124 protein-coding genes and 7 pseudogenes (1 of these 131 running past the window's edge) are annotated in these 115,343 nt (G+C 30.3%); 6 read left to right on the top strand and 125 right to left on the bottom strand.

The genetic code is table 11. The annotated features are described in order from the left end of the window. The 8 genes from CIW83_RS05145 to CIW83_RS05110 all read right to left on the bottom strand — a co-directional run. Positions 1–814: the 5' portion of an alpha/beta fold hydrolase gene (locus tag CIW83_RS05145; RefSeq protein ID WP_094899798.1), read on the bottom strand. Its footprint begins 233 nt before the window's first position; only the first 814 of its 1,047 coding nucleotides appear in the window; it begins with the start codon at positions 812–814; its stop codon lies off the left edge, out of view. Positions 815–892: 78 nt separating this feature from the next. After that, a complete protein-coding gene (locus CIW83_RS05140; RefSeq protein WP_094899797.1) occupies positions 893–1,303 on the bottom strand; it encodes a VOC family protein in 411 nt (136 codons plus the stop codon). Between the two features lie 49 nt (positions 1,304–1,352). Then, on the bottom strand, positions 1,353–1,859 hold the full coding sequence (locus CIW83_RS05135) for an HAD-IIIA family hydrolase (protein ID WP_094899796.1): 507 nt from the start codon (positions 1,857–1,859) through the stop codon (positions 1,353–1,355). Positions 1,860–1,921: 62 nt separating this feature from the next. Further along, on the bottom strand, positions 1,922–2,473 hold the full coding sequence (locus CIW83_RS05130) for a GNAT family N-acetyltransferase (RefSeq protein WP_094899795.1): 552 nt from the start codon (positions 2,471–2,473) through the stop codon (positions 1,922–1,924). Positions 2,474–2,591: 118 nt separating this feature from the next. Beyond that, positions 2,592–3,179 (bottom strand): serine hydrolase, encoded by a 588-nt coding sequence (locus CIW83_RS05125; protein WP_094899794.1) that lies wholly within the window; start codon positions 3,177–3,179, stop codon positions 2,592–2,594. Beyond that, complete coding sequence (locus CIW83_RS24215) at positions 3,176–3,631, bottom strand: serine hydrolase (RefSeq protein ID WP_094899793.1); 456 nt, start codon at positions 3,629–3,631, stop codon at positions 3,176–3,178. Before CIW83_RS24215 ends, CIW83_RS05125 begins: the two co-directional genes overlap by 4 nt. 26 nt (positions 3,632–3,657) lie before the next feature. Next, positions 3,658–4,200 carry a GNAT family N-acetyltransferase gene (locus CIW83_RS05115; protein ID WP_094899792.1) on the bottom strand — a complete coding sequence of 181 codons (543 nt, stop codon included), beginning with the start codon at positions 4,198–4,200 and terminating at the stop codon, positions 3,658–3,660. Between the two features lie 193 nt (positions 4,201–4,393). After that, positions 4,394–5,017: a CPBP family intramembrane glutamic endopeptidase gene (locus CIW83_RS05110; protein WP_158220023.1), complete on the bottom strand. Its 624-nt coding sequence runs from the start codon at positions 5,015–5,017 to the stop codon at positions 4,394–4,396. Positions 5,018–5,288: 271 nt separating this feature from the next. On the opposite strand from CIW83_RS05110, the pseudogene CIW83_RS05100 reads away from it, so the two are divergent. Further along, positions 5,289–6,930, top strand: a pseudogene (locus tag CIW83_RS05100) (alkaline phosphatase). 240 nt (positions 6,931–7,170) lie between these two features. On the opposite strand, the gene CIW83_RS22670 reads toward CIW83_RS05100, so the two are convergent. The 17 genes from CIW83_RS22670 to CIW83_RS05020 all read right to left on the bottom strand — a co-directional run bounded on the left by CIW83_RS22670 (position 7,171) and on the right by CIW83_RS05020 (position 18,084). Then, the gene (locus CIW83_RS22670) at positions 7,171–7,455 is read right to left on the bottom strand and encodes a hypothetical protein (RefSeq protein WP_201259684.1); all 285 of its coding nucleotides are present in this window, start codon (positions 7,453–7,455) and stop codon (positions 7,171–7,173) included. 62 nt (positions 7,456–7,517) lie between these two features. Beyond that, positions 7,518–8,360, bottom strand: coding sequence for a hypothetical protein (locus CIW83_RS05090; protein WP_094899788.1), 843 nt, complete (start codon positions 8,358–8,360; stop codon positions 7,518–7,520). A 110-nt stretch (positions 8,361–8,470) separates the two neighbouring features. After that, the gene (locus tag CIW83_RS05085) at positions 8,471–9,181 is read right to left on the bottom strand and encodes a flavodoxin family protein (RefSeq protein WP_094899787.1); all 711 of its coding nucleotides are present in this window, start codon (positions 9,179–9,181) and stop codon (positions 8,471–8,473) included. Positions 9,182–9,287: 106 nt separating this feature from the next. Next, complete coding sequence (locus tag CIW83_RS05080; protein ID WP_094899786.1) at positions 9,288–9,710, bottom strand: NUDIX domain-containing protein; 423 nt, start codon at positions 9,708–9,710, stop codon at positions 9,288–9,290. 75 nt (positions 9,711–9,785) lie between these two features. Then, the gene (locus tag CIW83_RS05075; protein ID WP_094899785.1) at positions 9,786–10,256 is read right to left on the bottom strand and encodes a GNAT family N-acetyltransferase; all 471 of its coding nucleotides are present in this window, start codon (positions 10,254–10,256) and stop codon (positions 9,786–9,788) included. After that, positions 10,256–10,744: an AAA family ATPase gene (locus CIW83_RS05070; RefSeq protein ID WP_094899784.1), complete on the bottom strand. Its 489-nt coding sequence runs from the start codon at positions 10,742–10,744 to the stop codon at positions 10,256–10,258. Before CIW83_RS05070 ends, CIW83_RS05075 begins: the two co-directional genes overlap by 1 nt. 52 nt (positions 10,745–10,796) lie before the next feature. Continuing rightward, a complete protein-coding gene (locus CIW83_RS05065) occupies positions 10,797–11,273 on the bottom strand; it encodes an ASCH domain-containing protein (protein ID WP_094899783.1) in 477 nt (158 codons plus the stop codon). A gap of 71 nt (positions 11,274–11,344) precedes the next feature. Beyond that, on the bottom strand, positions 11,345–11,824 hold the full coding sequence (locus tag CIW83_RS05060) for a tetratricopeptide repeat protein (RefSeq protein ID WP_094899782.1): 480 nt from the start codon (positions 11,822–11,824) through the stop codon (positions 11,345–11,347). Positions 11,825–11,893: 69 nt separating this feature from the next. Then, a complete protein-coding gene (locus CIW83_RS05055) occupies positions 11,894–12,181 on the bottom strand; it encodes a sodium ion-translocating decarboxylase subunit beta (protein ID WP_201259683.1) in 288 nt (95 codons plus the stop codon). A gap of 74 nt (positions 12,182–12,255) precedes the next feature. Beyond that, positions 12,256–12,798 carry a GNAT family N-acetyltransferase gene (locus tag CIW83_RS05050; RefSeq protein ID WP_094899780.1) on the bottom strand — a complete coding sequence of 181 codons (543 nt, stop codon included), beginning with the start codon at positions 12,796–12,798 and terminating at the stop codon, positions 12,256–12,258. 87 nt (positions 12,799–12,885) lie between these two features. Beyond that, positions 12,886–13,050 (bottom strand): hypothetical protein, encoded by a 165-nt coding sequence (locus tag CIW83_RS22115; protein WP_158220022.1) that lies wholly within the window; start codon positions 13,048–13,050, stop codon positions 12,886–12,888. After that, positions 13,047–13,229 carry a class I SAM-dependent methyltransferase gene (locus CIW83_RS05045; RefSeq protein ID WP_094899779.1) on the bottom strand — a complete coding sequence of 61 codons (183 nt, stop codon included), beginning with the start codon at positions 13,227–13,229 and terminating at the stop codon, positions 13,047–13,049. Before CIW83_RS05045 ends, CIW83_RS22115 begins: the two co-directional genes overlap by 4 nt. Positions 13,230–13,265: 36 nt before the next feature. Next, positions 13,266–14,249 carry a ribose-phosphate pyrophosphokinase gene (locus CIW83_RS05040; protein ID WP_094899778.1) on the bottom strand — a complete coding sequence of 328 codons (984 nt, stop codon included), beginning with the start codon at positions 14,247–14,249 and terminating at the stop codon, positions 13,266–13,268. A gap of 161 nt (positions 14,250–14,410) precedes the next feature. Further along, positions 14,411–15,796, bottom strand: a complete 1,386-nt coding sequence (locus CIW83_RS05035) for a UDPGP type 1 family protein (protein ID WP_094899777.1) — start codon at positions 15,794–15,796, stop codon at positions 14,411–14,413. An 81-nt stretch (positions 15,797–15,877) separates the two neighbouring features. Next, on the bottom strand, positions 15,878–16,237 hold the full coding sequence (locus tag CIW83_RS05030) for an iron chaperone (protein WP_094899776.1): 360 nt from the start codon (positions 16,235–16,237) through the stop codon (positions 15,878–15,880). A 24-nt stretch (positions 16,238–16,261) separates the two neighbouring features. After that, complete coding sequence (locus tag CIW83_RS05025; protein ID WP_094899775.1) at positions 16,262–17,212, bottom strand: phosphotransferase family protein; 951 nt, start codon at positions 17,210–17,212, stop codon at positions 16,262–16,264. 32 nt (positions 17,213–17,244) lie between these two features. Further along, positions 17,245–18,084 (bottom strand): 5'-3' exonuclease, encoded by an 840-nt coding sequence (locus tag CIW83_RS05020; protein WP_094899774.1) that lies wholly within the window; start codon positions 18,082–18,084, stop codon positions 17,245–17,247. A 250-nt stretch (positions 18,085–18,334) separates the two neighbouring features. Here CIW83_RS05020 and CIW83_RS05015 point away from each other — a divergent pair, with 250 nt between their 5' ends. Continuing rightward, positions 18,335–19,258 carry an AEC family transporter gene (locus CIW83_RS05015; RefSeq protein ID WP_094899773.1) on the top strand — a complete coding sequence of 308 codons (924 nt, stop codon included), beginning with the start codon at positions 18,335–18,337 and terminating at the stop codon, positions 19,256–19,258. A 33-nt stretch (positions 19,259–19,291) separates the two neighbouring features. On the opposite strand, the gene CIW83_RS05010 is transcribed toward CIW83_RS05015, so the two are convergent. From CIW83_RS05010 to CIW83_RS04705, 62 genes and pseudogenes are all read right to left on the bottom strand, one after another. Beyond that, positions 19,292–20,104 carry a metallophosphoesterase gene (locus CIW83_RS05010; RefSeq protein ID WP_158220021.1) on the bottom strand — a complete coding sequence of 271 codons (813 nt, stop codon included), beginning with the start codon at positions 20,102–20,104 and terminating at the stop codon, positions 19,292–19,294. Between the two features lie 50 nt (positions 20,105–20,154). After that, the gene (locus tag CIW83_RS05005) at positions 20,155–20,592 is read right to left on the bottom strand and encodes an N-acetyltransferase (protein ID WP_158220020.1); all 438 of its coding nucleotides are present in this window, start codon (positions 20,590–20,592) and stop codon (positions 20,155–20,157) included. Positions 20,593–20,755: 163 nt separating this feature from the next. Further along, on the bottom strand, positions 20,756–21,412 hold the full coding sequence (locus CIW83_RS05000) for an HD domain-containing protein (RefSeq protein WP_094899770.1): 657 nt from the start codon (positions 21,410–21,412) through the stop codon (positions 20,756–20,758). Next, positions 21,405–21,887 (bottom strand): GNAT family N-acetyltransferase, encoded by a 483-nt coding sequence (locus CIW83_RS04995; RefSeq protein ID WP_094899769.1) that lies wholly within the window; start codon positions 21,885–21,887, stop codon positions 21,405–21,407. The genes CIW83_RS05000 and CIW83_RS04995 overlap by 8 nt, the downstream gene beginning before the upstream one ends. A 103-nt stretch (positions 21,888–21,990) precedes the next feature. Beyond that, a complete protein-coding gene (locus CIW83_RS04990; RefSeq protein WP_094899768.1) occupies positions 21,991–22,542 on the bottom strand; it encodes an aminoglycoside phosphotransferase family protein in 552 nt (183 codons plus the stop codon). Further along, positions 22,527–22,724 (bottom strand): hypothetical protein, encoded by a 198-nt coding sequence (locus CIW83_RS04985; protein WP_094899767.1) that lies wholly within the window; start codon positions 22,722–22,724, stop codon positions 22,527–22,529. Before CIW83_RS04985 ends, CIW83_RS04990 begins: the two co-directional genes overlap by 16 nt. A gap of 27 nt (positions 22,725–22,751) precedes the next feature. Further along, complete coding sequence (elbB, locus tag CIW83_RS04980) at positions 22,752–23,411, bottom strand: isoprenoid biosynthesis glyoxalase ElbB (RefSeq protein ID WP_094899766.1); 660 nt, start codon at positions 23,409–23,411, stop codon at positions 22,752–22,754. A 248-nt stretch (positions 23,412–23,659) separates the two neighbouring features. After that, complete coding sequence (locus CIW83_RS22110; RefSeq protein ID WP_158220019.1) at positions 23,660–23,821, bottom strand: hypothetical protein; 162 nt, start codon at positions 23,819–23,821, stop codon at positions 23,660–23,662. Between the two features lie 68 nt (positions 23,822–23,889). After that, positions 23,890–24,453 carry a nucleotidyltransferase domain-containing protein gene (locus CIW83_RS04970; RefSeq protein ID WP_094899764.1) on the bottom strand — a complete coding sequence of 188 codons (564 nt, stop codon included), beginning with the start codon at positions 24,451–24,453 and terminating at the stop codon, positions 23,890–23,892. A gap of 212 nt (positions 24,454–24,665) precedes the next feature. Beyond that, positions 24,666–25,871: a S8 family serine peptidase gene (locus tag CIW83_RS04965; RefSeq protein ID WP_094899763.1), complete on the bottom strand. Its 1,206-nt coding sequence runs from the start codon at positions 25,869–25,871 to the stop codon at positions 24,666–24,668. A gap of 115 nt (positions 25,872–25,986) precedes the next feature. Beyond that, a complete protein-coding gene (locus CIW83_RS04960) occupies positions 25,987–26,514 on the bottom strand; it encodes a GNAT family N-acetyltransferase (RefSeq protein ID WP_094899762.1) in 528 nt (175 codons plus the stop codon). 168 nt (positions 26,515–26,682) lie between these two features. Then, a complete protein-coding gene (locus CIW83_RS04955; RefSeq protein ID WP_094899761.1) occupies positions 26,683–27,570 on the bottom strand; it encodes a TIM barrel protein in 888 nt (295 codons plus the stop codon). Positions 27,571–27,634: 64 nt separating this feature from the next. Then, positions 27,635–28,078, bottom strand: coding sequence for a J domain-containing protein (locus CIW83_RS04950; protein WP_235601228.1), 444 nt, complete (start codon positions 28,076–28,078; stop codon positions 27,635–27,637). 51 nt (positions 28,079–28,129) lie between these two features. After that, a complete protein-coding gene (locus CIW83_RS04945) occupies positions 28,130–28,654 on the bottom strand; it encodes a 2'-5' RNA ligase family protein (RefSeq protein ID WP_094899760.1) in 525 nt (174 codons plus the stop codon). Positions 28,655–28,796: 142 nt separating this feature from the next. After that, positions 28,797–29,264 carry an HD domain-containing protein gene (locus CIW83_RS04940; RefSeq protein ID WP_094899759.1) on the bottom strand — a complete coding sequence of 156 codons (468 nt, stop codon included), beginning with the start codon at positions 29,262–29,264 and terminating at the stop codon, positions 28,797–28,799. A gap of 78 nt (positions 29,265–29,342) precedes the next feature. Continuing rightward, positions 29,343–29,678, bottom strand: coding sequence for a hypothetical protein (locus CIW83_RS04935; RefSeq protein ID WP_143598519.1), 336 nt, complete (start codon positions 29,676–29,678; stop codon positions 29,343–29,345). A 468-nt stretch (positions 29,679–30,146) separates the two neighbouring features. Beyond that, on the bottom strand, positions 30,147–30,653 hold the full coding sequence (locus tag CIW83_RS04925) for a class I SAM-dependent methyltransferase (protein ID WP_094899756.1): 507 nt from the start codon (positions 30,651–30,653) through the stop codon (positions 30,147–30,149). 203 nt (positions 30,654–30,856) lie between these two features. After that, positions 30,857–31,279 carry a VOC family protein gene (locus CIW83_RS04920; RefSeq protein WP_094899755.1) on the bottom strand — a complete coding sequence of 141 codons (423 nt, stop codon included), beginning with the start codon at positions 31,277–31,279 and terminating at the stop codon, positions 30,857–30,859. Positions 31,280–31,479: 200 nt separating this feature from the next. After that, entirely contained in the window at positions 31,480–31,827 is a 348-nt protein-coding gene (locus tag CIW83_RS04915) for a VOC family protein (protein ID WP_094899754.1), read from the bottom strand. Between the two features lie 267 nt (positions 31,828–32,094). Further along, a complete protein-coding gene (locus CIW83_RS04910) occupies positions 32,095–33,057 on the bottom strand; it encodes a M23 family metallopeptidase (RefSeq protein ID WP_094899753.1) in 963 nt (320 codons plus the stop codon). Positions 33,058–33,309: 252 nt separating this feature from the next. After that, positions 33,310–34,275 (bottom strand): ketopantoate reductase family protein, encoded by a 966-nt coding sequence (locus CIW83_RS04905; protein ID WP_094899752.1) that lies wholly within the window; start codon positions 34,273–34,275, stop codon positions 33,310–33,312. A gap of 203 nt (positions 34,276–34,478) precedes the next feature. Beyond that, positions 34,479–35,039, bottom strand: a complete 561-nt coding sequence (locus tag CIW83_RS04900; RefSeq protein ID WP_094899751.1) for an AAA family ATPase — start codon at positions 35,037–35,039, stop codon at positions 34,479–34,481. Positions 35,040–35,244: 205 nt separating this feature from the next. Then, positions 35,245–35,505 carry a hypothetical protein gene (locus CIW83_RS04895; protein WP_143598518.1) on the bottom strand — a complete coding sequence of 87 codons (261 nt, stop codon included), beginning with the start codon at positions 35,503–35,505 and terminating at the stop codon, positions 35,245–35,247. A gap of 114 nt (positions 35,506–35,619) precedes the next feature. Then, positions 35,620–36,402, bottom strand: coding sequence for a sugar phosphate isomerase/epimerase (locus tag CIW83_RS04890; RefSeq protein WP_158220018.1), 783 nt, complete (start codon positions 36,400–36,402; stop codon positions 35,620–35,622). A gap of 43 nt (positions 36,403–36,445) precedes the next feature. Continuing rightward, positions 36,446–36,706, bottom strand: coding sequence for a hypothetical protein (locus CIW83_RS04885; protein WP_094899748.1), 261 nt, complete (start codon positions 36,704–36,706; stop codon positions 36,446–36,448). A gap of 328 nt (positions 36,707–37,034) precedes the next feature. Next, entirely contained in the window at positions 37,035–37,508 is a 474-nt protein-coding gene (locus CIW83_RS04880) for a GNAT family N-acetyltransferase (RefSeq protein WP_094899747.1), read from the bottom strand. A gap of 269 nt (positions 37,509–37,777) precedes the next feature. Then, the gene (locus tag CIW83_RS04875) at positions 37,778–38,275 is read right to left on the bottom strand and encodes a hypothetical protein (protein WP_094899746.1); all 498 of its coding nucleotides are present in this window, start codon (positions 38,273–38,275) and stop codon (positions 37,778–37,780) included. Between the two features lie 477 nt (positions 38,276–38,752). Next, positions 38,753–39,784, bottom strand: a complete 1,032-nt coding sequence (locus CIW83_RS04870) for a DUF5700 domain-containing putative Zn-dependent protease (protein ID WP_094899745.1) — start codon at positions 39,782–39,784, stop codon at positions 38,753–38,755. A 588-nt stretch (positions 39,785–40,372) separates the two neighbouring features. Next, entirely contained in the window at positions 40,373–40,537 is a 165-nt protein-coding gene (locus CIW83_RS22665) for a hypothetical protein (RefSeq protein WP_201259682.1), read from the bottom strand. A 148-nt stretch (positions 40,538–40,685) separates the two neighbouring features. Continuing rightward, a complete protein-coding gene (locus tag CIW83_RS04865; RefSeq protein ID WP_143598517.1) occupies positions 40,686–40,949 on the bottom strand; it encodes a hypothetical protein in 264 nt (87 codons plus the stop codon). Positions 40,950–41,028: 79 nt separating this feature from the next. Beyond that, the gene (locus CIW83_RS04860) at positions 41,029–41,640 is read right to left on the bottom strand and encodes an SGNH/GDSL hydrolase family protein (RefSeq protein ID WP_094899743.1); all 612 of its coding nucleotides are present in this window, start codon (positions 41,638–41,640) and stop codon (positions 41,029–41,031) included. A 521-nt stretch (positions 41,641–42,161) separates the two neighbouring features. Continuing rightward, a complete protein-coding gene (locus CIW83_RS04855; RefSeq protein WP_158220017.1) occupies positions 42,162–42,926 on the bottom strand; it encodes a class I SAM-dependent methyltransferase in 765 nt (254 codons plus the stop codon). Between the two features lie 667 nt (positions 42,927–43,593). Next, complete coding sequence (locus tag CIW83_RS04845) at positions 43,594–44,673, bottom strand: hypothetical protein (RefSeq protein WP_094899740.1); 1,080 nt, start codon at positions 44,671–44,673, stop codon at positions 43,594–43,596. A 382-nt stretch (positions 44,674–45,055) separates the two neighbouring features. Continuing rightward, positions 45,056–46,822, bottom strand: coding sequence for a S41 family peptidase (locus CIW83_RS04840; RefSeq protein ID WP_201259681.1), 1,767 nt, complete (start codon positions 46,820–46,822; stop codon positions 45,056–45,058). A gap of 377 nt (positions 46,823–47,199) precedes the next feature. Further along, positions 47,200–48,042, bottom strand: a complete 843-nt coding sequence (locus CIW83_RS04835) for a M55 family metallopeptidase (protein ID WP_094899739.1) — start codon at positions 48,040–48,042, stop codon at positions 47,200–47,202. Between the two features lie 530 nt (positions 48,043–48,572). After that, complete coding sequence (locus CIW83_RS04830) at positions 48,573–49,421, bottom strand: GNAT family N-acetyltransferase (RefSeq protein ID WP_094899738.1); 849 nt, start codon at positions 49,419–49,421, stop codon at positions 48,573–48,575. Positions 49,422–49,574: 153 nt separating this feature from the next. After that, positions 49,575–50,267: a hypothetical protein gene (locus CIW83_RS04825; RefSeq protein ID WP_094899737.1), complete on the bottom strand. Its 693-nt coding sequence runs from the start codon at positions 50,265–50,267 to the stop codon at positions 49,575–49,577. Positions 50,268–50,386: 119 nt separating this feature from the next. Then, complete coding sequence (locus tag CIW83_RS04820) at positions 50,387–50,878, bottom strand: GNAT family N-acetyltransferase (RefSeq protein ID WP_094899736.1); 492 nt, start codon at positions 50,876–50,878, stop codon at positions 50,387–50,389. 231 nt (positions 50,879–51,109) lie between these two features. Continuing rightward, complete coding sequence (locus CIW83_RS04815; protein WP_094899735.1) at positions 51,110–51,871, bottom strand: hypothetical protein; 762 nt, start codon at positions 51,869–51,871, stop codon at positions 51,110–51,112. A gap of 125 nt (positions 51,872–51,996) precedes the next feature. Beyond that, on the bottom strand, positions 51,997–52,578 hold the full coding sequence (locus tag CIW83_RS04810) for a bifunctional 2-polyprenyl-6-hydroxyphenol methylase/3-demethylubiquinol 3-O-methyltransferase UbiG (protein WP_094899734.1): 582 nt from the start codon (positions 52,576–52,578) through the stop codon (positions 51,997–51,999). 700 nt (positions 52,579–53,278) lie between these two features. Next, positions 53,279–54,052 carry a metallophosphoesterase gene (locus CIW83_RS04805; RefSeq protein ID WP_094899733.1) on the bottom strand — a complete coding sequence of 258 codons (774 nt, stop codon included), beginning with the start codon at positions 54,050–54,052 and terminating at the stop codon, positions 53,279–53,281. A 239-nt stretch (positions 54,053–54,291) separates the two neighbouring features. Beyond that, positions 54,292–55,149, bottom strand: a complete 858-nt coding sequence (locus CIW83_RS04800) for a 5'-3' exonuclease H3TH domain-containing protein (protein WP_094899732.1) — start codon at positions 55,147–55,149, stop codon at positions 54,292–54,294. Between the two features lie 285 nt (positions 55,150–55,434). Beyond that, complete coding sequence (locus tag CIW83_RS04795) at positions 55,435–56,172, bottom strand: GNAT family N-acetyltransferase (protein ID WP_094899731.1); 738 nt, start codon at positions 56,170–56,172, stop codon at positions 55,435–55,437. A gap of 238 nt (positions 56,173–56,410) precedes the next feature. Further along, positions 56,411–56,944 carry a GNAT family N-acetyltransferase gene (locus tag CIW83_RS04790; RefSeq protein WP_094899730.1) on the bottom strand — a complete coding sequence of 178 codons (534 nt, stop codon included), beginning with the start codon at positions 56,942–56,944 and terminating at the stop codon, positions 56,411–56,413. Between the two features lie 296 nt (positions 56,945–57,240). Then, positions 57,241–57,762 (bottom strand): GNAT family N-acetyltransferase, encoded by a 522-nt coding sequence (locus tag CIW83_RS04785; protein WP_094899729.1) that lies wholly within the window; start codon positions 57,760–57,762, stop codon positions 57,241–57,243. Between the two features lie 260 nt (positions 57,763–58,022). Then, entirely contained in the window at positions 58,023–58,865 is an 843-nt protein-coding gene (locus CIW83_RS04780) for a GNAT family N-acetyltransferase (RefSeq protein ID WP_094899728.1), read from the bottom strand. Between the two features lie 282 nt (positions 58,866–59,147). Then, positions 59,148–59,903 carry an NUDIX domain-containing protein gene (locus CIW83_RS22105; RefSeq protein ID WP_158220016.1) on the bottom strand — a complete coding sequence of 252 codons (756 nt, stop codon included), beginning with the start codon at positions 59,901–59,903 and terminating at the stop codon, positions 59,148–59,150. 193 nt (positions 59,904–60,096) lie between these two features. Continuing rightward, on the bottom strand, positions 60,097–60,567 hold the full coding sequence (locus tag CIW83_RS04770) for a pyridoxamine 5'-phosphate oxidase family protein (RefSeq protein WP_094899727.1): 471 nt from the start codon (positions 60,565–60,567) through the stop codon (positions 60,097–60,099). A 367-nt stretch (positions 60,568–60,934) separates the two neighbouring features. Continuing rightward, positions 60,935–61,747, bottom strand: a complete 813-nt coding sequence (locus CIW83_RS04765; RefSeq protein WP_094899726.1) for a DUF692 family multinuclear iron-containing protein — start codon at positions 61,745–61,747, stop codon at positions 60,935–60,937. 469 nt (positions 61,748–62,216) lie between these two features. Next, positions 62,217–63,428 carry a [FeFe] hydrogenase H-cluster maturation GTPase HydF gene (gene hydF / locus CIW83_RS04760; RefSeq protein ID WP_094899725.1) on the bottom strand — a complete coding sequence of 404 codons (1,212 nt, stop codon included), beginning with the start codon at positions 63,426–63,428 and terminating at the stop codon, positions 62,217–62,219. A 13-nt stretch (positions 63,429–63,441) separates the two neighbouring features. Beyond that, positions 63,442–64,814, bottom strand: a pseudogene (hydG, locus tag CIW83_RS04755) ([FeFe] hydrogenase H-cluster radical SAM maturase HydG). Next, the gene (hydE, locus tag CIW83_RS04750; RefSeq protein ID WP_094899724.1) at positions 64,811–65,860 is read right to left on the bottom strand and encodes a [FeFe] hydrogenase H-cluster radical SAM maturase HydE; all 1,050 of its coding nucleotides are present in this window, start codon (positions 65,858–65,860) and stop codon (positions 64,811–64,813) included. Before hydE ends, hydG begins: the two are co-directional and overlap by 4 nt. A 102-nt stretch (positions 65,861–65,962) precedes the next feature. Then, complete coding sequence (locus CIW83_RS04745) at positions 65,963–67,072, bottom strand: [Fe-Fe] hydrogenase large subunit C-terminal domain-containing protein (RefSeq protein ID WP_201259680.1); 1,110 nt, start codon at positions 67,070–67,072, stop codon at positions 65,963–65,965. Continuing rightward, a complete protein-coding gene (locus CIW83_RS22660) occupies positions 66,994–67,665 on the bottom strand; it encodes a 2Fe-2S iron-sulfur cluster-binding protein (protein ID WP_201259679.1) in 672 nt (223 codons plus the stop codon). The genes CIW83_RS04745 and CIW83_RS22660 overlap by 79 nt, the downstream gene beginning before the upstream one ends. A gap of 3 nt (positions 67,666–67,668) precedes the next feature. Then, positions 67,669–69,539: pseudogene (locus CIW83_RS24775) on the bottom strand (NADH-ubiquinone oxidoreductase-F iron-sulfur binding region domain-containing protein). Beyond that, the gene (locus CIW83_RS04735) at positions 69,540–70,016 is read right to left on the bottom strand and encodes an NAD(P)H-dependent oxidoreductase subunit E (protein WP_094899723.1); all 477 of its coding nucleotides are present in this window, start codon (positions 70,014–70,016) and stop codon (positions 69,540–69,542) included. Between the two features lie 447 nt (positions 70,017–70,463). Next, positions 70,464–71,954: a 4Fe-4S dicluster domain-containing protein gene (locus CIW83_RS04730; protein WP_094899722.1), complete on the bottom strand. Its 1,491-nt coding sequence runs from the start codon at positions 71,952–71,954 to the stop codon at positions 70,464–70,466. Positions 71,955–71,970: 16 nt separating this feature from the next. After that, positions 71,971–72,231 (bottom strand): NAD(P)H-dependent oxidoreductase subunit E, encoded by a 261-nt coding sequence (locus tag CIW83_RS04725; RefSeq protein WP_304440613.1) that lies wholly within the window; start codon positions 72,229–72,231, stop codon positions 71,971–71,973. 45 nt (positions 72,232–72,276) lie between these two features. Then, on the bottom strand, positions 72,277–73,449 hold the full coding sequence (locus tag CIW83_RS04720) for a PLP-dependent aspartate aminotransferase family protein (protein ID WP_094899720.1): 1,173 nt from the start codon (positions 73,447–73,449) through the stop codon (positions 72,277–72,279). A 36-nt stretch (positions 73,450–73,485) separates the two neighbouring features. After that, a complete protein-coding gene (locus CIW83_RS04715) occupies positions 73,486–74,250 on the bottom strand; it encodes an S-methyl-5'-thioinosine phosphorylase (protein WP_094899719.1) in 765 nt (254 codons plus the stop codon). Positions 74,251–74,260: 10 nt separating this feature from the next. Next, on the bottom strand, positions 74,261–75,298 hold the full coding sequence (gene mtnA, locus CIW83_RS04710) for an S-methyl-5-thioribose-1-phosphate isomerase (RefSeq protein ID WP_094899718.1): 1,038 nt from the start codon (positions 75,296–75,298) through the stop codon (positions 74,261–74,263). After that, positions 75,298–75,945 (bottom strand): L-fuculose-phosphate aldolase, encoded by a 648-nt coding sequence (locus CIW83_RS04705; protein WP_094899717.1) that lies wholly within the window; start codon positions 75,943–75,945, stop codon positions 75,298–75,300. Before CIW83_RS04705 ends, mtnA begins: the two co-directional genes overlap by 1 nt. A gap of 176 nt (positions 75,946–76,121) precedes the next feature. Here CIW83_RS04705 and CIW83_RS04700 point away from each other — a divergent pair, with 176 nt between their 5' ends. The 3 genes from CIW83_RS04700 (at position 76,122) to truA (ending at position 79,468) form a co-directional block, all read left to right on the top strand. Further along, entirely contained in the window at positions 76,122–77,687 is a 1,566-nt protein-coding gene (locus tag CIW83_RS04700; RefSeq protein WP_094899716.1) for a hypothetical protein, read from the top strand. A gap of 60 nt (positions 77,688–77,747) precedes the next feature. Next, positions 77,748–78,650, top strand: a complete 903-nt coding sequence (locus CIW83_RS04695) for a DUF2935 domain-containing protein (protein ID WP_094899715.1) — start codon at positions 77,748–77,750, stop codon at positions 78,648–78,650. 80 nt (positions 78,651–78,730) lie between these two features. Next, the gene (gene truA / locus CIW83_RS04690; protein ID WP_094899714.1) at positions 78,731–79,468 is read left to right on the top strand and encodes a tRNA pseudouridine(38-40) synthase TruA; all 738 of its coding nucleotides are present in this window, start codon (positions 78,731–78,733) and stop codon (positions 79,466–79,468) included. On the opposite strand, the pseudogene CIW83_RS04685 reads toward truA, so the two are convergent. The 37 genes and pseudogenes from CIW83_RS04685 to CIW83_RS04490 all read right to left on the bottom strand — a co-directional run bounded on the left by CIW83_RS04685 (position 79,465) and on the right by CIW83_RS04490 (position 113,037). Then, positions 79,465–81,212: pseudogene (locus tag CIW83_RS04685) on the bottom strand (erythromycin esterase family protein). The gene truA and the pseudogene CIW83_RS04685 overlap by 4 nt on opposite strands. A gap of 439 nt (positions 81,213–81,651) precedes the next feature. Further along, complete coding sequence (locus CIW83_RS04675) at positions 81,652–82,284, bottom strand: hypothetical protein (RefSeq protein ID WP_094899711.1); 633 nt, start codon at positions 82,282–82,284, stop codon at positions 81,652–81,654. Continuing rightward, positions 82,250–83,398: an ABC transporter permease gene (locus CIW83_RS04670; protein WP_094899710.1), complete on the bottom strand. Its 1,149-nt coding sequence runs from the start codon at positions 83,396–83,398 to the stop codon at positions 82,250–82,252. The genes CIW83_RS04675 and CIW83_RS04670 overlap by 35 nt, the downstream gene beginning before the upstream one ends. A 3-nt stretch (positions 83,399–83,401) precedes the next feature. Further along, positions 83,402–84,256 carry an ABC transporter ATP-binding protein gene (locus CIW83_RS04665; protein WP_094899709.1) on the bottom strand — a complete coding sequence of 285 codons (855 nt, stop codon included), beginning with the start codon at positions 84,254–84,256 and terminating at the stop codon, positions 83,402–83,404. Continuing rightward, complete coding sequence (locus CIW83_RS04660) at positions 84,240–84,551, bottom strand: hypothetical protein (protein ID WP_094899708.1); 312 nt, start codon at positions 84,549–84,551, stop codon at positions 84,240–84,242. Before CIW83_RS04660 ends, CIW83_RS04665 begins: the two co-directional genes overlap by 17 nt. Positions 84,552–84,571: 20 nt before the next feature. Beyond that, positions 84,572–85,084: an RNA polymerase sigma factor gene (locus tag CIW83_RS04655; RefSeq protein ID WP_094899707.1), complete on the bottom strand. Its 513-nt coding sequence runs from the start codon at positions 85,082–85,084 to the stop codon at positions 84,572–84,574. A gap of 39 nt (positions 85,085–85,123) precedes the next feature. Continuing rightward, entirely contained in the window at positions 85,124–85,867 is a 744-nt protein-coding gene (locus CIW83_RS04650; protein ID WP_094899706.1) for an ABC transporter permease, read from the bottom strand. Continuing rightward, on the bottom strand, positions 85,860–88,022 hold the full coding sequence (locus CIW83_RS04645) for a M1 family aminopeptidase (protein WP_094899705.1): 2,163 nt from the start codon (positions 88,020–88,022) through the stop codon (positions 85,860–85,862). Before CIW83_RS04645 ends, CIW83_RS04650 begins: the two co-directional genes overlap by 8 nt. Beyond that, complete coding sequence (locus tag CIW83_RS04640; protein ID WP_094899704.1) at positions 88,009–88,902, bottom strand: ABC transporter ATP-binding protein; 894 nt, start codon at positions 88,900–88,902, stop codon at positions 88,009–88,011. Before CIW83_RS04640 ends, CIW83_RS04645 begins: the two co-directional genes overlap by 14 nt. 123 nt (positions 88,903–89,025) lie before the next feature. Further along, positions 89,026–89,376, bottom strand: coding sequence for a sugar phosphate nucleotidyltransferase (locus tag CIW83_RS24210; RefSeq protein WP_094899703.1), 351 nt, complete (start codon positions 89,374–89,376; stop codon positions 89,026–89,028). Then, positions 89,346–89,795 carry a sugar phosphate nucleotidyltransferase gene (locus tag CIW83_RS24205; protein WP_094899702.1) on the bottom strand — a complete coding sequence of 150 codons (450 nt, stop codon included), beginning with the start codon at positions 89,793–89,795 and terminating at the stop codon, positions 89,346–89,348. The genes CIW83_RS24210 and CIW83_RS24205 overlap by 31 nt, the downstream gene beginning before the upstream one ends. 15 nt (positions 89,796–89,810) lie before the next feature. Beyond that, the gene (locus tag CIW83_RS04625) at positions 89,811–91,475 is read right to left on the bottom strand and encodes a radical SAM protein (protein ID WP_094899701.1); all 1,665 of its coding nucleotides are present in this window, start codon (positions 91,473–91,475) and stop codon (positions 89,811–89,813) included. Continuing rightward, positions 91,472–92,689: a DUF6365 family protein gene (locus tag CIW83_RS04620; protein ID WP_094899700.1), complete on the bottom strand. Its 1,218-nt coding sequence runs from the start codon at positions 92,687–92,689 to the stop codon at positions 91,472–91,474. The genes CIW83_RS04625 and CIW83_RS04620 overlap by 4 nt, the downstream gene beginning before the upstream one ends. Continuing rightward, positions 92,686–93,609: a radical SAM protein gene (locus CIW83_RS04615; RefSeq protein ID WP_094899699.1), complete on the bottom strand. Its 924-nt coding sequence runs from the start codon at positions 93,607–93,609 to the stop codon at positions 92,686–92,688. Before CIW83_RS04615 ends, CIW83_RS04620 begins: the two co-directional genes overlap by 4 nt. 15 nt (positions 93,610–93,624) lie before the next feature. Continuing rightward, a complete protein-coding gene (locus CIW83_RS04610) occupies positions 93,625–94,425 on the bottom strand; it encodes a hypothetical protein (RefSeq protein ID WP_094899698.1) in 801 nt (266 codons plus the stop codon). A 1-nt stretch (position 94,426) separates the two neighbouring features. Next, positions 94,427–95,719: a DUF6365 family protein gene (locus CIW83_RS04605; protein WP_094899697.1), complete on the bottom strand. Its 1,293-nt coding sequence runs from the start codon at positions 95,717–95,719 to the stop codon at positions 94,427–94,429. Positions 95,720–95,733: 14 nt separating this feature from the next. Continuing rightward, complete coding sequence (locus CIW83_RS04600; protein ID WP_094899696.1) at positions 95,734–96,375, bottom strand: hypothetical protein; 642 nt, start codon at positions 96,373–96,375, stop codon at positions 95,734–95,736. Between the two features lie 12 nt (positions 96,376–96,387). After that, positions 96,388–96,711, bottom strand: coding sequence for a hypothetical protein (locus CIW83_RS04595; RefSeq protein WP_094899695.1), 324 nt, complete (start codon positions 96,709–96,711; stop codon positions 96,388–96,390). Positions 96,712–96,730: 19 nt separating this feature from the next. Further along, positions 96,731–97,441 (bottom strand): ABC transporter permease, encoded by a 711-nt coding sequence (locus CIW83_RS04590; RefSeq protein WP_094899694.1) that lies wholly within the window; start codon positions 97,439–97,441, stop codon positions 96,731–96,733. Then, positions 97,441–98,307 (bottom strand): ABC transporter ATP-binding protein, encoded by an 867-nt coding sequence (locus CIW83_RS04585; protein ID WP_094899693.1) that lies wholly within the window; start codon positions 98,305–98,307, stop codon positions 97,441–97,443. The genes CIW83_RS04590 and CIW83_RS04585 overlap by 1 nt, the downstream gene beginning before the upstream one ends. A 20-nt stretch (positions 98,308–98,327) precedes the next feature. Next, positions 98,328–98,507: a hypothetical protein gene (locus tag CIW83_RS04580; protein ID WP_094899692.1), complete on the bottom strand. Its 180-nt coding sequence runs from the start codon at positions 98,505–98,507 to the stop codon at positions 98,328–98,330. A gap of 776 nt (positions 98,508–99,283) precedes the next feature. Further along, the gene (locus CIW83_RS04570) at positions 99,284–99,667 is read right to left on the bottom strand and encodes a hypothetical protein (protein ID WP_094899690.1); all 384 of its coding nucleotides are present in this window, start codon (positions 99,665–99,667) and stop codon (positions 99,284–99,286) included. A 57-nt stretch (positions 99,668–99,724) separates the two neighbouring features. Then, entirely contained in the window at positions 99,725–100,135 is a 411-nt protein-coding gene (locus tag CIW83_RS04565; RefSeq protein WP_094899689.1) for a DUF4829 domain-containing protein, read from the bottom strand. Positions 100,136–100,622: 487 nt separating this feature from the next. Then, positions 100,623–101,711 carry a hypothetical protein gene (locus CIW83_RS04560; RefSeq protein WP_094899688.1) on the bottom strand — a complete coding sequence of 363 codons (1,089 nt, stop codon included), beginning with the start codon at positions 101,709–101,711 and terminating at the stop codon, positions 100,623–100,625. Further along, positions 101,712–102,188, bottom strand: a complete 477-nt coding sequence (locus CIW83_RS04555) for a pyridoxamine 5''-phosphate oxidase (RefSeq protein WP_094899687.1) — start codon at positions 102,186–102,188, stop codon at positions 101,712–101,714. It lies immediately after the preceding gene. 96 nt (positions 102,189–102,284) lie between these two features. Then, positions 102,285–103,265, bottom strand: coding sequence for a MerR family transcriptional regulator (locus CIW83_RS04550; RefSeq protein ID WP_094899686.1), 981 nt, complete (start codon positions 103,263–103,265; stop codon positions 102,285–102,287). A gap of 525 nt (positions 103,266–103,790) precedes the next feature. Next, positions 103,791–104,330: a GNAT family N-acetyltransferase gene (locus tag CIW83_RS04545; protein WP_094899685.1), complete on the bottom strand. Its 540-nt coding sequence runs from the start codon at positions 104,328–104,330 to the stop codon at positions 103,791–103,793. 712 nt (positions 104,331–105,042) lie between these two features. After that, a pseudogene (guaA, locus tag CIW83_RS04540) lies at positions 105,043–105,987 on the bottom strand (glutamine-hydrolyzing GMP synthase); the annotation flags it as partial. Between the two features lie 21 nt (positions 105,988–106,008). Next, positions 106,009–107,459 (bottom strand): annotated as a pseudogene (gene guaB / locus CIW83_RS04535) (IMP dehydrogenase). A gap of 200 nt (positions 107,460–107,659) precedes the next feature. Further along, positions 107,660–107,788: a cyclic lactone autoinducer peptide gene (locus tag CIW83_RS04530; protein ID WP_094899683.1), complete on the bottom strand. Its 129-nt coding sequence runs from the start codon at positions 107,786–107,788 to the stop codon at positions 107,660–107,662. A gap of 44 nt (positions 107,789–107,832) precedes the next feature. After that, entirely contained in the window at positions 107,833–109,194 is a 1,362-nt protein-coding gene (locus CIW83_RS04525) for a GHKL domain-containing protein (RefSeq protein WP_094899682.1), read from the bottom strand. A 170-nt stretch (positions 109,195–109,364) separates the two neighbouring features. Further along, a pseudogene (locus CIW83_RS23555) lies at positions 109,365–109,942 on the bottom strand (accessory gene regulator ArgB-like protein). A 216-nt stretch (positions 109,943–110,158) separates the two neighbouring features. After that, complete coding sequence (locus CIW83_RS04510) at positions 110,159–111,091, bottom strand: GTP-binding protein (RefSeq protein ID WP_094899679.1); 933 nt, start codon at positions 111,089–111,091, stop codon at positions 110,159–110,161. Between the two features lie 129 nt (positions 111,092–111,220). Then, complete coding sequence (locus CIW83_RS04505) at positions 111,221–111,454, bottom strand: thioredoxin family protein (RefSeq protein ID WP_094899678.1); 234 nt, start codon at positions 111,452–111,454, stop codon at positions 111,221–111,223. 4 nt (positions 111,455–111,458) lie between these two features. Beyond that, positions 111,459–112,067: a TetR/AcrR family transcriptional regulator gene (locus CIW83_RS04500; protein WP_158220014.1), complete on the bottom strand. Its 609-nt coding sequence runs from the start codon at positions 112,065–112,067 to the stop codon at positions 111,459–111,461. A gap of 43 nt (positions 112,068–112,110) precedes the next feature. Next, complete coding sequence (locus CIW83_RS04495) at positions 112,111–112,830, bottom strand: ABC transporter permease (protein WP_235601223.1); 720 nt, start codon at positions 112,828–112,830, stop codon at positions 112,111–112,113. Between the two features lie 6 nt (positions 112,831–112,836). Next, positions 112,837–113,037, bottom strand: a complete 201-nt coding sequence (locus tag CIW83_RS04490) for an ATP-binding cassette domain-containing protein (RefSeq protein WP_094899675.1) — start codon at positions 113,035–113,037, stop codon at positions 112,837–112,839. Between the two features lie 309 nt (positions 113,038–113,346). Here CIW83_RS04490 and CIW83_RS04485 point away from each other — a divergent pair, with 309 nt between their 5' ends. Continuing rightward, on the top strand, positions 113,347–114,075 hold the full coding sequence (locus tag CIW83_RS04485; protein WP_094899674.1) for a hypothetical protein: 729 nt from the start codon (positions 113,347–113,349) through the stop codon (positions 114,073–114,075). Between the two features lie 83 nt (positions 114,076–114,158). Here the strand turns inward: CIW83_RS04485 and CIW83_RS04480 are convergent. Further along, positions 114,159–115,343: ABC transporter substrate-binding protein (locus tag CIW83_RS04480; RefSeq protein WP_235601222.1), on the bottom strand; the 1,185-nt coding region annotated here is incomplete at its 5' end.

Genomic DNA, 115,343 nt, shown 5'->3' with positions numbered 1-115,343 from the left:
AATCCTTATTATGACCCCACATTGTATCCGCAGAAAATTTATTACCTAAAGTAAATTTTATTCCATCTATTCCAGTATATTCAGATGAGAATATGCTGCCTAAAATAATATCTCTTAATGTATCTACTTTTCTTTCCACTCCTCCATATTTAGATAGCCATTTTCTCTGTGCTGCAGTATCATTAACAGTATTCTTATAAGGCGGCTCTCCAATTCTCATTAAATCATCTAGGGCTTTTTGATCCTTATTCTTATTAGCCATTTCTAGAACATAATCATATGAAATCACTTCACTTTCTATTCCATTAACAACTTGGCCAATACTTATAAAGGCAGCTACTTTTTCTGGATATTTATCTACTACATACAAACCAAGTTCTGTTCCCCAAGAATGTCCTACTAGATATATCTTTTCTTTTTCATACTTTTCACATAGATAGTCAATAAGCTCTTTTGTATCTTCTATAAACTGATCTCTATTCATAGACTCTTTTGGAATATTAGATGAGTAAGACATACCAGAACCTCTTTGATCCCAGTTGACAACGACGAAGTTATTTTCTAGCTTTTTTTCATATTTACGAGCAAATGATATCTGAGGATAACCAGGTCCTCCATGCAAAAAGAGTAGAACTGGATTAGAGATATCCTTTCCTCTTACTAAGATAGCTTGTTCTAATCCGCCTAATTTAATTTTTTCTATAATTGCTACACTATTTTCACCCTCAATCTTCGGTGTCCTATTTGGTAAAAGTAATATGATTAGTATAGATATCATTAAAACTACTATTACTGTTTTTCTTAATAATTTCATAAACTTAACACTCCATTTACCTTAAGAAGATTCTTGATATCTTCTTATTTTTATTATGTATGTAATTTCTGCCAATACTTATTTTATATTTTTATCTTTTAAATAATGATAGAATTTATTCTTATCTGTCCATTGAATTAAGTCTATTTCAAAGCCATCTGGATCTTTTATATAAAACTGCCTTGAAAATGGTTTCACTATAATTTCCTGCTCTTGATCTACATATCCTTTTAATTTTAACTTTTGCAAAAGTTCATCTACATTTTCAATAAAATAACCAATATGTCTGAAATTTTGCTCTGTTTCTACTATAAAATTATCTTTTTCAGAAATAAATAGTTCATGTCCATCACCCTTAAGAATTGCATAGTTCTTCCCATTTCCTTTTATACCTTTATCGATTAATTCATAGTCAAGAACATCCCTATAAAAATCAATAAACTTATCTACATTTGAAACATATCTGTTTAAATGGTCTATAGCTTTCATATAATCCCCCTTTAATCATTTCTCCTAACCACTTTATTGTGAAATATATTTATAAATATTTAACTATATCTTTTATAGAATCTATTTTTATTGTTTTTCCTTTAGACTTGTCTAATCTTATACCAAATGTCTTTATCCCTAACCTTTCTCCTAATTGAACATCACACAAGGAATCTCCAACTATAAAAGAATTTTCTAGATCTATTTCTGGATATTTTTCTAATGCCATTTTTATCATTCCATCTTTGGGTTTCATACAGTTACAGTTTTCTTCTTTAGAATGTGGACAGTAGAATATGTCCAGTATTTCAATTCCACTATCTAATAATCTTTTTATAAACTTATCTGTAATCTCTTTATATTGCTGTAATGTAATGATTTTCTCATTTATTAAATATTGATTTGTTATAATAATGATTTCATATCCCTTTTGCATTATAGCTTTAAGGGCATCTATTGATCCATTTATAAAAACAGGTTCAGTTATACTACTCCATAAATTATCTTCATAATCTTCTATAATTGTTCCATCTCTATCTAAAAATGCTACCTTCAAAGCCTCACCCCTAGCTTTTTATATATTGGAACTATGATCATCAGCAGTATATTGATATTTTCTTATTCTTGATTATATTCATCTTCCAAAATAGCATAGAGCAGCGAATCTCTCCAGCTATCTTTACACCACATATTCTTTCTTAAGCATCCTTCTTTTTTCATCCCAATTTTTTGTAATACTTTTTCAGAGCCAAGATTATTAGGATGACAAGTGGCATAAATTCTATGTAATTTAAACTTATTAAACCCAATATCTAATAATTTTTCTGCAATTTCTGTTCCATATCCTTTTCGCCAATATAGCTTATTGATAACATATCCAATCCAGCCTTCTCTATTTCCTTTGTCTGAGATATGAATTCCACAAGCCCCTATTAATTTATTACTACTTTTTTCTATTACTGCTAATTCAAAATCTACTCTATCTTTTTGATGTTGATATTCTATACACTTTCTCACAAATTCTTCTGTTTGTTTTAATGAATTTGGACCCCATGGCTCATATTTCGATACATCTGGATCTGATGCATATTGGTAAACTCCTTGAATATCAGTTTCTATAAATTCTCTTAATATCACTCTATTAGTTTCTACTTTCTCAAAACTTGACATCCCCATCCTCCTCTAACACTTTATTCTTTATTACTTTAAGCTATTAATATCAGTTTTCTAAGACATATCCTCAATCTACCCTCCATTTAAAATTTACAGTTTTTTATATACGCCACTACTATTTAAAACAATTAATTAGCCTATAAATCAGTGGAAAAGGCTGCCTAATCATTTGATTAAATACTCCTGTTATAAACAAATTCTTATCTCGACAATAAAAAGAAAAAGTGCCTGTAGAACCTGAATGTCCTATTATTTCTGGAGCTGGAATTATTGGAGACATGATTCTTGACATCTTGCATCTCATCAATCCAAGTCCATATTCTAAAGGAAACCATTGTATTCTATTCCAGCTATATAAATTTTCTAGATATTTCTCAGGAAATAACCCCCCTTTAAAAAATGCTTTGATAAACTTCATATTCTCTTCTACATTTGAAATAATTCCTCCTGATGCAGAAAATGAAGCCATTGCAAGTGGTACATGAAGTGGCTTTGATTTATAATAAATAGGTGCAAATTCTTTGTTACAATTTTGCTCATATAAATAAGTATTATTCAATTCTAGAGGTTCAAATATATACTCTAAAAATACATCTTTTAGTTTCTTATTTGTTGTTTTTTCTATTATCATACCGAGGATATCAAAATTAGCATCAGAATAAAATGCTTTTCCTTTCTCTCCTGGTTTAAAATGCGGCTTCAATTTTTAGTATTGCTAATAATATCATCAATACTAAAAAATTTATCTTCCATGATTATATTATCAACTACAGACTCTCCATTTTCGTCTTTCTCCTCATAGTAATCTGGCAAACCTGATGTATGAGATAAAAGGTGTTCTATTGTAATGTCATTGGAATATTCAATTCCCTTATAAACATGTAATTTGGATATAATGTCCATAGGCAGATATTTAGCAATTTTATCTTGTAACGCTAATTTCCCCTCTGATGCTAATTTTAAAATAGTTGATGTAGTATACATCTTTGATATACTTGCAATAGCATACTGACTATTTTTTCCTAAGTTGCCAACAGAATTAATCCACGAAAAATCATTGTCACCTGATTCGATATTAACCGATATTCCAAATATACTTTTATTATCTACAGTATTTTCTAGTATTCGGTTGAGTTTATCTTCTTGAAATAACATAGGAATTCCTCCTAGACTTATTTGTATTATAAAACAAATTCTAGTTGTATATCTAAGGGTTCTCTTTCATATATTTCCTTATTTACTTCCACCGCCAATGTACATCCTATCGATTTATAAAAAATTTGTGTTTGCTCTGATGGGTGAGCTCCAATATATAATTTCTTGGCCCCTTTTTCTCTTGCCTTTTCACAGCATAGATGAAATAATTGTCTACCTATCCCATAATTTCGAAATTCATAAGACACATGAATATACGGCAACTCAAGATACTCTCTATATTTCCCGAAGAATTTATTTTCTACATTTGCAAATCCAATTAGTTTATTATTTTTGAATGCCCCTACAACTATACCTCCTGTACATATGCATTTAATCAATGATTGAATGACTTGTTCCTTTTTTAGTTCATCCCAATATTCAATAAAATAATTATCTTTATACATATATTCATCATTCTCCTTATACATCACGCGATTTGTTATCTGATATCTATTAAAATCTTGCAAGGCATCTAAATATAAATCTGTTATCTGTAGTAATCTTATTTCAATATCATTTTTATCCATTTCTTTTTCCCTTCCTTATTAAAAGTAAGCTTTATATATTAACTCTGAAGATACCCTTATTCACTTCATAAACAACTACTCCATAGAATTTTTTCATATCAATATTAATTTGTGACCCCTATATTTTTATATTTCTTTAAATAATTAGCTATACAGTCCTATCTATTTGATTTATAAATTTAAATTGATATATCTAGCCCAGTACCTTGGATGCAAAGGACATAATGTTCATTATACTGTGTATAGTTATACTAGGTATTAGACTTCCATCAGCTTTCTTTTCATTTAACCAAAACTGCAGATATCCTACTATTCCAGCAGTTATAATAAGAACTATTCCAACAATATACTGTTTATAAATAATCATAAATGGCAACCCATGTGGCAGACCAAATACTAAAGATTGAATAATATTTCCTGCTCGATATCCAAACTTGTTAGCAACTCTTTTACCAATAAGGCCTCTAAAAAAAATCTCTTCCGATAATGCCGTTTGGATTATAGCTTTTAGAAATATTATGATTAAAATATTTATACTAAACCCTTGTCCACTTATTGTCTTGTCATAAGTCATTTCTGGCGTAATATATCCTAAGTACTGGAATAAAATAAGTGGTCCAACCATTATTAGTAAGGATATTACGAAAACCATAATACTACTTTTAATCCAATCTTTAGTTTGCGGTATATATAATCCTATCCAATTGAAAAAACCATTTTTTTCTCTGCAAAACAAAAAATAATAAATCCACGATAATATAAAAACAAAAGAAATCTGTATTAATGTTGAAGCTAAAACATCATTCATATGCTTCATTTCATCCTCTCTAATCATATAGAACTGTCTCATAGCAAAATATGTTTATCATAATACTTATTCTACAAAATTTATCAGATTCCTTCTTTTTATAGAATCTTTTCTAATACAAAACAAATTTATTTATAACATAAAAATATTTATCTATATTTAACACTAGACTAACTCTATCTTTACATTTATAAATTATAATGATACATGTTAGAATCCAAGAGGATAAGGATTAAATTGAATTATCTTTGGTAAATCAAATTTTAGGAGGAGATAATTAATGAAAAAGTTACAAATCAAATTTATTGCAGTATTTATACTAATTGCAATGTTGTTGTCTTTGAACTTATCCAATATAAGTTCAGCAGCTATTAACTCAAGTTCTAGCAATGTTAAGAATGTAATTCTACTTATACCTGACGGCATGAGTGTATCAGCCACAGCCATTGCCAGATACATGCTCAATGGAAACGAAGATGGGTCTAATAAATTAGTTATGGATCAATATGCTACGGGACTTATAACTACTACATGGGCTCATGGTCCTATTACTGATTCAGCTCCTGCTGGAACAGCCTACGCAATAGGTCATAAATCACTCAATGGTTCCTTAGGCATTGATGCAAATAAAACACCAAAGGCTACTATACTTGAAGCAGCACAACTGGAAGGAAAAGCTGTAGGACTCATTGCAACATCTGAGTTTATGCATGCTACTCCAGCAGCATTTAGCTCCCACGAAATGAAACGTAGTAATTACGCTACAATTGCGGAGCAGATTTTAAATCAAGATATTGATGTATTACTAGGTACAGGAGTATCTAAGGTCGATACTAAAGAATTAGATATTCTAGCAATAGCAAAGTCAAATGGATTCGAGATAGCAAGTAACAAAACTGAAATGCAAAAATCAAACGCAAAAAAAACTTTGGGGAAATTTTTCTAGTATTACTGGAGGAACAAGTAACCTATCTTATGATATTGATAGAAAAATAGATGAAGAACCTTCTCTATCAGAAATGACAGAAAAAGCAATTGATGTTCTTAATAAAAATAAAAACGGATTCTTTTTAATGGTAGAAGGTAGTAAAATAGACTGGGCAGCTCATGCTAATGATACCATAGGTATTATTTCTGATGTTTTAGCATTTGACGAAGCCTTTAAAGTGGCTTTAGACTTTGCTAAAAAAGATGGAAATACAATAGTTATCGCAGTAACAGATCATGGAAATAGCGGTATTTCTATAGGCAGTTATGACTTAATTGGATATGACTCTGCACCATTTAGTATTTTATCTCCTTTAAAGGGAGCAACAAAAACTGCTGAAGGAGCTATGTCATTACTTAAAGAAGACAAATCTAATATTTCCGAGGTTCTAAAGGCTTATGGAATTAACCCCGATGGCTATACGCCAGCTGATATTACTTCAAAAGATAGAGATACTTATAATAATGCAAAGGTAAATGATTTAATTACACAGTTCAAAAATGATCCAACATCTTCCAATCTTATAAAAATAATGAATCAAAAAGCTTATATTGGTTATACGACTGGCGGTCATACTGGCGAAGACGTACCTGTATATATCTACGCACCAAAAAAAGTTGATAAAACACCGCTCATTGGAGTCAATGAAAATACAGATGTTGCTAAGTTTATAGCTAATGCTATGAATCTTGATTTAGAAAAGGCTACACAAAAGTTGTTCGTAGATGTAACAAATAGAACAGGTGCTAAATTAGATGGTAATGTATTAACTTTAAATGAAAATGGAAAAACTTTAGTTATAAAAGCAAATCAAAGTATAGCAAAATTAAATGATAAAGATATAAGCCTAAATGGTGAAATAGCTGTTTTAATAGATGGAAAATTCTATGTACCACAGTCAGCTTTGGATTTATTAAAAAGCACATCAAAATAAACCAACTCTTTTCTTTATCGGAGAGTTAATCATATTGAAAGTCACCCAAGTTCCATGGTGGCTTTCTCATACCCCTTAAACATGAAAATCTTCATATACATTTAACATTAGAATAACTTTGTTTTTACATTTATGGAATATAATAATCATTGTAAAGAAAAATAAAAAAGGTTCCTCCAACACTTCTCTTTACTTAATAACTCCCATACTTAAAACTACCTACAAAAGGTAGTTTTCTCTTTATCCATTTTTTCTTCCAATATATAAGAAATGTTCACTAGTACCCATAAGATTTTCATCCCGACTCAACTGATAACAAATTTCCAACCACTTTTTATACTCACTTTCTTCTAACATATATATAGAATATCTACCAGGACCACCGCCAATATCAAATATATCTAAATTCTCTCCAATTATATATTCATCCATATATCTTCTAGTAATATCAAATTCAATTTTATGTCTCTCAAGCCTTTCCCATTCATCATACTTTTCGTCATACCAATGTTCAATTTCCTTCATGTAATTCCCTCCAGTATTCAATATACCTTTTATCTTCTATAGATTACATAATGTAATGGATTCTACTCTTTTATCAATATATCTATATCTACTAGTTTTATGGGATTAAATTTAGATTGACCACTTTTATTAATTGCTAAGCCTTCTGATACTATATAAGCAGCATGAATTATCTTTTCATCATCCTTAAAAACAATTACTGTATTTCTTTCAATTTTGTTATCTCTGGTTTCTTTATATCCCAGTTGTTCTAAAGCTATTAAAAATGTTTTTTCATGAACCCATTGTTTTAATATATTTTCTTGATGAGTTAAACAATATAATACAGTGCTTAAACAATTGATTCCTTCTTTAATTGTAAAGGTATTAACTATGCTGATTAAATCTATATCCATATCTATTTCATTACTAACTGTTTTGCAATTCCAGTCTTCCCAATCCTGTGCATAATGATATATAAATCGTTCCTTATCTTGATAAGATAAGCTCTCCCATAAATTTCTGTTCATAACTACCTTATTTTTAATTAGATTATTTTCTAAAAGTTTATTATCTATATAAAACCAATCTAAAGAAACAACTAATCCTCTATTTAATTCATATTGATTAAGTAACACCTGCTTTTGATTAGCTCTTGATAAATCATCAAACCAATTACCGAAATCTATAATGGCATAATTAGCTTTATTTGATATCCTCCAAAGTTCATAAGCATTTACATATTCTAATTGAGAATAAACAGGGTGATCAAAATACTCATTCACCGGCATTGGTAAGCATAAATTTAAATCTAAATCACTAGGCAACTCTTTTAAAAAATATATATCATACTCAGGTAATAAATTTAATATCCAATTATCAATAACATATTTTGATGGCTTTAATAAAAAATCATCTTGAAGCATTTTATTCCTCCAGTAAATTATTTTATTCATATCGTATTATCTTACTACTATAAATTCAAATATAACCTATTGAAATCCTTAAAAAGTACCATTTATAATACTAACACTAACTACACTGGCTTAATGTTATCAAACCAGCCCATACTTTTCCAATACTCTTTATCAATATTTCCATCTTGATATCCAGATATCATCTTCCTCATTACTATAAAAGTCAATCTAGTAGATAATCTAGATTTCAACTTCTTCCTATCAACTAGAGATTGATAATATTTGTGAGATTTTTTGATAAGCTTTTTTTCAATAATCAGTTTCTTACTTCCTTTTACGTCTTCCCATCTAGATGCAGCAACAGCACTACCAAAGTCATATACACGCTTAAAACCCATGTAGTTCAAAGCTAGCTTCATAGTTTTATTTGTCCTTTTCATGCCACTTCCTGCTGCAGTTGAAACTACAAACCCTATCTTTGAAAACACTTCATTATGAGGTCTATGAGGCATCCACATAAAACATAAATGATCTATCAAAGTTTTCATTGCTCCAGATACATCTAGTCCATATGCTGGTGATGCCATAATAATCCCATCTGCTTCAATAATAGAGTTAACTATGGGATATACATACTCACTATGGGGACAGAAGAGTTCTCCCTTAAGAATGCAATTAAAGCATCCACAACAAAGTTCTGGGAAATCCTTTGGTAGCCATATCTCTTCAAATTTAACATCTTCATATTGCCCTATAGTTCTTTTTATTATCTGAACACAGTTATATGTGCTACCCTTTCTACCATTTCCATATATTATAACAACCTTCATAGATCAACATCCCCTAAATCAATTTATTCTCTTATTATCTATTAAACCATTATACTTCTTGATTTTTTACCTATTATACAGTTTATAGTTTTGCATTATCTTCTCCCTATTTCTTACAAAACTCCTCTATTCTATTAAATAAATATGGCTGAATCAATGGATAGGTTAAGTCTTGAGGTATGGTGTCAAATAGCCTAATCTCACCTATTTCAGAATTTGGTAATTCATCAAGACTCTCTACTTCAGAATAAAATAATTGCCCAAAGGATTCAATTTCATCTCTATTTACCGAATATATACAAACTGGAATAATTTTAAATTCCTGTGCTCCAGTTTCTTCCATTAGTTCTCTTGATGCCGTAAAATTAATATCCTCATTTCTTTCTCTGTGTCCACCTGGAATTTCCCAAGTCAGTCTCTCCTTATGTCTTACAAATATCCATTTCCCTTCGCACCTTGCCATAATAACTGCAAATTGCAGTTTAGCATCTTCTATTGTATTTAAATCATGAAAATTCACCTTTATCATACTATAACTCCCTACCTTTTTAAGTTTGTCATATCCTATACCTTCTCAATTTCTTAATGAAAGGTATATGTTTTTCTAGTTATCCTTTGATTCCATAAATACTGCCTTATTTGCTACTCTGAGACCACATTTTTCATATAATTTTTGTGCTGACATATTATCTGTATAGAGTCTAACTTTAATAGCTCCTGTTTCATATTGAACTTCAAATGCTTTTCCCATAAGCTTCATCGCAATTCCTTTTCTTCTAAATTCAGGGGCTGTCCACAATTCCTCGACAAAAATTACACCTTTATTCCACTTACCTAGTTTAGGTATATATATTAACATTATCCATCCTACGAAACGTCCTTCATGACGAGCAGCAAAAACATAAAACCCCTGATGATCAAGCTCCGAAAATGCATCCTCGAAGATTATATCTTTATTCTTATCTCTTTCCTCCCCAGTCCTTTCACATCCATTTGTCCTCCAATATACCATATCATCAAACATATGATAATTACTTTTAGTAATTCGTTCAATAGCTATATCTAAATTTTCCATTATTTTATCATCTCCAAAATTTTACTGACTACATTTCTTACACTCATGTTTGTTATATCTATTTTAAACGTATCCATATCTTCATAAAATTTTAGTCTATTAATGCTATTTTCTATTTGTTCTTCCGTTCTTCCATCTTCTAGCATTCTTTCTTTAAGAGTTTTAGGAGAAGATATCAATGATATTTTATAAAGTTGGAATTCTAGATCATCTAATTTACTTAGTATTGTTTCAAATATCTTTTCGTTGCCTATTACCCAATTAAAAATAACATATTTATAAGAGGAATTATTCAAGTAGCTTCTTAATAAGAAGTTAATATTATCTTCAACCATCTTCTTATTCTCTTCATTGACTACAAAAGGGTTCATCATCCAACACCAATCACCATCTAACCATACTGAGTTGGAAATTGATTTATAAAGCTCTCTACAGATAGTAGTCTTTCCCACCCCTGGTACCCCATTAATAATAATTAGTTTTTTCATACATAGTTCCTCTTCTTCTTAGTATAATTTTCATTTTTATACTTATCTTTAACTAAATATAAACTACCTCAAATTCTTCAAAAATAACTGGCATGCCTTCCGTAAATTCTTTATCAATAGTATTACATTCCTCAGTAAAAAACTCTTCATGGACTTTTCTCCAATATTCAAGACTTAAGTCTCCTTCGCCTTCTTTTCTTGCATGCTCTCCTGTAATTAAGTTGAATGGTATTATTTCAACACGTTTTGTCTGAATAATACATACTGCGACACCATCCCAATCCGTTATTATACTGTAATCGCCTTCATTTGGTATAGGTTCTCCCTCATATTCATACACCCATAATGAAGACGCCGTAGCTTTCTTCTTACCTTCCAAAACTAATTTTGCTAATTTGTTTGCTGCACCTTCTGTTATCTCGAAATGCCATGATACATATTCCTTCTTGGTATTAGAAATAGATTCACCAATTGTTTCTAAATAATTTTTCCACATAATTCCCACTGAATTATGTTCTGTTTTTTTCATATTTAATCTCCCCTACATGATATATCATTTTCTTTTCCTATTTTAAAACTGATTATTTGAAATTATATAAATTACCATATCCTATCCAACTTATCAGAATAAAATTCTATTGCTTTTTTATACTTCTTTATATTTCCATCTAAAGATGTTTGGGTTAAATTACATAGTAAAATTTCCATTGCTTTAGAGTGTTCCTTTAAGTTATATAAGGTCATTGCATAAAAAACCTTTATAGCTCTATTCTCTGGAAACTTAAATAAAGCTTTTTCAAAAACTTCTTTTGACTTTTCATATTGTCCTAATGTTCTATATGTGCTACCTAATCCTAAAAAAGCACTTTGTAGATCCTCATCATCTAACCCAATTAAAATAGCTTTTTCATAATACGGTACTGCATTTATTTCCAGGCCTAAAACATCAAAACTCCAAGCACATTGATAATTGACCATTGCATCATTTGGATATTCCTTTACAAGATTTGTTAAAATTTCATTCGATTCTTTTAATTTTCCTTCTTCTCTCAATCTAATTGCAGTTTCTAGTTTCTTCAAAGTAAATTTCTCCTTAGTATTGCATAGTCTTCGCTTCTATGATTTAAAATAAATGAATTGCGCTCATAACTATTTAATTACTTTTCTAGTAAAAAACAAATATAAAGCTCCAACTATTGAAAGCAATAAAAATATAACAGTAAAAAGATATGGATGCGGTTGGCTTGTCAAATAAATAGCTGTTGGTCCATCAGCACCACCTATAATCCCTATGGAGCTTACTTTACCTACTTCATTATTTAATTTATATGATAAATACATAGTTAATAAAGAATTAAAACTTATACTAATGATAGTCATTGCTATAGCAATAACAGTAAATATCGTAACTGCTTTTCTTAATCCTTTTATTTTCAATCCTTTTTTCCTCCTTATCATCATTTCTATAACATTTTTATATAGTTCATAAATGGTAAATCCCATTCATTAGTCTATTTTTGTTTCCTATCTAAATACTCTTCTCTCGTTATAGAATAACAAACATCATCATAAATCCTTCCATCATATATTTTACTAGCAAGTCTCAAGGTCCCCTCATATTGAAATCCACTTTTTTCAATTACTCTTTTAGATTGGCTATTGAAAGGGTAATGATAGCAAGAAATTATGTCACAATTCTCTTCATCAAATAAGTGCCTTACTACTTCTTTTACAACTTCACCCATAATTCCCTTTCCCCAGTAATCCTCTGAAAGTACATATCCAATCATCTTCCCATTAACACTTCGTCTTTTTTCATCAATATGAGCTCCTACTGAGCCTATTACCTTATTATTATCCTTGTATTCAATTGCCCATACTTCGTCTTTTTCTATAAATGATTGTAGTATTTTCATTGAGACATTTTGGCTCTCATGAGGCTCCCATCCTGCACTTGGACCTATATTAGGATTTTTTGCATATTCATAAAAATCATCTATATCATCTATTTTCCATGTTCTAAGAATAGTTCTTTCAGTTTCCAACGTTTTCATTATTTATTACCTCCCTATGTAAATATCCATAATAAACTTTAATAGTTCTTGAACTAATTCAAGATATTCCTTGCTTGATATATGATTTTATATCCTCTTGCATACAAAAATTAATTCTCTGCCACTTGTAATATCACTCTTATCATACCAGCCATATTCTTCTTCTATAGAAAATCCAGCATCTGTTAAATATTTAGTAATTTGGTCATGGTAATAATATTTTAATTTTAAATGTTCTTCTAATCTTTTCATATTTCCATTACTCTCTGTAATTTCAAAGCTACCCTTCCAGTACCACAGCCTAATTCCAGCACTTCTCCACTTAACTTTAGCGTATATTCTTTATAAAAAGATATATCATCTGTCAAATTATCTCTATTGTCATAATCATAAAGCCATGCCGTATTTTCATAAATATTACCTAATTCCATAGATTATCTCCTTATCAATAAAATAATATTTTCTCTTTATTTCTTTAAATCTAATGCCCTAATAACTCTTTCTGGCAGCTTTTCAAATAATATACTAAGAGATTCTCTATTATGAATCCTTATAATAGCCTCTGCAAAAACAGGTGCAACTGACACAATTTCAACTTTGCTAGAATCTTGAACATATGGGTTTATAACTGTATCTGTACTTATAACCTTTTCTATTGGACTATTTTCAATTTTTTCTACTCCTTTTGAATTGAGTAATATATGAGATAAACATGCAAATATTTTCTTAGCACCTCTTTCTTTAAGAAATCCTGCTAATTCTACTAACGTTCCTCCACTTATGCTAAAATCATCAACTATTATTGCATTTTTATCTTTAACATCTCCAATGAGCTCCAGTACCTTGGCTTTTTCATCATGAGCCTTTCTAGTCTTATCTCCTATTACTGTAGAAACACCAAGATGGCGTGAAAACTCTCTTGCTTGTTTTGCATAACCTGCATCAGGAGAAACTATAACATAATTATCAATATCCATATTCTTTATATATTCACATAGTACTGGTAGTGCTATTAAGTTATCAACTGGTTTCTTGAAAAAGCCCTGTATCTGTGGACTATGTAAATCCATTGTAACTATCCTATCTGCTCCAGCTAGTTCTATCGATTCTGCACATACCCTTGCCCTTATGGATACTCTAGGCTCATCTTTTTTATCTCCTTTTGCGTAACTGAAATATGGCATTATAGCTGTTACTGAACTTGCACTTGCTCTTTTAAATGCATCCATCCAAAATAATATCTCAACAAATTCATCGTTTGGATTTAACCCTATAGATTGTACAAGATATACATCCTTATCTCTCACAGTTTCTCCAATCCTAACAAATGTATTGCCTTCTGAAAATGTAATTACTTCAGACTTGCCAAGTTCAACTCCTATATAATCACATATACTCTGAGCAAAATTCTTACTTGAACTACCACTGAAAATTTTTATTTCACTACTCATCCCAAGACCTCCTAATTATTTTTCTAGAGATAATAATAGTTATTTATAAAAAATCTTATTATATGAAGTCATTTATTTCTCTAGTTTTATTCCCTAACCGCTTTTTTTCCATTAAAATAAATATTATTATATTATATTAATAAATTATAATCGTACCTTGTTTAAATTAATAAAGTGTCAGATTGAAATAATTTATCTATAATTAACTCTCTCTCAATATCTTCCCCATTGTATGATGTCAAAGGAGATATCTCAATTATCTTTCCATCTAGTAACTTGGAATCAACACCACTATTTATCAACCAATTTTTATGTAAGTTTAATAATAGGTTTTTAGCAGTAAAAGGGCTATCTTCACCATCTTTGTTTTTCACTGGTGCAAATTCCTCTTCTCTCCTAACCTTTAGCACTGCCATATCAACTACATAAGAAAAAATATCAAATATAAAACTTTCAAATTTATATCCATTAGGTTCACTTGAGTATTCAATATCTCCACTAATATTTATATATGGAATTTTTTTGTGTGCTACATGAAATGGAATTTCATAATTAAAAAACTCCTCTATGACTTCTAGCTTTAATAGATGACTAATTATATTAGCATTATCATATATTAAATTTCCATCGTCATTTGTCTTTTGTGCTAGCTCTACAGGTAATTCTGAATATTCAACTATAGCTGGTCGTCCATTTTGATAACAAAGTATTCCCGCTTTTTCAGTTGGACTTTTTTTTGATACTACTTTGCTTGCCGATGGCAAACCTATTTTAACTGCAAAACCTAAGAAATAAGGATCTGCTACTCTCACAAGTACATTATCTATACCATTAATAAATATCCACTCAATACCTTTCTCCTTCATTTCTGTAAGTATACCTTTATCTCTAAGTGCTAAAAAGCAACCACCATTTCCATTTGGTGCCATACTAACTTTACCTCTTTCTTCAAGAAATATCTTACCATTAACATCTATTGTAGGAAATATGCCTTGCTTAAAGAAAGTAATATTTTCTTTAGGATAATCAAAATAGTTATTATCATCAAAAAATTGTACTGTCTCATCATGATTCACAGGACTAGTCATGATATACCAATTGATATATGTGCCGCATTTTCTTGATATATTTCTTAATCGCTCACATTGTAACTGGAAAAGAGATTTATGAGACGGCAAACCAATATCAAAAGTTCCTTTAGCCCCCGAGTAACCTAGCCTTGTCCCTTGTCCTCCAGCTAAAAGAATTACAGCAGCTTTACTATCCTTAATCTTTTTAATTCCAATATCATATAACTGTTGTTTCTCTTGACTATCTATAGCATCCCATTCATATGCTTTAAGTGGTTGTAAGTCTTGTTGATTTTCATTCATTTCATGATTTATTACTTTCTTATATAAAGAGGTTATAAGGTCAAAATCAATTAATAGTATTTGATCCAGTAAATTTTCTTTTTCTTCATCTGAAAGTTCTTTAAAATGTCTTAATAGATGTTCTTGCCCATATTTCCGTAAAACACCTTCTATTTCTTGGATTTTTTCTTTCATACCTTATCCCTCCAATATAATCTCATATAAAGACTTATTTTATATTAATAATTACGAATTAAAAATGTCCATTATCTCAATCTATTTATTTCTATTTCCTTCAATATTAAACCTTACAATATTTTGAATCAGATCTATATCTAATTCCCTATCATTAGATATTTGGATTGTACCATTGGAAGTCTTATAACTGTGAAGTATGTTACTAAAGACTTTAACTGTTTCTGCTCCACAATATAGACCGATATGTCTTTTATGTGCTGCAAAATGGATTACATTTCCCTTGAAATAAAAAGTAGGCATATTCCAACTAATCTTCTCTGTCAATTCTGGTGATGCATCTAGAATAATCTGCCTAAGCTTTCTAAGTTTAGGTTGAATTTCTTCTGAACATGTCCCGATATATTCATCAATAGTTTTTAATTTTACGCTCTCTTGCATTGATAACTCTCCTCTTTAGATTATTTATTTACAATCCATCAACCTATTCACAGTTTCTTCTAAGATTTTCATTCCTTCTAAATAATATTCATAATTAACTTCTTTAGCCCATGCACAAATCCCTAACCCCATATGTAAATTATAAAAATCTCTTTTTAAATCTAATTTACTAAGATTAATTCTACCAAATTCCTCATAACCAGATTTAAATCTCTCTGCCAATACTTTATCATTTTCAATAAGTGGTAAATAAACTTGAACTAATTCTTTATCTATATCAATCGGTATACTTTGTTCAAAATCTATTATAGCTTTTAAGTAATACTTATCATCTATTTCGCTGACTAATATATTTCTAGGACTAAAATCATTATGACACAAAGTTGCTTTACTTACTTCATCTAGTATACTATACATTGATTTCAACCGATTCTCCGCTTCTTTTAGCAGTGTTAAATTTTGATGCTCAAAGGAATACAACTCCGACAATATTCTATTCATTAAGTCTTCAAAGTACTCTCTATATGTAACAAAATCTTGAATACTCCTGCCATTCTCATCCATGCTTCCAAAAAAATCAAATTCCTTATGACAATGAATTATATCTAACTGCCTCCCCATTTCATAATAGATATCCTTTAAATTATCCAATGATAATTTCTCATGTACTTGGGTCAACAGCTCCCCTTCAATAAAATCATATACTAGCCATTCTAACACATTGTCAAATATACCATAATCAACAATCTTGGGAACTAAAACTTCTGTATTTGCAAAAAGCTTTAGACTTGCAACCTCTCTATTCCACCTATTCTTTTTGTAATAAAGCTTAATTACATATTTTTTGCTACCACATGACAACTTATAAACCAGATGTCTTTGTAAATTATGATTACCAATTGGTTCAATTGAATCAACAATTCCAATAATTGGCTTTAATTTATCTTTTAATTCATTTAAATCTATGTTTAGCATATTTCCCCCCTAAATTCTTTTAATCTTATCTATCAATAAGCTCCACTAGCCTTTATAACGTTCATTACATTTAAATTAACATTTACTTTATTTCTCCATTTATTAACTTCAAAATCAATTGGTATATCTCTTTTCATAGCTATAAGATTAATATTTCTATTAATTATGGGTTCATTTTCCTTCAAAGCATCATACAATTTACCATCCATCAAACCTTTTTCTAATATCTCACTTATACTCCCAATACTCAATATTTTTTGTGCTGTTTTGGGACCTATTCCTCTAATACCTGTTATATTATCACTTTTATCTCCAATTAATGATTTATACTCAACTATTTGCTGTGGATATACTCCAAGCTTTTCATATATTTTCTGAGAAGTATACATCATACCCTGTTTTCCACTTGGGTTAAACACAGATATATTATCATTAGCTAGTTGAAAAAAATCTTGGTCTGTAGAAACAATTATACATCTATATCTATTACTATACTTCTCACAAAAAGAAGCAATATAATCATCTGCTTCGTATTCTTTTATTTCTTTATAGGGCATCTCTAGGTAGTTTAAAACTTCAAATATATATGGTAGTTGTGTAAATGGATTTTCATTATCTGGTACATCTAGATAGTTTATTCGATTGCTTTTATAGTCACTGTAATCATTGCACTTGTTTATTGTGCTTGTCTCAGTATCAAACACAATCATTATACTATTAGGGGAAAATTCATTAATATACTTAATAAGTCCACTTATAAATCCAACAACTCCTTTGATTTCATTCCCTTTAGAGTTTCTGATACTTCCTGGTATACCATAAAACATACGAAACAATAAATTATGTCCATCGATTATCAAACAGCTTTCCATACTACTCCTCCTGTAAATTTTTCCGTAGTGAACTCTTCATAAATTGATTCTTCTATATTACTTATTCTGCAAATCTCCTCATATTCCTTCTTTTCCAGGAAAATAAATTTGAATAGTTCAAAAATACCTGCATTTTAAATTAAGTGCCATCTATATTAGATATGTCTTCTTCTACTTAGCAGGTCATTTTGTAACAAAAATATTCATTCAACATAACATGATTAATACCTAAATAAAAGGGGGAATTCCTTTGAAAATATCAGCTATAATAGACAGTGTCTTTTCTCTATTTATTATGATCTTAGTCGGTGTTTATGGGAGTAAGAAAGAAATTATCACTTCAGAAATGAATAAAGGATTAACAGATATACTTATACAAATAGCATTACCTTTCATGATTGCTGCATCTTTTATTTTTACATATGACGATACTATTAAATCTAATGTTATAAAGACATTTTATTATAGCCTAATAGCCTATATAATAATGATAGCTATTTCGCACTTACTCCTATTGCCAGTAAAGAATGATAAGAAAACAATATTACATTTTGCTAATGTATTTACTAATACAGGTTACGTTGGTTTCCCAATACTCAATTCTATATATGGCGCAGAAGGTGTTATATATGGATCTATATTTAATATGTTCTTTGTAATATTTGTGTGGACATACGGACTTATATTATTCAAAGGTAATTTTGAAAAGAAGGAATTAAAGGTAGAAATAGAAAAGGTTCTTTTAAACCCATCAATTATAGCAGTCTTTATAGGTATTATAATCATGGTATTTAATATTCAATTGCCTAGTGCCATATCATCCAGTATGAAAAGCATAGGAAATATTACGGGTCCTTTGTCTATGATTATTATTGGGGCTATACTCTCAAATGTTAAGATAAGAAAGCATTTAAGGGATTGGACAATATATTATGGAATAACTACTAAATTGGCAATTATTCCCATAATTATATACTCTATATCACTATTAGTAGGAGACACATCAAAAGCTATAAATACAGTAATTATTATGACTGCTATGCCTGCTTCAGCTATGACTTCAATATTTGCAGAGAGTTTTGATAAGGAAAAGGAATATGCAGCTGTTCTAGTATCTGTAACTACATTATTATCCTTAATTACAGTTCCTATATTATTAAAAATAATAACTTAACTTTGATATTGATATAATATTTTGCTACTTAACTCAATACTTTTCGTTCTCTACATAATATATATCTATCACAGGAATACTTCTAATTCTTAATGGTATTCTTACAGTCCCTAGCCCCCTGCTTATGGAAAAATATTGATCATTATCGATCTTCTTGCATCCAATATGAAATCCATCATATAGAGTTTTATATAAAATTGGTATATTTATTTGTCTTCCATGTGTATGTCCTACAAGAATATGATCATAGCTTATTTCTTTAGACTCTAATGTATTAATTATATTTGGTGAGTGAGCTAGTATTATTTTATAATCGTTATCTATTTTCTCAATCTCAATATCATAGTCTTCGTTTCCATATATAGAATTATCAAAGCCATATATTAAGATTTCTGTTTCTCCTATTATTAAGGTTGAGTTCTCATTAATCAATAACTTTAGATTATTGTACTTGTTAATTTCATTAATTAGTTTGTCTAGCGATATCTTTCTTTTTCTAAGAAAACTCTTCTGTTCTTCTCTCTCATAATTTCCTAGTACCATAAATACAGGATGTTTTATAACTCCCAGTTCTTCTATTACTCTAGGCAACTTTTTTTGAGTATTTGAATAATCTCCCGTAACCACTACAAAATCAGGATTAGTAGAATTTATAATGCTACTAATCCTGACATTAATAAAATTTACTTTATTATGAATGTCAGATATATGAATGAATCTAAAATTAGAAGGTACTTTTTTCTGTATTTCTGTATGTTCTATTTTAACTAGATGAGTGCTTGAAATAATTATAGATATTGTAGCTATAACGATAATTCCGGTTATATAGTAAAAAATGATTATCACCTCTTTATAGATGTTTTTTGAATGATTATTCCGTAAAAACATTATTTTATTTATGTACTCATTATATATCTGCTATCAGCAATGTTCTTTACAATTTTATATCCATTTCTATGATATAAGTTAATAGCTCCTTGATTATTTACAAATACATATAAAAATACATCTTTATTTTTTTCTCCTGCAATTAAGGCAACATGTTTTAAAACTTCTGTTCCAATACCTCTACCTTGAAATTCATCAAAAATAAAGAAATCATCAAGTTCAAGACTTCCATCTTCATCATGCAAGTAATAATAACCTACTTTAATTCCTTCAAAGTAAATACATTGGTAGTTCTCTATATTATATTCTATCTTGTTCTTAACCCAAATAAAAATCTTTTCAAAATCAAGATTCAAATTAGTTTCATATTTCTTAATAAGATTTTTATTTAATTCAAATACTTTATCAATATCAACAGCTGTTGCATTTTTAAATATTATGTTCATCATTGACCTCCATATATAAATATATATTACTTTTTCACTCTTGCTACTCAATATTTACATTTTTGTGCTGAATTTATTTCGCAATCCTTGTCCACCAAATCTGACCAGATAAATTCTTCCAAAAGTTCATGCTCTGATTCTTCTAGTAAATATATGTTTTTATTTATCTACTTAATAAGTCCTTATTAAAAATTCCACCTTTCCCCTCTATACTTAGCCTTTGAATAAATTCATGTATAAATTCTGCTCTGTCATCAAATATCTTTTTAGATATATCGTAATTCAGTTTTCTTCTGCAATCCTTAAGATAATATTCAAATTCTTTATCATTATAAAATTCAATTGATGTATCAACACTTTTTTCATCATATGCTTGATATATAAAGTTCAACCATACTTCCATAGTCCCCATATGATCTATCATATCTGCATCTTGTACTATTCTTATCTGTTTAGACCAATCTTCATTACTGCTTCTTAAATTATGACATCTAATTATTTCAGCAATCTCCATTAGTTCTTCATATGAGCATTTGTCTTTCAATACTTGTTGAACTAAGATACTGCCATTTTCATTATGTGGTTCTATTCCTTTAGCTATATCATGAAAAAGTGATGCTACATATATGATATTATCCTTTGAATTATCGATTTGTCCTACTATCTTTCTAATTTCTATTGCTAATTTTGCTGTTCTCAATCCATGATAATAAACATATCCTTTTTCTCTCTTAGAATGAGATTTTCTTTTTCCCATCGTTTTAAATGCTAATTCTTCTATTCTATTAATGTCTATATCTCTCTTCCTCCTCTTAGTCATTCTGTACTAAGTTTTTAGTCATATACACCATTCCTGGGATATATCCAAGTTTCTGATTTAGTGCCAGCATATTGCTATTTCTATAATGAACTGTTGTTTGTATCGCTTTAATTCCCTCAAGTCGGCACCATTCCTCTAATAACATTTTTAGGTTTGTGGCTATCCCATGACCCCTGTAACTTTCTGTAACGTACAAGGATAGAATCATAACAGTACCTTTAGGTTCTTCTTGTTTATATGCCCATATGAATCCTTGCATATCCCCCTGTTCATCTTCTGCAATGGCAAGAAATAATTCTTCTTTTTTTGTGTTTAAAATTCTTTGCACTGTTTCCTCTATATCTGCTGTTGAAGCTTTATAATCTGGTCTCCATAGCTTTGGTGTTAGATTATGCCATCTTGCAATTTGCATTAAAATTAACTCTAATTTTTCATCAGTATAGCTGCCATCAATCTCAATCTTTCTATATTTCATCGTTAGACCCTCCTGCTAATATTATTTATGCGATTTTATTAGATTATCTACTATCTCAATTGTACAACATTTAATAACTCCTATACTTTTACCCTATATTTAGCTATTCATTAGGGCATTCCCCTGCTCTAGCCATAATAATTACTAATAGATAATCTTGTACCACTTCTCTCGTAACATTCATTTCTATAAGGTATAAATCTGCCAGTGTTTTCTTAAGCTGTAAAAGCATTTCTCTTTCTTTTACTTCTGCTGGCACAGGTGTGTATTCCACAAGAAATACAGTTCTTGCTATATCATATAAGAAGTCTCCATGGCATACATTCATGAAATCTATCACCATTGCTTGTCCATCAGATATAAATATATTACCAGGGTGGAAGTCACCATGACATAGAGTATTACCATCCTTCAATTTGTCTAGCATGTCTAATGCTTCTTTTTGTTTATTTGGATTTCCTGATAAAGCTTTTACTATATTATATTTTAAAAACTCCTTGTAACTTGGTACATTACTGATGTTATTTTGAAGGATTTCCTTATGTAAGTTTGCCATATATACAGCACAACTTTGTACATCACCTGTTCTCATAACCCAATCAAGTAGAGATTCACCTTCTATTTTGTCATAGATAATACCTATTCGCTCTTCCAAAAAACAATCTCATGTGCTTTTGGTTTTATAAAACCCATATTGCTTATTACTCTTGCATTATTAAACTCTTTCTCTACTGATTCTTTCGGATATCCTTGATTGAAAAGTTTAAGTACCTTATCCTCTTCCAATTCATATGCAGTTGCTGTATTTCCCTTGCCTATTATTTTCCCATATTTCATTTGTCTCTCTCCTACTATTTCTAAATTCTAATCTATTAATTCTATGAACTCCTTTACCATTCTATCTATGCCTATCTTTATTTCATATAAATTTTGTGTTCCTAGAAACGCAGGAGTTGTTACTATTCTATTTTGTATATCTACATATGCTTCTGTAGAATTAACTTCTTTTACAATTACATTATTCATTTCTAATATATTTCTATGAGCATTATTACTGGTACAAAGCTCTAGTTGTTTAGCTTCATTCCCCAAACTTTTTGCTATTAAGACTGTTGCACCACACATTGCTGCAATGGGTTTTTTTGATAAATATATGTCTTTTATTAATTTATCTACATCTTTATCTATTGAAAAGTTCTCTTTTTCTAATACATAGTTTGATAAATTTTTAAATACTCCTAATCCTCCTGGTAATATCAATCCATCTAATTCATCTATACTAATATTATCTAATGCTTTAATTCTTCCTCTCCCAATACGTGCTGACTCCATCAAAACATTTCTATTCTCACTTTCTTCAATTTTCTCATTAAGATGATCAAAAGTATGATACTGATTTTTATCTTGAGCAAGACATATATAGTCAATTCCATATTTATCTAAGGCTAGATATGTCAATATTACTTCTTCTATTTGACTGCCATCACCAACTCCACATCCCGATAATAATACCCCGATATTCATTAAATATGTTCCTCCTTTATATTAATTTCGCACAATGTCTGAGTATTTATTACATGCTTGAACTAACACACAAACGTATATTATCCATCCACTTTTGCTATCCAATACTTGCATTTTTGTGCTGAATTTATCTCAGAACCATTTTCCACTACATCTGACCAGATAAATTCTTCTAGAAGTTCACATTCTGATTCTTCCAGTAAATTAAGGTTAATATAATTTATCCTATCTAGATATATTCTTTATCTTTAATCTTTAATCATTGAATATATATGCTCTAAAAACAATGGTGCATTTTTGATTATATAATCTTCATTAACCTGCTTCTTTTCTATTTCATCAAATGGATATCTATATTGAGAAGTATATTTAATAAATGGTATCCATGATGAATCAGGAAACTCTTTCATAAACCAATCACAAGATTTCCCTTTGGATAAAATATCATTATTTATAAATGTATATAGACTTCTTGTCCCTAAATATAGCAAATGTAATGAGAAATAAATATCCTCAATATCTTTTGAATACTTAATATTATTTCCAATCTCTTTAAGTATTTCTTTTTTAATTCATCATGAGAAGGTCTAAATATTTGTTCATTAATATCTTTTCCATAAACAATTTTGCCATATTTGCTTAAAGTAAGATGGTCTACCTTAGACATAACAGATGTTGATATCTTCTTCCATCCATTTCTGCCCGTACCTATATAATAACCCAAACCTATATATTCTTCCGGTTCTTTCAGCATAGGTAAAGGACAATACATTCCTTCTAATTGAATTCCAAATTGTCCAAATTCTCCAGCCCTCAATCTATCATGTAAATTTATTATTTCTTCACAATTATTAGATAATAAATCACTCTCAGTTACTACTAGAAAATCTATATCTCCTTTCCCATAGATATAGTCTCCTAAAGCTACTGATCCAACGATAATTATTGATAATAAATTGTCATCTAATATCGCTTTAACTCTATCAATAAGATTATTTATCATAGCAATAAAATTTTTATCGTTAAAAATGTTTTCCTTCATATTATCTCCTTAGTGAATATCCTATTTTATCTCTATTTTGATTTATAGAAAATCAATTCTTCTTCAATATATTCTATAATAAATCCAATATTAAGTTCTCATCTGCTGTTGCTCGTTTTCTTAACTAAAACTACCTCTCCCTCCCACATTTCATAGTTCTCAGTGTTCCATAGTTATTAAAATAGACTTGAATCCGCTCCTAAAAAATTTCACTATTTCTTTGATTTAACCTCTGAAATTAATTTTACTGGATTAACTATTTTCATGTTTTTTTCCTTACTGGCATCATCTCTTTTATCTTCATCAAGACTATCTCCAGTGGATATAGCAATATCCCAAAATTTTTCTGGAGTCATATCTGGATCTACTTCGCATGCCAATGTATATAATCCGCTGATATATGGTATAACCATACTCCATGCACCATTACTGTACATTACATACTCATCTTTTCCAGTTGGACTAGCTAACCATCTTGCATCCATAGGAGTCAACAATATATCCTCTGCTGTACCGTCTCCTTCTACATAGTATTTTAAATAATATGATTCTATTTTTTCTGGATCAGACATTGGTTCTCTATTAACACCATTAAAAAAAAGCTTATGAGTTTCATAAAGTCGTGCAGTTACAACAAATATGTTTTCTGCCTCAGCTTTTTCGATAGCATTATAAATTGCTTCTGCATTTTTACTCTCTGGATCCCAACCAGATGATATTGACAATACTTTAATTTTATTGTCTTCTGGCAAAGCTTTATTTATTTCGACCATTCTTTCTATGGCATTGGCTAAATGTACATATCCCTCTTCATAATCTGTATCCTCTTCCAAATATGCAATATAATATATATTAGCCTCTGGTGCTACCCCTACATCTTTTCCGCATAATATTGATGTTATAGGGGTTCCATGATAGTGAGCAGGACTATCCATATCAAATATTTCTTCATATACCACTATATTATCTTTGAATTCTTCATGATCTACCAGTAGGCGTCCATCTATTACACCTACGTTCACACCTTTTCCAGTAATATTTTCTTTATGCAGATAATCAATACCTAGACCTGGCTGCTTTCCATATTTTATAATAGTTTCTACATCAAAATTTACAGGAAGTTTTTCAGGCCATATGGTTTGACTATCGAATATAAAATTCCTTAATTCTATTCGTGTAAGGTCCATATCAGATGCATCATAACTCCTTAAATCATATCTATTTCTCTGTTCATCGAAAATTTCACTTATATCTGTTATTTTTCCTCTGTTATAGTTCAAGGGTTCCGGATATACTTGAATTTTCTGTTCAAAATTTTTTTCTGTTTTTGATAGTGTCTCATTATTTTGTTTGCATCCTGTAAATGCCGTACTGATCAATACAATAGCTAATACCATACCGATTATTTTATTTTTCATAGTTATCCTGATTTATAAAGGATTTTATATTAAATCAGGATTTTCACCTACCTTTCTTTTTATAATTTTATTAATATCTATTGTCTTAATATCTTCTAATTAAGTTTTACTTAGCTTATAAATCAATCCAATATCGTTGAATAATCTCAGAAAAAGTTTCACTAAAGATTTCATTTTCTAATATTCCATTGTTATTTTGAATAACTTTAGCTGATGCAACATTTGTTTTATCGCAAGTGATTAAAACTTTATTCAGACTTAATTCTCTACATTTTTGTAAAGCTAATTTTAACATTATAGTTGCATATCCTTTTTTTCTTTCAGCAGGTCTGATAGAATAGCCTATGTGACCACCTTCATTTAAAAGAAACTCATTTAATTTATGTCGTATGTTAATCATTCCAACAACCATATTATCTGATTCTCTAACAAGAAAGTAGGTGTTTGCAGGTACTCTTCCTCCTGGGATATTTGGTAAATCCAAATCTTTTTCAATCTTTAGTAACCATTCATCATAATCATCGTACCTATCAAGTCCACCTGTTCCGTTAATTTCTGAATTATACTTTAAAAATTCTTGTATATATTCAAATGCTTCTTTTTCATACTCCTTTGAAGGAGATATCAGTTTTACATCATCCATCTTCTCACCTCTCCAATTAAAATAATCTACAATTTAGTAACTTCTTGCTTTCTATCAAACAAATCCCAAGGAACTATCGAAATATTCATTCCTAGGGGTATCTCATACCTAGTAAAGAGACGCCTGCCAATCTTTTATTAGAAGATATCCATAACTTATTCTATCTGACTAAAAATAACTCATAACCCAATCATAACATTCATTTAGCTCATCCTCTGTTAAAATATCTGAACGATGTTCAAATAATACTTTTACATCTTTATTTTCGGAAGATATAATGTTTAAAAATTCTCCTATATTACTCCACCCATCTTGTTCATTTAGTTTCATTAATGCAGGATGATGACCATTTTCTATTACATCTGTAACCTTTATATTAGATATATGAAGTAAATATGTATACTTAGCCATTTCTTTTATGAAAATATTATAATCAAAGTTATAATCTATATTACTTAGAACATGAATCCTCGCACTATCTAAACATAGTTTTAGGTCTGGATACGCTTCTAATAAATCTTTTAATAATTTTCCTTGATACAAATACTTATTGAGCATTTCTATTTCCAATACTATTTGAATCTTATACTTTTTAGATAACTCAGATAATTTTTCAAATGTATATTGGCATTGATTTTTAAACTCTTCAAATCCATATCCCTTTTCTCCAATAGTCTCATCTTTATGAGAAAATTTGCATTTCTCCCAGTTAAGTCTTTCATCTATTACCATAGGTTTCGGAAAATGTAATAATAAATATTCCGCTCCTATCTCTGATGCATATTTAATCTCATTTTCAACTGCTTTAAATGCTTCTAAAACTTCATCTTTATCGAGAGATAGTAATAATGGATCTCTATATTTATAGCTTGATTTTTTTAGAGGAAAATGTACTCCTATTTTGAAATTATCTTTTTTTGCTATCTCCAACACCCTTTGGATTTCTTTTTGCTCATTAAAATTACAAAACTCTATCCCTGAAATTCTCGATGTGTAATCTCTCTTATACTTTATATCGTCAAATCTACAATGCATTCCTATAAAATATTCTGTCATATTCAATCTCCTTTTCCCTATATAAATAATTACATAATAATATACATAGCTAGTCTCATTTAGTTCAATAATCCTTATTCATTAATCTATTATAGGCATCTAATACCTCAATCATTTTCTCACTATTTCCCCCATGGTCTGGATGATATTTTTTAGCTAATTCCCTGAACTTCTTCTTTATATCATCAACAGAAGCTCCCGGAGATAACCCAAAATAATCTAAAACATTGGGATCTTGAATTACATCAAAGTCTAGTCCAATATCTTTGTACTTTTGAAAATATACACTGTAAAAGTATTCTTCAAATACCTCCTTCAATTCCTGCTTATGTAAATTAAGTAGTTTAGAAATAGGATACTTAACTGTCATATCATCAATTAATTTTGTAGAAAAGTATTCATCCCATACATATTTTTTAGAAAATCCCTCATCAACATACTCAAAACGAATTTTATCTTCGGCTTTCTTTAATTGCCTTAGCTTACGTTTTAATTTGCCAACATCCATTAAACCACATCCCTACTTATAAGCTTTCAATATTATTTCAAATAACGCAAATTACCTCAACTCTATTTCCATCTCTATTGTTGAATCTTGATTCTCATCTATAATCTCTACACTGATCTTATTTACCATGGTTTCAAAAGTATCACTTATATCATCTACCTCAAGAATCGCAGCTTTATATTCCTCCTCATTTTCTATCTTGCCTACTGTCATATGCTGGTAATATTTACTATTTCTCAGCCACTGTGGAAAATACGGTTCTAATATTCCTGTATAAAGTTTTTTATGAATAGTATATATTTCTTCTCTACCAATCTCAATGTTAAGAAAAAGATAATTTCCAAATGATTGTACCGGTGTAATACCTTTAAGTATTATCTTAAAAGATCCTGTATTTAACAAGACATATTCTATATGCTCTTTCAATTTGTCTGAGCCTATATCACTATAAAATGGAAACACAAGTGTAATATGAGGCCTAACACGACTTGCTAGCGGATCATATTTCTCTCTTACTTCATCAATGATTTTTATATTGTCAAATTCGGGAAATATCATAATACATCGTTCTATCATCTTGTAATAGTTCTCCTTTGGTATCTTAAATCTAATAATTAATGTTTTGCTTTACACAGTTCTCCTACTATAAACTGACAGCCTATAAATCTACCTATTAGTCTACAGTAAATTCAAGGTCTCAAAATACTAATAATAAAAACTATAAATTAAGTCCTAATTCTTTAAATAACATATTTAACCTATCCTTCTCATTCTCATTAATAGGAAGATTCGTATTATATAAATAGTGCTGAAGTACATCAGCATCTTTAAGTATTTCACAATAAGCATTATCTATATTCTGTTTGTTACTATGGCTAAATATTGAACTACAAATAATATCAATTTCTTCTTCACTAAAACAATTAATCTCATTTAGGATTTTTCTCGCTTCAATAGATCCTAATTTTCCGTGGTCTACACTATAGCCTGCTTTATAACTCCAAATATCATGGAGCATCCCTGCAACTGAACATATCTCAACATCTAATCCACGTTTCAATGCAAGAAGACCACAAATAGTAGATACACCATATAAATGGACATATCCACAACGTCTTTCTTCTAAATCTAGTTGTTCCATTAAAATTTTATCAACAATATTACGAACACCTTCTAATCTATTCATAAATTTCCCCTTTCAATTATTTACTTTACACAAAATGCTCACATAGATAAAAACTCAAAACATGTTCAGCATTTGCACTTAATCGTTTTGGTATAAAAGCTTTCTAATATACTGGGATTCCACAGAAATAAACTTTTGCATATTGGAAAGTGTAACATACTTATTTGAAGACATGTCCACATCTTCCCTATCTATAAATTGACTTCGTAAAATAGTATCCTTCATTTCATTAATTTCACGGAGGTCTACAACATTCTGTATATCATATCCATTAGCATCTTTAAGTATCTCCCATATTATTTTCTGCTGTGGCTGCAATAGGTATAGTGCATAATCCACATCATTTGCTTCTCGATGATAAGTACTTCCAATGCCCTTTTCCAAAGCTTCTTTATTTTCTAATCGGAATGGCATCCAAATTTTTATATTATTTTGTATATCAGCAATTATATGAGAGCAGTATCCATATATAAAATCCGCTTTCTCTGTATCCTTATTTTCTTCTAAAAAAGAAAGTACATTTTCTAACCATTCTTAATTATTTGTGACCATTCCCCACTTTTCATTCCCAACACACAGATGACTTATCTTTTTCATGTCACTTACATAATTATCACGAAAGTGAACGGAATCAGGCGCAATGGCACCCAGCATAAAGTCACAAGGTTTCTTAATTTGTGGTGTATTACTTAATATGTTATATGCAATATGTAAATGAGTCATTGGAAAAGGCATTTCTTCACTCCTTAATCTTTCTTAAATTTAATAGCATTATATATTAGATTTCCATCTTTCAAAATTCAGCTTTGCTCCTAGTAATAAAATAACGGGACATATAACCCCTAAGAATATACTTACACTTCCAGGGGAAATTCATATTCTCTACTTAAATGTAATAATATCAAATACTTTTGAACAATATTCCTTACCATTTAACCCATCAATAATATACTCATTTGTGTAAATATTAACTTCATGAAATTTTTCCAATGTTTTTTTTAATTCTTTTATATCAGTATAATGATGAGGAATTTCTTCTTCTCCTTCTCTAGATCCAATAAAAGTATTCTCTTCAATAGCCTTCCCTAAACCATATGACAAATCATCTTTTGATAATATATTTTTTCTATTTACTTTATCTCTCAATATACCTATTGGTTTCTCATAAATGTCTGAAGCAAAGACTTCAAATCCATGCTGAGCAAAAAACAAAGAGTTTCTTCCAGTTCCACAACCCAAATCAAGTATTTTCTTATAGTTCTTATCATTAAATATATTTATAGAGTTTTTAATTATATCAGATAAAGAAATTTGGTATTCTCCATCTACATTTTCTATAATAAGCCTTTGACTATTCCAGTCATTTTTTATAGTATTTAAAATAATCACCTCAAATCATATTTTTACCTAATGCAAAAGCAAATCATAACCTATCATAATTACAAAATCTCCAAATAATGCTAAGACATTACTCAACAATCTATTATCTTTTACTGATAATCCTTCCTGCCAATATCTAAGTATTTATTTTGCCTTAGATTTAGTTGTGATATAATTCCAAAATCCAATAAACACTAAAGATATTTAAAGTTTTACTTCATTCGTTTGGCAATTGGATGATCTTCGTTTAACTCTAATAAATCCCATAAGTTACCGTATAAATCTTTAAAGACAGCAACAGTTCCATATGGAGCTTCTTTAGGTTCTCTTACAAATTCAATTCCTCTTGCGATCATTTCATTATAATCTCTCCAAAAATCATCAGTATTTAAAAATAAAAACACTCTTCCTCCCGCTTGATTTCCAATAAATGATTCCTGCTCAGTCTTTGATGCTTTCGCAAGTAATATTGTGGTTCCAATCGAACCTGGGGGAGATACAACTACCCATCTCTTGTCTTGTTCCGGCTGATAAGTATCTTCAACTAATGTGAAATTTAACTTCTCAGTATAAAACTCTATTGCCTCATCATAATCTCTAACTACTAAAGCTATATGTACTATTGTTTGAATCATGTTATTAACTCCTCCTATTTATTTTAATTTAGTAAAATATTAGTTTTCTAAAATCTTATGCTTGTACAATTTTAAATCCTATGCTTTTATATAACTCTAGTGTTCTCCCATTACTTGATAATGCATTTAAAAATTCACACCTAATGGATTTTGTTTTTAGTCTTTGTTTACTGTAGATTTAATATTTCTTCACAATACAATTATTTTGGTATACTTCTAAAATACACATGATTACCATTTGGATCACAAAAATGCATATTCTTTGCTCCCCATGGCTGTATTTTAGGAGCATCAATTATATCTATCCCTAAATGTAATAATCTTTTATATTCTTCTTCTACATCATCAACAGTAAAAGCTAAGCTTATATTATGATTTTGGTTGTTCTTTACTTCTCCATTGTTATAAACAGTTAGTGTTGTGCCTTCAGTTATAATGAACTGATGCTCTTCATCTTTACAGTCTGAAGAAATATTTAATATCTTTCTATAAAAGTCAGCCATTTTAATTACATCATTCGTTTCTAAACAAACCTCTCCTAATTTCATTCTTTTTCTCCTTTCCTATGTTTTCATAAAATATCATACCTGCATTTTATTGAACTAGAAAGTCTCATCCTATTTTCTTTGGCTTATAATCCTTTAAATTTAGTAAACCACTATTTTGGGCCCAGTTATCTAAGATATATTAATTTAGGTCAGTACTTAAATTTCTGATTCTGTCGTTTAATGCTCCTGTATCTGCAACATTTACTGTCATTAGATAACTCCTGCCTTAGATCCATGGACGAGGACAAGAACTCCTTTAATAAGATTCTAAGCATTAATTAAACAATTCTTCACAGGGTACCTATTATTAAATATTATTGGAATACCTTTTCCTAACCAATAATTATTATCTTCAGAATATACAACCTGAATATGAAAGTGAGGTCTTGACGAATACCCTGAATTACCAACTTGCCCAAGGTAATCTCCTACCTTCAGTTTTTGTCCAAGGTTCACTACAATAGTGTCCTTTTTAAAATGATATAAAGATATATAATAATTACCATTCTTGATAGTAATTTGATTCCCACTTTTATTGGGTAATTTCCCATATGGAATATTATCATCTTCATTTAAAATTACTTCTACTACCTCACCTTCTACAGGACTATATACTCTTTCTCCATAAATATTGTAGTCCTCATTAGATGATGATAGTATTTTCCTTTTTGCAAAACCATATTTATTCAATTTTATTATATCTGTAGCAAAGCGCATAGAATAGTAATTTTTTATATTTTTTCTTTTCCATCCATAGTAATGATAATTGCTAAAATAAGACTTCTTGCCATCTCCACCATCAATAACTAAAAATTGACCATTTTTAAAGGGAAAGGCTAAGCTAAAGCAGTTCTTTTTTTTGATTTTACTTAAGATAATACTAGTATCAATTATAATAAAAACTATAATCCAAATAAATGTTTCAGATCGATTAATTAGGTTGCTTAATTCACCAAACGCAAGGTTTGGAGTAAATATAATTCTATAAATAATCAAAAGAATGCCAATTATTATTAAGAAGTAATATATATATCTAAGATAAAAATTCGTATATTCCCAATAGCAAAAAGAAAAAAGAAAAAAGAATATCACGAGTACATATATTGCTAATAAAACATATTCATTTATGGTATCACATCTTCGAATAAAGATTTTATATATTAACTCAAATGGCAATATTATCTGCAAATACAAATTTCCCAAAAAAACAGCCAGCTTACTTGATGCCATATTATCACCCCACAGTTTATCTATTTTTCTCTCCTTACTTTCATACTATATTACTTATTCGCCACCCCTCTACATATTCCTCTATTTTTTTAAAAATTGTCATAATACAAATTTCGACAAAATAAAAAAGACTTATATAAAAGCAAAATGTATCCTATAGAGTAGATATTAAAAAAGTCTCTTCTATAGGATACACTTTAACTTGTTAAATACCTTTGATAACTATAATCTTTTACAAGATACAAGAGTTTATCATAAGTTACACATATTATGTTCATTTTGTTTGTATAAATTAATTCGCAATTTATCGATATTCGGAGTATTTATCATACTCTTCTTAATCAGCTCATCAAATTCATTTTGGAGGTATATCATTTCTTCTCGAGCAACTGATGTGTGCTTTGCCATAGTTACTTCTGCAAGCTGTGTTCCCATAACAATTTTAAAAATCCTAGCAAGCAAAAAAGTGGGAAGTTTAAAATAGTTTAACTTTGACGGAGTAATCTTAATTTTTAATGCCTTCAGTACCGAAAAACCCTCTTTGATGCCTTTTACCATTATGGCAACATCAAAGTATGATTTTGACAATTCATAATTGATGCATTTATAACCATATAATGAGTTTCCTATACTTGTCACTATTGCCACATGTGTCTTCTGCCAAGCATCCATGTTATTACAATACACAGATGGAATCCCTGCTTGATTGAACATTTTAATAATTTGTTTTACACGCTCTGTTTTATGACAATGATACTCTCCAAATGTAGTTGTTTGAAAAGCACGCATCAAACCTCTGCCAATAAAATAGTGAACTTCTCCGTTTTTTCGTTCCCCTCCTGCAGAAGGAAATCCTATTATAATTCGCTTTTCGTCAATCTTATCTGCATAGTCAGCATAGCCTAAAGCTGTATTAACCATAAAGACAATATTGGATGATTTGTTTTGAGATAAAATCGGCAAAACATCTTCAACTTGTGTTCTCTGCATAACTACAAATATATAGTCGTAAACGTCATTAGGCTCAAGTGTTTCAGTCACACTCACTTTGGCAACTTCTCTTTTCCCAGTTTTAGGATTTATAAGAACAACGCCATTACTTTTTATTTCACTATACCGGCCTCCTCTGGCAAGTATAGTGACGTTTTCCCCTGACAAAGACAGCTTGTTTGCAAAAATACTTCCAATTACACCAGCACCATAAATCAGTATATTCAAAATATCACCTTCTTCACATATCTAGTGTACATTCCTACACACTGATTGGCTTTACTTACTTTATACATAGACTACATATAATCTATGTAGTCTATAATTTATTTAATTGTGTATAACATGTTAATAACTTTGTAGATAATTCGCCATAGAAGAATATTGTGCATTAAGTTTACTATAGATTATGCTTATTTTGTTCACGCTCACTATTTGTGTGATAAAATTTTCTCTATTAAATCATCATAAGATATTTTTGAATAATCTGTTGAATCAACATAAATCATAACATCTCCATATTTGAAACTGCCACAATTTTGAGCCGCTTTTTTAAACACCTCAAAATCATCAAAAAAATCATTAGAAACAAGACCTGGATGTCTTTCGCTTGTTACATCTCTTTCAACAAATCGTCTGTGAATTACTTGGGAATCTCCGTCAAAAAGGACAGTAATAACTTTATAACCATATTTTTGCACCATTGGTTGGAATATATCTACACCAGCGTTTGTAAAATTACTTTCAAAAATTATTGATTGACCTGTACTCATAAGCATTTCGCAGAAATAAAATGATAAATCATACGCCAATCCAGCATATATCTTTGATTCAGTCCTTTCAGTTGTATCATAATGAACCTTATCCCAGATTATTTCTTTTAACTTATCTTTACAGATTAAAGAAATCTGTAATTTTTCAGATAAATAATTCGCAAATCTGGTTTTTCCTGCACCTGGCATTCCCGCTACAAGTATCAGTGTTTTTTTCAAACCACCACCACCTAATATAAATAATCAGCAGTTCACATTTACTACTTCCATAGTTCTATATACATTCCTATAATTCTACTTTATTCTATATACTTAGTTTACTATAAATACTATATTAAACACAACTATATATCTAGTATTCCAAGTCTTACATATATTATAAAAGCGTATTTAAACTACTATAACTACCACCTAACTATCTACACTATATTTCTTCACAAATATAAAATAAGTTTTCTTTAGTACTCATAATACTATTGCTATATATGATTCTATCTTCTAAAATAATCCCTAAGAAAGACCCCTGATTATATCTAACTTCTCCCAATATGGTGGAATGTGTGTTATCCATATTGCATCTGTTACGTCTCTTATGGTCACAGGTGTGGTTCACTTTACCTCGAAGACTTCCCATCCGCACCCCTACAGGAATATTCGTGTTATAGGAAGTAGTAACATCTTTCATTCCAATAATCCCTCAAAAGGTCCTAAAGAATGCTAATTAGATAAAACTAATGATTATACTTAAAATCCGAAATTATAATTTTTTTGGTGTTAATTAGCAGCTAAATTTTAACATCTATTGGAAATCTATTCGATAATCATAGCCTCCAAGGAATCCATGTGCTAAAAGCCATTCCAACGATAGGGAATAATCAGCTTCAATAGTATAGGTTGTATTCAGTGTTTTTGCCTCAAGAAGATGGAGAATTTGCTCCATATCAAGAATACCCTTGCCAAGCGGCCAGTGATAATCCCAATTTCCATCATTATTATGTATGTGTGTATGTCCGATAAATCTACCAAGGATGCTTATCCAATCGGCAACATCCACATTTGAATTAGAACAAGCATGACCTGTATCCAAACAAAGCATTACCCGTTTATCATTGATCTTCTCACAAAGCTCTGCCATTATATAAGGATCATTGTCCACAAAGTTTTCTATGTAAATATATAAATTTTCTGGCTTGTCTGACATATATTCTTGCCATAAGGCAATAGACCGGTGAAGCCATTCTCGTCTATTACTATGCCCAGGGATATAATCCGAATGAAATACAATATGATTGATACCCAGAGCCTCTGCAGTGGCAAAAGATTGGTTGTATAATGCTATAATATCTGATGTAGATGCCTCTGCAAGCATCTTTAAATCCGTTCCGAGAATAGCTCCATGAAAAATAAGCTTGTTACATCCCTGAATCAATCCAACGCATCGGTCAAATAACGTTTTACCTTCATCTAAATCTATGTTAGCATTAAAGTACGCATAGTCATCTAACTCAATGCCGAACCCAAATTTTTTTGCAACTGCTGCCGCATTTGGATTGTGAGTGTTTAAATAAAGTCTATCCTTCATAACTTTCACTCCTATACAATTTATTCTGATTCTTAGTGTATCCTTATGCAAACATATTTTTAATAATTTCATTTAACTTACTAACAATTCCTTCATTTTCTTCCCACTTATCTTTTGTCACATCTAAGTCTGAAAGGTTGAATTCTCTTTCTAGAACATCTTCATAACTTATCCAGTTTAGCTTAAGCAACTTAATTCTTTCCAAAATATTATCTGGATATCTGCATCCATTTTGTTTTCTTTCTTCTAATTTTGACATACTAATATCTTTTAAAATTGAATTAGTATTTGTATACTTATTCATCTTGTATCCGTATAATCTCGACTGAGGATTTTGTTGAAAAATCCTATTCTTTTAATAAATTATTTACTCTTCTACACACTTTTCCAGCATTGGAAGATTCAATCTTTTTATCCATAACTATTCATCTCTTGATTATATCTTACGTATTAAACCATCTGGCATAGTCTGTCGTATAACGCCCCAAAGCTTAGTTGCGTCGGACTTTCCCCAAACAATCCTTATACGCTGTTTCGCAACCACAAATTCTATATTTAGCCAATTTTAATACTCTAACTAAATTAGTATCTTTGTCCAACTCAATTGCTTTTTATAAATAATATAATATTTCTTACCCTATGTATTCCATATAATAAAATTCATCTTCTGAATTATTAAAGGTCCTCTTCATATATTTATCTTTAATTTCAAAGCCAACATTGTTATAGCAATTAATAGCTCTTTTATTAAAACTTCTTACTTCAAGTGCTATCGTATTATTAGGAAATCTCCTTTTGCATTCTTTAATTAATAATTTCATAATATTTTTTCCGTAGCCTTTTCCGCAAAAAGATGGCTTTAGTCCAATTGCTATATATGCTTTATCTGCCTTTAAACTTATCCTGCCATAAGAAATCAATTCATTATTTAAATGTATTGAAATAAATTCCAATTTCCTTTTCTTTTCGATTGATAAACCCCATCCATTCTCTACTACAGCATCCCAGTTCAAAAAATTATATATCGAATATTCTCCTTCATATCTCCAGCTACAAATCTCTTTAGCATATTCTTCTGATAACTCCATGACAATATAATTCTCCATAAATATCTCTCCTTAATAAAATTACAAGATAAATAATAATATTCCAAAGCAACCAAAAATTCACTTAGGAATAGCCTGTAACGTACCAGTATTTGCACCTTCCCTGAACCAGATACCGAAATCTTACGCCTTGGTAAAGCTTTGCTCCCGGTGAAGGAATGTAGTGCATAACTCCCTAAGATTACGCCTCGTACATCTTTACGTAAATATCTTGTTAGACGTTGTATTTACTATAACTCTTTAAAGTCACTATACAATTTAAAATTTATTTAATAAAGCTTTCTTTCTATTTTAAATGTGGGTGAAGTAATAAATCCTACTGTAAAAACAATAAACATCATCAAATATGCGACTATTACTACTACGGTTCCATCTATTGTATTTGTAAATAAACCTACAACCTTACTTCCCCAACTTACGAAACCAAGCAAATAATGTTGTGATATTCCGGCAACAAAAAAATTCCTATTTATATCATCTACGAAAATAAACTGCCAGATATATAAAGCTAATGAAATTGCCCATATAACATTGCCTAAAATAAAACTTTTTATTTTTTCTATTGTTAAACTCCCAAACTGTCTCCCCACCCAAAACCATAAAACCACAGAACTAAATGTCCATAAAGATAAAAGTATACTTGAAATAGTTAATAATAATGAGGAATTCAAGCTAATTCCATAACCCATTAAGCGATTAATTATTTCACTAGCTAAATAGGGCACTATTAATAACAAAATCAACTTATAGTTAATATTTCTTTTCATTCTATCCTCTCCCTCCTTCACTCTTGTGCAGAAACATTATGACCGAACCCTGTGCAAAGCTAAGGGCAATAAGGATGCTGCAGCCTCATATTTCTCTTTCTTAGTATATAAAAAATATGTTTTAACTTTATAACTTTTACCAGGATAATGCCAACTTCTTTACTTGTAACATTAAATTTTATTACATTTGAGAAATTTTCTTAGATATGAATTTAAATAAATATCCTAGCACTATATATAACAATGTAAATATTGCTATTTCAAACGCATTGAATCCTGACAAAAGAATTAATCATAGAAACTCACCTATTATATTGCTATTGAAAGTACCCCTAATACAGTTCCTATAACATTCTAGGGCTTATTGAGGTCGAACTTTCCATATACTATTTAATTCCCGATGTGGATAAGCCTCTCTTATAAGAAGTGGCCACACCTCTCCACCTATAATACTTCACATAATAAGAAAGTTAAGAATTAAATTTTGAATTGTCCGTACCCCATTTTATCTAATGATTTATTGAACATCATAGGAAATTTTTCTGGATTTTTAAGTGTTTCAAAAACTGCACTTTTACCAAAGCAATCATGTATTATTCCCCAAATATCATTTCCAAAACTGTATAATCTAAAATGTTTCAATTTAGGAATTTCTTCTTTACTTTGTTCTTCAGTATAAGGATTCATCCAATATTGTGATATGAGTTTTTCCAATTCATCTACCGATTTAATATTATTGTTTCTTATATCGTTTATGTCTTTTCTGAAATGAGTCATTGTATTATAGAAATCATCATTTAAGTATTTCCAAGTAAAAGTATCCAACCCTTTGTTTTTAACTCCACTGTAAATACTTTTTGACAATATTCCTTCAGCATTGTTACAATATTTTACCGCCAATCCTTCTCCTGAAAAATATAGATAAAATAATGACTCAAGAGATATATTATTTAAATCCATTTGTTCATATATTGCATTTATTCCAACATGATGTACTTCGTGAGCAATAGTAGAACAAAATTCACTAATTGTTTTATCTTTGGCTAATTGCAAGAAATCGAAATGCATACCATTCTGATAAACATATCCAAAACTCTGCCCTATACCAATTGTAAAAATAAAATTTGAATCTGGAAGTTTTATATCCTCTGGCAATCCCTTTAAAGCAATTGAAATCTGTTCGTTAAACAAACTCGTTGTTAGCAAACTCTTTAATTCGATTAATTTTTCTCTATAAAAATCCAAATTAGCTAATAAGTCTTTATAGTAACTATGATGAGTTTTTAAATCTAAATTTGTAATATCATTTTCATTTAAATTACTTAAATCTAGTAAATAGTCAGTATACTCATCTTCAGATACCCTGCCCTTATAACGCGCGAATTCAAACTTATAATCTTCATGTTTTAATATGTTCTCTATATCCTTTCTTTCAACGTTTCCTGTAGTCAGTTTTTTACATAGTTCAAGCATATTTTTAATACTTGAGAAACGAACGGAAAAATCCATAATAACCCTCCTTATTACTTCATATCTTCCTACAATTATGTGACACCTCAATTTTATCAATCCATATCCCAATGAACAACATCGATATCTTCATTTTTTATAACGTCTGAGTATTTTCGATGTCCCTGAACCGGACCCTAGACCCTTGTATAAATACGTTGTTAGACTGAGCTACTTACCTCAAACTTATTTAGCACTAGTCTTAATCTCTCAATCATTTCCTTAGTGTCTCAATCATAAATTGATAACTCTTATCCATAAATTTATCTATGAAATTATTTTTATATATTTCATCTAGTTAATCATATATTAGACATACATTAACATCATATATATTGGAATAACTATTAGCATTAAACTAATACAACATGCTGCTGTATATTTTTCAGTCTGTCGTCCTTCGTTAATAGCTTTTATCGTCCCAATCAGATTAGTAACAAATATAATTGGAGTGAACCAAATCGTGTAAAACCCAATGCCCACTAAAAATTGCGTTTTTCGTCCTCCTATCTTTTACAGTAATGTAAATAATGCAAGGCAATTGTTAGCTTTTGATTCTTCACAATTATAGATAGATGGTTTAATATATTATTTTAGATTTTTATTAATATATATATTCAATGCTTGTAATGCTTTGAATGATACAAAGATTAGTGATGTATAAAGTAAAATTTCCAATATCGATTTAATAAAACCTAGAATAATACTTAAATAACCAAATCCACCTATAAAACCTCCCATATTTTGCATCATAACAATCCTCCTTATTATTTAAGAATTAAGTATCACTTTGTATTCTAACCCTCCTCTGGAGCATGTCCATTCATCATGGACTATCAGGCTTTGCCAAACGCTATATCTTTTATTTATTGCACATAGTATAAAGGGAAAGTCTTAAATTCTATTTATAATCAGATATAGTTATTCTAAGTTTAGATTTTGCGGCATCTAAATTTGAAAAATTATATATTCCAAATTCTCTAAATGGATTTTCAATTATTGAATCAAGATTAATTTCATAATTTTTATCTTTTTTTATCTCTCTTGAAATCATTCCCAGTAGTTTAAATATTTCTTCCTGACTTAAATCTATCTTATTTTCAGAGGACAAGCTATTAATTCGGTTAGTTGAGCCATGTGCTTTAGCTCTTCGAATACTTGACACCATTTCTGCCAAAGCAGACTTGGACATTTTGTTAGCAGAAGTGTTTTAATAGTGTCTTTCCTCTATCTTTTAAACTTTTTTAAATACAATTTAAATACCCTGCAATAAATGCTGCTTGTAATTTTTTAACTTCCTCTTTAAAATGAACATGATCTGAATAAATATCCGTACCTAAATTTTTAGTAAAATTATATATGTCTATGCATGATATGTTGTATTCTTTCATTATTTGTTTAGCAGCATTATCATAATTATCTACATCTTTACTATATCTTAAAAACCCTTCTTTTCTTAAATTATGAATTGCATCTATGATAGGTGTCAATCCAATCCATATAATTTTATTTGCCATCATTTTTGATATTTTAATTATCTTGATTAAATTTAACTTGTATTCTTCTAAGTCAACTTGAATCTTATTTGAATATCTATCAACTCGAATATCATGTAACCCACAATTGATAACCAAAATATCATATCTAGCATTTTTTTGATACTCTTCTATTAAATACTCTAGAACCATTCTACTATCGCCTGCATTACCTCCAATTGGTTTATCCAAATCCGTTAACGCCTCTTCTATACCTCTTTTTCTATCATAATCAAATTTATCTTTTATCATTTCTCTAAGGTATGGTCCATAGTGTATTGATACACTATCACCTATAACAAATATTTTTTGCCTTTCCATCTATACTTCTCCTTGCTTACTTTTTAAAATTTATAATGTATTAACTTAAAAATATATTTCTTTACTGACACTTTGGATTTTAACGCCTCCTAGCCTAGCTGCTTAGCGAAAAGATGTGTTATGGCTCATCTTCGGAGGTTTGACTTTACCACAACTAACTCAAATCCATTGTTATGTGTATTACTTAAACTTACTTTTTTCAAAAGGTATTCTTTAAAATTATTCATCATTTCACAATTACTCTAGTAGGACATAATCTCATCATCAGGTATATCTTAAACAATCATATCATAACCTTCAGAAATAAAAAGTTGTTCAATTGAAGTACTGCCTTTGGCACTAGGTTTGTAGGCTAATTTTCCTTGATATGATCCAGTGAAGAGATGTCTTCAAATCTTATGTTATGTGATCGTGACTATGACTTTCATTATCATACCTGTAAGGCAAGTAATATTAGCTAACTATTATCTTAAATGGGGATGAAAGTTCTCCTTTCACATACTCACAACTTATACTATTCTTTATTTTAATTTACTGTAATAAAGGTAGCTTTCATATTCTAAAATTACACTTCCATTACTACTATATTGGTTAAATAAATCTTGTAACTCTGATATCATAGACTGAAAATGATGATCTTCTTCATTTGGCATATATGAAAAAGAGGCTAATTCTCCTTTTAATCTCTCAAAATCAGCTTTTTGATGATTAGGAAAAACCTTTGTATGTATAGTTCTATCATCAAAGAACTGTGACATAATGTCATCATCATTTGACTCGTTGGTATAGCTTGCTGCATATCTTCTAATAAGTTCTAGATATTCATGCATAAATCCATATGACTTTCTATTTCTGAAATTCCATAGTAAAACAACCATCCCATTAGGCTTAAGTATTCTAAAAAATTCTTCTTTTGCAGGTTGCGGGGAGAACCAGTGAAATGCTTGTGCTACTGTAATAATATCAATTGATTCAGATTGTAACTTAGTGCTCTCAGCAGACCCATCAATAGAATAAAAATTCTCATAGTCTTCAAGCAAATATTCTGCTACTTTCCTCATCTCTGGATCTGGTTCTACAGCATATACTGTATTCCCATTATCCAAAAACATTTTAGTACAAATTCCTGTGCCTGAACCTATATCAGCTATTATTGAATTTTTATTAAGATCAGCAGCTTCATGTAGATAACCAATTATTTCATTAGAATACCCTGGTCTATACTTAGCATAATTATGAACTCTATCACTAAATCTTTTAGTCGGGTTTAACTCTTCTAAACTCATGTTTAATACCTCCATATTAATTAATTACACATAACTATTGTTTTTACGACATATGCCGTCTAATATACCCTTTAGATTAAGTTTCTCTGTCTATTCTAACAATTATATTAAGCAAACTTACAATAGTTTATATGCTTTTTTAAGTTACATTAGTATATATTTCTATAGTCTTTGAAATAGAATAACCTAATGATTCTTGCATATATCTTAAATCAATATATCCTTCCAATAGATGTGTTGGAAAAGAATGTCCTAGAGTGTAAATCAATACATATTTCTTTATTCCTAATTTTATTTTAGCATTCTCTTATAATCTTTGTACTGTCCTTTCAGCTATAAATTCCTTTGGATTTTGTCTAGTAAATAGTGATATCTCACTTCTTATCTTTACTTTTACGCATAAAATTTCATATTATATTACTAATTCGCCAAGCTTTTCTATATTCCTTTATTTTTTGCAATACAAATTTCGACAAAATAAAAAAGACTTCTATAAAAGACTAAATAAATTGTATGAGTTTTTTTGAAATTCATTTTACGTAAGGTCTAAGTTAAAATAGAATCTTTCTATAGATTATAAATAAAGCATCTAATCTTTCAATTAAATGCTTCAAGTATTGTGATCTCCCCTATGGTATGTATAATTCTCTGTGTACACATATATACTCTATTTTTTCAGACCTAATTTAACTAATTTTATATAATGTTGGATATCTTTTATAGCTGGACTAAAATAAAAGGACGCATTGCAACATCCACATCTCCAATAGGTATTCCCATCTATTGCATACTCTTGTCCATGTATGCATGTGCCTTTTATACGATTCGAGCATCCTATGTCACTCCATAAAAAAATTTGTTTAACAGAATCTGGGCACTCTTTTAAATAATCTAAACATCTAGATACATTTCTAATACGAAGATATAAAACGAGTTTTGTTTTATTAGATGACATTAGGTAATGGTATGGTCCCTTTTTTCTTACTTCACTTTCCTTACTATAGTAAGCATAACCAGGACCCTCATTTGATTCTCTAGGCCCTGCATAATAACCCATTTCACTAAGCACTGCATCCATGGCATAAACAAATTCTTTCTCCTGCTTTGTATGCATTTTATCAGCAATTATATCTGCATCATTTCCATAATTCACAGTATTCATATCATCTTGAAACAATTTATAATGACAACTAAGAAAATCATTAATTCGGTTTGTTATATGAGCCTTATCCGCCATTAGTTTCAATATAGTTAAAACCTGTGTATTATCAGGATATAATATATGGATGCTTTCACTTGCAATTTTATAATTTTTTAAACCATCAAAGCAAAAACCATAATCACTCAGTCTTTCAAAAATTATTGGAATATTTCTAACGTCATTTATTGCTTTAAATTTATTTAAATCTACTATAATAGTTCCGCTATGCAAATCTCCAGCAATCAAAAGATAATATAGGAGCCTAAGCGGACGATATACCGCACTTCTTGACTCCCTCGCCTCTTTAGTAGAATACTTATACTCCAGTAATTTATGCAGAGGCATCCCATAGATTTCTGGAAATTCAGCAATATTACCATATATATTGGTAAACATATCCCATACTTCTTGAAATGCAGAATCAAATTCTTCCTTTGACATATGATTTAAGAAGATATCATGAACCTCAAAGCTATTAGGCAATCGCACAACCTCGTCCTGCCTTACTTTTGCCCATTCCTGTATCCAATAAATATTCTCCGTCATCATACCCCTCCTTTTTCACAGATTTTTATTATTATTTCTACTCAATATCCCTATATATGAAATATCTAGTCTTTCCAAACCAAAATTCAATATCCTCAGCTACTAAAACCTATTATCTAGATTCCATAATAACATATTAAATATGACACCTGTATGTCATATAATTTTTTAATTATATCTTTATATATCTAAATTAAAAGAAAATATCATTAGATCCCTCTTTTTCACTAAAATTACGCCTACCGTTCTATAGCTTATCAATGTCACCCCCCCTAATATTATTTCTTTCCCATATCAATAAGCCTCTGTTATAAGAAGTGATGAGATCTCTTCTCATATAATTCTTCACATAATATAGACAATGAGCCTTATTAAAACTTTATTAAAAACTTTCTTTAATTATTTCGATAGCTCTTTCAATAAACTCGTCTCTACCTTCCCTAATTCCCTCTATAGTAGGATTCATATAAATATTTGGTTGTATTCCTATTCTTTGAGTAGGTTTTTTATCTGGATAGTACATACCAAATCCACTTATAGTAGACTTTATGTTTCCTGGAAGAGTAAAGGGACGCACATCACCATTAGCTCCTGCTGAAGGTCTTCCAAGAACAATTGAGTTTGGTGTATTCCTAAGAGACATAGTTGTAGTCTCTCCTTGGCTAATAGTATGTTCATTTATTAGAATCACTAATTTACCCTTATAGACCTCGTCATCTAAAATCTCATTGTTAGATTCCTTTGGTTTCCCTGACACAAATGGATCAAAATAATAAAATTCACCTGGTACTGAACGATTAGGAAATGACATCCTAACAAACTCTTTTTCAGCTGACATTAGGTATTCTGCTAATTTATAAGCAATTTGGTTAGAAGGGTAGTTTCTAAGATCTACAATTAAGCCTTTAGTATTCCACCACTTCTTCATAATTTCTTCAATCTCGCCATTTTTCAATAGCCCAGCATTTATATAGTAGATCTTGCCATCTTCCATCTCCTGCGATTTAGTATCCACATGGACATTAATATCCTTTTGACTACCTTTTACATTTACATCAATTGTCTTTCCCTTTCGAATCACAGTAACATCAGTATTCTTCTCGTGAATTCGAAATAAGTCAAGAAAAAACAAGCTTCCAGTATCCTCTCTTGACTGAGATATGTATTTTCTTCTATTCTCTAATATTTCATCTATATCTTTATCTCCAACTTTTAATACAATATCTCCAAGCTCAAGTCCACATTTATGAATTATTTTACTTATAACAATCTGATTGTCAACTTCAATAAAGTTTATAGGAATCCTATACTTTCCGAAATATTTAGAAATGTAATCTCCATCTTTATCTACTACATAAGCATGAGAATCATGTATTCTAGTTGTCAATTCTGCTATTGTCAGTAGATAGGATTCATAATCTGATCCATGTATAAATTTGGGGATAAATTCCAGAAGTACTTGATCCCAGTCTTCTCCAATAACATCTTTATATGGATAATAATATTCTATAATATTCCAGTAACGAAATAAACCAAGTAGCCTGTAGCCAGTGTCATCAAATTTTATACTAGGATATGAGTTTTCATTTTCCATAAACGGATAGGGTGAATCATCCTTAAAACTAACATATGCATTTTCTCGATCTGAGATATTAGTATCTAAAAGACTCGATAATTCAAGACTCAAATTCTTTCCTAGATATTTCTCGTCTTTGCACCAGCCTATAGATGGACTGAGCTGAATGGAATCTTCAGAAAATTGGTATTGCTGATCTATATCTCCAAAATCATTTTTACTATCTAAAAAATGAATCCACTCATAGAGAATTGAATTAACATCTGAATTTTCTTCTAAGATATAGGGCATAACACGAAAAAGTTCATAATCCCAATTAACTTCTCCAGATATAACCTCAGGATGATAATATTTCACAACTCCCCATACCTTACAGAGTTTAGCAAGATCCATTATCTCCTTTTCAGTAATACTGGAAAGATATATTCCACTTCCATTGTCAAATTCTTGGTCCTTATTTCTTCCAATTTGATGAATATCTTTTGTTGAAGAACATCCCCAAATGATAAAGTAAATAAAAAACAAGCTACATAACACTATTGATTTCCAATACTTCTTTTTTTCTTCTTTCAATTTTACTATCCTCCTATAATAATCTCTAGAATCAGGCGATTATCCATTTAATGATGTATAATTTCTGCCAGCACGAAAGACATCTAGTTCAACTTTAATATTTCTCCTATTACTGGATCTACACCATTGATAAAATCTGCAAATATATACTTAGCTTTAATATCAGGATAAATTGAATCATCGTCTATTTCACTATGCCTAAAGTATTTAGTTGAATATGATACTTTTAATCCCTATAAGTTTACCTATCATCACATCATCCTAAGCCTATACCCTAACACAAATACCCTGTTATAAGAAATGGAAAATTTCTCCTATACCAGCTTCACAAATATACCTAATTATTCATTTTATACTTTACTTATCAAGTGTTCTTTTTATTTTGATTTTTTCTTAATAAAACCTCTGACATAATTAAATAACTCAAGCCCAATTTCAATATCTGGTGATTCCCATTTAGCCGTAGTTTCAGTAAAGTTACCTTTCCATGGGAATACTTCCGATGGAGCGAAATAGTAACCTTCTGTCAGTTCCATATAAAAATCACAAGGCTCACCAATTGAAATTACATCTCTTTTATCTATAGTTCTTATAGCTTCCATCACTCCACTTTTTATAATCTGATAAGTCTCAATTGGTGATGGTTCCCATCCCGTTGCCTTATTCTTTACTGTGATACAAGTAACATTCTCAGAAATTTCTTTCGCCTCTTTATGTGATGCATGACATCCAATATTGGCAAGATATTTAGTGCCACAAAAACTTAGTGTCCCCTGTCCAATTTCAGCTATATGCATTTTATTAACAAATAATGATTTAATTGGTGGAGTTTGAATAGTATGTGGAAAATACGCCCAGGGTTCTCCGTTTCTAGCATGTTGTCCTACTGTAATTAATCCAAATGGATTAGATTCAGCTTGACCTCTAATTCTTCGCCAATCAAAACATCGATTTGGAGTGTCAAATATCCTTACATTATTAGGAAGTTGTTCAATAATTACATTAAATTCTGCATCTCCTGCATAATGCCCATCATATAGTAAAATCTCATCAATTCCACACTCTGTTGCTGCTTCGCATACTGCTAATACATCGCTAGTTAAATATTGCCTGCCCATATCTCTCCAAAGATTTGAACCATGATATATCGCCTCAACATTACTTTCAAAAATTCCACTTGCCCCTTCCATATCTGCTATTAAAATAAGTTGTTTCTTCATTATACCACCTCATATAGTATGAATTTTCTTTAATATACTTTTCTAATATATATTGTAACTTACTTTTCAAATCATTTCCCGGAAATAGGTCCGAAATCACTGTTCCTTATAACGTCTCAGTATTTGCGGCAGCCCTAAGTCTGCTCCTATAGTCCTTCTTCGTATATTTTCTATCTTTAACTATATATTTTCGTCTTTGATTTATCATACTACTTATACTTATTTTCTCTTATGAAATAATAGTCATATGTAACAAACTTTTTATTTAATGGTAAATAGCCTTTTCGTACTAGTGATGCAATACATTTGGCATTTCTTTTAACAATAATTCTATCTTCAAAATTTATATTATTCACTATTGTCTCCTCTATCTATGTATTAAGAATCTATCAGTAATCTATATGAATATGTGATAAACATTTACGTAAATATAATGTTATAAGAAGTGGTAAAATCTTTTTCCCCATTCTCATTAACACGATACAATAATAGAGAATAATTTAATAATTAATGCTCTATTTATTTATAAATTATTCTAACTTTATACAATAAGTTAAACATGTATCTGTTTTCTTAAATCCCAACTTTTCATACAGATGAAGTGCAGCTAGATTATTCTTATCTACCATGACCATCAACTCATCAGCTCCATTATTAAAAGCATGTTTTACCGATTTATTGATTAAAGCTGTTCCATAGCCAAGATTTTGTTTATCCTCTGCTACTTCCATTAAATAAATCTCTTTCGAAAACTTGCTAGTAACTATTGAACCTACTACCTTATCATCCTCTAAAATAATAAAGATATCGAATTTATCTAAAGCCTCTAACAATCTCTCTCCCGTCCAATATACATCAGGGTGAAACTTATTATGAATCTCAACAAAACTTTCATAATATTTTTCATTCAACAAGATAATATTACCAACTTCAGTCATACTCTCATATTCATTCTTACTTAATCTAAATTCATAGTCAAAATCTAATAGCTTAGCTCCAATTGTTTTCATAAAATCTATTGCCTGTTCATTCTCCCTAGGATAGGCTGCATCAAATCGATATCCCTTAAAATTATCTTTGACATATGCATAAAATTCCTTCGCTACAGCTTTATAATTATTCTCTGCGAAAACTCCACCTATAGCCTCTAAATACATTTCTTCTGGTTCTACAAGCAAAGCCAATACACCTAAAATGTTAATATGATCAGTTAATATTAATAATTCATTATTAGGATGATTAATCATATTTTTAAATTGTCTTAAAATATCATTATAATCAGTAGGAAATGCTTTACACTTATGTTGTGGATTTAAATTAAGTTGATATGCATATTTTGCTACACGTTCTAAATCTAGTATATCTACACCTTTAATCATCTTTTGCACCTCATCAAATATAAATTTTCTTTGCTCTAATTTATTTTACAACTATCAACATCTTACTTTTATTCAATATGGCATCAAAAAAACAACCCAATAATATATCACCATGTCATATAACAATTAGGATTAACGATGTATCCTCTTTAGCTAGTTTTTTATATCATAACTTATAATTGCATTGTTTCTATATATCAAGATTACAGAAATTCCGGATGAATTATATGCTCTTACTATCGTATCTTCACCTCTTAAATTTCTATTAAAATAATCAACATAAATGTCTAATCCATATAAACCTAATTCTTCTTCTAAAAATTTTTGTGCTACTATTTCTTGTTTAACCATTATTCTAGTTCCAAAGTCAGATGGTTTATAATAAAATAAGATTATCGATATTCCAATTGCAATGCCTACTAAAAATGAGATATTTTGTCTCATGTCATGCTTATTTTTATTTTTATATGGATAATCAAATATTGATTTTATTAAAAATAAAAGCAATATAATAATTTTAAAATCAATAAGTATGTTCTGAATAATACTAAGCAATAAGTATACAAATAAAGGTATATCTACTATAGATAAAAAATTCTTAATCCAATTTTGATGACATTTTCTATTAATTATTGCTAGTAAAAGATAAATACACATAGTAAAAAAAACATAAAGTAGACCACTAGTAGTATCTGTTGCAAAATAGGATATTAAAAATAATGTGATAATAATTAGTACTCCAATAAATAATCTTATAATATCCCAATCCTTACTCTTTTTTATATGTATAACCCTCTCTGATATTGATAAACCTGCTAATATTAAAGACAATACTAGAATAACCACGCTATCTCACCTCTTCGAATTAAAAAATTGAAACATATCACTTAAGTATATCATTCAAGAATCATAAAACCCTTGGCAAACTTGGCTTAAGGCTTTAGATGTACTAAAGTAAAAGAAAGTTAATTAGTGGTTAATGTAATACTAAATTTATACATATATTCATTTTCCTCTTCATCAAAAATAATTCCTAATAAATTCCCCTTGTTCTTTTCTATAATTTTCTTTGAGGCTATATTGTCTATATTACAAGTTAAAATTACCTCTTCTATTCCTATCTTCATAGCCTTTTCCAATGCCAATTTTAAAATTTGAAAACCATAACCTCTATTTCTACAATCTGGTGATATATCATAGCCTATATGACCAGCACATTCTATCTCTTGATGTCTAATTCTTACTACTCCTACAACTTCTTTTTTATCAATTAACCAAAATGTTGAGGTTATAACCTCTCCTTGAGGCAAGTCCTTTAAATAATCTTGGAAATTTTCTAATGCTCTTTTATATTTATTAAAATAATGTTCATCATTTGTTTTTCTGTATGCTAGAACATAATTTTCAAAGCTCTTTTGATATTCTTTATTAGGCTCAATTAAAAATAAATCTTTCATAAGTTATCCTCCGTCTTATATAAAGTTGTCAAAGTCTTACATATAAGAAATAAAAAGGCAATATAGTTTATCCCTATCAAGTTAGCATATGAACGTACCATCCCTACTCTAATATTTTGAATAGACGACACGTCTCCTCAATATTTATCGTCTATTCCCGCTCTAAAACTTGTCCTACTAGCAGAAACAATTACGCTGTATTAAGTAATGACCTAACACTATAAATTTATTTTATAACATTTGGCTTCTTATTTCTTTTTCATTTTCAACTATAAATTGATAGCTCTCATCCATAAATTTATCCATGGAATTATTTTTATATATTTCATTTAGATAATCATATAGTGATCTTCCAGTGACAATCATATTGTAAAAGTAAGGATAGGCATTTCCGCTTTCATGGTAAGGGTTAATTTTATTAAACTCTTCATCACTTAGAATCTGTTCCACTACTGCTTCACTTAAAATCCAAATTAGACTAGGAGCTTCATATTGTTCATATGAATCCTTATACTTTTTATTCCATAGATAAAACCATAGATAATGAACAATCTCATGTAATGCAGAACCCATAGAACCTTCATCACTATTCATGTAGAACACATCAAAAACATGCTCTCTTAAGTATCTAGGACTTATTGGATTCAATGTTATATTACATACTAGATCATTGAAAATATCACTCGTATCAAATTGAAATATTGAAGAGAAACGCTCATTAATTAATCTTTCGTAACGATTCCAATTTTCTTGATATGATATAACTTTACTTTGTATTTCTTTTTCTCTTGACCTATACAATTCAAAAACTGTTCCTGATATCTCTTTAACAATATCCTTATTATCACTACTCTTATCAAAGGAACCTTTGAATTTTAGCAATTCGGGAAAGAAATGAAAAATTGGTTCACTCCAAAACTCATCCTGTTTTATAAACTCTGAAATTGATTCCACAGAATATTTATATCCTGGATCTTTATATAGCAACTTCATTCTGATGCCCTCCTTCAAGTTCCGATTTATCTAATCGTGATAAATACTCGTTACTTCACATATTTCAACTAATGTTTAACTAAAACAAATAAAAATTTATTCTCCCCAAAGTTCTGCTCTGATATTTAGATGTCACTTTTCTTGCGGGCCATGAATTCTATAATACCATGATAATGTGGATCTCCATCATTAGAATCATATTCTAATCCTTCACAGCAGCATATTAATTCAAAATCTAAAAAATATTTATTTAACTCTTCTTGTGTAAAAAAGTGTACATATAAATCCTTTTCATCTATATAGAAAGTATTGTCTTCCACCTGTTTATTACTTTCTTTTAGAGAATTATATCGTTGCTCTAATGTTGAAAATACACTTAAATATACAATCCCCTCTTCTTTTAAACCCTCTTTTATTTTTCTTATTATTATATCAATCTCTGATTTTTTAAAAAAATTCAATACATTAGCTGCTATTATTATTGTATAATTATCTTTCTTTATATCATATTTTCTTAAATCTGAAATAATCAAATCAATAGTACAATCTTTTTTGGCAAACTTTTCTTCACATCGTTTTATTGCTGTTTCAGAAATATCCACTCCATCAATATTGAAACCTGAGAAAATAAATGGCAAAGCATTTCTCCCCTCTCCAATTCCCAAATCAAGTAAATTTCCCCTTTTAATCAAATCAAAATATTGCATTAATTTTGCATCTGGGTTTGAACTCCATAATTGGTTTGTTTTTTGATAGCTTTCTTCCCATATATTATTGTTTCACAAGATAGATCATCCTTTCTTTCTATTAAAATATACGAATATTTGCAGTGCCCCTAAATCAGACCTGAAAAATCCCCCCTGGTAGAACTCTACTTTCGGTTAAGGGATATGGTGCACATTGTCCTAGGAATGTGTACCATGCAACTTTAGTTTTATAATACAAATTTACTTTATTAAAGCATTATTTATATTCTCTTTTTAATGAAGTTATTGATAATATTTTCATCTATAAATGGACACATAGATACTAATCCATTTACTCCATGAATTTCGTAGCTTTTCTTTGCACAGTCATTGATTATATTTTTACTTATAAATGGTGCTATAGATGTTAATACTTCATATTAATCTCAAAGTAATTAATTGTCTAACAACTTATACTTGAGTTGAATAATTAATAATATTCAAGTATCAATTGATAACTAATTCTCATTATATTATAATAAATAACATCTCGGCTTTTCAGATCAAGACCCTCAAAAACTAACCCCAATATCTCTACCATCTTATAACATTTCACACTCTACGCTTAGCTTAGTGAAAAAATGTGCTTTGGTTTCTTAGAAGACTTGCCTTAAATAGTCAAAGTGAACTTGAGTGTTTTTTATTAATCGTCAGAATGAGCTTACCTCCTAAGATCTTGCGTACCAATATAATTATGTGCTGTTAATATAGTAGTAATCATATTCATCGACCAATTATCGTATTTTTCAAAATATCCTTTTTTATCAAAACCTTCTATTAGTTTTAATTTATCATATTCAACATACTGTCTTGATGTTGAAATGCTACCTTCACAAATATCTAGTATCATATATTGTGCTCTTGGATCTCCATTAAAAGGCATTCCTACAGAACTAGGGCATATAAACCTTTTTTCGTTCACTTTCTCATCCATGAACAAATGATAATGTCCAAAAATGCAAACATCACTTTTCATATCATCGCTAATCTCAACAAGCCCTCTCATGTTAGGAATATTATGCTCTCTTCTTAAGCTATCAACTAATGTAAAGACTTCGATCTCAGATGGATTATGGCATAAACAGATAGAGATTCCTTCCTCTTCTATTAAAATATTCTCTGGAAGAGATTTTAAGAAAGAGATACGTTCTATACCTAGTTCGTTATATATTTGCTTATTTACTGGATATATCCAATCAGCATTTTCTTCTATTGGAGTTATTAATTTATCAATATTCCCTGATATAATTAAATGTTTTTGACTTTGCTTTTGACAATGCATTAGCAAATCAACAGTTTCATTTGATGCGTAACCACCAAACACATAATCACCTAGAAAAAAAATCTTATCTATCTCTTTGTTATCTATATCCCTTAGTACTGCTTCAAAAGCAAAATAATTACTGTGAACATCAGCAACTAATGCAATTTTCATATAATATATTCCTCCTCCTGCTAAAAATGATTAATATGAAAGTTCAATTTCCACCTGCATCTCTTGCCCAGCAACGAGACGAAGACATGTGTACTGGCTATTAAAAGAAGCAACCTTATCAGTACGAAGAGTCATACCTTGTTAACTGAACTCTGATAGTATGACACTCCCAATTACCACTATCCAAATCCTATATTTTACATTGTAAATACTTTATTGTATTTCTTATACTAGTTTTGCTAAACAATACCAGTATCTTTAAGAATTTTCATAGTTGTAGACTTTTCATTATTATAGTTATATATAGTATCATGAATTAAAAAAGGTAAAGGAGCATTTCCAGTTAATTTAATCAAATCTAAATCGACTTTAACTCTTGCGATGTTTTCATTAAGTGTTGCTTTTATTGATGGCAGTTGTATATTTGTTAAGTTTTCTAGAATACTATGCACACCACCATACTCGTTAATTAGCTTTGTTGCTGTTTTAGGTCCAACTTTGGGAACACCTTTTAAATTATCGGACTTATCACCAACAAGAGCCTTGTAATCTGCAAACATAGCTGATTTAACTCCATACCGTTCAAACACTTTTTCTTCATCATATATGACTGTATTTTTACCACGATAAACATATAATGATACATTCTTATCGATAAGTTGTAAAAAATCAGTATCATTTGAAACAATAAATATCTTCATTTTTTCTCTATACATTTTTACATAACTTGCAATAACATCATCTGCCTCAAAGCCATTGATTGTTTCAAAATACCTTATATTTATGTATTCTAGAGATTTCATTATATCTTCTAACTGTGAAAAAGGATTATCAATTTCTTCAATATCAGTATAGTCTGTTCTATTAGCTTTATATTCTGGATTAATTTCTGCACGATTGCTACCACTTTCTCCATCAAAAATAACAACAATATTGGATGGCTCAATATTTTTTATTATTTTTAATAATGCCCCAAGGAAACCCACTATTGCATGAATAGGCTTGTTATCTTTACCCAGTATTTTTGCAGGCATTCCATAAAACATTTGAAACAGTAGATTATGTCCATCTACTAATAATAACCTTTCCTTATACAAGCTCTCCTCCGCTAGTTTTTTTAATTGTGTATTTTACAACTATCATCAGGCTAATTCCTTACTTAATTTTTTCAAATCCAAACTCACTTTCAATATAATTTCAATTAACATTCTAGTATTTGTGATATCCTTGTGAGTCGGACCACATAGCTAGTCCCATTGGTGGAGCTTCGCTCCCGATGAAGATATGCGGTGCACATTACCTAAGATTATGCCCTAGTGCATCTTTGCACGAGTACATTGTTATCTAGTTATGCAACATACCTTCAAGAAATATCTCAATATCTATAATGTTATCGAGACAACGATTTCTTCAGATCTAATTTCAAATCCTAAGCTATTAGATAAACTAATTGAAACAGTATTTTCAGAATCCACCCAATATACAGGGAGAATGTTATTATTTATGCACCATTTAACTGCCTCAGCTACAACCTGTTTCCCAAAACCTTTATTTCTATAATTCAAGTCAGTCCATACGGCAATATTTCCCCCACCAAAATCTATATCAGAAATTTTACATGCAGATACGATTTTCTTATCCTTAAGTACAACAAATTTTCTGCCTTCTATAATCTCATCTTTTTTTCTTTCCCAGATTTCCACTTTCTCTGCTTCATCTATATTTTCTAAATTATCCATGAAAATTTCCTTTGTTAACTTTATTGCAGATGAATTCAATGAATTGTATATATCATAATTTTCATTAGGAATCAATCTATACATCTTTCTCAAACTAAAATTCCCTAATTTATTACTAAAAAAAGTATTAAGTATTTCAATAATCTCATCTACATTTCCAATAGCTTGTTCTTTAATAAGAACAAATAAGTCATCATAATATTGAGGTGCTACTGAAAAAATTAGTTTTCCATCTATATGTGTTGATATCACGTATTGTACAAATTGACCATTTAAAGGTTTATTTCTTTGATTAGAGCTAAATATCCTTTTATTAATTTCAAGTTCACCTTTATCTATGCCTAAGTACTTATAGTAATAATCTTGAAATGTTAAGTTCAATTCAATTTTTCTCCTCTCATCATGTTAAAATCTTTACTCTGAAATTAGACTTTTAGATAACGACTAGTATTTGCAGCGTCCCTGAACTAGAACTGAAAGATAACCCCTGCTCCCAGTAAAAGGATATGGTACACAATGTCCTAAGAATGTGCCTAGTACACCTTTGCACAAATTCGCTGTTATAAGATATGGCGGTTCTTTTATCCCATATTATTCCCCATAAAATAAAAAATGCGACTTACCTTATGAAACTATCTAATTTTTTATATAGATACAATAGCAAATCATCATCAACAAAAACATCTCTTCCTGGCTTTACTTTAGCATTATTATATACAAGTCCGTTTCCATCAAGAACATATCCATTTTTCGTATATAATCTCTGTGCACTTCCATAATCTTTGTATAACCCAACACCAAGACCTATGTAATCGTACTTATTTGAAGCAAATTTTTCACATTTATCTATTAGCATTTTACCTATGCCTTTCCTTCTATATTTTGATATGACCACCAAATCATTTATTTCTGGAATGTTCTTCTCCAGAAAATGCAGATAAGATGATTTATAAAGGATATTTACATATCCAGCTATCTCATTATCAATAAATGCTATAAATGTTACTCTCTCTTTTGTTTCATTTTGCTTGAAACAGTGATTAATATACTTCTCAAATATTCCTTCACATCCAACCGGTTCATTAAAAGCAGTTACAATTTTTATAATATCATTTTTTTGTATAGCTCTTATTGATATAACATCATTCTCCATAGTAAATTCTCCTTATTTTTTCTATACACAAAATTATATGTTACACAAAATCTTGTTTTCATTAAACAGGCCACTAATGAACAGCTCCGATATTGCCATGTCTTATAGCGTCCACGTATTTCTAATATTTCATAACCTTAGATAGCTTCTATCTAAGGTTATGAAATATGCACAACGAATAGAAGAATTTTGCTATAGGAAGTCCCAATGGTTTTACCTCTTTACCCTCTAAATCATACTCACTAAATTCATTTTCTTTTGCAGTGTCTTTAACATTAGTCTAGCCTACGTAAAGTTTAATCAAGTATTTTCTCGAAATTTATTCCATCAATCCATTTTCCATTTTGGTAAATATACTGATTGTATCGACCTGTAAATTGAAATCCATTTTTTATTAAAACAATTTGTGAACCTATGTTATCAGGTGATGTACCAGCCTCTATTCTATGAAGCTTATGCGTATTGGCGGCTTCATCTAAAACCAATCTTACCGCACTTGTTGTATATCCTTTTCCTTGATGTCTCTCAGCTATTCTATAGCCTAGTTCAGCCTTATTAAAATTTCCTCTTGTTATTGATACTAAATTTACCCTACCAACAATTTCTCCACCCTCAGTTTTTATCAAATACATGTATACCAAATCTTTTCCTTGTTCCTCAATTAACTGCTTTATTATAGTTTTGAAATTATCAAAACTATAGTAACTACTATGCCTTAATAAAAATTTACTTTCAAAAAAAGTTCTATTTTCTAGTTCAAATTTAAAAAGCTCTTCCTCATCTGATTGCTCAAGTAACTTAATACCTATATTAGTCATAAAAACACTCCTTTACTTCCTATTACTGAATACACTATAAACTAATTTAAATAATACTCCAAAGAATGACCCTGATATTGCCATTTATTATAATATCCTAGTATTTGCGACTCCGCTGAACTTCCCCCTAAAAATGGTTCCCCTAGTGAAGCTTTACTTTTATTTCTCGAATTTTTCAACACAATTGCATACTTCAAACCCAATTTTTTCTGCCATCACAGTCATAGGTAAAATGATCATACTATTCTGCATATAATATATCACTTTATAAATAATCTCCTAGAATCCTGCGCTTGTACAACTTCAAATCCTATATTTTTATATAGCTTCAATGCCTTCTCATTACTTGCCAATGCATTTAAATTCACACCTGCTTTATTTTGTTCTAAACCTCTATTTACTGTAAATTCTAATATCTTTTTACCATAACCTTTTCCTTGGTATTTGATATTAACAAATAATAAATCTATTTCAGCATTTTTAACCATTGAAGCTCCAATCATCTCATTGTTTTCAAAAAATAGATAAATATATTCTTTTTCCTCAAGTGTATCCTTTCTATTATTTTCAATTGCCTCTTCACTTGCACCTAAATACCAATTATATGGCTTAATATCATTTTCTCTTCTTACTACTGAGAAAGCTTCACTCTCAAGTCTTATTTTATCCTGATAATGCTTATCTTCATATTTTACTGCATGAATATTAGGTTCATTAAATTTATCTCCCTCATATGAAAATCGATATACAGAATACCAATATTTAAATCCAATTTCATTAAATAACTCTTGCCAGTTTAGATTATCTTTCACATGAAAAACTTGAATAAAATTTATAGATTTCTCTATAAAAAGCTTTTTAGCTTCTTCCCAAAGTTTCAAACCCACAGGCCTTATTAGCTCATTAGCTGCAGCTCCCATTTCAACATAACAATAGCTACCACTCATTGCTAAATGAATAAATCCTTGAATTCCATTATCATCATATACTAAAATTTTAGATGCGGATTTTAAAGCTTCAATTTCTGCTGGCATTGCCTTGTATTCTAATGTATATATCCTAACAATTTCATCAATATCATATTGTTCATAATCTCTAATCATATTTACTCTCTCTTCCCTCTAATTAACTAAGCCTCTAATTATATGCAAAATTTCGCCTAACCTCCAAATACTGGTAATATGTCTGAATCCAACCCTAAAAAGAATCCTCCTTTTGCATTTCTTGCACTCAGTTAGAAGGTAAGGATTACAGGACATCAACTCCTTAATCAAAAATTGCCTTTAACCTCCTAAGACTGATTGATGTTAAACTCCCCCTAATATAATTTTACTACCCAATGTCGATAAGCCTATGTTAAATTATGATCCAGATGGAATAAACGATTATAATAGCTTGATCAATTCTTTAGGATATAATTTCTTAGTACCATTTATTAGCTCATCAATTTCAATCCATTTCATCGTACAGGGCATTATATCTCCTTCCATAGTTGTCCCACCAATTAATTTTCCGTCTTCTATATTGTAAAGTTCATATATCTGAACGATCTCATGGGCTTTTATACCATCTATTTCAAATATGTTGCTTATTATATGTGATAAACTATAGTCTATTATATCTATATTAAGCTCTTCTTTCATCTCTCGTTTCAATGCATCTTCGCTAGTTTCTAAAAACTCAATTCCTCCACCTGGCAAATAATAGTATACTTCCCCCTTATATTCCTCTTCAAGAACTAAAACCTTATTTTCTTTTCTCAATAAGCCTCGTACAGTATTCCTTATTGAGCTTCTTAAATAATCTAAAGTTATTACTTCGCTATCAAAAAATCTCTCTTGAAATTCAGTTAAAGCCTTAATCTGATACTTATCATAATCATTTAGTTCTTCTGCAACTACTAGCTTGTCCTCTGCATCATCGTTCCTCTTTATGATACCAATAACCTTCCCCTTAAAGCTACTTATAGGCTCGAATATACCAAGAATATATGCATAAATCTCCCCACCATCTCCTGCTTTAGTTCCTTCAATATATCCATAATTTATTGGATATATAAAATTATGTTTAGGATGCTTACTTCCCATCGGTCTATCAATCTTTACTGTTATTACTTTACCCAAATATTCTATCGTAGTCATTCACCTCAATTTTTATTATTCATGGACTTGACTATAACCCTAAGTAGATTTAAGTGCTTTGCTAGATATATCTTTTAGAGTTAAATCTTCTCCCTCTTCTTCCGCTCCTTCTTCAATGTTCAACAAATTTTTTAAATGACATCGATATGTCCAAGTATATGGACTCCTATACTAATATAGCAAGATTTAGAAATCATGATACAGGGACAATATCAATATCGAACGGAAACTGCTCTGCTTCTTTTTGTTGAAAGTTTACTTTATAACCTACTCCATCCTTATAGAAAAACCCTTCCTTAAGTTCAATTCTTATATAACACATATTTTCATCATTTTCATTATTATGTGCGAAATACCAAGGCTCAAATACCTTTATCAATTTTTCTCTAATTTCTTTATTTTCCGTTAGTAATGGATGTCCAATATTATAGCCATTTCCGCTAAAGCGGTATAGCTTATTGCATAGTGCAACTTGACTGTTGTTCTTCAATTCCTGAACCTTTTGTGATTTTGAATATGTAACTACATAAAATGAGCCATCTTCATAGAAAGTGTCCACAAATCGAACTGATGGTATATTGTCTTTTACGGTAGCCATTGCAAGCTGATAATCCTTTGCGAATAATTCACTCATAACCTCTATGGCTTTTTCATAAACATTCATTTTCAAATCCCCCTAAAATTTTTATTTTCTATATACTTTAATACTATACAAGTTTACAATCATTATATGTTAGAACACATACATTACTTATTCTACAAAATTTTCTATATTCCTCTATATTTCATAAAATTTTTATAAAATAAACAAAGCATCCAATCTCTCAATTGAATGCTTATCACATTACTTACTTGGGACACTACTCCTGTCTCTCTTTCCCATTTCAGATAACGTTTTGAGTGTTCACGACGTCAGTCAGCTCTCACAACTCGCAACTCTAATTGCTGATGGATGTTGGGAACTCTCTGTTATAGGAAGTGATGTTGCTTTTTATCTACCATAAACCTTTGCATAATAAAAAGATTCAGAATTAGATTTTCTTACGAACAATTTCATCTATCTTTTTTAATTGTCTTTCTATGACATTTTTATCGCTTCGCCATGAATAATGTTCTCCAAAACCCCCATATTCTAAAGTAACTATTTCAGGTTTTGTCATTCTTAATGCAAACTCTAAGGTCTCATAGTCTTCTTCGGTCATTTCTAAATGATTATCCCTTAATCCATCATCAGTTGTCCTTGTACCCACCGTATGAATTTCCTTTACTCGCTCCAACGGCAATGCTAACAAATAATCTATTAACGGTAAACCTAAGCCGCTTGCTGCTACTTTTGCATGTGCTAAATCAAGCAACAGCCCTACTTCATATTCACTACATAACTCACTTATTAGTTTAGGAGAAACTGAATGCTTAATAATCTTAGGACTATTAATTTCGTAATATGGAGTAAATGGAACATTTTCAATTAAAATTTCTACATCAAGATTTTCTTTCCATAACTTTAAAGAATATCCCATACGCTCTTTTACCATTTCAAATGTTATTTCTTGTCCATCCCAGTCAGAATTATATGTTCCACAATGCAAACCAATGAAACTACTATTACAAAATTTAACTTTATCTTTTACTTGATTCCAATCTACACCACTTAATTTAGTAGTACCAGTATGCTGTGGTACATCTGTACCTACACCATGCAACAATAACTTTCCATATTTTTTATACTTAACTGGTATTTCTTCATCTGATTTTGATAAAGCAATTTTTACATAATCAACGGATACCTTTTTTTCATCAATTAATTCAATTAACTCTGTTGATAAATTACATCCTATTTTCATTGTTTACCCCCTTTAACTTCCAAATGAATAATATTCTACAAACACGTATAGACAATACCTCAATATATATCCCTCTTCGACATTTTTTCAAACAAGTCCCCAAAAAACTGCTCCGATATCATCATTTCCTATAACTATTGTATTCCTGAACCTCTAGCTCAGTAATACCTCTAGTTTTTCTATATTTGCCAAATCAAAGTTTGAGAATATTATACTATAATAGTTCCTTCTACCATCACCACCTCAAGTAAAATCTCAACCATTAAAATATATCATCTAAATGACTTCTTATCTTTCTTATACTATTCTTTGATGCATGAGTATATATTTTAAATTACCCAATAACTCCTATCCTATATTACCTATTCGCCAAACCTCCCCATATTCCTTTATTTTCCATAATACAAATTTCGACAAAAATAAACAAAGCATTTAATCTTCCAATTGAATGCTTTGTCATATCTTCCCTCTATATAAATACCTTCACAGCCCTATTCAATATTCCAGTCAAATATGCCAATAATATACCATAATTAGTAATAGGTACTCCTTTATCACTACAAACTCTCATTCTAGTTTCCATAGTCTTCTTATTCAACATACAAGATCCACAGTGAATAACTAAATCGTAAGTTTCTAAATCCTTAGGGAAATCTTCTCCCATTCTAAAATGATAATCTATTTCTTTTCCTAGATGTTTTGTTAATAGCTTTGGAATCTTCACCTTGCCTATATCTTCATGAGAGGTATTGTGAGAGCAGCTTTCCATGATTAGAATTTTGGGAGTTTCTTTTTCTTTTAAACTTTCTATAACCTTTATACCTTCTAAGAATGTGTTTAAGTCTCCCTTTTGTCTAGCCATTATAATAGAAAAACTAGTGAGGTTTATACTTTTTGGTACTATTTTATCTACTTCTTTAAAGGCTTGTGAGTCTGTGACTACAAGGTCTATATCCTTTAAGTCATCTATAGCTGAGGCTAGTTCTGTATCTCTCACTACATAAGATTTTATACCATGATCTAAACAGTCTCTAATCAATTGTACTTGAGGTAGAATTAGTCTTCCCTTTGGTGCTTCTGCATCTATGGGAACTACCATTATTACTTTGCCTCCGTAGGGAATGATATCACCTATTAAAGTCTCCTCTTCCTTATCTGCATCTAGATTTTTTATTAATTCATCCTTTAGATAAGATATTGTAGTATTATCTGTTGTAGATACAAAAACTACATTTTCCCATTTCTTCTCATTATCTATATTACTTTTAATTTCTCCTAATCTTCCCTCTGATACTATATCAGTTTTATTTATAACTATAATATAGGAAATATCTCTTTTTTTAAATTCCTCTACAAATTCTTTATTATAGTTATCATCTATATCAGTTATTTCCATTACATAGATAGCAAAGTCTATCTTTTCCAAGGTCTTTATGGTTTTCTCTACTCTTAGTTCTCCTAGATGCCCTTCATCATCTATGCCTCCTGTATCTATAAATACCACAGGTCCAAAGGGAATTAACTCTACCGATTTAGATACTGGATCTGTTGTAGTGCCTTTGATTTCCGATACTAAGGATATTTCTTGCCCTATAATAGCATTCATAATAGATGATTTTCCTGCATTTCTTTTTCCGTAAAATCCTATATGTTTTCTATTGGCTCTTGGCGTATTGTTCATATTCCTCTCCTATCTATAAATATAAATCCCTTTCCCCTTTTTTTATCTTGTCTATTTTTTCTAGAAGAAGATTTCTTATATCTTCTCTCTCTATATTTTCTATTTCTCTTGCTATCATATTATTTACTGTACTCTGTAGTTCTCCGTCACCATAGTCTAATGCATATTCCAATAATGTCATTAGTGCATTAGGTCCACAAACATTTTGTATCTGCCCTGATTTTGCTAATTGCATAAATCTGTCCCCAGTTCTACCATCCTATAGCAGGCCGTACAATAGGAAGGGATATGACCCTCGTCTATTAATTCCTTAATTACTTCAAAGGGTTTTCTATTATCCGCTACCTCGAATTGAGGTTTATTTTTCTTTTCTTCACTTTCCTTGTACCCACCTACACCTGTGCATGAACCAGCACTTACCTGAGATACTCCATATTCTATTACTTCCTTTCTCATTTCATGGGTTTCCCTTGTAGATAGGATAATTCCTGTAAATGGAACTGCAAGCCTTATTATAGCAACGATTTTCTTGAATTCAGCATCTGTAACTATATGAGGAAATAGATTCAAATCCATACCTTCAGCCTTTTTAATCCTTGGAACTGATATTGTGTGGAAGCCCACTCCATATTTATTTTCCAAGTATTCATTATGAAGCATCAAAGCTAATACTTCAAATTTGTAGTCATGTAGTCCAAATAATACTCCTGCCCCTACATCATCTACGCCGCCTTCCATAGCTCTGTTGAATGCAGTTAAATGATACTCATAATTTGCCTTTGGTCCGTTTAGATGCATTTTCTCATAGGTAGGTTTATGATAGGTTTCTTGGAATAATATATAAGTGCCTATACCTGCATCCTTTAATTTTCTATAATTTTCTACTGTAGTTGAGGCTATATTTACATTTACTCTTCTTATGGTACCATTATCATTTTGCGTTTCATAGATTGCTTTTATAGCATCTAGAATATAGTCTATATTACAATTTATTGGGTCTTCTCCTGCTTCCAGAGCCAATCTTTTATGTCCCATCTTTTCTAGTAATTTTACTTCTTCTTGTATTTCTTCTCTTGTTAGCTTTCTTCTTTTGAAATTATTATTTCTCTTATATCCACAGTAGACACAGTTATTTACACAATAATCACTTAGATAAAGTGGTGCAAAGATTACAATTCGATTGCCATATATTTTCTTTTTTATCTCACCTGCTATTTTAAAGATTTCCTTTAGATCCCCTTCATCTTCAGCTTGAAGTAAAATAGCTATATCTCTATGAGACAGTCCCGTTTTATTTTTTGCTCTATCTAATATCTCTTTAATATCTTCCTTCGTTGCATTCTTTCCTTCTTCCAATAGATTATATATGAGTTCATGGTCAATCATCTTTTTTCCCTCCACTTTATATTGTCTCCTCTAGACATATCTATAGAAAATCCTGATGATACTATTCTTTTCTCTATACAATTTCTACACTCTGCCGCCTCATCCCCAGTACAAATCTTTCCGTCATATAAAGAGTATTTTTCCCTCACATTAGTAGGAGATAGATTTGGCATCACTACATTGGCTCCTGCCTTTATTCCCTGCTCTCTTCCAATGGGATGAATTGTACCTAAAGCTGTTGTTGCCGGTAATAGTGAATAAGGTAAAAACAATCTAGTTAGAGCAATCATAGTAATAGTATCTTCAAGTGTACCACCTAATTCATCCTTATAAATAGTGTCCTTATGTGGAATAAAAGGTCCTATGCCTACCATCTCTGGTTCTAACTCCTTTAAGAACAAAAGGTCCTTTGCTAAATCTTCTTTGGTTTGTGTTGGTATACCAACCATAAATCCAGCTCCTACTTGGTATCCTATTTTCTTTAAATTCCAAAGGCATTCCATTCTATTATCATAGCTTGAATTAGTGTGTATTCTTTCGAATAATTCTCTGCTAGCTGTTTCATGTCGTAGAAGATATCTATCTGTACCTGCACTATGATATCTTTCATAAGAATCATAAGACTTTTCACCTATTGAAAGTGTTATGGCAACATCAGGGTATTTATCTTTTATAGCGATGATTATTTCAATTATCATATCATCTGAATAATAATCATCTTCTCCGCCCTGAAGAACAAATGTTCTATAGCCTAAGTTATATCCGATTTCACAACAAAAGAGTATTTCTTCTGGACTCAACCTATATCTTTCTACATTTTTATTTGATGCACTTATACCACAATATTTACAGCCCTTCTTACAATAGTTTGTAAATTCTATTAGGCCCCTCATATAAACCTTATCTCCATAGGCTCCTATTCTTGTTTCATGAGCCTTTTCTATAAGATAGTCCTTCCCAGACTCTTCAATATTATTTAAGACATATACTAGCTCATCATATTCTAATTTATTAGTTTTATAAAGCTTATCTATTAATTTTTTCATAACTTATTTCCTCTTCTTTGGTTTCTAAATAATATTATAATTGGCAATATGGAAATAACCTCCATACTGCCAATTCTTCAATTAATAATTCAAAATTCAAAATTACATTTCAGCTTCAGCTTTCTTATGCACATGTAATAGTTCATGATTATCCTTTAGTATATCTTCAAACAATGACATTACTAATGGATTTTTCTCTGAGCTCTTTATATGTGATGTTCTATCAAGCTTATAAAGCCCCTTAGCTCTCTCTTTTCTCATTTCTTTATTCATTGGAACCGGTTGTCCTCCACCAGCTATACATCCACCTGGACAGGCCATTACTTCTATGAAATCATAATGTCTTTCTCCTGCTTTTATTTGCTTTATCAATTCATCTGCACTTTTCAAACCATGTACTATAGCAATCTTAACTTCTTTTCCATCTACATTAAATACTGCTTCCTTTAGATTATCCATTCCTCTTACATTGCTAAACAATATGTCTTTTGCAGAATGGTCAGGTTTATCTCTTAATAATCTAGTAACTACAGCTTCAGTAACTCCACCAGTAGCTCCAAATATTATTCCTGATCCACTTGCTAATCCAAATGGCATATCAAAGGATTCTTCTTCTAACTGGTCAAAGATAATTCCTGCTTCTCTAATAAGAAGTGCCAGCTCTTGAGTTGTAATTACTACATCTACATCTCTAACACCATTATGCTGAAGTTCTTCTCTAGCTGCTTCTGCTTTTTTAGCAGTACAAGGCATTACTGAAATCATTATTGTTTCTTTACCTTCTTTTTTATCTTTGTCCTTATAATATTCCTTTATAACTGCTCCGAACATTTGCTGCGGGGATTTACATGTAGAAATATTATCAACCATGTCTGGGAACTTATTTTCTGCAAATTTCACCCATCCTGGACAACAGGAAGTGAATAATGGTAAATTTTCTCCTGTAATTAATCTTTCTACAAATTCCTTACTTTCCTCTATTACAGTCATATCAGCAGCAAAGGCAGTATCATAAACTTCATCAACTCCAAGAGTTTTAAGAGCTGATACTATTTTTCCTATAGTTACTTCTCCAGGATTTAGTCCAAATTCCTCACCTAAAGCAACTCTTACGGCTGGGGCAATCTGTGCTATTACTCTCTTTGATTTATCGTGAACTGCTTCCCATACCTTTTGATTATCATTTTTATAATAATGGCTCCTGTAGGACAAACTGCTCTACATTGTCCGCAGTTTATACAATTTACTTCTGCAATATCTCTATCAAATGCTGGTGATACTGTCATATTTGAACCTCTATGTGCAAAACTCAAAGCTCCTACTCCTTGCACCTCTTCACATACCCTTACGCAGTCGCCGCATAGAATACATTTATTAGGGTTTCTAATTATACTTAAACTGGATTTATCTATCGGTAATCTTTTTCCTATATGGTCAAATCTAATATCTTTAATGCCAAATCTAATAGCTAATTCTTGCAGCTCACATTTTCCAGTTCTATCACAAGCAGTACAATCTCTGTCGTGGTTTGCTAGTATCATTTCAAGTATTGTCTTTCTGTATTTTTGTACCTTTGGAGTATTTGTAAATACCTCCATACCATCCTTTGGTAATTGGGAACAGGAAGCAAATGTACCGCCCCATTTATCTTCAACTATACACATTCTACAAGCACCATAAATACTTAACTCAGAGTGATAGCAGAATGTTGGTAAATTGATACCAGCTTTTCTCACTACTTCCAATACATTTTTCTCTTGATCAAATTCTACTTTTCTGCCGTCTACAATCATTGTACCCTTCATAGCCTAAGCCTCCTTTATAGCTGTAAATGCGCAGGATTCTATACAAGCACCGCATTTGATACATTTACTTTGATCTATTATATATGGTTCCTTTATTTTGCCACTAATTGCACCTACAGGACAAATTCTACTACATTTACTACATCCTTTACAAAGCTCAGGGCTTATCTCTATTACCTTTAGACCTTGACAAGTCTTTGTAGGGCATTTCTTATCTACCACATGGGTTAAATATTCATCCCTAAAATATTTCAATGAGCTAACTACAGGATTGGCAGCTGTCTTACCTAATCCACAAAGTGCAGTATTCGTTATTGTATCTGATAGCTCTTCAAGTAGGTCTAAATCCTCAACAGTTCCTTTACCTGATACAATTTTTTCTAGAATACTAAGCATAATCTTTGTACCTTCCCTACAAGGAACGCATTTACCACAGGATTCATTTTGAGTAAAGTTCATAAAGAATCTAGCTACTTCTACCATACAAGTATCTTCATCCATAATTACCATTCCGCCAGAGCCTATCATAGCACCAGCATCTGTCAGCGAATCGAAATCCAACGCCATGTCTAAATGCTCTTCCGTTAAGCATCCACCTGATGGACCACCTATTTGTACAGCCTTAAACTTCTTATTATCTTTTATTCCGCCACCTATGTTAAATATTATCTCTCTAAGAGTAGTACCCATTGGTACTTCTATAAGTCCAGTATTATTAACATTTCCAGTCAGTGCAAAGGCCTTTGTACCTGGCTGCCTTTAGTACCAAAAGATCTGTACCATTCAGCGCCATTCATGATTATATGTCTAACATTAGCAAATGTTTCAACATTGTTTAGAACAGTAGGTTTTCTCCAAAGTCCTTCTTCTACAGTTCTTTTTGCCTTTACTCTAGGCATTCCCCTTTCACCTTCGATTGAAGCAATAAGTGCACTACCTTCACCACATACAAAAGCTCCTGCTCCTTGATTAACATGAAGATCAAAGTTTAAGCCTGTGCCTAGAATATTTTTACCTAATAGTCCTATTTCCCTTGCTTGCTCTATGGCTTTATTAAGTCTAGCTACTGCTAATGGATACTCTGCTCTAACATAGATATATCCTTCAGAGGCTCCAGTAGCATAGGCCGCAATAGCCATACCTTCAATTATATTATGAGGGTCTCCCTCCATAAGGGATCTATCCATAAATGCACCTGGGTCTCCTTCATCACCATTACATATTACATATTTCATATCACTGGAATAAGAAAGAACTTGAGACCATTTCTTTCCAGCAGGATATCCTCCGCCTCCTCTTCCTCTAAGACTCGCATCAGATATTTCTTTACATACTTCCTCTGGTGTCATTGTGCCTATAGCCTTAGCTAATGCTTGATATCCACCATATGCAATATATTCTTGAATTGATTCTGCATCTATATGTCCACAATGTTCTAATACAACTCTAGTTTGAGATTTATAAAAAGGTATTTCTTCCTGCTCATGATAAACCTTATCTCCTACATTGTACATAAGCCTTTCAACTGGCTTTCCCTCTACTAAAGTAGAGTTTACTATTTCTTCACAGTCTTCTACTTTTACCTTTAAATATAAAAATTTATCAGGTTCAATTCTAACTAACGGCCCTGCCTCACAAAATCCATGACAACCAGATTTCTTAATTCCTATTCCCTTATCTTCTTCATATAATTCAACTTTAGCTAATAAACCTTTTTCTTCTATCAATCTTTTTATCTCAGCATATACCTCTAAAGATCCTCCTGCTACACAGCCTGTTCCACCACAAACCAATACTTGTTTATATTGTTTATCTAAGGAATTCTTAAATCTTTCAGAAATGTCTATGAGTTCTTTAATACTATTGATTTTCATTTATGCTTCCTCCCTTAATTTATTTAAGAGTTCAACCGTAGATTCAGGAGTCATCTTCCCATAAACCTTATCATTGATATTCAATACTGGTGCAAGTCCACATGCTCCAAGGCATGATACAGTCTCAACAGTAAACATTAAATCATCAGTAGTATGCTTTTCATTATCAAGTCCCAACTCTTTCTGTAATGCACTCAGTATAGGTATAGATTTTCTAACGTGACATGCTGTGCCATCACAAATTTTAATAACATACTTTCCCTTTGGTTTTAATGAAAAGTTCTCATAAAATGTGGCAATACCAAATATCTTAGAAGGACTAATATCCATCTTATTTGCTATGTACTCCAACACTTCCTCAGGTAAATACCTATAGTTCCCTTGAATCTCTTGTAGAATAGTAATGATTGAGGATTGATTACTTCCATGCTTCATTACAATCTCATTAATTGTGTCTTTCATCTCTACAGTAAGCATAAATGAACCTCCTAACTATTTTTTATTATATTTTGTTAATTTTTTAACCCTTAATTTGAAAAATTTATGCTGTGAATATTTGAATACTGATATGAATTATATTTGCTATGCCTAGTTTATGATTATATACCTAAATGAAATTGTGAGAATATTTAGAATGAATAAAATTGTCAAACCGCTCCGTTCCAATATTATTGAAGGTTTTATTAAATCTTGATAATGTAATTCTATCAAAAATATACTTTTAGTCAATATAATTATTATATTTTTTCGACAAAATATTTTTATAGATAAGCTCTTTATATTAGGTATTCTTATGTTTATTTTGTTTATATTTTAACAAGTTTTCCCTTTATTTCTTTATTGCATTAAAAAATGAGCAGAAAATCTATAGTAGACTACTGCCCATTTTAAATTTAAGTTTTAATTATACTTATTCTTCGTATCTCACTCTAAAAATGGATTCTGAAACACATCATTATATGGTGATTTTTTAGCGAAGTCCTTCGCTTCTTTTTCACCCTTTTCCGTTGGCAACATGGTTCCTGGGCCTCCAACGCATCCACCAGGGCAAGCCATACCCTCCAATAAATATCCATTAAATTTCCCAGCCTTTGCTAACATTAACATTTTTCTACACTCAGATAAACCGTTAGCATTATGTGTTGGTACTTCCACTCCTGGATTAAATTTTTCTATGCTTTCTTTTACTGATGCTGCAACACCTGATGCAAATGCAAAATTCCTTCCCTTCGTTGATGCATCTGCAACAACTTCATCCTCTTCAATCTCAGCAACATCGATATTTGCTGCTACAAATATTGCAGCAAGTTCCTCATATGTGATTACGAAATCAACATATGGTCGAACTTCTTCATCCATTGCTTCAATTTTTTTTGAAATACATGGCCCTATAAATACTATCTTACCACTTGGACTTCTTCTCTTAATTGCCTTTGCTGTTTCTACCATTGGTGTATTAGATGAAGATATATACTGATATAGATCTGGAAAGAATTTCTTCGCTGTCATTGTCCAAGATGGACAGCAAGAAGTACCTAAAAACGGTTGTTTTTCCGGTACAAGTTGTGGAAACATTTCAGCTTCATGTCGGGCAGCAACATCTGCCCCTAATGCTACCTCAATGATTTCTGTAAATCCTAGGTCCTTTGCTGCTCTTACTATTTTACCCGGTGTTGCAAATGGTCCAAATTGTCCTACAAATGAAGGTGCTATTATTGCATGAACTTCTTCTCCTTGTTTAATAGCTAAAACTAACTGAAATATATCTGATTTATCTGTGATAGCTGCAAATGGGCAATTTACTATACACATACCACAACTTACACATTTATCATAGTTTATTTTTGCTCTGCCTAATTCATCTGACTCTATAGCATCTACTCCACATGCAACCTCACAAGGTCTCTCTAATCGCATAATTGCATGATATTGACATGCTTTAGCACATTTCCCGCAATCTATACATTTTTCCTTATCTATTATTGCTCTATCCTTTCCTATGGAAACAGCATTAACTGGACACACTATTACGCAAGGGTGAGCGATACATTTTCTACAATTGTCAGTAACATAATGCTTTGATCTCGGGCAAGCTTCGCAAGCAAATGGAATTACATTAACTAAAGGTTCTTGAATTATACTATGGGTCACTACTGCTTCATCAACAGATTTAGATAAACGAGCATTCTCATCATTAGATTTTCTATCTAACCCTAGACCAAGTCTAGCTCTAGCCGCTACAATTGCTCTTTCATGAAAAATACTTCCCCTATATTGAGGTATTTCCCCACTTATTACTTTATAGGGTATATCGTCAACTTCTCTTGGGTCTCTTCCCTCCCAAGCTATCTTTGCAATCTCGGTAAATACTTGTCTACGAATGTATGTAATTGGTGTAAACAGTCCTCTTAGCATTTTTTCTCTCCTCTAATTATTTAACTAGTTCTATTATTTCTGATACGATTTTTTCCGCACTGGCATTTGTGATTATTTTTCCATTCAACTCAACTACAGGTGCTTTATCACCCTTGCAAAACTTTAAACATTTTATTGCCTCAATTTCAATTTGTTCGGGATATTCTAATTGTAAATTTTCAAGACTTTCCTGTAAATTTAAATTTCCCATCATTGTACAATGAGTTCCCATGCAAATTTTTACTTTAACTGCCATTTTATCACTTCCCTTATATATTTGTTATAATTATAACATATTATTGCTTTAATAAAAATATTAAATCTATTGTTTTAAAGCCTGCTCTAAATCCTCTATTATATCTTTACTATCCTCAAGTCCAACGGAGATTCTTACCATACTTTCTGTTAATCCAAATTCAGCTAATTTTTCTCTTGGATAACCTCTATGGGTAATGGCTGCTGGTAGCTGTACTAAAGTCTCGCAATCTCCTAAACTAACTGCTAGCTGTGCTAGTTTTAAACTATCTACAAATTTTATTGCAGAATCAAGTCCACCTTTTACCTCAAAGCTTATGATAGCTCCAAAGCCATTCATCTGTTCCTTCGCTATATTATGTTCTTTAAAATCTGATAGACCTGGATACATTACTGAATCTATCCTAGAATGATTTTTTAAAAATTCTGCAACTTCTATCGCATTTTTCTCATGCTGTCTCATTCGAAGTCCTAAAGTCTTTAATCCTCTAAGTAGCAGCCAAGCATTAAAAGGACTCATCACCCCTCCAAATTCACACATATAGCCAAATTTTAGATGATGAATATAATCTAAATCTTTAGCTATGGCAACTCCTCCTACTACATCACCATGACCACAAATATATTTTGTAGCACTATGCACTACCACATCTGCTCCGAGTAATAGTGGATTTTGGAAATATGGTGAAGCAAAAGTATTATCTACTACTACCTTGATACCTTTACTCTTCGCTATTTCCGACACTGTTTTTATATCTATAATAGATAAATCTGGATTTGATGGAGTCTCAAAATATATTACTTTAACAGATTCATCTATAGCATTTTCTAGCTCATCTATGTTGGTAAGGTCTGCTATTTTATAATTTACATTATATTTTGGCAGTAATTCAGTAACGACGCTATAGGATGAACCATAAAGTGTTTTGTGAACTATAATAGTGTCTGCTGGTTTTAGAAGAGAAAATATCACAGAGCTAATAGCAGCCATACCTGAAGCAAATGCCACAGCCCCTGCCCCATGTTCTAGTTCTGCCATTCTGTTCTCAAATAATCTTAAGGTTGGATTATTTCCCCTAGTATATACATAATCATCACTCTCAAAGGACATTACCTTGTTTGCATGATCTATATTGTTAAATACAAAGGTTGAAGTCTGAAATATAGGTGGATTTAATGAATTACTTGGATTATTTCCTTTACTTCCTGCATGAATTGCTCTTGTATCAAATCCTGTCATTTTTATCACTCCGTTTCTACAGTTCACAATGCACAATTATAATTCAATTATTGAATTGTTGCATTTACACTGTTCTTGATCTAGTCCTTGTTTAAATATTTCTATAAAAACTTCTGTTATTTTTTCCTTATTTCTGTTCATTGCACCCTGAATGTCATGCAGCTCTATTTCCCCACTTATTCCTGTGCACCAGTTGGTTATAATTCCTATGGTTGAGTAGCACATACCTAATTCCTTAGCCAGCACAACCTCTGGTACATTAGTCATACCTACTACATCACCGCCAAGACTTTTATACATCCTTATTTCAGCACCAGTCTCAAATCTTGGCCCTTCTGTACATACATAGACTGCATCTCCTTTTATTTCTAATTCATGTTTTTTAGATTCATTATAAAACTTTTCTCTTAGATTTTTACAATATGGATCACTCATATCAACATGTTTTACTGGTTCATTTCCGCCCTCAAAGAAAGTCATTGGTCTTAATTTGGTAAAATCAATAAAATCTTTAATTACAACAACATCGCCAGGAATATAGTTTTCATTACATGATCCTACTGCCGCAGTTCCATATATATATTTCACTCCTAGTTCTTTCAATGCCATCATATTAGCTCTATAATTTATTAAGTGAGGAGGTGCAGAATGTCCTTTACCATGTCTAGCCAAAAATACAATATCTTCTCCCTCTATATTGATAATATCCAATTCTACTTCTCCATACTTTGTCTTTACTTTTTTTATAGTAGTGTTATGACCTGTATCATATACACCCGTGCCTCCGATTATAGCTTTCATAGATTCACCTCTATCTTAGTTTCATTATATTTTCCTTATATGGAAACCTTATAATTCCCTTCTCAGTTATTATTCCAGATATATTTTCCCAAGGAGTTACATCAAAGGCTGGATTATATACTTCTATTCCCTCTGGAGCAGTTCTTACTCCATCTATATGGGTCACTTCTATTGAATCCCTTTCTTCAATCTCAATTTCTTTTCCTGTTTCTATATCAAAATCTATGGTCGTCGTAGGTGCAACTATATAAAATGGTACATTATAAGCCTTAGCTACTACAGATAACATAAACGTACCTATTTTATTTGCAGTATCACCATTTAAAGCAATTCTATCTGCACCAACTAATATTACATCTATTTTCCCATCTCTTATCAATGTGGCAGCTACATTATCTGCTATCAATTTTGATGGAATCCCTTCCTGTACCAGCTCCCATGCAGTTAATCTACCACCCTGTAATCTAGGTCTTGTCTCATCGGCGTAAACAAATATATTTTTTCCAGTATAGTGTGCTTCTCTTACAACTCCAAGAGCTGTACCATATCCGACTGTAGCTAAAGCACCAGTATTGCAATGAGTTAGAATAGTTGCCCCTTGTTTTATAATTTCATTACCATGCTTTGCCATAGCCTTATTTGTAGCCATATCTTCCTCAAATATTTTATCTGCTTCTTCCTTTATCTTTACATATATTTCTTCATTTGATAAGCTTCTATTTTCTTCTATTAGCAATCTCATCTTTCTTATTGCCCACATTAAATTTACTGCTGTAGGTCTTGAATTGTTTAAAACTTCCAAAGCTTTATCAAGATTTCCTAGGAAATCTTTCTTGTCTTGATTTAAAAACTCCTTGGCTGCTAAGACAACTCCATAGGCAGCTGTAGCGCCTATAGCTGGTGCTCCTCTCACAACCATGTCCTTTATAGCGAAGTCCACCTCCTTATAGTCTTTGCATTGAAATATTTCATAAATAGTTGGTAGCTTTCTTTGGTCAATTAAATATAGAATGTCATCCTTAAATTCAATAGCTTTTATTTCTTTCATTATTTCTTCACCTGCCCATAAGTCTTAAATTTTTCAAGCATTAATACCATCTCTTCTTCTGGTAGAATTATCGGTTCTCCAATGGACTTAGTTCTATAATATAGCTCTGCACAATACTCAATTTCTTCCGTAATATTAAATGCATTAGCTAAATCCTTTGCACCTGCCAATAATCCATGGTTTGCCAATAATACTGCATATCTATCTCTCATAGCTTCAAAGGCATTTTCAGCCAATTCCTTTGTTCCATATGTAGCATACTTTGCACATCTAACATCAAGTCCCGCCAAAGCAACCATATAGTGTACTGGTGGTAGTGACCAATTTAAACAAGCAAGTGTTGTGGCATACATAGTATGTGTATGAATTATTGCATCTATCTCTTCTCTATTAGCATAAAATATCCTATGCATTTCCACTTCTGATGATGGCTTTTTATCTCCTTCAATTATCTTCCCTTCCAAATCCATAACTACTACATCTTCTGGTTTTATATCAAAATAATCTATGCCAGTGGGTGATATGCAAAATAATCTTTTCTCTCTATTATAAATACTTAGATTTCCACCTGTTCCCTTAGTAAGTCCTGATGTAACCAATCTTTTCCCATATTCTACAATCTCAGTTCTTTCATCTATCATCAACATTGTATCAGCTCCCATTTTGAAAGTATAAACTTTCCATCATTATGATTAGATAATACCATTGATTTGATTCTACATCAACTTTTTTGACAACTATATATCACTTTTTTTGTAACTTGTTTGTTACCCAAACCTTAAGATTCCAGTGTATAATATGATTATAGAAAGGAGAATATTGTATGTGGAAAAAATCGATAAAATTCATAGTACTACTTCTATGCTTAACTATTTTTACAATGGCTTGCTCTAAAAAAGAAAGTCTTCCGACTGCTTTAAGTCTAGAGCAATCGATCAAAGAAATCATCATATCAAAAGGTGCTAGCTACGATTTTTTGACTGATACAGCCTATATGGAACATATGGATAAACTTGGGGCTGAACTTACAAATGACCATAAATCTCCTCATTATGCAATTGGAAATCTTGATGAAGATAGCATACCAGAGCTTGCTGTATTTAAAGAGAGAGATCCTAAAGACATGAATGATGAAGGAAGTCTGGAAATTTACAAATTTAACGGAGAAAAATATACTTCTATAGATAAAATTTCAATGAACTATGACAATACCAACTATCAAATTGCAATTGGTAAAATATCTGAAGAACAAAATGGATTGCTTTTAAATAATCAGGTAGGTGCTCACTCTGGATTAACTTATGGTTTTATTCTAAAGGATGGCAAACTTAAAAGCATATTTAATGAAAATAAGATTTCACTACTATCTATATATACTGACAATGAAATTAAAGATATAAACGATGATGGAATCTTAGAATTTAGTATTTATATAACGGATCCAGAAACTAAAGATTCTACTGTTTCTAGCTCTGACAAGATGACTCTCTGGTATAGATGGGATGGTAAAGATTCTGCCACTCTACTGGAAGTTGAGAGAAAAGATTATTCTAAAGACGAGTCAGACAAAGAAATATTTAATGAAGCAAAGGACTTGATAGAAAATAATTTCCCTGAAGCATTAAAATATATGGAGGAACATAAAGATGAATTATCAAAATATGATAATACTGAGCTTTTAATGAAATATATGAAAATATTAGATGAGATGTCTTTTGATGAAGGTGTTGAAATCGAAAACTTATTTATAAAATACCAGAATAATGAAAACTTCGATTATCTATTTAAAAAATATGGTTTATCTATTGAAAAATTAAATAGCTTAGAATACTTAACTCGTGAAAAGGTACTAAAGGATGAAGAAGAATTGAAGAAACATCTAATCGATCATATCATCCTTGGATATAAGTTAGATACTTCGGAAGGTATTTATTATTATTTAATAGATAATCAAAAGTTCGTAGATACTTTTGGTCAAAATATTACTAACGAATATAATGATTATCTCAAAATATTAGCTCTAGATACTAATGAACCTTTTATGAATGATGGAAGTCTTATGATATCTATGGATAAATTAGCCGAAAGGATATTATTAGTTGAAAGCTTTAAAATGGTTTATCCATATTCAAATCTACTACCAAAGGTTGATGAATTATATAAATGGTACATCTACACTTATTTTTACGGAGATAACCATACTCCTAACTTTAATGAAAATACTTTTATAATGAAAGAAGAAGTTCTTAAAGAATTTGAAAATGCCATAGGAAAATATGAATATACTAATTTTGCAGATATAATAAGAGAATTTATGGAAAACTTAAAACAAAATAATAATATAATTAATGATGAAATCAGAGTAAAACTTGATGAAAGATTAAACTAATCACAAAAATCTCCCTCATAATATTATATATTACGTAATATTATAAATAGGGGGATTTATTTGTTAACAAGAAAAGAATTTATTCAGATTTCACTTGAGACAAATTTATTTTTTCAAAGAATTATGAAAGAGCATCTATTTTTTATACAAACTAGTCTTCCATCAATCAATGAATCTGAAATTGATGAGGCTAATATACTTAAAAAATCCTTTGAAGCACTATTAGCTGAAACCGTCATATTTGGTAATTGTGCAGTAAGAAATGAAGTTTTACAATCAAATGAAATTGTGACACCTTTTACTCTAAGAGCAGAGCAAATATCATCTAAATTAACTGGTGCTTCTCTAAACATGGAAATTACTGAAGCTGAATACGATTTAAGATCAGATCCAAACTTTAATTATACAGAATGGTTAGAAGAAAAAATTTGCAACATAAACATGAGATCAATGAATTTATTAGAGGAAGTCATTAATCTTAAGAAAAAATTGCTTAAATCTCAGTTAGAATGTAAAATATTTACAACCCTCTATCCTCTTCTAATAGAACATATTCTTCGAGAGGCTGAGTTGTATATGGAAACATTAAAGTCTTTACAGAATAGAAAACTACCTGATAGAACTAAATGTGATGATTTAAACTTTTGGAATCAAATAATGGAAGAACATGCAGAATTTATTGATGGACTACTTGATCCTACAGAAGAAGAATTAAAGGAAACTGCGGAAGAATTAGCAGAAACCTTTGAAAAGATATTAGAAGAAAAATGCGATAAAAATAATGAAAAAGAAATATTAAATAAAAGTTTAAAGGCAACAGAAAATATAAGGAATTTTAAAAAAGCTGGTACTGAAGGCTTGTTAGCATGCAAAATCAGATCTATCATTATTCCTCTCTTAGGAGATCATGTACTAAGAGAAGCAAACCATTATTTAAGAATCATAAAAGAAATGAAAAACTGATGGCTACACATCAGTTTTTTTATTTATATATAATCTAATATAAGCTATAATAACTATAATAAGATATAGGAGTAGATAAAATGAGAAATATTAAGATGTACTTACAATTTGATGGCAGCAGATATGCTGGATGGCAGAGATTAAGTGATGGTGATAATACTATACAAGGTAAATTAGAAACTTTACTGAAAAAAATGACTTCTAAAGAAGTAAATGTAATAGGCTGTTCAAGGACTGATAAAGGAGTCCATGCTAAAGCATTAGTTTGTAACTTTTTCACTAACTCTGATATGACAATAGATGCGATAGAAAGTTATATTAATCGCTATTTACCTGATGATATTGTAGTTTATAATCTATTGGAAGAAGATGAAAGATTTCATTCTAGATATAATGCCAAATCTAAATTATATAGATATACTATAGATAATAATAAGTACCAAGATGTATTTACTAGAAAATTCACTTCTCATGTTCCTAAAAAACTAAATATAGATTTAATGCAGAAAGCTGCTAATGAGTTGGTTGGAACTTTTGACTTTGCTGCCTTTACTACTATGAAATCAAAAAAGAAAAGCTCTATAAGGACTATAATGAATATCAATATATTAAAGGAAAGCAACTATATTTATATAGATTTTGAAGGTGATGGATTTCTTCATAATATGATTAGAATAATTACAGGAACTTTAGTTAGGGTAGGAAAAGAAGAAATTAGCCCCAAGGATGTAAAGTCTATACTTGAGGCTGGAGATCGTAGTATTGCAGGTCCTATGATTGAGGCTAAGGGTTTATGCTTGATTGAGGTTAGGTATTAGATTTTAGAAATTGAAACAACTCCTAACATTATTAAAATATTATAGATAACTAATATTATTGAAATCATAATTAAAGGTTTTTTCCCTTTATAATACAACAATCCATAAGTATAACCATATATAAGTCCATATATAATGTTTATTAAAATATTAAAAGAATATAATAATATTCCAGAACTAAAATAGTGCTGTGAATTAATCAATGCCATTATAATAGAAACAATAAGAATATGTTTAAGATAAATAGCTTTTTCTTTTGAAAGAGCTTTTATTATATTAAGAGGCAAAATATAGAGTAAAAATATTTCACCAATTCCAATCAATATAAAAAGAATTAGGTATATAATAGCTGATATACCTGTATCAACATATATTCTATTAAATATATCTAAAGAATTCACTGTGATTGATGTCATCGTTAAAATGGTCATAATAAATAAAACTATTGCACAATACTTAAAGGTGGAAATAGAATTAAAATAATTATTCGTATTTATTATTAGCTTTTGAATAATATTAATATCTGTTTTCTCCTCAACGTCTTTCCCTAAAATATGAAACCTTCCTGAAGACTTCTTTGTTAAATTTGATGCAGACTTCTTATATAATTTATATAAAATTACAAATACAATTATAGCTATAATTGCCATAAGAATATAGTATTGTATTAAGAGTTTATTTCCATCTGGTAATCCATCAATATGTGGTTCGGCTCTTTTAGCTTCTGTAGTAGATTGCACAAAGATCATGCCATCGAACCTATCTCTTACTACAATTTTATTCATAGGATTTACATTATGCCATTTCCCAAAATAGGTTGCACCAATATGATTTACATGGACTTTAGATGATAAAAAATCCAATAATATCTTGTCTTTTTCAGCATTTTTAAAATCTAAAAAACCAATTGAAATTCCTGTTTTATTCATTTCATCTCCATATGATCCTACTGGTGATGAACTTATATGGAAATTAGCTAAACTACTACCTATTCTTGTACCATAAAATGTGGCTGGCCAAGATACAAAATTTCCTTGATAAAAGTCAAAACCTAGAGAATAGTAATCCTCATTATATATATCCTTTAAGTTTTCTCCCATCTTTTTAATTTCAAAATAACTATTGGCAATATGTCCATTATGAGCCATAACATAATTTTATCATTGCCGTAATATCTATTCTCATACTCTAAAATCCATCTTACATTCTCAGCCATATGATAGTCTCTGGTTTCAGATTTTGCTCCATTAGTTTGAAAATCAACCCATTGGCTTATAACTGCAATATGTTGAAGTATTAAGTCGTATTCTTCTACTGAGCTATTATTAATATAATTATCCTTATTTCTTATAAGATCAGCATGTATTTTGTCTATCTTTAGGTTAAATTTCTTTAAACTATCTTTATTTGAATGATAATAAACCTTATTTGAATCTTTTAAGCTTGCTTTATATTGAGTAATATTGTTAGAACCTATTTTCTCTAAATAATCTAAAACATAATCTACATTATTATCTACGGATTGCATATCAAATCCATAAAACCTAATCTTATTTTCATCTGTTGTATTTTCATTATACTCCTTCATCCACTCAATCATATCTGCTACTTCCTGAGTATTCCAAGTCCAAAACTTCATAGCATCTAAACAAGTCTGTATGCTTCCTTTGCCACTGAGAATGTAATCATTAACAACTTGAGCCCCACCAAATTCAGCCTCTATACCAAACACCCTATACCCCATTTCCTCTACTAAGAATTCAAACATCCTATGTTTCATCTGAAAAAACTCACTTGTTCCGTGGGTAGCTTCCCCCATGCCTATAATCTTCTTATCCTTAAGAATTTCTTTCAATGGCATAAGGTCTTCAAAACCATTCCTAGGTTCCGTAGTCTTTAACGGAATTAGGCTTTCCTTTAGCCTCGTAGTTAACTCACTTTCTGCATCAGCCTTTATCTCTATAAAGCTTGCAAAAATAATTGTAACGACTATTAATACTATTAGTGCCTTTTTATTCATTATTATTCCCCCTATTTTCATTCCCCTATTATGTGTCTATCTCTTTTTCTATGATACCCCATATCCAAATTATGGTAAAGCCTGTATTTGAATATATAACATCTTAAGATAAATTATAAAAAATGCCAAAGGATAGTAAAAATAATCCTTTGGCAATGTAATTTTACTTTGAAATTTCTTTTTTTATAATAAAAAGAAATACTATTATAGCAATTGTAGCAATAGAAAATAACTTTATTTTACTTATATAGTTTCCCCTACCCATTCCAAATAAATATAAATTCTTGGTAAATCTTCCCTTTGAGAACATTTCGAAGAAATAATAGAGAAAAGGGACTAAAATACCAATAGATATTTCCTTAGTCATATATCCTAATATCATACCAATGACTCCCAAGTACAATGCTGTTGTATAAGAGCCAAATAAAATATTAGTTATATGGAAATCTGCTCTAGCAATTTTCAATGGAAGAAAGATAATACTTAATACCAAAGATAATTGTATAGAAGTAATAACGATCCTATATAAAATAATTCTCCAGTAGGGATATACCTTTGAATAGACCATTTCCGATACCCCATATTCATCTTCAATCAATGCAGTTCTAACAAACATTGCTATACCAATAGGAGATATAAGCTGTTCTCCAATAAAAATTATACTATCTTCTAATAAGTCATTTTTATTTATCATTAAATAAATAGCTCCCATATATACCAACGCTAAAGCCATGGTATTGAAGGAAATTATCTTTATGTTACTATAAAGTATCTTTTTGTCTAATCTTAAATCCATTGCTCATCTCCCCTCGCTTTCTATCCCATAGCTTTATAGCTATAAATAATAATATTAAAGAAAATATAGTAAATAGTATTCTATTTAAACATATATTCTTTATAAAAGGTTGAAATTGAGAGTACGGAATAACTCTATTGAACCTTATAAAATATTTTGTAGGCTGAATCCCCTGAGGCAACAAATTTCTCATGCTATAGAGCCAATAAAAAAACTGGGCTATAATTGATACTATTCCATTATTAAACACAAGCTGAATTACATAGCTTAGGGAAGTCACAAACATAATAGTAGGTATAATCCACACTATAGAATATTTAAAGAATCCTCCGTAGGAAATAGTATCTCCTGTTAATTTTGAAAAGCCATGAAATAGCCAAGTTACATGACCTGTTACTAAGAACAATATTAAAATTGTTATAGTTATATCTCCTAGATATTTTCCCAGTACATATTTATATGAAGGCACACTAGTAGTATATATAAGCTCATTACAATTATATCTCTTATCTTTGGTAAGAGTAAAAGCCGTTACAAATACGGTAAAAAAGCTTATTGCAATTCCTATATAGTCTGCAAAGAGTCTTCCATAGGCATCAGTAACCTTATCTTCTTTAAGAATAGCATTATAAATTTCTATCTCTTCATCATAATATCTGCTACGAATAATAGATGAGAAATTATTTTCATTGCTATATACAGTATTTCCACCTAAAGCTTTGTCTACTCTATATATAAACTCATAATATTCATCAATAGTTTGAAAACTTATGTCTTCCATTTCTTTTATTGCTTCTTCTAAAATTTTTCTTTGTTCTTCATTTATTTTTTCATAGAGCATATTTATTCCCTTAATCCTTAGAGTATCACCTGAGTTATAATCAGCTTTCATAGTATTATAAGCATACTCAATATGATCTTCTAATGTAACTCCCCTTATAGTTTCATCAACAGTATTATATTTAAATCTAGGAGGTATAGGTTTTATGCCATCTCTCTTTACATCTCCTATAAATTGAGTGTAATAGAATAGGAATATAGCTACTATTAAAATCAATATACTTAGACTTTTAGTTTGTTCCTTTATTTGCTTTAAAAAGATTTTTCTAAGCATTTTCTATACCCCCTTTATAAGCTTCATATATGCATCTTCTAAAGTTGGAAAAACATTATTAGCATTTAGAGATGGTTTCTCCTTTGACAAAATCCTTAAAGAAATCTTATCCTCATCCACTATAGATGAAATAACATTGTACTTGTCCATATACTGTTCAGACTCTCCAAAATTTACATTTAGATTCCACACATATCCATCTGCTTCTTTTATTACATCTTTTACTGCACCACTATAGATAAGTTTTCCTTTATTTAAAATCGAAAGACTTTTACAGCTTAATTGAATATCTTCAACAATATGAGTTGATAATAATACAGTTTTTGTCTTCCCAAAGTCAGAAAGCATATTTCTGACCCTTATCCTTTCTTCTGGGTCAAGACCTGCTGTAGGCTCATCTACAATTAATACTTCTGGATCTCCTATCATTGCTACGGCTATTCCTAATCTTCTCTTCATTCCTCCTGAAAGGGTCTTTGTCTTAGCTTTATGGATATCTTGAAGATGTACAATTTCTAGCCTATCTAATATTTCTCTTTTATTTAACCTTATATTAGAGAGGGAGGCAAAATAATCCAAAGTTTCATATACTGTAAAATTTGGATAAAAGGAAAACTCCTGAGGAAGATACCCTATTATCTTTCTTATTTCCTCTTTATTATCCACTTTTATATTATCATAATAAATTTCTCCTGATGTCTTAGGTAATAATGTTGACAAAATTCTAATAAGAGTTGTCTTCCCTGCTCCATTAGGCCCTAAAAGTCCGTGGATTCCCTCATCAAAGGTAAGATTTATTCTCTCTAATATCTTATAAGCTCCATAGTATTTTTCTAACTCTTTAATTTGAATTTTCATAATAAATCCTCCTTTTAGCCTCATTAAAACTCAAATAATCATAAATTTCCGCACCTATTAAAAATGCTGATATACATATAATTAGCCACTCCATACTAACTCCTAATATAAAATATAGTATCAAGCTTAAAAAAGATAAACCTCCAAATATTGATAATGATAATTTTATTTCTATCATCCTTAGAAATTTCTTGTTTTCTTTTATCTTATCTAACTGATATCTATCATATTCCTGTACTCGTACTCTTCTCCATACTTCATTTAGATATTTTCTATTGTTTTCCTCAGATCTCATAAAATTTACCTCCATCAACTTTATTTTTCAGCATATAGAGCCTTTAATTTTTTTCTTGCTCTAAAAATATTTATTTTCACCTTAGATAAACTTATACCTAATACTTCTGAGATCTCCCTATAAGACATCTGCTGAAATGCATATAAATAAAGTATGCTCTTTTGACTTTCATCTAATTTATTAAAGTTGTCCATGAATCTATATTCTTTTTCTTTATTTACTATAATCTCTTCGGGAGAAATAGTGGAGGCAATATTATAATCAGTATAAATATTTTTATTATTATCTCTAATATAGTCTACAGATTTATTGTGTATAATAGAAAATAAATAAGATTTCAATGTACTATAATCTCTTAATCTTTCTCTATATACATAAAAGATAGCAAAACTATCTTGAACAACATCCTCTGCTGCATAATAATCTTTAAGTATACTTAATGCAAAATTTACAGCTTCTTTTCTATGTTTAAGAACAAATTCCTCAAAGGCATTTTCATCACCATTTTTTAATAGCTGTAACCGTTCATCCACTCTTTCACCCCCATCTCATTTATATAACTAACCATAGCTTTATTCCTTTTCTCTTTTCAAGCATGTATACATTAAAAGTATAACACCTAAAAATATAAATATAAGTCTAGAATAAATGAAATGATTAGATAAATTAAATGGTATAACTTGGCTCTTTCTTCCTATAAGTTCTGCAAAGGTAGATATATCAAAGAAATGTTGTCCAAATATATCTAACCATAGTGGCAGAATACTTCTTGTATTTATGCTTCCTAATAAAAATACTATTGGAATCAAGCCATATAATAGCTTTGAGTTCGTTTTTCCCAAAACCATACTAACTCCTAATAGAAATATAAAAGTAGGAATAAAAAACCATATAATATATTTTCCAAAGTTGGTAAATTGGCTATAATTAAATAATACCTTATAATATATAAAACTCATGACAATCGGAACCACAGTTGTCAATATAAAAACAACCACTAATCCAGCAATTTTCAATATATAGTATTTGCTCTGAGATATAGGAGCTGAAAATAATATCTTTCTAGCTCTTAATTCTTTTTCATTAAAAATATTTGTCATGATAAATACCATTATACTCATTATTAAAGGTGAAATTAACTGAATAAAAAGTGTATATGTCCATTCAGAAAATGGCGCCGTTCCATAATATCCGCCTATTACTAGTCTTGTCAGTGAATCATAAGTAAATGCCATCAATATAAGGATCATATATAAATACTTTTTTGATATAATCGTTCTTTTAATCTCATATTTTAATAAATTAATATTATTCAAATTCCACCGCCTCCTTAGAAAGATTCATTTCTTTAAGAAACTCTTCATAGGTTAAATCCTTATACAAATAACTTTTATATACCTTTGCTATTCCTTTTAAAAATTCTTTTTCTCCTGAGACTTCTTCTCCATTTAACAATTTAATAGGCATCAAATAATATAATTCACTCTGAAGCTTTTCCATCTCTAAGGACTTTCTATATTTCTCATTTATTTTATCTAACATTTCACTATTATTTAGATAATAGTAGTTATTCAATTCTCGTACACGACTTTCCCATCTACTCAAAAATAAGTTAGATTCCATATCTCCAAATTCACTTTGTATATATTTATAGGACATATATTGTGCAAGCCCTTCACATGACCAAGGACTATCTTCTATTACCTTAACACCTGTCCCCCACCATTGATGTGCAATTTCATGAGCTATTGTACTTATATCACTCATAAAAATATCTATATCCATACCCCTATACTGAGTATTATCATCACCAATTACTGAATACATAGCTTTATCACGATTTAACATGTTTTCTGAAATAGTTATAACATTTTCTGATGAATGACCACCTCGCTTATATAGTGCAACTTCTGCAACTTTTAGTGGATATATATCCGAATAATAATCTCCTATATTTTCAATATAATACTTCATCATATTTTTTATATATTCTTCTATTTTCATATTCTGCACATATTCCTCATGTCTAGGAGAATAGTAAAATTCAATGTTCATATTTTTAAAGTTAATTTGGTGTTTCTCATATATGCCTGCAAATGCTCCAATGTCTGCTGTATGAGAATTATATTCAAATATCCACTTCTTCAATTGACCTTCTATCTCTGTAGCTATGAGTCTTCCTGGAACTACCATTGTTAAATATTCCGGCGCTGAATAATATCCACTAATCTTTATAGAGTCTCCTTCTTTAACTAAAGGCCTGAAAATCCAATTAGAATTCTCTAGTAAATAAATACTATCTTTAGAGATATATCCCGGCATACCTCTACCTACTCCATTTTTATCAGTTTTCACTTTTCCACCATAGGAAATCATGATTTCTATTTCTTCTATATTTGATATAGGAATTTCAATCTTACCTTTATTCTCTCTATATTTTACTTCTTTTCCATTAACCTTTATAGAATCTATATTTAGTCCCTCGTTAGTATGAAATGTAATTGAATCGGAACCTTTATTTATGAAATCATATAGAACCCTTCCATACATTTCTCCCTTTTCATTATCAAAAATGATCTCTGGTTTAAGACCTGTTAAAGATATGTTTTCATCAATATTAGTTTCCATATTTCTTATTAGTTCCATTGTATAAGGCTCTTTTATATAGGTAAACCCACTTCCCAATACAGCAATTACAACTAATAATATCAATATTTTGCTTTTTATATTGATTAAAAATGATTCCTTTAAATTGAATTCATATCTTCTTTTAAATAGCAATCCTACTCCAAATATTGAAATAGAGATAAATATCCACAGTAATCTATTATAGATAATGGTTTGCCCTACAGGTTGTATTCCTGCAAAATCTGAAATAATATCTAAATTAGTTTGTACCCATGTAAATAAATAGTTATTCGAAGTTAAACTCTTAACAAATAATATTCCTAAAGCTATAAAACTTATATCCAAGCTATCTGTTAAAAGATATAAGCCACTTACTATTAAGGTAGAAAATAAAAGAGATGGAAAAAATATAATCCAATAGTTAAATAGATAATAAAAAATATCAATTGGAATACCAAATACAAATTTTTGTATAGCAATAACAGCCATCATTCCAATTATAGTTGCTATAACTTCATAAAAAACTATAGCCAAGATACGAATTATCATTAATCTATGATAATTTATATTAGATTCTATAATTCCCTTACTTCTTTTTTTCTTATCTTTATCTAGCGTTAATACTGTAAACAATCCAAATAGCAATGCACATATTGAGGCTCCAAATCTTACAGCACCAAAGGCAATAGTTGAAGAAGACCTTCTTATATAAAACAAATCAAAATCATTAGACATATTTAAGGAATTTATTCCAGTTGTTGCAGCAATACAGGATACCAATATCAAAAACACTATCATTTTTGATTTAAGCATTAATTTAATTTCATTCTTAAATAAAGACATATTCTTCCTCCTCCAGCATGCAATATATATAGGCATCTTCTAAGGAAGGAACTACTTTTTCAAAATATGAAGGTAGAGATTTAGATACTACCCTATATCTAGTACCAGTAGGAGTTATAACTGTAGATGTAATCTTAAATTCTCCTTTTAATTCTCTTTCTAAAAAATTCTCTTTGTCAGCACCTGTAATCTCCACAATTCCTACATGATCTATGGCTTTTCTAACTAGTTCACTAGGTTCACCGACAAATAGTATCTTACCTTTATTTATAACTATAATTAGATTACATATGGATTCTACATCTTCAATAATGTGAGTAGATAATATAACTATTTTATCAATTGAGTCTTCAGAAAAAAGATTCCTAAATTTAATTCTTTCTTCAGGATCAAGTCCTACAGTTGGTTCATCAACTATAAGCAATTCAGGATTATTTAACATTGCCTGGGCAATTCCAACTCTCTGTTTTTGTCCTCCTGAAAGAGTCTTTATTTTAAGTTTCCTCTTTTCTTCAAGATTAGTCATTACTAAAACTCTTCTTATTTCCTCTTTCTTATTTTCCTTTATTCTTTTTAAGGAAGCCATATAGTCTAGGTATTCCTCTACCCTTAACTCCTCATATAATCCAAAGTCTTGGGGCAAATATCCTAATCTTTCTTTTAAGTATTTTTCTCTTTTGTTAAGAGGAACTCCATCTACTAAAACCTCTCCCTCTGTAGCCATCAGCTGTCCTACTAAAATTTTCATAAGAGTACTTTTCCCTGCTCCATTTGGCCCTACAAGGCCAATCATTGCAGGAGTATTAATAGTTAAATCAATATTATTTAAAGCCTTTACATTTTTATATTTTTTACTAAGATTTTGTATTTTTATTTCCATTTTATCACCCTCCACTAGATATTCGGAAAAAAGAAGAAAAAGTTACAAAAAATAAAAAAAATTAATATCTTTTTTTATTTAAAGATATTAATCTTTTTTAAATTATGCTAAAACTTATATAGATCAAATACTTTCAACACCATATTTTGAATCACGATAAATATCAACTTTTATACCAAACAATCTTACTAGATTATAATAATCTTCTTTAGTATTTAGATTTATATAAGAATCTCCTACCTTAAATGTAGTCACCTTTCCATACTCTTTTAATATTATCTTGAGAAAATCCACTAATTCCTTTTCTCCCCTTATGGAATTTACCGGAGTTTCATCGATATATTTGAGAAAACTTTTTTTAAATATAATATTCCCCGTTCCCATAATATTGTTAAATGGCTTAATCGGCTTTTCAATAAAATCTAGTATATTATCATTTTCGTCTATTTCAATTGTATAAGTCTTTTTAACCAAGTTATATCATCGACTTCTACTATTCCAATCATACAGTTATATTTCTTTTCATAGAACCTTTTGATTGCACTGGAATAATTATTATTAATTATAAACTCATCCCCTAATATAAGAATGAAATCATTATCTTCAACTGCATATTTGGCTGCCTCAAGTGCATTAATTAGTCCTTTTTGCTCTTTTTGAATGCAGTAACTTATTCTTTTACCATTATAATAATTTCCAACCTTAGACATTATATCATGGGACCTATAACCAACAACTATTATTATCTCATTGATTTCATCAATTCTACTAATGTTTTCCACATTATATTCAATAATAGTTTTATCTCTAATTTTTAAAAGACATTTGTTCTCCCCATTTGTGACAGAATCAATCCGCTTTCCTTTACCTGCAGCCAATATAACAGCCTTCATGGTTTTCCTCCTTTATTATGAGCTTTCTCTAATTTTATTCATACTGGAATAGAATTTGAATAGCTGATTAAATTCAGGATTTCTTAATTCTGATAATCGTTTAATCTTATCAAGATTTTCCCTTTGCATTTCACCATAAGACCTAAAGGAATTTTCCTTCACTTCATTGAATCCCCAAAGCCTAGAATTAGAAGTCATATTACTTATATTTTCATTTAAGAACTTATCCCTATTTGCATTTAATAACATATCATAGTTGTACATATCTTTAATCAGTTCAATCTTATATCTATTTGGATATCTTCCTATTAAGCTATTAGGTATTAGAAAATATTCATTTAACCAAAAGTTGTTTATTAGATTCCTATATTCATAGAGGAAATTATAGGTGTTCATAAATTCATTTTCTCTTTCATAAGGCAATCCTATTATAACTTCTAAATCTGCCCAGATCCCTATTTCCTTGCACCACTTTAGAACCTGTATAAGTTCTTTCAAATCTAATTTCTTATTTATAAATTCAAGCAGCCAAGTGTCCCCCGTTTCAAATCCAAATACAAGCTTTCTACAGCCACTTTCATATAATAATTTTAACTTTTCATAGGTCATACCATTAACTCGCCCACAATCGGACCAATATATTTCCAAATTTCTTTCCTTTAATAATCTATTAAATTCTTTTATGAATTTTAAAGATGATGGGAAATAGTTATTTAGAAAATAAAAATATTTTGAATTATACTTCTTTGATAATTCTTCAATATCCTGTACTACTCTTTCTACTTCTCCAATGATAAGCTGTCCCCTATCTGTATCACTTTGAGTACAAAACGCACAGCTGTAGACACAATTATAATTAAAAATATATGGTATAAATAAGGTGTTTTCTCTATTTTTCCTTCTATTAAACTCTACTACTTGACTTGTTATTGCCAATGGGAATCTATATAATATATTTTCATTCTCCCTTTGACTTGTAGAAAGTGGATAGCTATAAGGCTTCATATCTAGCCCATCCCATGTTGGACAAATTACAATTGGACTGGCCTCTATATTAGATTTTATCTCTCCATCTTCAAGATATAACAAGCCTTCTCCTTCTCTAACTATAATTTCTTCGGGAATTCCTTTGTCTATGGAGTTTATAATCTTATAAATAGCTTTTTCTCCAGGTCCTTTTACTATGAACTTTAATTTTTCTATAGCAGCCGTAAGTAATTCATGATAGAAATCTTTAAAAATATAAAGATAGGATACATTGTTACCTCCGACTATTACAGGCTTTTTAGTTTCTTTTTTTAGATATTTAGCAATAATCATTCCTAAATGAATTTGAAACAGAGAAAAATCAGCACCTATGGAAATACCATAAGAATCATATTCCTTCCAATTTTGATCTAAAAATAATTTAGCTATTCCATCTAACGTAATATCTTCTTCACCATAAATATAACTCAAGACCCTATCTTTATCATATAATAGAGAAATCAGTTCTTTATCCGTTTTAGTGAAAGATTTATCCATCAAAAATTGATTTATATCATGTATATACGTATCTATACCTAGTTTTCTTAAATAAGATGAAATAATCCCCATCGCTAGAGACAAGCCTATAAAATTCTGTTCTTTTATTATTGAATCCTCATCAGCAACAAGAATCATATAAAAGTTCTTTATCACCTTTTCCCCTCCAAATCATAACTTAGTATGGATCTTACAATTTCCTTAGGTGTCATTAATTCTGATAATTTCCTTCTAAGTTTATTTGTTAAAATAGTATGATCAGAATTATCTCCATAGAGAATATCCTTTATAGTTTCTATTCCTCTTTCAATTTCAAACTGCTCAATTTGAATTATAAGCTCAGCATATGGATTATTATCAAAAATTGGTTTTAAAAAACTATACCATCCTACTGGGAACATAAAATATCTATAGGGTTTTATGGTCATATTAAATTCATCTTTTGCTGCTATTTTTTCTATAGTCCCTATATCACTTATACTATTAATTATATTTACACATCTTACCCCTGATAAAGCGATCCTCACCATTGAAGTGGATGTCATGTTACGGCTTATATAGATATTAGAGATAGAAACTAATTCATCGAAAGTTTCAGTGTGCACAGAGCTGTAATGATGAATATTATCACCCTGAATCTTTTCTTTGCTTCCAACACAGATTATATGAAATTCTTCTGCTAGTTTACTAATAAGTTTATTAAAAAAATTATTGGATAATTTTACAAACTCACTTACTCCCCTATCCTCTATGTGCTCGTTTTGCCATTTTGCATAGGATACTAAGATAATCTTATCTTCATCATTATCAAATCCATATTTTATTCTATTTTTTCTTTTTTTCAAATTAGATATATCTACAAAATCGCTAATCAATGAATAAGTGTATACATTTTCTCCCTCTACTGAATCTGGATTTACAATAGGACAAGGAACTATTCTAGCTCCATAATCTTCTAAAACTATTTTCTTAGGTATATCACTTTTAAATCCATAGGTGTCCATACATTTTCTCGGATAGTTCCAATAGAAATTGTCAAATGTGCATAGGGTGGTATCAAATATATTTAAATCTTCTTTTGTTATACCATAGTGTCTATCCGCAAAATTATAATTTAAAAAATCAGAGAGTATTACTAAGTCTGGTTTAAATGAATATTTAACTTCATTGAAAAGTATTCGATTTAACTGTCTAGATTTAGGAACTAATGAAATGCATATATAGCCTTTTTTAAGAATAGTATTTTTGTGAGTTGGGGGAGCTATAAAACATATTTTCTCTCCCGATTTTATTAGTTCATCAGCAAATTCCACTGCAATTAATAGTTCACCAAAAGACCAAAAACTAGTAACTATAAAAACTACATTCATATATTCACTTCCGCTATTGGTCTTTCGCTAAACTCATCCCATCCATATTTCTCTATATATTCTTTGTATATACCTCCACATAATCTATCATGACTATAATTGCATCCGTTGCACATAGTGCCAAGGCTCTTTGTACTTTGTGACATAAAGTCAGCATAACTATTTAAAATAAAATTATGATAAAGAAGTTTAAAGTCAGTATCATACCAATCCACTAAATAATCTTTATATTCACCTAATAGACATGGAGGAAACCCCTCAAGTGTTAATTCTTTATCTGTTTTTATAACATAGTCAACAGCCTCCATTACAGGCTCTATGATTTCAGTATACCTTGGCACCACCTCATAAAAGTTTTTATATGCTCTTCCTGCAGGATGCATAGCTGAAATATTAATATGGTCAACGTCCAATTCTCCTACTATAAATTTCATAATCTCACATAGATTTCTTAAATTGTTTCTATAGACTACAGTATTGGTTCTTACCCTTGAACCCACGGCTTTTGCATTTTTAATCCCCTGTATTATTTCTCCTAACCATTCTTCATTTACATTAGCTAAATCGGCGATTTCCATTTTATCAGTATTATGAAATGAAATTACAAAAGTATTTACATTGTAATCTGATAATTGCTTTGCAAAATGGAAATCTTTTAAAGTTCTCCCGTTTGTTTGAAGAGAAACTTGTGGATAACCTAGTTCCTTAATTCTGGCTAAAATATCCAGAAACTCAGGAACTATTGTAGGCTCGCCGCCGTGAATGTTTACTACTTCATATCCTTTATTTCTGTTTCCTTCTAAGAACTTATATATAATCCTTTTATTCACATTTTCTTTTCTTTCCTGATATGAATCAACTACACAAAATTTACAAGATTGGTTACATTGATCCGTCAGATGAATACTCAATCCTTTCACAAAATCTCCTCCTATTTAAATTTGATCCTTATATACTTTTCTGCTAATGACCTTATTACTGCCATCAATAGGTACAATTAGTTCATGCATATATCCATGATAAATATCTCCATCTTCCTTAGATACAAGGACTTTCCCCGAATATAATGATTTATTTTTCCTCATTTTTGAATTTAAATCCCCAAAAATCACATCAGAAGAGTCTGCATAATAATCAAATATTTCATAGATATAACTTTCTCCTAAATATGCTATATAAAAATCATTGTGCTTAAAGTTTGAATGCTCAAAATTCTCTCCAATAGACATATCGATGTTTTTATTTGATAGTTCTTCTATCTTCATATATTGTTTTAAACTTTTTTCTACATCTTCCTGACAATGAATAAAAGATAGAAATGAATCAAAAGCTAAGATATCGAATACTTGCATCATCAATAAATATACTGAAGGTAATTTTGGCAATTTGTTAAATGATTCTTCCACCGTCTCAAAGGGCTTTTTATAGGTACTTTCCTCAATCAGAATATCCTTATATGCTTTATCCTTTAAAGCATATATTGCATTGTAAAATTCAAATCCCTTGGCAAAGGACCATGTCATAAAATCCTCACTATCTTTTTTTCTATAACGAGTCTCATCTACTATATATTTCACAAATCCTAAGCTTTCTATAGGCTTTTCATAAATAAACCTTTTATATTTAGTTTCTAAACTAGTAACATATATTTCTCCTGAACTCGTATTAATGAATTCATTAGTCATGCTGATTGTGAATTCTTTACTCTTTTTATTTTTTAAAAACAAATAATCCAAGTTATCCCCTCTTTTCGTCTAACTCTAGCAAATATTGAAAAGCATTGTTTAATACCTCATTGACATTAGGTATTTTTGATAACTCTCTTTTAAATATATTGATGTTGTCAATCATTTTCTCACATAAATCACCATAAAGTATTTCCTTTAGTGTTGAATTTACTTGTTCTGTATTGAAAACTTGTATCCTTTCAAAACTCTTCATATAAATATTATCCTTCATAATTCCCTTTAAAAAATGATTCCAACCAAACATACTAGCTGTAAAAGGGTATATCTTTTTTAAATCCTTAGCCATGTATTGATACCATAGAGGTTTTTCCATACATTTCTTCTCAAGGGTTTTAAAATCAATGATTTTATCATTGTTCAATACAATTGAGGGTACTCCAAAATCTACTGCCTTTGTAAGAGTTATAGATACTAAATTATATGTTACAAATAAATCTGATGATTGAAGTAATTCTTCAAAAATATCTACAGGCAATGAGCTATAATGAATATATTTTATTTTGGGATTTTTAAATTCCGATTCATTCCAACATGAGTCACCTACATGAATTAAGCATATTTTGGTGTCTAGTTCTGATAAGTAATTATAAATGAGAGGTAAAAGATATCTGCATAATGTGCTTTGACTTGTAAAAGAATATGCTCCCTCTAACTCCCATTTTGAAAGTGTAAGAAAAACTATCTTTTCATCGTCTTTTACATATCTTTTTCTAATATTGAAAATATGATTTTTATCTAACTTTCTTATTTCTTGAATAACTTGATAATAAAATTGGCCCTTTTCCTCAGCTTCCTTTATTAAATCTTGCCCTCCCTTAGGCATAGAGAGGGGACAGTTTTTTAATATTATATCTACTTCTGAAAGAAGATCTGGTAACTTCTTCACAAAAATTCCATAGTAATCTAATTTATATCCAGCATTTATATAGTCATATTCATCTAAGGATGAAATAGGGATGTCTAATGCTTTTAATACATCCATATTTATGCCAGTCCAATACTGTGCATATTCCATAGTAAAGGCATCAAAAAGTATTATTAAATCATAATTATTTGATTTTATTAGGGAAATTATATGCCTTTGATTATGAGTAACTCCATAATTTCGGCTAATTGTATGGACTCTAAATTCACAATCCTTCTCGAAAAAAACATTCTTTTCTTCAGGAATTAAAAAATCCATGGAATATTGATTTTTATTAAGACCTTTAGCAAAAGAATGAGCAATGACCAATTCCCCTGTTGATAATTCTCCCAAGGCCACTCCCAGTATTCTCTTCATTACATATATCCCCTCTAAAAATATTCCTTTTCTATTTGATTTAATAACTCCATAATACTTTCTTCTTCTGAGCGCTTAACTAGATTTCTATATTCATCTATAAATCCTTGAAAAAATTCTTTTAAAATCTTAATTTTACCTTCATAATAGGTATTGACTTCTTTAAGTATATCTTCTGCTTCTTGATACCTTCCTTTAAGATAATATACATGAGAAAGAAGAATGTCTGATACTAGGAAATATGAAGGATAATTCTTTAGTCGCTGTATCTCTAATAATTCTTTTAAATCAGATATTAGCTCTTCTTCACTGAAATTCATAAATGATTGAATTCTATATTTTAAAATCCATAAAATCCAATATCTAGGCTCTATCTCTACCACATCATCCACTACATTTATTAGGTTAAAAGAAACTTGAAATACAGAGTTAGTATCTGATAAATCCAAACGATCATCAGCTAAAAACCATAAGTAAAAGCAATAAGCACAAATTTTTTCTATATTAAATGGATCATTTTTGTACTCCTGTTCTAATATATAAATTAATTTATTATCTTTTCCCTTAAGTTTTGCTAAGATAGAACTGGTTCTTATGATAGATTCTAAATTTTTATCTAATTCATTAAAAACTATATCCTCACTTGAAACAAACATATATAACACTCCTTAAATATCATTTTCATCAGAATACTCTACAGGAATGTCTTCATCAAAGTCTGGTGTGTAAATTGCGGAATCTGCTGCAAAATACTCCTCTATGTTTTCAGGAGTCAATTTATCAAAGTCCTCTTCGCCTAAAGATTTAATCATGATTTTTCCTATTTCGCTAATGTCATAATTAACTAATACTTCATCCGGATTTTCAATCAAATTCTTCTTAAATTCTGGGTCTAAAACTGCCTTTTCTATAATTTTTTGAATAGCCACATTGTTTGAATTTAGATTATCAACTATATTTTCATTATTATCTTGATTTCCATCATATGTCATTATAATCCTCCTCCCAATATTAATTATCTAATAAACCTTTTTTATTATAAAAATTGATAAATAATATTAAAAACAATATAAAATTAACAGCTAAAATAATTAAACGCTCCATGTTTAAACTTAATTGTCCCAAGTTATTAACTATGTCATATACCTGTTGAGTGTACAAAAACTTTGAAACCTTTCCAAAGGATTTATTAAATATGGCTATCATAGGCATAAAGGCAAAAACTATGACCAAAGGTAAAGTTGTACTGTTAGCACTCATTTGATTTTTACACACTATTCCTAAAGTAGCTCCGAACATCATAGAGCATAAAATCCCTAAAGCCATAATAATAAAAAACCTTAGAAGCTCTCCCCCACTATACTGTCCACCAATAGCTAGAATCACAACTCCTACAATACACATTACAAAGGTATAGAAACCAATTCCTAATAGATATTCATATGGTTTGACATTGGCCATTAACAAAGATCTCAAAGTTCCTTTTTCTTTCTCCTCAGATATTATTCCTTCCATTGCTACTGCTGGCGACATGCCTACATACATTGATGCGAACATAGTAATAAAGTAATCATAAGGAATATCATTGTTACCATTGGCTATGGTTTTTGTAAGTATTAGGGCTAATATGGGAAACATAATAAATTGAATTAGCACAGTTCTATTTTTTAATGTGTCAAGCACTTGTTTCTTTAGTACCGCTTTTACTCTTATCGAAGACATTATAATAACCCCCTTCCCGTTAAATGAATGAATACAGTTTCAAGATTTGGTTCAGAAGAATGAATAGACTCAACTTCGTCCTTAGAAAAAAATTCCCTAATTTCTTCGGCACAATCAGGACTATTATATAGAATTTTTCTGCTGCCATCTTTGAGAATTATTTCAATTTCATTTTTGTCATTATATTTCCTGCAAAGCCTTTTAGGTTCGTCCATCTCTACTATAACCCCCTCATTTAATAAGGCTACTGTATGACAAAGCTTATATGCCTCTTCCATGTTGTGAGTTGTAAGGAAAATAGTGGTTCCGTTGTCTCTAAGCTTCAAGATATTATCATGAATCTGATTCATAGTAACAGGGTCTAATCCAGTAGTTGGTTCATCTAAAAATAATATGTTTGGATTATGTAGTGTTGCCCTCGCAATAGATAGCCTTTGCTTCATTCCCTTGGATAATTTGGATACAGGCTTGTTCTTCGCTTCTAAAAGTCCAACTTCTTCCAGCGCTTTAGAAATTAAATTTTTATCCACATTGTATATATCTGCATATATTGATAGATTCTGCCAACAACTAAGCCTATCATATAGACCTGTTGTATCTAATACTAATCCCATAGTTGAGTACGTCACATCATCGAGAGATTTACTATTCATACCATTTACAAAGGCATCACCTGATGTGGGTTTCAATTGCCCTGTAAGTATTTTTATAATAGTGGTTTTTCCTGCTCCCGATGGTCCTAATAATCCAAATATTTTTTGGTGATCAATATGAAAACTAACTCCTTTTAAGGCTTTTGTATTTCCAAAGTTCATAACAATATTATTCATTGCTATAACTGAATCGTTTTTTACTTTTATCTCCATATCTCTTCTCCTAATTTCAATTATTTTTTATCTTGTAACAAGTACAAACCATATGCTACAACTCCTAAAGATAATAGTTTTATAGAAGTATCATTTTCAATACTTCCTAGTATACTTAGTACAAATACTGCAATTCCCATGGCTAAACCAATACCCTTTAATATAATTCCTATTAAGTCTCTTGTTTTAGCACCATCCATTTTTCACCCTCCCTTTAATTGATTTTAAATATAAGAAAATCTATATAAAATTTCTCATACCTTAACTTTCAGCCCTTTTAATATAACTTAAACTTGAATTTAGTAAATAATTTAGATTAAATAATTTTTGAAGAAGTAACTAAAGATGTCTTTCAGAATAATCTGCAATTTTAAATTTGTTTAAACTTAATAAAACTAACTTAATAGGTTAATTTATATAGGACCTCAATTCATTAATGTTATTCTAAGGATTATATTTATGTCTTCTGATTTACATGACAATTTAACAGGACTTAGGTTTTATGATCTCACAGGTATATTCTCTAATTTGCTCATCATAATCCATTGCAGTATTACTAAGATATGAATAAAAGTTATATTAAATGAAATTTTAGATAAAGATATATCACTATTGATTTTATAAACTTATAGGTATGATAACATAAATACACTGTCAACATTTGTCAAACTGCAGGGTAAACATGTTAATCTTTTGTAATATATTTATAAATCAAAAAGTACTACCAATCTTTTAAGCAAAGAGTATCAACTAATATGATACAACAAAAAAATCACTGGAAAACTTACATTTCTAAGTCTTCTAGTGATTTTATTTTTAGTTCTTCTCTACTTTTATTGTGTTACTCTTTTCTAACAAGAAATGCACCCAAACCACCTCAAAAAAATGTTTATATCTATGTAGGTGGATTTGAAACGTACTCTAATAAATCAATGAGTGAAAATATAAATAATACTATTAAAATAATAAATAATATTTATCCTCTTTCCTTTTTATAAGCTTGTTTGAGAATAAAATCTATAATAAAAGCAATCAAAATTGAAATAATAAAAACCGTTCCCCATATTATCCAATTATTATTTGTGGTTCCTCCACCCTGATCTACACCATAAGTATTAAATATCATAGCAAGAATAAATCCAACCACGTATCCTACGACAGCAGCCCCTGAAATCATACGGTTTCCAAATATAGTAGCGATAACTATTACAATAGCACCTAGTATGGCCAATATATTTGGCCACTGTTTCATGCCGTGCATTTCAAAAAAAGAAAATCTACATAGCCAATATGAGATACCCATTAATCCAATCATACTAGTCCCCCACAGGACTTTATTTTTTATATCCATTGTTTTCAAATATATCTACCTCCTTTTTTTAAGATATTATTACTTCATACAATAATATATACTTTTTTAATAACCCCAATCCTCAATTCTCCACTTACTTGTTTTACTGCCTCTTCTTAATATCCATTGATAATTCGTATAGGTTGAATTTGGATTTAAAACGGGATTATCTCCAGACCCATCAACATCAAAGTTAGATAATAATAAAATGACATTTTCAGGAATAACTCCCTGTTTAAAATCATCTCTAAAATATGAGTCAGATTTTTCTTCATCATACCAGACTTTCGTTAAAGTAGATGCTGGAAAATCAAAATTATTTTTGACAAGATCTATTGCCTCAGTTATTTCTTCTTCAGTAAATTTAGCAGACTCTCCAATGTCTATAATTAAATCATCACTAATATTGTTCTGTTTATAAGATGCTAAAGAGAATACAAGTAATATTGTAAAAATTGATATGATAATTTTTCTCATAAACATGCCCCCTTCTTTTAATAATATGTCATATCGTTTATCGAGCAACCATAATCCAAATATAAAGATTGCAAAAAGTTCAGAACCACCATCTGACCAAATATTTCCTTGTTTATCTAATTATATCTTAACTTATAGATGTTTAGTATGCAAATTATTCGAAATTTTCATAGAGTATACTTATTAAACAAAATCATTTTGGAATCGTCACACATAAAAGAAACCTTATAGCAGCTATTTCTAGCCATTATAAGGTTTTTGTCTATTATTCCCACTCGGCAAGTTCAGTGGCGTTTCTAAACATTTATGTTTAGTTTTTGTGCTTTTTATGCCGACTTTTTATTTCAATTACACATATTATTTTGACTTACTGATTTTTTGTTGTCAACATTACTCCGCAAAACAAATATCTTTCAAATTTCAGCTTAGATAATCACACTAATCAAGGTATATAGTATTTTTCCACTATGCTTTACTAATGCTTATACTATACAAATGACAATTCCATGTCAAGCCAAGTTTCGATAGCATTTCTTATATCAATGATTGAGTCATCCAGGGAAATACGAAACCCTCGGCAACCTCCATCACAACAATCGCTTATACCTCTTTTTTTTCCGCACCCATATCCCTTTTCAATCATTTCTTGTAAAAATAAAGGAAGTTTTTCGATGGCATCAGCGTATTTATGCGTGTTTTTTGCTTTGACGTTTATTTGATAACCATTATTAAGTGATGCATTAATTGCCCATATCTCATTTCTTTTATAAGAATATTTAATCTTTATCCATAAATCTTTTATTTCCACATCGCATTTAAGCCCTTTATCCAAATAACGTTGATGTAACTGCAATATAAAATCTTGCACATTGGCAGACAAAGGTTTCATAGTATCTTTTAATATAGAAATAACATCGTCGGTTTTATTATTTTTCAATACTCTATAATCACATCGCAATAAAATATCGGAGAAGCGGCAATAACTGATTGTATTGGACTTATTGACCTTCGATTTGTTGATGTTTCTACCAAATTCTATCTCTGCTATTGCCATTACCTTCAAGCCCGTCAACATAGCAGGATTATCAGGATACGAAATTTTTATTCTTTCAGCTTTTAATAAATCCGGTTTTTTATCATTCAAGTTTACACCGTCAATCAATATGCCGCAATCAGTCAAGAATCGCAAGCATTCAATGCTTTTTGAAACGGGGATTTTCGTGTCGAATATATTGTTTCCGACGGTAAGAGATTGAGAGCTTTCTGTTAGTACACCATGAAAACCTATATTCAATAATAAGCATTTCACATTGTGCAGGAATGGAAAATATACCGAAATAGTAACGCGGTCATCAAATACGTGGGCATTCTTTTTATGATTGTCATACGAATCACCTTCAACAATCAAAACATCGCAAAGCTGATACAAAAAGTTTCTGAACACAAGAACTCCTTCTCGAATGTTTTCCTCGTTTGAAATATTTTCAAACATTGGATTAATTGCATATGTTTCAGGTATTTCTGGCGTAATAACATTTTTTAAGTGCTTTGCCATATCTTTGAGTGTTTTTCCCATTTATTTCACTTCTTTCTTCGCAAAGTCAACTTTATACTGCCATTCACCGTATTTTTTGTCGTTATCAGTTATCGTTCCTTCCGTAAGGGTGATACGCAGAACGATTGAGTCAGGGTTGTCTTCGTCACCATGTGCATCGAACCATGTGAAGATTTTTTTCATCTTCGCTCTTATTTCCGCATTCCTCTCGTCCTTTACCCAACCGAGATTTTCAGCCGTTCCTTGAGCAACAAACAAGTCTAACCCACAAATGGAAATCTCGTTGTTTTTCCCAATTTCCAGCATTTTATTTTTATTCGCATCTGTAGAAACATAAAACACGCCGTCTTCATAATAAGCATCAACCATACGGACAGCAGGGCGGGGATTGCCTATAGCATTCGGGGACAATGCAATAGTTGCAAGAGCAATAAGGTTGTCCTTTCCGTTTCCGCAATATTCTTCCATAAGCTTCATCACGTTTTCATACTTGTTCATGATAATTCCTCCATTTATTTTTTATTTCCCTATGGGTTCTGTCATACTTTGTATTTCGCAATTACCTAAATAATACATGGGAAATTCCTTGTATTTTTATATTCCTTCTTTTAGCTTGATTGGAAAATATCTTTGCATTTGTTTATAGCCAAGTCCCTTTTCTATGTCTTTATAGGCAATATCTCTTCCATCTTCATATAAATAAGGCATATTGAACATAACATTGCGGCCTTTGTCAAGCTCAAAATTTGTGCTTTCAATCCATCGGCGAACTTTATCTTCTACTTTGTGTATACTCTCGTTATCTTCGTCAATACTGACTGCCATAGCGTATAAGCCTCCCGGAAAATCGAACAATTTAAAAGGGCTTACATCTGCATTGGTAACACCATCTTTAACGGCACATATCCATTCAGCTTTGTCATTTTTAGACAGCAAAAAATCAAAACAATCGAAAATCACACTCTTATACAAATGGCAATACTGCCACAATTGGTACATATATCCGCCTTCTTTGAACATTTCTCCCCAGGGTTGGTCGCCGCACGTTACCGCTTTGAATCCCGGTATCCTGACGACCATTATATCAGGAATTTTTTTATCTAATTTTTCTGTTATTTCAATCAAGCGGTTTACATTGGAGGGCTTGCCGATATAATCAACGCTTATCAACTGTGTTTCAATCTCTTTAGCCTTGTTATACAGCAGTTTTATGTCGGAGTTGTCTGCAAAGTTCACTTGTTCGATTTCCCGTATAAAATCCATCACGATTTCTTTCAACTCATGCAAAAGCGCAACTTCGTCGTCTATGCTCTGTACTTTTTTCCCCAGCACTTCTAAAACTACATCAGAACCGGAAGTGTTGAAAACACGTTGAATGTCTTTTATGCTGATATTCAGCTTGCGTAATATGAGTATTTGTTCAAGCCGCCTAACAGCGTTTTCGTCGTACATTCTATATGCATAGTCATCACTTCGGGTGCTGGACAGCAATCCCATGTCCTCATAATAACGTAGTGTACGGGCTGTAATGTCATATTTGCTTGACACATCTTTAATTTTGATTAGGTTGTTCATTTGTTTCGACCTCTTTTCTAAATTATCAGGGATAAACTTAGTATAAAGGATTCCCCAAAGGAAGAGTCAAGAAGGTAATACTATTTTTTTGTAGAAAATATAAATTTTCTCTCTTATTGAGAAACGGCATAACACCATACATAACATTTTTTATCTGCTACAACGCAAATTTACTAACATTCTATGAAAATTATACTCGAAAAAAATTAAATAGACAATATCAATTTACCCCACAAATAAAAACAACCCCTAGAAAACTATTATTTATCAGTTTTCTAGGGGTTTTGGATACTACTCCCACTCAATTTTCGAGATGGATGGTATAGCGCAATATCATTGATAATAAGGCATTTCAATGATCTATAAATTACTTAAAAAATAACAAAACAAGAAGTAAAGTGCACAAAAAGTGCAATTAGATATTCTTCTCATCTTAAAACTTCTATACCATCTCTATCCTAAGTATTTCTGATATTTATTTGTTATTGTAAGAAAAAGCCTTTGAATTTTTTGCCATTGAATTATCTATAATCCCAGTCTAACACCTACTTCTGCTCTCTCAATATCTTCTCTCTCTGGATCCCAGCTTTCACCGGTTTGTCCGTCCCATATTTCTCCTGTTTCTACAAACCCAACTGATGCATATAGGCCTCTAGCTGCTTCGTTAGTCTTCCAATAAGATAAATAAATAGCATCAGCTTTTCCTTGGGGAAATGAACGTAAAAATTCGATAACTTTTTGCATAGCCTGTTTGCCAAACCCTTTACCTTGATATTTATGGTCTATCATAAAATGGTTTATTCCATAGGTAGCTTTGTCGCCAAATTCCTCAAATAAAAAGGTAGTTTCCGATAACTCAAAAAATCCCATATCCACTAACCCTACAACTTTATCATGATGATATATGGCAAAGGCCAGAGGAGGTTTCTCATTGTTGGTTACTTTAACATAGGCCCAAGCTAGTCTATAAATATTAGAATCCACATAACCGTCTTGCCCACTTGCTACTTTAAGCTCCAATACTTCCCTTAAATTATCCTGAGTAATTTTACGAAGTTCAATCATAATTGTTCCCTCATCCTTTATTTTTTCTACTGCATGACACGAGTATACCATATATTTCCACGATTAAGTATATTAACGAGCTCAAAAGTTAAAAAATCAGGGTTCTTGAGAAGAAAATGACATTTTGGTGCGGGGATGGGCGGTGCCGACAGGCAATAGCCCACGCCACCACCATAAAGTGCTTATTTTCTTCTTACTAGACTTGATATATAAAACAACATCTCGAGAAAATTAAGTTAACAAAAATCGCTTCAAAGCTTGATATTACAATGATTTAAATGCGGTGTTTAAAGCAAAAGAAGGTGAGTTATTATCATATAATACTAAAATAACAGACACACCTACGACCAAAGAAATATGGATTTATGACGAACCGATATTCAGATGAATAAATAATGATAAAGAAAATATTTCGGAGTATTTAACTGAACAAAAATCAATTGATATCTTGTTAGCAAATAAGCAATATGACAGTTTAAAGAGAAAGCAAAAGCATTATGAAGAAATGCGCTGGGATGTCACTAATAAATTAAATAACAACATCAAATTTAATCCACCAACCGAAAATTTAGACTTCTCACCAAAGAACAATATTCACTGCTAACTTTTAGTTTTGAGGTGCAAAAAATTAATTTACTGCAATGAAAGTGCAATCCAAAAATAAAAAAAGCTCAAAACCCTTGGTATTAAAGGGTTTAAAGCTCTCATCCGATTACTCCCACTCAATAGTAGCAGGTGGTTTATTTGTTATATCATATACCACCCTATTTACTTCCTTCACTTCATCTGTAATTCTTGTTGAAATCTTCTCTAACAAATCTAATGGAATTGGATACCATTTAGCTGTCATAGCATCTTTAGTAGTTATAGCTCTTAGTCCTATTAAATGTTTATATGTTCTTTCACCGTCTATAACTCCTACCGATTGAATATTAGGTAATACTGCAAAATATTGCCAGATTTCTCTATCTAGACCTGCTTTTTTAATCTCATCTCTGTAGATATAATCTGCATCTCTAAGAATATCTAGTTTTTCTTTAGTTAATTCTCCTAAACACCTAACGCCTAGTCCTGGTCCCGGGAATGGCTGCCTGCTTACTAACTCTTCATCAATCCCTAATGCCCGACCAACTTCTCTAACTTCTTCCTTATATAATTCTTTAAGTGGTTCTATAAGCTCAAAGTTAACATCTTCAGGTAAACCTCCAACATTATGATGGGATTTAACTGCTACTTTACCATCTTTATTCAAGCTCTCAACTATATCTGGATAGATCGTTCCTTGAACTAGGAATTCTATGTCTTCAAGTTTTGATTGTTCTTCTTCAAATACCCTAATAAATTCTTCTCCGATTACCTTTCTTTTCTGCTCAGGATCAGTAACTCCTTTTAACTTTCCTAAAAATCTATCCTCAGCATCAACCACTATTAGATTCATATGGAATTTATCTCTAAACACACTCTCTACTTCTTGTCTTTCATTTTTTCTTAAAAGACCATGGTCTACAAATACACAGACTAGATTATCTCCAATAGCCTTATGAACTAATACTGCTGCCACAGAAGAATCTACCCCACCTGATAAAGCACATAAGGCTTTTTTATTTCCTACTTTTTCTTTAATTTCTTCTAATTGCTTATTTATAAAGTCTTGTATTATCAATATGTTGCCTCCTTTTTATCGTCTGCTATAGTTTGGTGATTCCTTTGTAATATGGATATCATGAGGATGATTTTCTATCAAAGATGCAGATGTAATCTTTATAAATCTTGCCTTATCTTGTAACTCTTCAATATTTTTAGCTCCAACATATCCCATTCCTGATTTTAATCCACCAACAAGTTGATATACTACATCTCCTAATGGTCCTCTATAATGTATTCTGCCCTCTACACCTTCTGGTACATATTTCTTAGTATCTTCTTGGAAATATCTATCCTTGCTGCCTGAATCCATGGCACCCATAGAGCCCATTCCTCTATATTCTTTGTATCTTCTGCCTTCATATAAAACTTCTTCACCAGGCTTTCATCAGTTCCAGCAAACAATGATCCTGCCATTATTACATTTGCTCCAGCTGCTATAGCTTTTGTTATATCACCAGAGTACTTGATTCCTCCGTCAGCGATAACTGGAACACCATATTCTTTTGCTGCCTTAGCACAATTGATTACAGCTGTTATTTGTGGTACACCGATACCAGTTACAACTCTAGTAGTACAAATAGAACCAGGTCCTATACCTACCTTTACAGCATCTGCTCCAGCCTTTATTAGATCTGCCGTAGCCTCAGCTGTTGCCACATTTCCTGCAATTACTTGTAGATTGGGATATTCTCTTTTTATTTTGCCTACAGCTTCTAATACTCCTTTAGAATGGCCATGAGCAGTATCAACAACTATAACGTCTACCTTGGATTTAACTAATGCTGCTACCCTCTCCATCATATCTCCTGTTACTCCAACTGCAGCACCAGCCAACAATCTACCTGTATGGTCCTTAGCTGAATTTGGATATTGAATAGATTTTTCTATATCCTTTATAGTTATCAATCCTGATAGCATAAAATTATCATCTACTAAAGGAAGTTTTTCAATCTTATGTTGTTTCATAATTTCTAGAGCTTCATCCATAGATATGTCTATTTTTGCAGTAACTAAATTTTCCTTAGTCATCACATCATCGATTTTCTTTGCAGTTTCTTTTTCAAATCTAATATCTCTATTAGTTATAATACCTACTAGCTTTCCATCTTCATCTGTTATTGGAACTCCAGATATATGATATCTTTCCATTAATTCTAAGGCATCTGATACGCTATGGTAAGGAGATAAAAAAAATGGATCAGTTATTACACCATGTTCTGACCTTTTTACCTTATCCACCTCTAATGCTTGCTGCTCTATAGACATATTTTTATGGATTATACCGATTCCACCTTCTCTAGCCATAGCTATTGCCATCTTAGATTCTGTTACCGTATCCATTCCAGCACTCATTAAAGGTATATTTAATTTAATGTTTTTAGTTAAATAAGTATTGATATTAGTCTCCTTAGGTAGTACTTCAGATTTACCAGGAAGTAGAAGAACATCATCAAAAGTTAAACCCTCACCTACAAATTCCACTATACATTCCTCCTTTATTATTCTGTCAAAGCATTTATTATTAGTATAACAATATATAAATTAATAATACTTTTTCTATCTTAATACTATATTCTAATTTATAAATCCTAAAAAAACAAGTTGTAAAATAAATTTTAATAAAAAAGAAAAAATCTCAAAGGATTTTCTCCCTTGAGATTTTCTTTAATAGCTAATACATTTTACTTCCTCAATCGTTTTGGCATCTCTGGTTGGTAGAAAAGTCCCCAGCAGGCAACCTCTGCGCCAAGATTTGCGAATGTAAGTGATAAAACTGCAACTAAGTTAAGTAGGTAACTTTTGTTCTTCATATTTACCCTCCTCCCCCTTTTATATACATATAGTGTATATAGTTCTACCTTTTTACATAGGCGGTAGATTGCAACCCACGGCTAAGATCTCCTTCCATAGGTATTCTTATATTTACCCTAAATTCGCTTCCTAAATCTTCTATATTCATAATTCCATTATATTGATTTACTATAAATTCAATATTTCCTAAACCAAATCCATGGTTCTCCTTATCAGCTTTAGTTGTAAACCTGTTTGTAATATCTTTAGTCTCTAATTTTATTTTTTGAGATTTCGTATTATTTGCTTTGATTATTAAATAAGTTTCTTCCATATTTATAGATAGATAAACTTTTCTTTCAAATTTTTTATCAATTAAAGTACACGCTTCTATTGCATTATCCAGTATATTCCCGATTATAATAGAAAGGTCAACAAAATCAATTGATAATTCTTCAGGTATATCTATTTCTAATTCCATATCGATATTCTCTTCAAAGGCTTTATTCTTTTTTATGCTTACTAGAGCAGTGATGACGGGATGATTTGTTTCAATTATTTTATTCATATTGCTGACTCTATCATTGATCTTTGTTATGTACGCCTTTGCATCATCAAAATCTCCTAAGCACATTAAACCATAAAGGGTGCTAAGATAATTATTTAAATCATGTCTCTGAGATCTTATTGTATGAAGAATATCACTCATGCTTTTAATATAGAAATCCTTTTTATGAAATTCCTCTTCCTTCACCTTCCAAATCATTTCCTGCTGATATTGATATATCATCTTTTTAGATGTGGAATATATTATCCAGCTAAATATTATAGCACCTATCCCCATCCCTATTAAATATATATAAGCAGTTACAGATTCCACCATTATGTACTTGTATAAAGTCAGTGTCATATATATAACTAAAATATTAAAAAATCCAATTAAGATAATAGTTTTTATACTGCTAGTTTTCATGTATAAAGGTATATTAATCTTTCTTATTAGATATTTGATAAATAAATAGAATCCTCCTTTAGAGCAAATTATTCCTAATATTCTATAAATATTTAATTCTAATATTAATGATGGTTGTATCTGAAAAACTAGAACTATAATATTTGCAGCTGTTAATTCAAAGATAAACATAAATATAGTAGCTAGAATACTATAAATCAATATCTTAGGAAATTTTTCATCTAACAAATATGAATACACAATTGTAGATACAATAAATATAGCTATAAATCCCAAAGAGTTTGCTAACCCAAATACATGATTAATCAATGTACTAAAGATTACTAGATTTGATAAAAACATTACAGAGTTTTTCCTATTTATATTCTTTTTCTGGAATATCCTAACTAGAAAATAAAAAACTAAAACTGTATCTAATATATTTGTAAATATATTCATTATAGTCAAATCCATTATATTACACCCCCAATCATCTAGGAAAAAACTCTTCTAAACTATTTATTTATGAATGTCAAGGTCCAATAGTACTAATTATTCCATCCCTACTTACTAATATAACATATTAATTAAATCAAGCAATAAAAAAGAATTACTTTATAGCCAGCAATTCTTTAAACACTAGTTTACTTTTCACTTTCAAGGGCATGTATTAGGGTTAATGATTCTAATAGAAAACCAGTAGAAGCTATGGCCGCATAATAAACAAATTTATCGCTAAAAGCCATTGATATTAGTATAATAATATTTCCTATAATAACTGTTTGTAAACTTCTACGTCTATATAGTATTTTTTCTTCTTCATCTAATGGTTTATTTTCACTTTCCAATGGGGCATATAAATAAACAAAAAATATTGAAAATACCATGGATATTAGAACATAGTATGGCTGATAAATTACAGGCAATAGTTTCAATAGTAGAATTGAGGGAAATAACAACATTGATGTTCCTATAAAGCAATTAATTACAGTTTTGGCATGATATCCTCCTGCTGTATTCGAAGACTACTAAAAAACAAAATAAATATAATGGATTCTTTTAGTAGACCAGTCAAAATTCCGATAATTGCAATTCCTAGACCCTTTAAAATTGTAGCCACAAGTAATTGCAATCCATAACGATATACCTCTATATCCTCTTCCTTTATAATATCTCTAGCACATAATTCTTTTAATGTTAATTTACATATATAGTCTGTCATATAATTAAACACCTACCTTAATACCATAAGTCAAAACTTCTATAGTATAGTTTTTTTTAACTAGTTAATATTTTTTATTATATCATGACTTGTCCTTACTATGTACAATTGTATTTAGTCATTTTTCCTGATTTCTCGCCATAATTCATCATTTAATTTAATATAGTCGATAAAAAAGATGCCATTTCACTGGCATCATCTGTTTGTTTTCTATACTTACCTTAACTTCATTTCAATATTAAATATTTCATTCCAACTATTAACTATAGGTCTAATTATATGAGGTCCTATCTTAGATATAATAACTAGCTGAGAATTCTCATACTTTTCATCTATAGTCTTAAAATCAATTCTTTTCCCCACTACATCTACTTGATTCCAGCCACTTTCAAGTTTTAAAAACCCCTTTAATCTATAAGCATCAGATTTTATTCCATCAATGAATTTGATTAAGTCATCCTTTTTAATCTCTCCATCATAAGTGAGCATTAAGGTTTTAGGTTTTGTTTCAGGCACATTTGTGGAATCTTCATTTTCCGCCCAATTATATTTCATCAAGTCTTCATACAGAAAATCATAATCGAGCTTACCAAATTCCATAGTTTCAATAGGTATTGCAGGGTTAATTTCTTTTATCTTAGATATTATATTAATCAATTTTTCTTCATTAATCAAGTCCACCTTGCTAATAACTGCTAGATGACAATGTTTAATTTGCCTCTCTACAGTTTCTAAGTCTTCCAATTGCTCCAAGAAATTTACACCATCAGCTACACATATTGCCGCTTTATAATCGTATAAATCTCCCTTTACAGCCTTTATACCCTCTAATATCTCCCCAATATTTGAAGGATCTGCAAGACCAGAGCTTTCTACAAATAAATATTTTAAATCTCTGTCTGCCATTTCAATCATGGCATGAGCAAAGCTAAGCTTTAAGCACGAGCAAAAAATAGACCCTCTATTAATCTCAACTATTTCCATACCTTCTTTTTTTATGATTTCTCCATCTATGCTGATGCGACCAAATTCATTCATTATAACTCCCACTTTTTCTCCAGATAAGTCCTCTAAAATATTGGTTAAAAATGTAGTTTTGCCTGAACCTAAAAATCCTGTTAAAAGATATAGATTAATTTTTTTATCCAATTATTACACCTCACTATATTATGAATTTTTATAATATCAACTATTTCCCTTATCACATAGATATATTTAAATGTATCTATGTGTTGATTAAATTATAACCCAATAAAGGGGTTATGTCAATATACGTGATTATGCTCTTATCATACTCTTAAATTCTTCAACCTTTGGTACTCTCCCGACCATAACCACCTTTTCATCAACAACTATCCCCGGTGTAGTCATGATACCATATTTCATCATGGTAATTAAATCTTCAACCTTTTCTATTTCCACCTCAATACCTAAGTCTGCTGCTGCTTTTACTGCATTATCATATGACTTATCACATTTATCGCAACCTGCTCCCAATATTTTTATTATCATTTTCTCACTCCTTTTTTCCCAATCCATCTTTGAAAAAATCTATTAGATAATTAAACTCTATTGCATATTCATCGACATCTATAACCTTTGTAATATCATGAAGATTAGTTAATAAATAGGATATCATATTCTTAATAAATATCTTTGGTAAGTCTTCCCTTAGTTCTCCCCTTTCATAGGCTTTATTTATTATAACATCTAAATGATCATTACCCTTAAAATCATATTTTTCCTTTACCTTATCCAATATTGGATTATTTAAGTCTTTTAAATAACTGGCTGAAAATCTATCTATCTCAGGCTTATATCTCGCAAACTCCGCACCTGTTTTACTCATAATCTTCAACAATGTAAATATATCTTTATCGAAATCTTCAGGCTTTATTTTTTGATTAAAAAACTTCATCTTTTCTTGAGCTAGAATATCATACAAATAAACATATAACTCTTCTTTATTCTTGAAATGATAGTAAAATGTTCCTTTACTTATTCCAGCTTCCTTTAAGATATTATTTAACGATGCATTATCATATCCCTTATCTCCAAATTCAATTAAAGCTGCATTTATTAGCTCTTCTCGTTTCTCAAAGGATTTCTCCTTTTTTACATTCAAAAACACCGCTCCTCTCCATTGCAATCAATAAACCGTTTGTTTACTATACTCTTATCTTTTTAAGGAATAATAGATAGGACAATATATTTAATATTACCATATATACTAAACCTATAAAATAATATTGATTATATGAAAGATAGGGTCCTCCACCTTTTATTATACTACTAATTACCTTAGCTGACCAGAATCCTGGTGCAAAAGAGAAAAACATTTCCTTTGCTCCCCCAAAGAATAATGCAATTATTGGAAAGATTATTATACTACCTCCAGCTTTCATCACGGCAAATCCCTCAATCTTATTTTTAGCAAAGCAATTAATCAATAAACCTGATATAGGAGCTTCTAATGATGCTAACAAAGATATAAGGATAATATCTTTCATTGAAATATCTCCTACTTTTGAAAACCATATTACAAATATGGTTGCTACAACACAAATTAAATATACTGCAATTAATCTAAAACTTAAAAACTGATGCATGCTAAGGGGTGTAACCTTAATATTAGTTAATACATCATCATCTCTATCCTCTAGTATAGAAAATCCTATTAACGCTCCATAAGCTATAGGTACAAATAACACTAATATGGCTAAGATTAAATCATTAAAGGGTGTAAAGTTAAATCCATATTTATCAGATATCCAAGGTAAAAAATATCTGCCAAGCAATCCAAATATAATAGGATATATTAACATAAATCCCATCATGGAATCTCTACTCCATTTTTTAACCTCTGATTTTAGAAAATTTCCATACATGATTATTCACCACTTTCCTTTATAGAGTATCTCTCCTTTATAACCTTCTAATAGTTTAATGAGTAATTTTTGCGTAGTAGATTTACCAACACCAGAAGGGCCTAATAGACCAAATATCTCTCCATCCTTTATTTCAAAGGATATCCCTTTTATGGTGTCTTCTTCATTCTTAGGATACTTAAAGGTTAAATCTTTAATTTTATACAAATTAATCACTCCTTTTTATAGACCATGCAGTCTAGACCGATAAGTCTATCGTATCTTTATGTTTTTTATTTGTCAATAAAAATTGCAGCAGTTAACATTAGATTTCTATAAAAATAAACATATGACTAAATCAATGGAATAACATATATTGTAATCATAGTTATCTTTTTCACAAATCAAATTCAGAAAGTATTGACTTTTCGCTCATTATATCGTATGTTTAAAGTATAGCTAATAACTTTAAAGGGGGGGATAATTATCTTATTTGAAAGTTTGCTAAGCTAATGTATAAAACCAGGGGGTGACCTTATGAATTTTGAATTTTGGATAGAAGCGGAAAAATTCTTATACGACTCTTTTTTCTTTCACTTAATTATCCTAGGTCTTGTTTTAATATTTATAGTCCACAGATTAACGTTTATAGGATATAATAATAGCAAAGCTTCTAACATTATATTTTCTATTGTTATTATCTTTTTCATTATCTTTGGTATAAATACCATAGCAAATTTTAATAAATATAAGGTATTGTACAGTTATAATAGATATATTAATTATGGTGTAAGAAATAATAAAAAAACCATTTTTACATACCATTATCCTGGTCATTGGGAAACTAACATCTATAGTAAATTGTACTTAGTAGATAATTTTAGAAAAGCTGGAATATATGAAGAGGAAATAGTAACAGAGGATGTCGAATTTCTCGGCAGAGATGAAGATAACTTTTATTTTCAAGATAAAGATCAAATAATATACAGAAAATTAGGCGATTATTTAGAGATTGCTGATGATATTTCGAAGCCAATAAAAGAGGGAGTAAAATTTCATTTAACAGATTTACGATTTAAGGACATTGGATTTAAAGAAAAGTCTCCTTATACTTATCTATTAAACTACAAGATACCTAAAAGTGAATCAAATAAAGAGTTTGAAAATCCTGAAAATCTACAAATTTTATTAGAAAAAGAAACTACATCAGCTTGGCTCAATCCTCTAGCCTCCAATACGCCTTCAATCAATGAAGAAAATAAATAAACCTTTAATATAAAAAATTAAATACAATAAAAGTCTAATGATTTTTATCATTAGACCTTTTATTGTATTTAATTAAAATTTTCCTATTTTGCTTTTTCAGGAGTGTCAGCTAATAGACCAACCTTCTCCCATCCCCAGTCATAATTCATAGGGTCTGCATCCCAGTAGTTAACTCTGTTATTAAGTGCTGTCAATTCAATTCTATAGTGAGTTGGAGCTACTATAACTTGCTCCATAGCATATTTTTGCCAATCATGATATGCTTTTACCATGTACTCATTATCCATTCCATCTGGTCCAAATGCATCATTTGAATTAATAGCTTGAATTAATTTATCGTTTTCATCTGCTGCAAATCTTACATAGTTAAACAGAGAGTGTCTTCCCCATAATCCTGATGGCTCTGGGTTAGATCCTACTAACCAAGCTCCTGCAAATAGATCTATATCTTCATTATCTTCTTCTACCATATCGTAGAATGCATTCATCTCTATTAATCTACCATTTTGTAATACTACATCTAATCCAACATCTCTAAAGTTTTGAATATAGAATTGAGCTAACGGCTCAGCTATATCTCCACCTGACATTGAAAGATAGTTGATTTGTAGCTTGTTACCCTTTGGATCTTCTCTAAGTCCATCTCCATCTACATCCTTATATCCAGCTTCATCTAATATCTGCTTTGCTTTTTCTGGGTTATATGGATAACCTTCTTGCTTATCATTCCAGAAACTAGCATGATATGGCGTAATTAATGCATTAGCAGGTATTCTCAAATCGTTATAGAACAATTCTGCTACTTCTTCATTATTCATAGCATAAGCTATTGCTTGCCTTAATTTCACATCAGCTAATTTTGCATTTGGATCTGGTACAACCTGTTTAGTTTCTACATCCCACTTTCCTTGTTTAAATCCTAGATATCCTAAAGATCTGCTTACAGCTGATGTTAAAGTGATATTGCTTAAATCCTTATACTCTGGATAACTATTAACATTGATTCTATTAACAATATCAAATGTTCCAGCCTTTAATGCTTCTACAATAGTATCTGAACTTGTTCTCTTTGCTACAATCTTATCTACCTTTGGTTTCTCTCCAAACCAATATGGATTTGGAACGTATTCTACTGATTCTCCAGGTACTATATTAGATACCATAAATGGACCATAAGATAGTGGATTTTTTCTAACTTTATCATGGGATTCCATTTTATCTATTGGAATATCCTTTAGATAATGTGCCGGTTCAGCTTGATAGGTAAG

The organism is Tissierella sp. P1 (assembly GCF_002266425.1).
GTDB lineage: Bacteria > Bacillota > Clostridia > Tissierellales > Tissierellaceae > Tissierella > Tissierella carlieri.
The sequence above is the reverse complement of the archived record's forward strand: the minus strand, read 5'-3'. Positions and strand labels throughout refer to the sequence as shown.

Excerpts from the sequence above, each read along its gene's own strand:
- CIW83_RS22670 (WP_201259684.1), bottom strand. The coding sequence starts at position 7,455 with ATGAAGGAAATTGAACATTGGTATGACGAAAAGTATGATGAATGGGAA.
- CIW83_RS04590 (WP_094899694.1), bottom strand. The coding sequence starts at position 97,441 with ATGTCTTCGATAAGAGTAAAAGCGGTACTAAAGAAACAAGTGCTTGAC.
- CIW83_RS04665 (WP_094899709.1), bottom strand. The coding sequence starts at position 84,256 with ATGAAAATTCAAATTAAAGAGTTAGAAAAATACTATGGAGCTTATAAG.
- CIW83_RS04640 (WP_094899704.1), bottom strand. The coding sequence starts at position 88,902 with ATGGAAATAAAAATACAAAATCTTAGTAAAAAATATAAAAATGTAAAG.
- CIW83_RS05025 (WP_094899775.1), bottom strand. The coding sequence starts at position 17,212 with ATGCTAAACATAGATTTAAATGAATTAAAAGATAAATTAAAGCCAATT.
- CIW83_RS04945 (WP_094899760.1), bottom strand. The coding sequence starts at position 28,654 with ATGATAGAACGATGTATTATGATATTTCCCGAATTTGACAATATAAAA.
- CIW83_RS05005 (WP_158220020.1), bottom strand. The coding sequence starts at position 20,592 with ATGAACATAATATTTAAAAATGCAACAGCTGTTGATATTGATAAAGTA.
- CIW83_RS04995 (WP_094899769.1), bottom strand. The coding sequence starts at position 21,887 with ATGAAATATAGAAAGATTGAGATTGATGGCAGCTATACTGATGAAAAA.
- CIW83_RS05075 (WP_094899785.1), bottom strand. The coding sequence starts at position 10,256 with ATGGAAAATTTAGATATAGCTATTGAACGAATTACTAAAAGTAATTAT.
- CIW83_RS04620 (WP_094899700.1), bottom strand. The coding sequence starts at position 92,689 with ATGAATGTAGTTTTTATAGTTACTAGTTTTTGGTCTTTTGGTGAACTA.
- CIW83_RS04565 (WP_094899689.1), bottom strand. The coding sequence starts at position 100,135 with ATGAGAAAAATTATCATATCAATTTTTACAATATTACTTGTATTCTCT.
- CIW83_RS04915 (WP_094899754.1), bottom strand. The coding sequence starts at position 31,827 with ATGAAATTAGGAGAGGTTTGTTTAGAAACGAATGATGTAATTAAAATG.
- CIW83_RS05020 (WP_094899774.1), bottom strand. The coding sequence starts at position 18,084 with ATGGAAAGCTGTTTGATAATCGATGGACATAATTTATTGTTTCGTATG.
- CIW83_RS04580 (WP_094899692.1), bottom strand. The coding sequence starts at position 98,507 with ATGGATGGTGCTAAAACAAGAGACTTAATAGGAATTATATTAAAGGGT.
- CIW83_RS04530 (WP_094899683.1), bottom strand. The coding sequence starts at position 107,788 with ATGAAGAACAAAAGTTACCTACTTAACTTAGTTGCAGTTTTATCACTT.
- CIW83_RS04985 (WP_094899767.1), bottom strand. The coding sequence starts at position 22,724 with ATGAAATATGGGAAAATAATAGGCAAGGGAAATACAGCAACTGCATAT.
- CIW83_RS05130 (WP_094899795.1), bottom strand. The coding sequence starts at position 2,473 with ATGTCAAGTTTTGAGAAAGTAGAAACTAATAGAGTGATATTAAGAGAA.
- CIW83_RS04810 (WP_094899734.1), bottom strand. The coding sequence starts at position 52,578 with ATGCAATATTTTGATTTGATTAAAAGGGGAAATTTACTTGATTTGGGA.
- CIW83_RS04845 (WP_094899740.1), bottom strand. The coding sequence starts at position 44,673 with ATGACGGAGAATATTTATTGGATACAGGAATGGGCAAAAGTAAGGCAG.
- CIW83_RS04805 (WP_094899733.1), bottom strand. The coding sequence starts at position 54,052 with ATGAAAATTGCATTAGTTGCTGATGTTCACAGTAATTATTTTGCTTTT.
- CIW83_RS04600 (WP_094899696.1), bottom strand. The coding sequence starts at position 96,375 with ATGTTTGTTTCAAGTGAGGATATAGTTTTTAATGAATTAGATAAAAAT.
- CIW83_RS04585 (WP_094899693.1), bottom strand. The coding sequence starts at position 98,307 with ATGGAGATAAAAGTAAAAAACGATTCAGTTATAGCAATGAATAATATT.
- CIW83_RS04735 (WP_094899723.1), bottom strand. The coding sequence starts at position 70,016 with ATGCTTACTGTAGAGATGAAAGACACAATTAATGAGATTGTAATGAAG.
- CIW83_RS05045 (WP_094899779.1), bottom strand. The coding sequence starts at position 13,229 with ATGGAATTAGGTAATATTTATGAAAATACGGCATGGCTTTATGATTAT.
- CIW83_RS04545 (WP_094899685.1), bottom strand. The coding sequence starts at position 104,330 with ATGATTGAACTTCGTAAAATTACTCAGGATAATTTAAGGGAAGTATTG.
- CIW83_RS05080 (WP_094899786.1), bottom strand. The coding sequence starts at position 9,710 with ATGATAAAGGTGAATTTTCATGATTTAAATACAATAGAAGATGCTAAA.
- CIW83_RS24215 (WP_094899793.1), bottom strand. The coding sequence starts at position 3,631 with ATGTTATTTCAAGAAGATAAACTCAACCGAATACTAGAAAATACTGTA.
- hydF (WP_094899725.1), bottom strand. The coding sequence starts at position 63,428 with ATGAACAATACGCCAAGAGCCAATAGAAAACATATAGGATTTTACGGA.
- truA (WP_094899714.1), top strand. The coding sequence starts at position 78,731 with ATGAGAAATATTAAGATGTACTTACAATTTGATGGCAGCAGATATGCT.
- CIW83_RS04705 (WP_094899717.1), bottom strand. The coding sequence starts at position 75,945 with ATGTTGATGATAGATGAAAGAACTGAGATTGTAGAATATGGGAAAAGA.
- CIW83_RS22660 (WP_201259679.1), bottom strand. The coding sequence starts at position 67,665 with ATGAAGGGTACAATGATTGTAGACGGCAGAAAAGTAGAATTTGATCAA.
- CIW83_RS04835 (WP_094899739.1), bottom strand. The coding sequence starts at position 48,042 with ATGAAGAAACAACTTATTTTAATAGCAGATATGGAAGGGGCAAGTGGA.
- CIW83_RS04785 (WP_094899729.1), bottom strand. The coding sequence starts at position 57,762 with ATGACTAATATAGGTATTAAGTTACTTGAGCAATCAGATGAGGAAGAG.
- CIW83_RS05070 (WP_094899784.1), bottom strand. The coding sequence starts at position 10,744 with ATGAAAAAACTAATTATTATTAATGGGGTACCAGGGGTGGGAAAGACT.
- CIW83_RS04960 (WP_094899762.1), bottom strand. The coding sequence starts at position 26,514 with ATGGATGATGTAAAACTGATATCTCCTTCAAAGGAGTATGAAAAAGAA.
- CIW83_RS05110 (WP_158220023.1), bottom strand. The coding sequence starts at position 5,017 with ATGAAGCATATGAATGATGTTTTAGCTTCAACATTAATACAGATTTCT.
- CIW83_RS05035 (WP_094899777.1), bottom strand. The coding sequence starts at position 15,796 with ATGAAAGAAAAAATCCAAGAAATAGAAGGTGTTTTACGGAAATATGGG.
- CIW83_RS04970 (WP_094899764.1), bottom strand. The coding sequence starts at position 24,453 with ATGAAGGAAAACATTTTTAACGATAAAAATTTTATTGCTATGATAAAT.
- CIW83_RS04940 (WP_094899759.1), bottom strand. The coding sequence starts at position 29,264 with ATGAATAGATTAGAAGGTGTTCGTAATATTGTTGATAAAATTTTAATG.
- CIW83_RS04830 (WP_094899738.1), bottom strand. The coding sequence starts at position 49,421 with ATGATTAAAGGTGTAGATATACTAGATTTAGAACGTGTAGCAAAATAT.
- CIW83_RS22110 (WP_158220019.1), bottom strand. The coding sequence starts at position 23,821 with ATGAAAGAGTTTCCTGATTCATCATGGATACCATTTATTAAATATACT.
- CIW83_RS05030 (WP_094899776.1), bottom strand. The coding sequence starts at position 16,237 with ATGCAAGAGAGCGTAAAATTAAAAACTATTGATGAATATATCGGGACA.
- CIW83_RS04770 (WP_094899727.1), bottom strand. The coding sequence starts at position 60,567 with ATGAATGTTTATGAAAAAGCCATAGAGGTTATGAGTGAATTATTCGCA.
- CIW83_RS04645 (WP_094899705.1), bottom strand. The coding sequence starts at position 88,022 with ATGTCTTTATTTAAGAATGAAATTAAATTAATGCTTAAATCAAAAATG.
- CIW83_RS04880 (WP_094899747.1), bottom strand. The coding sequence starts at position 37,508 with ATGGAGAATTATATTGTCATGGAGTTATCAGAAGAATATGCTAAAGAG.
- CIW83_RS05000 (WP_094899770.1), bottom strand. The coding sequence starts at position 21,412 with ATGACTAAGAGGAGGAAGAGAGATATAGACATTAATAGAATAGAAGAA.
- CIW83_RS04525 (WP_094899682.1), bottom strand. The coding sequence starts at position 109,194 with ATGGATTTGACTATAATGAATATATTTACAAATATATTAGATACAGTT.
- CIW83_RS04860 (WP_094899743.1), bottom strand. The coding sequence starts at position 41,640 with ATGGAAAGGCAAAAAATATTTGTTATAGGTGATAGTGTATCAATACAC.
- CIW83_RS04855 (WP_158220017.1), bottom strand. The coding sequence starts at position 42,926 with ATGAGTTTAGAAGAGTTAAACCCGACTAAAAGATTTAGTGATAGAGTT.
- CIW83_RS04670 (WP_094899710.1), bottom strand. The coding sequence starts at position 83,398 with ATGCTTAGAAAAATCTTTTTAAAGCAAATAAAGGAACAAACTAAAAGT.
- CIW83_RS04890 (WP_158220018.1), bottom strand. The coding sequence starts at position 36,402 with ATGAAGGATAGACTTTATTTAAACACTCACAATCCAAATGCGGCAGCA.
- CIW83_RS04965 (WP_094899763.1), bottom strand. The coding sequence starts at position 25,871 with ATGAAAAATAAAATAATCGGTATGGTATTAGCTATTGTATTGATCAGT.
- CIW83_RS04950 (WP_235601228.1), bottom strand. The coding sequence starts at position 28,078 with ATGGATGTTGGCAAATTAAAACGTAAGCTAAGGCAATTAAAGAAAGCC.
- CIW83_RS04820 (WP_094899736.1), bottom strand. The coding sequence starts at position 50,878 with ATGAAAGATTTATTTTTAATTGAGCCTAATAAAGAATATCAAAAGAGC.
- CIW83_RS04780 (WP_094899728.1), bottom strand. The coding sequence starts at position 58,865 with ATGATTAGAGATTATGAACAATATGATATTGATGAAATTGTTAGGATA.
- CIW83_RS04505 (WP_094899678.1), bottom strand. The coding sequence starts at position 111,454 with ATGATAATAAAAATATTGGGAGCAGGTTGCGATAAATGTGATAAGTCA.
- CIW83_RS04605 (WP_094899697.1), bottom strand. The coding sequence starts at position 95,719 with ATGAAGAGAATACTGGGAGTGGCCTTGGGAGAATTATCAACAGGGGAA.
- CIW83_RS24205 (WP_094899702.1), bottom strand. The coding sequence starts at position 89,795 with ATGAAGGCTGTTATATTGGCTGCAGGTAAAGGAAAGCGGATTGATTCT.
- CIW83_RS04555 (WP_094899687.1), bottom strand. The coding sequence starts at position 102,188 with ATGAACAAGTATGAAAACGTGATGAAGCTTATGGAAGAATATTGCGGA.
- CIW83_RS04870 (WP_094899745.1), bottom strand. The coding sequence starts at position 39,784 with ATGGATTTTTCCGTTCGTTTCTCAAGTATTAAAAATATGCTTGAACTA.
- CIW83_RS04910 (WP_094899753.1), bottom strand. The coding sequence starts at position 33,057 with ATGGCATCAAGTAAGCTGGCTGTTTTTTTGGGAAATTTGTATTTGCAG.
- CIW83_RS04560 (WP_094899688.1), bottom strand. The coding sequence starts at position 101,711 with ATGGGAAAAACACTCAAAGATATGGCAAAGCACTTAAAAAATGTTATT.
- CIW83_RS05140 (WP_094899797.1), bottom strand. The coding sequence starts at position 1,303 with ATGAAAGCTATAGACCATTTAAACAGATATGTTTCAAATGTAGATAAG.
- elbB (WP_094899766.1), bottom strand. The coding sequence starts at position 23,411 with ATGAATATCGGGGTATTATTATCGGGATGTGGAGTTGGTGATGGCAGT.
- CIW83_RS04955 (WP_094899761.1), bottom strand. The coding sequence starts at position 27,570 with ATGACAGAATATTTTATAGGAATGCATTGTAGATTTGACGATATAAAG.
- CIW83_RS04935 (WP_143598519.1), bottom strand. The coding sequence starts at position 29,678 with ATGCCATTCCGATTAGAAAATAAAGAAGCTTTGGAAAAGGGCATTGGA.
- CIW83_RS04550 (WP_094899686.1), bottom strand. The coding sequence starts at position 103,265 with ATGAACAACCTAATCAAAATTAAAGATGTGTCAAGCAAATATGACATT.
- CIW83_RS05115 (WP_094899792.1), bottom strand. The coding sequence starts at position 4,200 with ATGGATAAAAATGATATTGAAATAAGATTACTACAGATAACAGATTTA.
- mtnA (WP_094899718.1), bottom strand. The coding sequence starts at position 75,298 with ATGAAAGAAATAAAAGCTATTGAATTTAAGGATGACATTCTATATTTA.
- CIW83_RS22105 (WP_158220016.1), bottom strand. The coding sequence starts at position 59,903 with ATGACTACGATAGAATATTTGGGTAAAGTAATAACAGTAAAGATTGAT.
- CIW83_RS04675 (WP_094899711.1), bottom strand. The coding sequence starts at position 82,284 with ATGGATTTAAGATTAGACAAAAAGATACTTTATAGTAACATAAAGATA.
- CIW83_RS04485 (WP_094899674.1), top strand. The coding sequence starts at position 113,347 with ATGAATTTTGAATTTTGGATAGAAGCGGAAAAATTCTTATACGACTCT.
- CIW83_RS04790 (WP_094899730.1), bottom strand. The coding sequence starts at position 56,944 with ATGGAGAATGATGTTATATCAATAAGAGCTATACAAAAAAATGATATT.
- CIW83_RS04875 (WP_094899746.1), bottom strand. The coding sequence starts at position 38,275 with ATGAAAAGAAATATTAACTATAAGTTGATTTTGTTATTAATAGTGCCC.
- CIW83_RS05090 (WP_094899788.1), bottom strand. The coding sequence starts at position 8,360 with ATGCTTCAAGATGATTTTTTATTAAAGCCATCAAAATATGTTATTGAT.
- CIW83_RS04700 (WP_094899716.1), top strand. The coding sequence starts at position 76,122 with ATGTGGAAAAAATCGATAAAATTCATAGTACTACTTCTATGCTTAACT.
- CIW83_RS05050 (WP_094899780.1), bottom strand. The coding sequence starts at position 12,798 with ATGAAAACGTTGGAAACTGAAAGAACTATTCTTAGAACATGGAAAATA.
- CIW83_RS22115 (WP_158220022.1), bottom strand. The coding sequence starts at position 13,050 with ATGAAAAGATTAGAAGAACATTTAAAATTAAAATATTATTACCATGAC.
- CIW83_RS05065 (WP_094899783.1), bottom strand. The coding sequence starts at position 11,273 with ATGAAAAAAACAGAACATAATTCAGTGGGAATTATGTGGAAAAATTAT.
- CIW83_RS04495 (WP_235601223.1), bottom strand. The coding sequence starts at position 112,830 with ATGTATGGAAATTTTCTAAAATCAGAGGTTAAAAAATGGAGTAGAGAT.
- CIW83_RS05040 (WP_094899778.1), bottom strand. The coding sequence starts at position 14,249 with ATGAGTAGTGAAATAAAAATTTTCAGTGGTAGTTCAAGTAAGAATTTT.
- CIW83_RS22665 (WP_201259682.1), bottom strand. The coding sequence starts at position 40,537 with ATGATGCAAAATATGGGAGGTTTTATAGGTGGATTTGGTTATTTAAGT.
- CIW83_RS04720 (WP_094899720.1), bottom strand. The coding sequence starts at position 73,449 with ATGACAGGATTTGATACAAGAGCAATTCATGCAGGAAGTAAAGGAAAT.
- CIW83_RS04920 (WP_094899755.1), bottom strand. The coding sequence starts at position 31,279 with ATGATTCAAACAATAGTACATATAGCTTTAGTAGTTAGAGATTATGAT.
- CIW83_RS04730 (WP_094899722.1), bottom strand. The coding sequence starts at position 71,954 with ATGCTAAGAGGACTGTTTACACCAATTACATACATTCGTAGACAAGTA.
- CIW83_RS04815 (WP_094899735.1), bottom strand. The coding sequence starts at position 51,871 with ATGAAGTTGCTATATAAAGATCCAGGATATAAATATTCTGTGGAATCA.
- CIW83_RS04595 (WP_094899695.1), bottom strand. The coding sequence starts at position 96,711 with ATGACATATGATGGAAATCAAGATAATAATGAAAATATAGTTGATAAT.
- CIW83_RS05085 (WP_094899787.1), bottom strand. The coding sequence starts at position 9,181 with ATGAAGGTTGTTATAATATATGGAAATGGTAGAAAGGGTAGCACATAT.
- CIW83_RS04660 (WP_094899708.1), bottom strand. The coding sequence starts at position 84,551 with ATGAGATCTGAGGAAAACAATAGAAAATATCTAAATGAAGTATGGAGA.
- CIW83_RS04765 (WP_094899726.1), bottom strand. The coding sequence starts at position 61,747 with ATGAAAATAGGATGTAATTTATCAACAGAGTTAATTGAATTAATTGAT.
- CIW83_RS04715 (WP_094899719.1), bottom strand. The coding sequence starts at position 74,250 with ATGAAAGCTATAATCGGAGGCACGGGTGTATATGATACAGGTCATAAC.
- CIW83_RS04895 (WP_143598518.1), bottom strand. The coding sequence starts at position 35,505 with ATGAAAGATGTTACTACTTCCTATAACACGAATATTCCTGTAGGGGTG.
- hydE (WP_094899724.1), bottom strand. The coding sequence starts at position 65,860 with ATGAAAAAATTAATAGATAAGCTTTATAAAACTAATAAATTAGAATAT.
- CIW83_RS04885 (WP_094899748.1), bottom strand. The coding sequence starts at position 36,706 with ATGAATAAGTATACAAATACTAATTCAATTTTAAAAGATATTAGTATG.